Genomic DNA, 112,618 nt, shown 5'->3' on the forward strand with positions numbered 1-112,618 from the left:
TTCGTCGACCTCGGCGGCATCGACGGCCTGCTGCACATCACCGACATGGCCTGGCGCCGTGTCCGCCACCCGAGCGAAGTCGTTCAGGCCGGCCAGGAAATCACCGCCAAGATCCTCAAGTTCGACACCGAGAAGAACCGCGTCTCGCTGGGCCTCAAGCAGATGGGCGACGACCCGTGGCTGGGCGTGTCGCGCCGCTACCCGCAGGGCACGCGTCTGTTCGGCAAGGTCACGAACATCGCCGACTACGGCGCATTCGTCGAACTCGAGCCGGGCATCGAAGGCCTGGTGCACGTGTCCGAGATGGACTGGACCAACAAGAACGTGGCTCCCAACAAGATCGTCTCCATGGGCGACGAAGTGGAAGTCATGGTCCTGGAAATCGACGAGGACAAGCGCCGCATCAGCCTGGGCATGAAGCAGTGCAAGGCCAACCCCTGGCAGGAATTCGCGCAGAACACCAAGCGCGGCGACCGCGTCAAGGGCCCGATCAAGTCGATCACCGACTTCGGCGTGTTCGTGGGTCTGGCTGCCGGCATCGACGGTCTGGTGCACCTGTCCGACCTGTCGTGGAACGAAGCTGGCGAGACCGCCGTGCGCAACTACAAGAAGGGCCAGGAAGTCGAAGCCATCGTGCTGGCCGTCGACGTGGACCGCGAGCGCATCAGCCTGGGCATCAAGCAGTTGGACGGCGACCCGTTCACCACCTTCTCGTCCGTCAATGACAAGGGCCAGATCGTGACCGGCAAGGTCAAGACCGTGGACGCCCGTGGCGCCGAGATCGACCTGGGCGGCGACGTCGTCGGCTACCTGCGCGCTTCGGAAATCTCCCGCGACCGCGTGGAAGATGCCCGCAACGTGCTGAAGGAAGGCGACGAAGTCACGGCCGTGGTCACCAACGTGGACCGCAAGAACCGCAGCATCCAGCTGTCGATCCGCCAGAAGGACATGGTCGACCAGCAGGAAGCCATGGCCAGCCTGAACCAGCAGTCGGCCCGCGAGAACGCCGGCACCACCAGCCTGGGCGCCCTGCTGCGTGCCAAGCTGGACGGCAGCGACAAGTAATCGACCCGGATCGCGGCGGGTCGCAGGGGTGCAGACGCCTGAACCCGCCGTGTGCCAGCAATGACACGTTCCGATCTGGTCGAAGAACTCGCCGCCCGCTTTGCGCAGCTCACGCACCGCGATGCCGAGCAGGCCGTCAAGACCATTCTTGACGCCATGAGCGACGCGCTGGTGCGGGGGCATCGCATCGAGATCCGCGGCTTCGGCAGCTTTTCGGTGAGCCGCCGCCCGCCTCGCCTGGGCCGCAACCCGCGTTCAGGCGAAAGCGTGCAGATCCCCGAGAAGCGCGTGCCGCACTTCAAGCCGGGCAAGGCCCTGCGCGAAGCCGTGGACCGTTCGAGCGAGGCATGAGCCAAGCCGCGGCCCTTCGTCCTTTATGGGGGCGGATGGGCCAAGGCCTCCTACTTAGAATCGTCCCGCCATCGGGACCTTCATGACGAGATATTGCCTTCACGCGCCCTGCTTCGTGTGGCCGCTGCCCCCTCACCGGACCGCAGTTCGCACCGGAGTGGCCTGGCGATGAAATACCTCCTGTGGCTGCTCAAGGCAGCCATTTTTTTTACCCTGTTCGCCTTCGCGCTGAACAACCAGCACGAGACCACCGTGCACTTCTTCTTCGGCACCTCCTGGCGCGGGCCGCTGGTGCTGGTGGTGCTCGCGGCCTTCGCCGCCGGCCTGGTGGTCGGTGCGCTCGGCATGCTGCCCGGGTGGTGGCGCCATCGCTCGGCGGCCGCTGCGTTGCGCCAGCCGCCGGCGCCCCCGGACGGTGTGGCAGATGTGCCGCTGACCCCGCCCCCGGTGGCAGAACCCTCCCACGCCCGACGCCATGGACTTTGACCTGAGCTGGCTGCTGCTGGGCCTGCCCCTGGCCTTCGTGCTGGGCTGGCTGGCCTCGCGCCTGGACCTGCGCCAACTGCGCTTCGAGAACCGGCAGGCGCCCAAGGCCTACTTCCGCGGCCTGAACTTCCTGCTCAACGAACAGCAGGACCAGGCCATCGACGCTTTCATCGAGGCGGTCCAGAACGACCCCGACACGCAGGAGCTGCACTTCGCCCTCGGCAACCTGTTCCGCCGCCGGGGCGAGTACCAGCGCGCGGTACGCGTGCACGAGCACCTGCTGTCGCGGGCCGATCTCAACCGCGCCGACCGCGACCGCGCCCAGCATGCGCTGGCGCAGGATTTCCTGAGCGCCGGCCTGCTCGACCGGGCCGAGACGGCGCTGCAGAAGCTGGAAGGCACGCGCTACGAGAACGAGTCCCGGCTCGCCCTCCTCGCCATCTACGAACGCTCGCGCGAATGGGCGCAGGCCGAGGCCGTGGCGACCAAGCTCGATGCCTCCGACCAGGCGAGCTACGCCGCCCGGCGTGCCCATCACCTGTGCGAGCAGGCGGCGGAGCACAGCGCCCGCGGCGATGCGGACGCGGCGCTGCACCTGCTCCAGCAGGCGGCACAGCTTGCGCCCGACGCGCCCCGCCCGGCCATCGACACCGCGGCACTGCAACTGCGTCAGGGACGGGCCATGGAAGCCTGGACCACGTTGTCGGAACTCAGCCGCACGGCGCCGCTGGCCCTGCCGCTTTACGCGGCCGCGCTGCAGCAGGCGGCACAGGCCGCCGGCGAACAGGCCGCGGCCGCAGACCTGCTGCGGACCCGCTACGAAGCCGAGCCATCCATCGATGTGCTCGAAGCCCTCATGGCGCTGGAAGCCACCGGCGGCGACGCGCCACGCGACCGCTACCTGGAGCATCTGGCCCGCCAGCCGGGCTCGCTGCTGGCCGCCTCCCGCTGGCTGGCCGGCGAAACCCTGCGCGACGATGCACGCACGCATCCGCCGGTGCAGCGCGCGCTGGACCAGGTGGCCCGTCCGCAGATGCGCTACCGCTGCGCCGCGTGCGGCTTCGAGGCCCACCAGTACTTCTGGCACTGCCCGGGCTGCCAGGCCTGGGACAGCTATCCACCCCGTCGCGTCGAGGAACTGTGACGCGCTTCACGCGCGCCGGCACTGGATGCATTGACAGCCTCCGTCCGCCTGAATTCTGATGGTCGGGCTGCGCGCAATGCGCAGCGCATTCCAATCACATTCAGGAGGAAATTCATGATGATCAAGAAGCTCGTCGCATCCTTGGTGCTGGGCCTGTCGGCCCTGGGCGCCTTCGCCGCCGTCGACGTCAACAAGGGCAGCGCCGCCGAGCTCGACGCGCTGCCGGGCGTGGGGCCGGCCATGTCGCAGCGCATCGTCGACGCGCGCAAGCAGGGGGAGTTCAAGGACTGGTCCGACCTCATGGCCCGCGTGAAGGGCATCAAGAGCAAGTCCGCCGCCAAGCTGTCGGCCGCCGGCATGACCGTGGGCGGCAAGCCCTTCGACGGTGCCGGTGCCCCGGCCAAGGAAGCCGCCAGCAAGAAGAAATAGGAACGAGGCCACATCGCTCAGACCAGGGCCGCCTTTGGGCGGCCTTGTCGTTTTTGCACCGGCATGCGGCCAGACAAACCCCCAGCCGGTGGCCTGATATTTGCACGTATCCTGGATTTCCATATCTTCAACAACAGTCGGAGCGTTCATTCATGAAGTTCAAGTCCAGCCTCGCACTGGCCACGTTCGCCCTTGCGACCGCCGCGTCCGCCCAGGTCAAGTGGGATCTGCCCACGGCCTATCCGCCGAGCAACTTCCACACGGAGAACCTGGCCAAGTTCGCGGGCGAGGTGGACCAGGCCACCGGCGGCAAGCTCAAGATCACCGTGCACTCCAACGCCTCGCTGTTCAAGGCACCCGAGATCAAGCGCGCGGTGCAAGGCGGCCAGGCGCAGATGGGCGAGATCCTGCTGGTGAACTTCCAGAACGAGTGGCAGGTCTTCGGCGTGGATGGCATCCCCTTCCTGGCCGACAGCTACGACGCCGCCTGGAAGCTCTACCAGGCGCAGAAGCCGGTGCTCTCCAAGAAGCTGGCGGAACAGGGCATCGTGCTGCTCTACACCGTGCCCTGGCCGCCGCAGGGCATCTTCATCAACAAGCCCATCGCCTCGGCGGCCGACCTCAAGGGCGTGAAGTGGCGCGCCTACAGCCCGGCGACCGCCCGCATCGCGGAGCTGGTGGGCGCCCAGCCGGTGACGGTGCAGCAGGCCGAGCTGTCGCAGGCCATGGCCACGGGCGTGGTGGAGTCGTACATGTCCTCCGGCTCCACGGGCTACGACACCAAGACCTACGAGTACATCAAAAACTTCTACGACACGCAGGCCTGGCTGCCCAAGAACGCCGTGCTGGTGAACAAGAAGGCCTTCGATGCGTTGGACAAGCCCAGCCAGGATGCCCTGCTCAAGGCTGGCGCCGACGCCGAGAAGCGCGGCTGGGAGGTCTCCAAGGCCAAGACGCAGGAATACCTCGACCTCCTCAAGAAGAACGGCATGGCCATCCATGTGCCGTCCGCCCAGCTCAAGGCCGACATGAAGAAGGTCGGCGACACGATGATCAAGGAGTGGTCGGAGAAGGCGGGCGCAGACGGCCAGGCAGTGCTCGACGCCTACCGCAAGATGTGACCTCCGGCGCCGGCGATGCGAAAGGCCCTGGACGCCCTCTACGACGCCGCCGCCGGCCTGGCGGCGCTTTCCATGGTGGGCCTGCTGCTCGCGGTGCTCACCTCCATCCTCGCGCGGCAGTTGCACTTCAACGTGCCGGGCATCGATGCCTACGCCGGCTACCTGATGGCCGGCACCGGCTTCCTGGCGCTGGCCCATACGCTGAAGAAGGGCGAGCACATCCGCGTGACGCTCGTGCTCACGGCCATGGGCGTCACGCCGCGCCGCTGGCTGGAGCGGTGGGCGGCACTGGCCAGCGCGGCGCTCGCCGCACTCTTCGCCTTCTACAGCGTGCGGCTGGTCCTGCAGTCGTACGAGTTCAACGACATGTCCACCTCGAACGACGCCACGCCACTGTGGCTGCCGCAGCTGTCGATGGCGATCGGCACGGTCACCTTCGCCATCGCGGCGCTGGACGAATGCGTGCTGGAGTGGCGCGGACGCGTGCGCGAGACCGACGGGGAGATGCTGCGCCATGAGTGACCTCGGCATTGCCGGCCTGCTGATCCTGGCGCTGTTCCTCATCCTCGGCAGCGGCGTCTGGATCGGCCTGACGCTGTCGGGCGTGGCGTGGATCGCCATGCAGCTCTTCACCTCCCGCCCGGCGGGAGACGCCATGGCCGTGACGATCTGGGGCTCTGCGTCGAGCTGGACGCTCACCGCGCTGCCGCTCTTCGTCTGGATGGGCGAGATCCTCTTTCGAACACGGCTGTCGCAGGACATGTTCAAGGGCCTGTCGCCCTGGATGCAGCGCCTGCCCGGGCGGCTGCTGCACACCAACGTGGTGGGCTGCGCGATCTTCGCGGCCGTCTCGGGCTCCAGCGCCGCCACCTGCGCCACCATCGGCAAGATGACCCTGCCGGAGCTGGGCCGCCGCGGCTACCCGCAGGACATGGTCATCGGCACGCTCGCCGGCGCCGGCACGCTGGGGCTGCTGATCCCGCCCTCGATCATCATGATCGTCTACGGCGTGGCGGCGGATGTGTCGATCGCCCGCCTGTTCATCGCCGGCGTCGTGCCGGGCGTGCTGCTGGCGCTGCTGTTCTCGGGCTACATCGCGGTCTGGGCCCTGCTGCATCCGGACCAGGTGCCCGCGCCAGACGGCCGGATGCGCTTCGCCGAGAAGCTGGCTGCATCGCGCAGCCTGATCCCTGTGACGCTGCTCATCCTTGCCGTGCTGGGCTCGATCTACGCCGGCATCGCCACCGCGACCGAAGCAGCCGCCGTGGGCGTGCTGGGCGCGCTGGTGATCTCGGCCGCCCAGGGCTCCCTCCGTTGGCAGACCTTCAAGGATTCGCTGCTGGGCGCGACCCGCCTCTACTGCATGATGGCGCTGATCCTGGCCGGCGCCGCCTTCCTGACGCTGGCCATGGGCTATGTCGGCCTGCCGCGCCACCTGGCGGAATGGATCGGCTCGCTCGGTCTCAGCCGATTCCAGCTCGTGCTGATCCTGGCCGTGTTCTACATCGTGCTGGGCTGCTTCCTGGACGGCATCTCGATGGTGGTGCTGACGATGGGCGTGATCATGCCCACCGTGACGGCAGCCGGCATCGATCCGATCTGGTTCGGCATCTTCATCGTGCTGGTGGTGGAGATGGCGCAGATCACGCCGCCGGTGGGCTTCAACCTCTTCGTGCTGCAAGGCATGACCGGCAGGGACCTGCTCTACATCGCGCGGGTCACCCTGCCGATGTTCCTGCTCATGGTGCTGGCGGTGCTGATCATCTATGCCTTCCCGGCGCTGGTCACCTGGTTGCCGCGCCAGATGTAGAGCGGGCAGCGTCGGCCGCGCCTGTTGCGACTTCGCCGCAACCGCCGGACCTGACCTTGCTCGCCTGCTTTGCTTGGACTACGCTTTTACCTCCAGTTAAGAGTTAGCACATTCAGAAACAACCTGGGAGGGTTGCGGTGGGAGCAAGCATGGGCCCCGGAACGGTGTGCCCGTCCCTCCTGCGGCTGAATGTGACGAGCGATGCGGCCCCGCCGCATCACCACGTCCAACAGGAGGATCCCTATGTTCAAGTTCTTGAAGCCCTTGCTCTTGGCCGGCTTTTTGGCCGCCGCGGCAATCTTGCCCGCACATGCCCAGGCGCCGGTCGCGGCGCCAACGCCGTCCGCGAAGACCATCGCCGGCAACGTGCAGTACGAATTGATCGGCCAATGGGACGTCAACCGGCTCAACACCATCCTGAGCACCGATACGCCGAAGTTCGCCGGCATCACCGTTTCCTACACGCCAGCCCGCACGGGAGTCCGGCTCTACCGCATCAGCTATGACTCGGTCGTTCCGGAGAAGGGCAACAAGCCGATACGCGCTTCGGGCCTGCTGGCGCTCCCCGACAACGCTGGCGCCACGCTGCCGGTGGTCTCGTACCAGCATGGCACGGTGTACGGCCGCCAGGAAGTGCCCGGCTTCCCGGAGCAGTCGCCCGAGACCCAGCTCATGATTGCCCAATTCGCCGGGCAAGGCTATGCGGTGGTGGGCGCGGACTACTTCGGCATGGGCATCTCCACCGAGCCCGAGGGCTACCTGGTCAAGGCCAGCCACCAGCAGGCCTGCTTCGACTTCCTGGTGGCCGCCAAGGGCGTGATGGCCGACCTGGGCCGGCAGTCCAGCAAGCTCTACCTGGCCGGCTGGTCGCAGGGCGGCTTCGTCACCATGGCGCTGCTGGAGAAGCTGGAGCGCTCGGGCGTGAAGGTCGACGGCGCCGCGACGGCCAGCGCCCCGCTGGACCTGGGTGTGGCGATGAGCGGCTTCCTGAGCTACCCGCGGCCCTTCGACGCGGTCTGGCTCAACAGCATCTTCATCCTGTCAGCCTTCTCGTACGAGAACTACTACGGCGTCCCCGGCCTCGCCCGTTCGCTGATCAACGAGCCCTACTACGACGCCGCCCGCAAGGCCTACGAACGCCAACCCTTCAACGCGGCCGACATCCCCAGCGACCTGCACAAGCTGCTGAAGGCGGAGTATTTCGATCCGCACTATTTCGCGGACTCCGCCTTCGGCAAGCTCATCGCCGCCACGCAGTCGTACCGTTGGGTGATCAAGTCCCCGGTGCGCAACTACTACGGCGAAACCGACGAGGCGATCACGGTGGGCGTGGGCCGCATGGCACAAACGTATGCGCAGGCGCTGGGCGCCGGCAATCCGATGGTCGAGGCCGTCTCCACCGGCAAGACCACGCACCGGGGCACCTTTGCCACGGCCGTGCCGCAGTGGAAGGCCTGGTTCGACACCGGCCGCTGATCGTCGCGACGGCACATGCCGCCGGGCGCGGGAGCCTGTGCGCGGGCGGGCCCGCAGCGCCTTGAAAAACGCCTACGGCGACATGGGGCCGAGTCCTCCAAAGACCGGCCGCCATGCAGAGGTTTTTGCAATGGAGGTGGGAAGGTCGGTCGATAGAATCGATTGAGATGCCCCTGGTCGCCCTCGTCCTCCTCCCTTTCCTGGCCAGTGCGCTGGCGGCCATGATGCCGTCCGACGCCCGCAACCGAGGGGCGGCCATCGCGGGATTCACGGCCCTGGGCTGTGCCGTCTTCGCCGCCTGGCAGTTCCCGGCGCTCGCCGCCGGCGAGGTGCTGCAAGAAGGCCATCGGTGGATCCCCACCCTGGGCGTCGACCTGTCCTGGCGCATGGACGGTCTGGCTTGGCTGTTCTGCATGCTGGTGCTCGGCATCGGGGCGTTGGTGGTGCTCTACGGGCGCTACTACATGTCCTCCTCGGACCCGGTGCCCCGCTTCTTCGCCTTCTTCCTCGCTTTCATGGGCGCGATGGTGGGTGTGGTGCTGTCGGGCAACCTGATCCAGCTGGTGCTGTTCTGGGAGCTGACCAGCCTGTTCTCCTTCCTGCTGATCGGCTACTGGCACCACCGCCGCGACGCCCGCCGCGGCGCTCGCATGGCGCTGACTGTCACCGGCGCGGGCGGCCTCTGCCTTCTGGCAGGCGTGCTGCTGCTGGGCCGCATCGCGGGCAGCTACGAACTGGACGTGGTGCTGAATTCGGGCGACGTGGTACGGGCCGATCCGCTCTATCCGCTGGCGCTGGTGCTGCTGCTGCTGGGCGCCTTCACCAAGAGCGCGCAGTTCCCCTTCCACTTCTGGCTGCCGCGCGCCATGGCGGCGCCCACGCCGGTGTCGGCCTACCTGCATTCGGCCACCATGGTGAAGCTGGGTGTGTTCCTCATGGCGCGCCTGTGGCCGGTGCTGTCGGGCACCGACCTGTGGTTCTGGCTGGTGGGCGGCGCGGGCGCCTTCACGCTGCTGCTGGGTGGCTATGTCGCCATGTTCCAGCGCGACCTGAAGGCGCTGCTGGCCTATTCGACGATCTCGCACCTGGGCCTCATCACGCTGCTGCTGGGCATGAACAGCCCGCTGGCCGCCGTGGCGGCGGTCTTCCATGTGATGAACCACGCCACGTTCAAGGCGTCGCTGTTCATGGCCGCCGGCATCATCGACCACGAGACCGGCACCCGCGACATCAGCCGGCTGAGCGGGCTGCTCAAGTCCATGCCCATCACCGGCGCGCTGGCCATCATCGCCAGCGCCTCCATGGCCGGCGTGCCGCTGCTCAACGGCTTCCTGTCGAAGGAGATGTTCTTCGCCGAGACGGTGTTCCTCGACGGCGCGCCCTGGCTGGAAATCGCGCTGCCCGTGCTCGCCACCCTCGCCGGCGCCTTCAGCGTGGCCTATTCGGCACGCTTCGTCTTCGACGTCTTCTTCGGCCCGCGCTGCGACACCGAGGTGCCCAAGCCGCCGCACGAGCCCCCCCACTGGATGCGGGTGCCGGTCGAGTTCCTGGTGCTGCTGTGTCTGGTCGTCGGCGTGGTGCCAGCCTGGTCGGTGGGCGCCTTCCTGGCGACGGCCGCGGCGCCGGTGGTCGGCGGCACGCTCCCCGAATACAGCCTCGCGGTCTGGCACGGCTTCAACCTGCCTCTGGCCATGAGCGTCGTGGCGCTGGCGGGCGGCGCCGCCATCTATCTGATGCAGCGTCGCAGCCGGGCGCATGGCGGCCTGAACCGCACGCCGGTGATCTGGATGTTCGACGGCCAGCGCATCTTCGAGAACCTGCTGGCGCGCCTGTCCCAGCTCGGACGCAATGGCCGGCGCGTGCTCTCGACCAACCGGCTGCAGCCGCAGTTGCTCCTGCTGGTGATGGTGGCGGTGCTCGGCGCGGGCGCCTCGCTGTGGCTGGCGCCTGCCGACACGGGCAGCCGCCAGCGCCTGCCCTTCTCGCCCATGTTCCTGATGACCTGGGTCATCGGCTGCACCTGCGCGGTCGCGGCCGCCTGGCAGGCCAAGTTCCACCGGCTCGCTTCGCTGATGCTGGCCTCCGGGGCGGGGCTGGTGAGCTGCATCACCTACATCTGGTTCTCGGCGCCCGACCTGGCGCTGACGCAACTGGTGGTCGAGACGGTGACCACCCTGCTCATCCTGCTGGGCCTGCGCTGGCTGCCGATGCGCAAGGCCGAAGTCCAGCCCCCGCGCGAGCGCATGCGCCCCTGGGGCCGCCGCGGGCGCGACCTGCTGCTGGCCACGGTGGCTGGCTGCGGCATGGCGGCGCTGGCCTGGTACATGATGACCCGGCCCTTTCCGCAGAGCATCTCCCCCTTCTTCCTGGAACGCGCCCTGCCCGAGGGCGGCGGCACCAACGTGGTCAACGTGATGCTGGTCGACTTCCGCGGCTTCGACACCTTCGGCGAGATCACCGTGCTGGGCATCGTGGCGCTGACGGTCTATGCGCTGCTGCGGCGCTTCCGCCCGGCCGCCGAGGCAATGGCGCTGCCGCCGCAACAGCGGGTGCAGCAGGACCAGGGCGGCACCGACCTCGTCAATCCGCGCCGCGCCACGGACACGGCCATCGGCTACCTGATGGTGCCCGCCGTGCTGGTGCGCCTGCTGCTGCCGCTGGCGGCCATGGTGTCGGTGTACTTCTTCATGCGCGGCCACAATCAGCCGGGCGGCGGCTTCGTGGCCGGGCTGGTGATGTCGGCCGCGTTGATGCTGCAGTTCATCGTCTCGGGCGCGGCCTGGACGGAGGAGCACCTGCGGATCTACCCGCGGCGCTGGATCGCCCTGGGCCTGCTCATCGCGCTGGCCACGGGCGCCGGCGCCATCGCGATGGGCTATCCCTTCCTGACCACCCACACGGCCCATGTCACGCTGCCGGTGCTGGGCGAGTTGCACGTGCCCAGCGCCATGTTCTTCGACATCGGCGTCTTCGCGCTGGTGCTCGGCGCCACGCTGCTGATCCTCACCGCCCTGGCGCACCAGTCCATCCGCAGCCACCGCTGGGCCGAGGAGCAGGAAGAAAAGGCCGCGGCCAGGGCCGCCCTCGAAGCTGCGAATGCCGAGGCCATCCGCATCACTGGCGGAGCCGTCTGACATGGAAGCCGTTCTCGCCATCGCCATCGGCGTGCTCACCGGGTCGGGCGTGTACCTGCTGGTGCGCCCTCGGACCTTCCAGGTGATCATGGGCCTGACGCTCATCTCGTATGCCGTCAACCTGTTCATCTTCAGCATGGGCCGGCTCAAGGTCGACAGCGAGCCGGTGCTGCGCAAGGGCGTGGAGGCCACGCTGCAGAACACGGCCGACCCCATGCCGCAGGCCCTGGTGCTGACGGCCATCGTGATCGGCTTCGCCATGACGGCGCTCTTCCTGGTGGTGATGCTGGCCTCGCGCGGCATCTCGGACACCGACCACGTGGACGGCCAGGAGCGGGAGGAGACATGAGCAACGAAATCCTCGCGCTGCTCGACCGACTGCTCGACGCCACCATGCCGCACCTGGTGGCGGCGCCCATCCTGCTGCCACTGCTCACGGCCGCGCTGATGCTGCTGATGGGCGAGCAGCGCCGGCGCGCCAAGTCGGCACTCACGGTCATCTCCGGCCTGTTCGGCCTGCTGGTGGCGCTCGCCCTGCTGCGCTGGGTGAACACGCCCGACACCGGCGGTGGCCCGGGCTCCATCGGCGTCTACCTGCCCGGCAACTGGGCCGCACCCTTCGGCATCGTGCTGGTGGCCGACCGCCTGTCGTCCATGATGGTGGCGCTGACGGGCGTGGTGGCCTTCGCAGCCTCGATCTATTCCACCTCGCGCTGGGACCGGGCCGGTGTGCACTTCCATCCGCTGCTCCAACTGCAGCTGATGGGCCTGAACGGCGCCTTCCTCACGGGCGACCTCTTCAACCTGTTCGTGTTCTTCGAGGTCATGCTGGCGGCGTCGTACGGGCTGCTGCTGCATGGCTCCGGCGCCCTGCGCGTGCGCGCTGGCCTGCACTACATCGCCATCAACCTGGCGGCCTCGTCGCTGTTCCTGATCGGCGCAGCCATGCTGTACGGCGTGACCGGCACGCTCAACCTGGCCGACCTGAGCCAGCGCATTGCCGAGGTGGCACCGGCCGACCGGGGGCTGCTGCATGCCGGCGTCGCCATCCTGGCCGCCGCCTTCTTCGCCAAGGCCGGCGCCTGGCCACTGAATTTCTGGTTGGTGCCCGGCTACAGCGCGGCGGTGTCGCCCGTGAGCGCCGTCTTCGCGCTGCTGACCAAGCTGGGCGTGTACGTGGTGCTGCGCACCTGGACGCTGTTCTTCGGCCCCGACGCGGGCGACTCGGCGCTGTATGGCCAGCCGGTGATCATCGGCCTGGGGCTGGCCACGCTGACCGTCGGCTCGCTGGGGCTGCTCGGCTCGCAGCGGCTGTCGCACCTGGCGAGCTTCGCGGTGGTGGTGTCGGCCGGCACGCTGCTGGCTGCCGTCGGGCTGGGGCAGGAAGGCGTCTGGGCCGGCGCGCTCTACTACCTGCTCGGATCCACGCTGGCGGCCAGCGCCCTCTTCCTGCTGATCGACATGATCGAGCGCTGGCGCAACGCCGGCCACAGCATCGCGCCCCACGAATCGGCCGCGACCACGCCCTTCCTGACCGAGGACCTGCAGGCCCTGGACGACGTCAACCTGGACGACGAGGCGCAGGCGCTGTATGGCCGCGCCATCCCGGCCGGCGTCGCCTTCCTGGGCCTGGCCTTCGTGTGCTGCGTGCTGCTGCTGGCCGGGCTGCCGCCGCTGCCCGGCTTCATCGGCAAGTTCGCCATGCTGTCGGGCCTGCTGGACGCCCAGCAGGTCAGCCGCTGGGGCTGGGCCTTCATGGGCCTGCTGCTGGTCTCGGGCTTCATGACGCTGGTCGCGTTCTCGCGCAGCGGCATCCGGCATTTCTGGACCCACACACAGGGCTCGCTGCCGGCGCTGCGTGCACTGGAGGTGCTGCCGGTGGCGGGCCTGCTGGCCGCGTGCATCGCCCTGGCGGTCGGTGCCGGCCCGGTGCTCCTGCACGCCCAGGCCACCGCCGCCAACCTGGCCGACACCCGCGACTACCGTGCCGCCGTGTTCGCGGCCACCCAGAAGGCCGGTCCGACGACCACCGGGCGGGCGGAGGTCCGGCCATGATGCGACGCCTGATTCCCTCGCCCCCGCTCACCATGGCACTGTGGGTGGTATGGCTGCTGCTGAACCAGTCGCTGCATCCGGCCACCATGCTGCTGGGTGCGGTGCTCGCGGTGGCGGTGCCGCTGCTCACCAAGGGCCTGCGGCCGGCGACAGTGCGCATGCGCCGCCCGCTGGCGGCGCTGCGGCTCCTGCGCCTGGTGATGGCCGACCTGCTGGTGTCGGCGCTGGGCGTGGCGCGCGCCCTGCTCACCCGCCGGACGCCGCAGATCCATTCGGCCTTCGTGCGCGTGCCGCTGGACCTGCGCGACCCCAACGGCCTGGCCGTGCTGGCGATGATCCTGTGCCTGACGCCCGGCACGGCCTGGGCCGAGCTGGCGGTCGACCGCAGCCAGCTGCTGCTGCACGTCTTCGACGTGGACGACGAAAGCGACCTGATCGAGCGCATCAAGCTGCGCTACGAGACCGTGCTGATGGAGATCTTCGAGTCATGACGCCACTCTTGTTCTGGGCGCTCAAGGGCGCGTTGTTCCTCCTGGCCGTCGCCATGCTGTGCGCGCTGGCGCGGCTGCTGATGGGCCCGACGGCGCAGGACCGGGTGATGGCGCTCGACTGCCTCTACATCAACGGCATGCTGATGATGCTGACGCTGGGCATCGTCTACTCCAGCGCCGTCTACTTCGAAGCGGCGATGCTGATCGCGCTGTTCGGCTTCGTGGGCACGACGGCGCTGGCCAAGTTCCTGTTGCGCGGCGAGGTGATCGAATGAGCGGACCGCTGCCTTTGTGGGCCGAGGCACTCACGGCCCTCCTGGTGGTGGTGGGCGCCGGCTTTGCCGCCATCGGCTCCTTCGGTCTGGTGCGCATGCCCAGCTTCTTCCGCCGCATCCACACGCCCACGCTGGGCGCGACCGCCGGGGTGTGGTCGATCTCCCTGGCCACGGCGGTGTACTTCTCGGCGCAGGGCTCGCACCTGTTCCTGCACGCGGCGCTGATCGCGATGTTCGTGGCGCTGACGGCGCCGATCACCACCATCTTCCTGACGCGGGCTGCGCTGTTCCGCGAACGCCAGAAGGGCGGCGACGTGCCGCCACCAGCCGCCACGCGCAGCGAAGACGGCGCCCCGGTCACGGTCCAGCTCGACAAGACGCCGGATTGACCCCGTCAGCGGGCGCGCGGCACTGCGCGTTGTGCAGACGCCTCGCCACCCGCAGCACGTCGATACCAGCCCGGCAAGCCCGCCTTGCGCGGCGGCAGCGAGTCCGTTAACGTCTTGTAACTTTAGTCAATCTCGGACACGTTCATGGTCGACAAGCGCCGCCTGCTCCATTCCTGTGCCGCCCTGGCGGCCAGCGCTTGCCTGCCGGCCTGGGCGCAATCCGGCACCAAGTCGCCCCGACCCGCCATAGCGCCGGATGGCGGCGCCAGCTGGCCCACCCGGCCCGTGAAGCTGCTGGTGGGATTTCCGCCCAATTCCTCGCCCGACATCGCGGCACGCATCGTGGCCGATCCGCTGGCGCGGCTGCTCGGCCAGACCGTGGGTGTCGAGAACAAGCCCGGTGCCAGCGGCAACATCGCCGCCAACGCGGTGGCCAAGGCCCGCGACGACCACACCCTCGGCGCGCTGATCAACGGCAACCTCACCATCGCCCGGCTGCTGGACGCTGCCGTGCCCTTCGACCCCGAGACCGACTTCGCCCCGGTCGGCCTGATCGGCACCGCACCGCTGGTGCTGGCGGTCACGGCGCAGGCCCAGGGCACCCGGCCGGACGAGCTGCTGCTGTGGGCCCGCAACCTGGGCACCGATGCCCGCTACGGCACGCCCGGCAACGGCACCGTCGGCCACCTGGGTATGGAGCTGCTGAAGATGCGCACCAGCATCCGCGCGCAGTACCAGGGCTTTGCCGGCAATCCGCAGGTGATCGAGGCCATGCTGGCCAACCAGATCCAGCTGGCCCTGCTGCCGCCGGGGCTGGCGCTGCCGCACATCCGCCAGGGGCGGCTCAAGGCCATCGGCATCACCGCGCCCGAGCGCAGCCCCCTGACGGGCGAGATGCCCACGCTGCGCGAGGCCGACGTGCGCGGCGCGGACCTGGAGATCTGGACGGCCCTGGCCGCGCCGGCCGGGCAGTCGCCAACGGCCATCGCACGGCTCAATGGCGCGCTGCAGACGGTGCTGCGCACCCCCGAGGTGAGCGAGGCCCTGCTCAAGGCCGGCTGGCAGGCCCGCGGCGGCACGCCCGAGGCGCTCGCGCGACGCATCCGCAGCGACACCACCACGCTCGGCGGCGTCATCCTGATGCGCGGGATCAAGGCCGCCTGACGGCGGTGGACGTGTCCGGTGGCGGACTGCCCGCTGGCGGGCGCCTTTCTATGATCGCCGCCCATGTACGCTCCCCGCCGCCTGCCGCAGTCCGACTTCGTTCCCGTGCGCAACCTGCGCTACCACGTGCTCACCTGGGGCACGCCCTCGCTGACGCGTCCGCCCCTGGTGCTGCTGCACGGCTGGATGGATGTGGCGGCCTCCTGGCAGTTCGTCATCGATGCCCTGGCGCAGGAGCGCTTCGTCATCGCGCCCGACTGGCGCGGCTTCGGCCAGACCGGCGGCGGCGACGTCGACAACTACTGGATGCCCGACTACCTGGCCGACCTCGACTGGCTGCTCGACCACTACGCCGCCGACCGCGCCGTCGACCTGGTCGGCCACAGCATGGGCGGCAACGTCGCGATGCACTATGCGGGCGTGCGACCGGGCCGCATCCGGCGGCTGGTCAATCTCGAGGGATTCGGCATGCCCGCCTATGCGCCCGACGAGGCGCCCAGGCGCTACGCGCGCTGGATCGACGAGAACAGGCAGTTGCATGAAGGCGGCATGCGCCTGTCGGGCTACAGCACGCCCGATGGCGTAGCGCGCCGCCTGATGAAGACCAACCCCCGGCTGTCGCAGGACAAGGCCGACTGGCTGGCCCGGCAGTGGGCCCGGCCGGTGCGCCAGGAGGATGGCAGCGAGCGCTGGGAGATCCAGGGCGATGCCGCGCACAAGGTGATCAACGCCAACATCTTCCGCGTGGACGAGACGCTGGCCCTCTATGCCGCCATCACCGCGCCGGTGCTGGCCGTGGTGGCCAGCGACGACAGCCTGCACGGCTGGTGGAACGGCCGCTACACCCTCGACGAATTCCACCGGCGCCTGGAGGTGCTGCGCGAACTGCGCACCGCCCGGGTGGAGGACGCGGGCCACATGCTGCATCACGACCAGCCGGACCAGGTGGCGGCGCTGATCGAAGACTTCTTCCAGCCGTCATGAACGCGGGCGGCGCCAAGGTGGTCGGCCAGCGCCCGCCGGTCTTGGCATAAGCGGCGTTTTCCGACACCCCCCGGGCACGTCCTCGGGCAGACTCGGTCGGTTTTGCTCCGACCAAGCCCCACCCATGGACCGACGCCCTGCCATCGCCAACGATGAGTTCCGCCGCCTGCTCAGCCGCAACGTCAAGCTGCCCCTGCTGCTGGGTGCCCTGGGGGCGGTCGTCTTCGTGGCGCTCATCGGCTACCTGTTGTCGGTCATCAGCTGGGTGGAGCACACGGACCGGGTCACCCGCACCGCCACCGAGACCCAGCTGCTGCAGGCCGACATGCAGGCCGCCGTGCGCGGCTACCTGCTGACGGGCAACGGCGCCTTCCTCCAGCCCACCGACGCGGCGCGCACCCGCGCCCACGCCCTGCTGGGCGAGCTGCGCGTGCTGGTGGCCGACAACCCTCAGCAGGTCGGCCGTGCCACCAAGCTCGACGAGCTGCAGCGGGCGTGGGAGAGCTATGCCGACGACGTGGTGGAGTCCAAACAGCGCGGCGAGGACATCGGCGAGCGCCTGCAGTCCGGCCGCGGCAAGCGCATCGCCGACGAATCGCGCTCCACGTTGGATGCCTTCCTCGCCACCGAACAGGCCCTTCGCGCCGAGCGCAACCGCAGCGCCAACCGCGCCGCCGTGGGCGTGGTGGCCGGCTACCTGCTGCTGAGCGTCCTGATCAGCGTGGTGCTGTCCATCCTCGGCCGCCGGCAGATGCTGCATCTGTCCGACCGCTATGGCCAGGCACTGGCCGAGCAGGCCGATCATTCCGAACGCATGGAGGCGCAGGCCTGGTTGCGCGGCGCCCAGAACGAACTGGCCAGCCGCACCGTGGGCCAGTTGACGGCGCAGAACCTGGGCCGCCAGGTGCTGGAGTTCTGCGCCCAGCACCTGCGCAGCGCCGTGGGCGCCGTCTACGTACACGACACCGACGGCAGCCTTCGCCGTGTGGCCAGCTATGGCTTCTCACGCGAGTCCGAGGCCGCCTCGCAGAGCTTCCTGCCCGGCGAAGGCCTGGTGGGCCAGGCCGCCGCGCGCGGCGAGTTGATGGACATCACGCCAGTGCCGCCCGGCTACCTGCGCGTGAGCTCGGGCCTGGGCGAAGCCCCGCCGCACACCGTGCTGCTGCTGCCGATCTCGCACGAGGGCCAGGTCAACGGGGTCGTCGAACTGGGCCTGCTCGCCTCGCCCTCCCCGCGCGAGCTGGAACTGCTGCGCGGCGTGGCCGACGACGCCGGCAGTTCCATGGCGGCCGCGCGCTACCGCGAGCGCCTGCAGCAGGTGCTGGCCGAGACGCAGCAGCTCAACGAGGAACTGCAGGTGCAGCAGGAAGAGCTGCGCACCGCCAACGAGGAGCTGGAGGAGCAGTCCCGCGCGCTCACCGAAAGCCAGGTCAACCTCGAGAACCAGCAGGCCGAGCTGGAGCAGATCAACAGCCAGTTGGCCGAGCGCACCGAGCAGCTCGACCAGCGCAATGCCGCGCTGCGCCGCGCCCAGTCCGACCTGGAGGAACGTGCCGACGCCCTCGCCCGCGCCAGCCGCTACAAGTCCGAGTTCCTGGCCAACATGTCGCACGAGCTGCGCACCCCGCTCAACAGTGCGCTGATCCTGTCGAAGCTGCTGGCCGACAACAGCCTGGGCAATCTGAGCGAGGAGCAGGTGCGCTTCGCACGGTCGATCCATGACTCGGGCAACGACCTGCTCACGCTGATCAACGACGTGCTGGACATCGCCAAGGTCGAGGCCGGCCGGCTTGACATCCATGCCGAATACCTGCCGGTGGCGCGCCTGGTGGAATCGCTGCAGTCCACCTTCACGCCGCTGGCGCAGAACAAGTCGCTCGCGCTGCGCATCGAGCTCTCGCCCGACGCGCCGACGCACCTCATCTCGGACCGTCAGCGCGTGGAGCAGATCCTCAAGAACCTGCTGTCCAACGCCATCAAGTTCACCGACCGGGGCGAGGTGCTGCTGAGCGTGCAGCCAGGCCCGCAGGGCGGCGTGCGCTTCGACGTGCGCGACTCGGGCATCGGCATCGCCCCGGACCAGCAGGCGCTGATCTTCGAGGCCTTCCACCAGGCCGACGGCACCACCAGCCGCAAATACGGCGGCACGGGGCTGGGGCTCTCGATCTCGCGCGACCTGACGCGCCTGATGGGCGGCACCCTCACCGTGAGCAGCGAACTGGGCCAGGGCAGCACCTTCACGCTGAGCCTGCCCGCCGACATCGCGCAGCGCCTGGAGGGCGACGACGCCGCGCCGCTGCCGCGCAGCAGCACGGCCGCAGCGCCCGTCGCGCTGGCCCCGCTGGCCGCCCCGGCGCAGGCCGCGCCGCCGGCACCCCAGCCAGCGCCCGCCCCCACCTTCGCGGACGACCGCGACCAGCTGGCGGAGGACGTCCGGCGCGTGCTGGTGATCGAGGACGAGCCGCAGTTCGCCCGCATCCTGTACGACCTGGCGCACGAATACGGCTGGCGCTGCCTGGTGGCCCACGGGGCCGCCGACGGGTTCGCGCTGGCGCAGGAGCTGCAGCCGCACGCCATCCTGCTGGACATGCGCCTGCCCGACAGCTCCGGCCTGGCCGTGCTGCAGCAGCTCAAGGACGATGCGGGCACCCGCCACATCCCGGTGCACGTGGTCTCGGCGCAGGACCAGGCCGAGGCGGCGCTGCACATGGGCGCCGTAGGCTATGCACTCAAGCCCACCACGCGCGAGCAGCTGCAGGCCGTGTTCTCGCGGCTGGAGGCGCGCCTGGCCCAGAAGGTCAAGCAGGTGCTGCTGGTGGAGGACGACGATGTGCAGCGCGAGAGCGTGGTGCACCTGATCGGCGACGACGACGTGGCCATCACCGCCGTCGGCACCGGCGAGGAAGCCCTCGCGCTGCTGCGCGAGCGCGTCTTCGACTGCATGATCACCGACCTGCGCCTGCCCGACATGCAGGGCGGCGAACTGCTGCAGCGCATGTCGTCGGAAGAGATCTGCTCCTTCCCGCCCGTCATCGTCTACACCGGCCGCAACCTTACGCGCGACGAGGAGGCCGAGCTGCTGCGCTATTCGCGCTCGATCATCATCAAGGGCGCGCGCTCGCCCGAGCGGCTGCTGGACGAAGTGACGCTGTTCCTGCACAAGGTGGAGTCGCAGCTGTCGGCCGAGCGGCAGAGCATGCTGCGCACGGCCCGCGAGCGCGACCGCGTGTTCGAAGGCCGGCGCATCCTGCTGGTGGACGACGACGTGCGCAACATCTTCGCCCTCACCAGCGCGCTGGAGCAGCGCGGCGCCAAGATCGAGGTGGCCCGCAACGGCCGCGAGGCGCTGCACAAGCTCGACGCGGTGCCCGACATCGACCTGGTGCTGATGGATGTCATGATGCCGGAGATGGATGGCCTGGAGGCCACGCGCCGCCTGCGCAGCGACCCGCGCTTTCGCAAGCTGCCGGTCATCACCGTCACCGCCAAGGCCATGAAGGACGACCAGGAACAGTGCCTGGCCGCCGGCGCCAGCGACTACCTGGCCAAGCCCATCGACCTGGACCGGCTGTTCTCGCTGCTGCGGGTGTGGATGCCGCACATGGAGCGCCTGTGAGCGCCCGCCCCGCCAGCCCGGACGCCGAGGAAGCCGGGGGCCGCCTCGAGACGCCGCGCCCGCCGGGCCTTGCCCCGTCGGGCACGGACGCCGACCGCCCCGCGCCACCGCCGCCCAGCGCCTCCGACATCGAGCTGCGCCTGCTGATGGAGGCCATCTATCTGCGCTACAGCCACGACTTCCGCGACTACACCGGCGCCTCGCAGAAGCGCCGGGTGAACTATGCGCTGGAGCAGATGGGCTACCGCAGCATCTCCGCACTGCAGGAGCAGGTGCTGCGCGACGACCAGGTCTTCGGCCGGCTGCTGCAGTACCTCACCGTGCCGGTCAGCGAGATGTTCCGCGACCCGGACTACTTCCTCGCGCTGCGCCAGCAGGTGGTGCCGGTGCTGCACACCTATCCGTCGATCAAGGTCTGGGTGGCGGGCTGCAGCACGGGCGAAGAGGTCTATTCCCTGGCCATCCTGCTGCGCGAGGAGGGACTGCTGGAGCGGGCGCTGATCTACGCCACCGACATCAATCCGCAATCGCTGGAGAAGGCACGGCAGGGCATCTTCCCGGCCGACGCGGTGCGCGAGTACACGGCCAACTACCAGCGCGCCGGCGGTCGCAAGTCCTTTTCCGACTACTACACCGCGGCCTACGGCGGTGCGCGCTTCGACCCCGCGCTGCGGACCAACGTGATCTTTGCCGACCACAGCCTGGCCACCGACAGCGTGTTCGCCGAGACGCACCTCGTCTCCTGCCGCAACGTGCTGATCTACTTCAACCGCCGGCTGCAGGACCGGGCGCTGGGCCTGTTCCACGACTCGCTGTGCCACCGCGGCTTCCTGGGGCTGGGCGCGAAGGAGAGCGTGGATTTCTCGGCCTATGCCGAGCGGTTCGAGCCGGTGGCGCGGGCGGAACGCATCTTCCGCAAGGCGGCCTGATGTCGGCGATCCGCTCCCCCTACACCGCCGGTCACGCCGCGCCGCCGTCGGCGCCGGACGATGGCGACTTCGACCCCGGCCCGCTGCCGCAGGTGGATGCAGTGGTGGTCGGCGCCTCCGCCGGTGGCGTCGACGCCCTGCTGCGCCTGACGGCGGCCCTGCCCACGCCGTGGCACCTGCCGCTGATCGCGGTGCTCCACCTGCCGCAGGACCGGGAGAGCCGCCTGGCGGACATCTTCTCGCACCGGTTGCCGATCCCGGCCTGCGAGGCGCGCGACAAGGCCGCCGTCGAGGCGGCCACGCTGCACTTTGCACCGCCGGGCTACCACCTCTTCATCGAGGCGGACCGCCACTTCTCGCTGAGCTGCGAGCCGCCGGTGCACTTTTCGCGGCCCTCCATCGACCTGCTGATGAGTTCCGCCGCCGACGCCTACGGGCCCCGCCTGGCCGGCCTGCTGCTGACCGGCGCCAACGAGGACGGTGCGCAGGGGCTGGCCGATATCGCCGCCGCGGGCGGCCTCACTGCCGTACAGTCGCCGGGCGAAGCCATGGCGCCCCAGATGCCCCAGTCCGCCCTGGCCCTGCGCCAGCCCGATTACGTCCTGCCCCTGGCCCAACTGCGCCGGCTGCTGATCCTGCTCGACGCCCAGCACCATGCCCATTGACCCGTCCGAGATCGAAACCAAGCTCCTGATCGTCGACGACCTGGAAGAGAACCTGATCGCGCTCGAAGCGCTGATCCGCGACCCGGGTCGGCGCGTGTTCCAGGCGCGCTCGGGCGACGAGGCGCTGGCGCTGATGCTGGAGCACGAGTTCGCGCTGGCCGTGCTGGATGTGCAGATGCCCGGCATGAACGGCTTCGAGCTGGCCGAGCTGATGCGCGGCACCGAGCGCACGCGCACCATCCCGATCATCTTCGTCAGCGCCGCGGGCCGCGAGCTCAACTACGCTTTCCAGGGCTACGAAAGCGGCGCGGTCGACTTCCTGCACAAGCCGCTGGACGCGCACATGGTGCGCAGCAAGGTCAGCGTCTTCGTCGAGCTTTACCACAGCCGCATGGCGCTCCAGCGCGAGATGGACGCCCTGGCCACCCTCCACCGCGAGCAGCAGGCGCTGGTGGCCGAACTGCGCGAGGCGCGTGCCGACCTGGAGCGCGCCGTTCGCATGCGCGACGACTTCATGTCCATGGTCTCGCACGAGCTGCGCACGCCGCTCAACACGCTCTACCTGGAGACCCAGGTGCGCAAGATGCACCTGGCGCGGGGCCACATGTTCTTCTTCACGCCCGAGCGGCTGAAGGAAACGGCCGAGCGCGACCAGCGCCAGATCCAGGCCATGGTGCGGCTCATCGACGACCTGCTGGACGTCACCCGCATGCGCAATGGCCGGCTGTCGATGAGCCCGCAGGCCTTCGACCTGAGCGCCATGGCGGCGCGCGTGGTCGCCGCGCTGGCGCAGCAGGCAGAGGCCGCCGGGGCCGCCATCCATCTGGAGGCGCCCGAGCCACTCACCGGCGTCTGGGACGAGTTCCGACTGGAGCAGGTGCTGACCAACTTGCTGACCAACGCCCTGCGCTATGGCGGCGGCAAGCCGGTGGACGTACACGTCGGCTTGCGCGGCGAGGAGGCCGTGATGAGCGTGCGCGACCGCGGCATCGGCATCGCGCCGGAGGACCAGGCCCGCATCTTCCAGCAGTTCGAGCGCGCCGAATCGGGCCGCCGCGAGGTGGCCAGCGGCCTGGGGCTGGGCCTGTTCATCACCCAGCAGATCGTCCAGGGCCACGGCGGGCGCATCGAACTGGAGAGCACGCCGGGCGAAGGGTCCACTTTCCGCGTGGTGCTGCCCTTCGAGCCGCCCTCGGCCGAAGACGCCGCGTGAGAAAATCTCGCGTTTCCCCGAACACCCGCAAGAACAGGATCGCACCATGGACGCAGAACAGATCAACCTCATTGGCACCACCCTGGCCGACCTGAGCACCCGGACGGCCGACTTGCGGAGGTATCTTTGACTTCGATGCCAAAGCCGAACGCCTGAGGACGGTCAACGCCTCGCTGGAAGACCCGACGGTCTGGAACGACCCCAAGAAGGCCCAGGAACTGGGCAAGGAAAAGAAGGCGCTGGACGGCGTGGTGCTGGCCATCCAGCGCCTGGAGCGTGACCTGGCCGACAACACCGAGCTCTACGAGATGAGCAAGGAAGAAGGCGACGAGGCGGGCCTGAAGGCCATCGCCGACGACGCCGAGGAACTGCGCAAGGAGATCGAGCAGCTCGAGTTCCGCCGGATGTTCAACAACCCGGCCGACCCCAACAACTGCTTCGTCGACATCCAGGCCGGCGCAGGCGGTACCGAGGCGCAGGACTGGGCCAGCATGCTGCTGCGCCAGTACCTCAAGTACGCCGAACGCAAGGGCTTCAAGACCACGGTCGAGGACGAATCCCCCGGTGAAACCGCGGGCATCAAGAGCGCCACGATCAAGGTCGAGGGCGAATACGCCTTCGGCCTGCTGCGCACCGAGACCGGCGTCCACCGCCTGGTGCGCAAGTCGCCCTTCGACTCCTCGGGCGGCCGCCACACCAGCTTCGCCTCGCTCTTCGTCTATCCGGAGATCGACGACTCCATCGAGATCGAGATCAACCCCTCGGACGTGCGCGTGGACACCTACCGCGCCAGCGGCGCCGGTGGCCAGCACATCAACAAGACGGACTCGGCGGTGCGACTGACGCACATCCCGACCGGCATCGTGGTGCAGTGTCAGGACGGCCGCAGCCAGCACAGCAACCGCGACGTGGCCTGGAAGCGCCTGCGCTCGCGCCTGTACGACTTCGAGATGCGCAAGCGCATGGAAGAACAGCAGAAGCTGGAGGACAGCAAGACCGACGTCGGCTGGGGCCACCAGATCCGCAGCTACGTGCTGGACAACAGCCGCATCAAGGACCTGCGCACCGGCGTCGAGATCTCGGCCACGCAGAAGGTGCTTGACGGCGACCTCGATCCCTTCATCGAAGCCTCGCTGAAGCAGGGCGTCTGATGCCCGACCGCAGCCCGCGCCCCGAGGGCGCCGCCCTGCCCGTGCAGGCCCTGATCTTCGACATGGACGGCACCATGATCGACTCCATGCCCTGGCATGCGAAGTCGTGGGTGGCTTTCGCGCAGCGGCATGGCATCACGATGCCGGCGGAGGAGATCCTGCGCCGCACCACGGGCCGCACCGGCACCGAATGCATGCGCGAGGTCTTCGAGCGCGAGCTGCCGCCGGACGAATGCCTCGCGTTGGTGAACGAAAAGGAAGCGATCTACCGCGAACTCTTCGACGCGCCCTTTGCCGAGGTGGCGGGCTTCGCCGCCTTCGCGCGGCAAGCCGCCGCGCGCGGCCTGAAGGTTGCCGTCGGCACCGCGGGCGACCGGCACAACGTGGCCTTCGCCCTTGAACGCCTGAAGATGGACCCGCCGCCGCTGACCATCGTCGGCGGCGACGAGGGCCTGCGTGGCAAACCCGAGCCCGACATCTTTCTCGAAGCGGCCCGCCGCATCGACGCCGATCCCGCGCGCTGCATCGTGTTCGAGGACGCGCCCTTCGGCATCGAGGCCGCGCGCCGCGCCGGCATGTATGCGGTGGCCGTGTGCAGCACCCATGGCGCCGACGAACTCGCCGGTCCGCATGTGATCGCGGCCGTGCCCGACTACCACTCCCTCCTCCGCTCTCATTTTCTGGAGACGCTCGATGTTGCTCTCTCGTGACGCCCAATCGGCCCAGCCCGTCGCCATCCAGCGCGAGGACTATTCGCCGCCGGCCTACTGGATCGACACCGTCGACCTGTGTTTCGACCTCGACCCGGCCAAGACGCGCGTGCTCAACCGCATGAAGCTGCGGCGCAACCCGGACGTGGCGGCCCAGCCGCTGCGCCTGGACGGCGACGAGCTCAACCTGGCCCGCGTGCTGGTCAACGGCCAGGGCGCCGCCTTCCGCATGGAAGGCAGCCAGTTGGTGATGGACGGCCTGCCCGATGAGTTCGAGCTGGAGATCTTCACCACCTGCTGCCCGGCGAAGAACACCAAGCTGATGGGCCTGTTCGTCAGCCAGAACACCTTCTTCACCCAGTGCGAGGCCGAGGGCTTCCGCCGCATCACCTACTTCCTGGACCGTCCGGACGTGATGGCCAGCTACACCGTCACGCTGCGCGCCGACAAGACGGCCTACCCGGTGTTGCTGTCCAACGGCAACCTGGTCGAACAGGGCGAGCTCCCGGAAGGCCGCCATTTCGCCAAGTGGGTCGACCCCTTCAAGAAGCCCGCCTACCTGTTCGCCCTGGTGGCGGGCAAGCTGGTGGCGCGCGAGCAGCGCATCAAGGCGCGCAACGGCCGCGAGCACCTGCTGCAGGTCTACGTGCGCGCCGGCGACCTGGACAAGACCGAGCATGCGATGAACTCGCTGATCCACTCGGTGCTGTGGGATGAGGCCCGCTTCGGCCTGCCGCTGGACCTGGACCGCTTCATGATCGTCGCCACCAGCGACTTCAACATGGGCGCGATGGAGAACAAGGGCCTGAACATCTTCAACACGAAGTACGTCCTCGCCAGCCAAGCCACCGCGACGGATGCCGACTACGCCAACATCGAGAGCGTGGTGGGCCACGAGTACTTCCACAACTGGAGCGGCGACCGCGTCACCTGCCGCGACTGGTTCCAGCTCTCGCTCAAGGAGGGCCTGACGGTCTTCCGCGACCAGGAGTTCAGCATGGACCTGTGCGCCGAACCGTCCGCGCGCGCGGTCAAGCGCATCGAGGACGTGCGGGTGCTGCGCACCGCCCAGTTCCCCGAGGACGCGGGCCCGATGGCCCATCCGGTGCGGCCCGACAGCTACATCGAGATCAGCAACTTCTACACCGTCACCATCTACGAGAAGGGCGCCGAAGTCGTCCGCATGATGCAGACGCTGGTGGGCCGCGACGGCTTCGCCCGCGGCATGACGCTGTACTTCGAACGCCACGACGGCCAGGCCGTGACCTGCGACGACTTCGCCCAGGCCATCGCCGATGCCAACCCCGACAGCGAGCTGGCCCGCCGCCTGCCGCAGTTCAAGCGCTGGTACAGCCAGGCCGGTACGCCACGTCTGGCCGCCACGGGGCACTACGACGCCGAGGCCCGCACGTACACGCTGGCCTTCACGCAGAGCTGCCCACCGACGCCGGGTCAACCGGTGAAGGAGCCGTTCGTCATTCCGGTGGCCGTGGGGCTGCTGGGTGCGGATGGCCGCGCGCTCCCGTTGCAGCTGGAAGGCGAGCCGCAGCCCGCCGGCGAATCGCTCACGCTGGTGCTGCACGAAGCCGAGCAGCGCTTCACCTTCACCGGCCTGGACGAGGCGCCGGTGCCCTCCATCCTGCGCGGCTTCAGCGCGCCGGTGGTGCTGCAGTTCGACTACACGCGCGAACAGCTGCTGGCCCTGCTGGCGCACGACAGCGACCCCTTCAACCGCTGGGAGGCCGGACAGCGCCTGGCGCTCGGTGCCGCGCTCGCTGCCATCGGCGATGACAGCCGCCAGCCCGACGCACCGGTGCTGGACGAGGCCTTCGTCGGCGCCATGCGCGAGGTGCTGCGCAATGGAACGCTGGATGCCGCCTTCAAGGAACTGGTGCTGACGCTGCCCTCGGAGGTCTACATCTCCGAGCAGCTGGACGTGGTCGATCCGCAGCGCGTGCACCGCGTGCGCGAGGCCATGCGCATCCAGCTGGCGACGGCTCTGTACGCCGAATGGCAGCAGGCCTACGAGGACAACAAGGACACCGGCGCGTACCGGCCCGAGCCGGTCTCGGCCGGCCGCCGTGCGCTGGCCGGCATGGCGCTGGCGCACCTGTGCATCGCCGCACGCGAGTCGGGCGACGCCGTCTGGCCCGGCAAGACGCTGCAGCGCTTCAAGGACGCTTCGAACATGACCGACCGCTTCAACGCGCTGACGGCGCTGGTCGTGTCGGGCCACCCGCTGGCGGCGCAGGCGCTTGCGCGCTTCCATGCGATGTTCAAGGACGAGGCCCTGGTCATCGACAAGTGGTTCAGCCTGCAGGCCGGCGCGCCCGACCGCGGCGGCGACGTGCTGCCGCTGGTCAAGCAGCTGACGCGCCATCCGGACTTCTCCCTCAAGAACCCGAACCGCGCCCGCAGCGTGATCTTCAGCTACTGCAGCGCCAACCCCGGCGCCTTCCATCGCCTGGACGCCGCCGGCTACGTGTGGTGGAGCGATCGGGTGATCGAGCTCGACGAGATCAACCCGCAGGTCGCCGCCCGGCTGGCGCGCGCGCTGGACCGCTGGAACAAGCTGGCCGAGCCCTACCGGGGCGCCGCACGCGAGGCCATCGCCCGCGTGGCGGCCCGCCCGGGCCTGAGCAAGGACACGCTCGAGGTCGTCAGCCGCGCCCTCGCCCCCTGATTTTTGAAACCCTCCCAGGAGTCCCCATGGCCTCTCAGAACATTTCACTCACCCGCTACCTCGTCGAGCAGCAACGCGTCGACGGCCTCATCCCTGGCCAGCTGCGCCTGCTGCTGGAGGTGGTGGCCCGCGCCTGCAAGCGCATCAGCCTCTCGGTCAACAAGGGCGCCCTGGGTGGCGTGCTGGGCACCGCCGGCAGCGAGAACGTGCAGGGCGAGGTGCAGAAGAAGCTGGACATCATCGCCAACGAGGTGCTGATCGAGGCCAACGAATGGGGCGGCCACCTCGCCGCCATGGCCAGCGAGGAGATGGACAGCATCTACGTGGTGCCCAACCGCTATCCGCAAGGCGAATACCTGCTGATGTTCGACCCGCTCGACGGCTCCAGCAACATCGACGTCAACGTCAGCATCGGCACCATCTTCAGCGTGCTCAAGAAGCCGGACGATCACCCGGGCGTGCAGGAAGGCGATTTCCTGCAGGCGGGCTGCAAGCAGGTGGCCGCCGGCTACTGCCTCTATGGCCCGCAGACGGTGCTGGTGCTCACCGTGGGCGATGGCGTGGCCATGTTCACGCTCGACCGCGAGCAGGGCAGCTTCATCCTCACGCAGGACAAGATGGAGATCCCGGCCGACACCAAGGAATTCGCGATCAACATGAGCAACATGCGCCACTGGGACGCTCCGGTGAAGCGCTACATCGACGAATGCCTGGCCGGCAAGGACGGCCCGCGCGGCAAGGACTTCAACATGCGCTGGATCGCCAGCATGGTGACCGACGTGCACCGCATCCTCACGCGCGGCGGCGTGTTCATGTACCCCTGGGACAAGCGTGAACCCGAGAAGCCGGGCAAGCTGCGCCTGATGTACGAGGCCAACCCGATGGCCTGGCTGGTGGAGCAGGCGGGCGGTGCGGCCACCAACGGCCGCGAGCGCATCCTCGACATCCAGCCCCAGAAGCTGCACGAACGCGTGTCGGTGATCCTCGGCTCCAGGAACGAGGTCGAGCGCGCGACGAAGTACCATTTGGAGGCGTGAGCTTTTTCGCGCTATACTCCTGGGCTGCTTACGAAGGCGCTCACCACAGTGCCTTCTTGCCCTAGAATAAGTTTTTCGCCGGCGTAGCTCAGTTGGTAGAGCAACGCACTCGTAACGCGTAGGTCACCAGTTCGATTCCGGTCGCCGGCACCATCTCCAAAGCCCGCAAGCTGACGCTTGCGGGCTTTTTTGTTGGCCCCTCGCGCGCAGGCCGCAGCACCCCCGGTCCGCGGCAAGCGCAGCCCGCGCGTTGTAGGACCCTGTAAGCTCTTCCCCTCCCCAGACTCTCCACATGCCTACGCAGACCGACTGGCTCGGCATCCTTGCGCCCCTGCAATCGGCCGCGGGCGTGTGGCTGGCCGCTGCCGCCGCCGTGCTGTGCGGCTGGCAAGTGCTGCAGGCCGGCCTTCAGGCCGGGACGTCCGCCGATCGCAGCGCGGCCGCGCTGCTGGCCACGCTGCTGTGGACGATGGCCCTGGCGCTTTCCATCCACGCCGGCCTTGGCTTCGGCCTGCACGGCACCGGGGCGGACGAGGTCGCCTGGGGCTGGCCCTTGCTGCCCGGGGCAGCCGCCGCGGCGGCGCTGGCCGCCAGTTGGAGCGGGGCCACACGCTGGCGGGCCGGGGCTGCCGGCCTGGCAGGCTTGGCGGGCACGGCGCTTTTCATCGGCCGCACCGCGACGCCACTGGGCTTCATGAGCGTGCTTCTGGCCGCCGCCGCGCTGATCATGCTGCTGGCCTATGCGCTGCTGCGAGCACCGCGCTCGCCGGCGGCCACGATGCGCTGGCAGCCCGGGCTCTGGGCCCTGGCAGCGCCGCTGGTCGTCGCCGTCGTGGCCGCTGTGGGCGCCCTGCCGGGACCAATCGCGGCGCCGGCGCTGCCCCACTGGAACGAACTGCCGTGGCCGCAGCAATGGTTCGGCCTGTGCGCCCTGACTCTTCTGTACATCGGTGTGTGTGGCATCCGGCGGACGCAGGCACAGGCGGCGACGCTCGACGCCTTGCAGCAACGCTTCGACCTCGCGCCGGACGGCCTGCTCGTGCTCGACGCCGAGCACCGGATCACGGCCGCCAATGCCGCGGCACTGCGGCTGCTGGCGCTGCGCCCGGAAGAGGCCACCGGCAAGACACTCCCGACCCTGCTCGACGCGGCAGACACCGACCTCGGGGAATGGCTCAGGGATCCGGCCAGCAGCCCGGCCGGGCCCGGCGAACGCCGCGCGCTGCGCCCGCTGGCCGGCGGCGGCGCGCTGGCGCTGCGCCTCGCGCGCGCGGGCCTGGGCGTCGACCGCCAGGGTCGCGACGCCGCCTGCATCGTCACCCTGGCAGACATCAGCGCGCAGCATGCCGAGGAAGAAGCGATCCGCCAGCGCGAGCGCCGCTACCGCGGGCTGATCGACAACATCCCGGGCGTGTCCTTCAGCACCCTGCTCGACGAGCCCCACACGACGCTCTTCGCCAGCCCCAGCGTGGACGCGCTGACGGGCTGGCCCGCCTCCGACTTCACCTCGGGGCGGCGCACCCTGGCGCACCTCATCCATCCCTCCGACCGGCAGCGCATCCAGCAGGCCCTGATCCTGGCGGCCGGCCTGCCCGAGGGCGGGCCGGTGACGGCGGAGTTCCGGCTGCTGCACCGCAGCGAGTCCGAACGCTGGGTCTGGTTCACCGGCCAGGTGACCCATCCGCGCGAGGGTGGCCCGCCGCGCCTGGATGGCGTGCTGCTCGACATCACGGAAACCCGCCGCCACCACTGGATGCAGGGCGGCACCGCCGAGGCGGTGCAGCGGGTGATGGGGGTCGCGGTGTTTGCCATGGACGGCCGCATCGAGTGGGCCAACGACCGCATGCTCGGCTGGATGGGCTACACGCTCGAGGAGTTCACCGCCCGCCACCACCACGACCTCGTGGATGCCGCCGCCGGCCGCCAGACCGCCTTCGATGCCCTGTGGCAGCGCCTGCGCCGCGGCGAATTCGAGGTGGGCGAATACCGCCGCGTGACCCGGCAGGGCCAGGAGTTCTGGCTCCAGGGCTCGTACAACCCCATCTTCGACGCCGACGGCATCGTGGTGCGCGTGGTGCTCCTGGCGCAGGACATCAACCCCCGCCGCCAGATGGAAGGCGCCCTGCGCGAAGCCAAGGCCCGCGCCGAGCAGGCCGCCGCGGCGCGCACCATGTTCCTGGCCAACATGAGCCACGAGATCCGCACACCGATGAACGCCATCCTCGGCTTCACCGAACTGCTGCTCGAAGGCCCATTGGCGGTGGAGCAACGGCGCCACCTGCAGACCGTGCGCCAGTCGGCCCAGAGCCTGCTCGGCCTGCTCAACGGCATCCTGGACACCGCCAAGCTCGACCGCGGCGCGCTGGAACTGGAACTCGCCGACTTCTCCCTCCGGGAATTGTTGGAGCAGACCGCCACCTCGCTGCGACTGGAGGCCGAGCGCAAGGGCCTGGCGCTGCAGGTGCTGTGGGACGACGCGCTGGACATGCATTTCCGCGCCGATGCCGTGCGCATCCGCCAGGTGCTGACCAACCTTCTGGGCAATGCCATCAAGTTCACCGAGCGCGGCGAGGTGCGGCTTGCGGCGCGCCGCGCGGGCGATCTGGTCGAGTTGTCGGTGCAGGACACGGGCATCGGCATCCCCGCGGACCGGCTGGCCGCCATCTTCGACCCCTTCGCGCAGGCCGATGCCTCCACCAGCCGGCGCTTCGGCGGGACGGGCCTGGGCACCACCATCGCCCGCCAGCTCACCGAGCTGATGGGCGGGCGCATCGAGGTCCAGAGCACGCCGGGCCAGGGCAGCGTCTTCCGGGTGCTGCTGCCGCTGAAGACCGCGCTGGCACCGGCTCCCCTGCCGCGCCTGCCGGAGCCGCCCGTCGAGCCGCCGCCGCTGTCCGTGCTGGCCGTGGACGATGTGCCCGAGAACCGCGACCTGGTGCGCCTGGCGCTCGGGCAGCGCGGCCATCAGGTGAGCACCGCGGCCGACGCGCCGAAGGCGCTGGACCTGCTGATGAAGCACCGCTTCCACGTGGTGCTGCTGGACGTCCACATGCCCGGCATCGACGGCCTGGAGGCCGCCCGGCGCATCCGCGCCTACGAGGCCTCGCGCAGCCTGCCGCCCACCCCGCTGATCGCGCTGAGTGCGAGCGTCTTGCCCGCCGACCGGCAGGCCGCGCGCACGGCCGGCATGGAAGGCTTCGTGCCCAAGCCCTTCGAGGCCGCCCAGCTCCTGGCGGAGATGGCGCGCGTCACCGGCCTGCAGCGCGGCGGCGACCTCGCCCTGCCGATGCCAGCGGCGGCGCCCGCCGGCACGATGCTGCCGGCGGGCGTCGACTGGGCCCGCGGCATCCGCAACTGGACCCATGAAGCCGCGCTGCGCCGGGCCCTGGACAAGATGCTGGCGCAGCATGGCGGGGCCGCTGCCGCCATCGCCGAACAGGTCGAGCGCGGCCAGTTGGACGAAGCGCGCCAGATCGCCCATCGCCTGCGCGGCCTGGCCGGCAACCTGGCCTGCGACGAGCTCTTCGCCGCCGCGACGAACGTCGAGCTGGCCCTGGCGCAAGGCGAGCCGGACGCCGCGCGGCAGGGCATCCCGGCACTCAGCGCCGCGTTCGACGCCGTGCAGGCTGCGCTCGACAGCCGGCCCTTGCCGCCCTCCACGCCGGACGGCGAACGCGTGATGCTGGACGGCGCGCGGCTGCGCACGGCGCTGGCGGAACTGCTGCGGGCGATACACCGCAACGAGATGGCCGGCGACGAGGACTGGCCCGACGTCGCCGCCACGCTGGCGTTCATGGGCGAGGGCCCGACCGCCGATGCGCTGCGGCAGGCGCTGGACGGCTTCGAGTTCGGCGCCGCGGCCCGGCTCCTAGAATCGCTGATCGACCGGCTGCCCCCCGACGCGGCCCTGGCAGGCGAGAAGGCTTCCCATCCATGACCGACCTCTCCGCGATCCAGCGGCCCACCGTCCTCGTCGTCGACGACGAACCCCTGAACCTGCAGGTGGTGCGCAGCATGCTGCACACGGACTACCGCCTGGTCTTCGCCAAGGACGGGCGAAGCGCGCTCGCGCTGGCCTCGGCCGCGGCGCCCGATCTGGTGCTGCTGGACGTGATGATGCCGGGCATGACCGGCTACGAGGTCTGCCGCGAGCTCAAGAGCCAAGAACTCACCCGCTACGTGCCGGTGATCTTCGCCACCGCGCTGGCCGACGAGGCCAACGAGGAGCTGGGCCTGGCCTGCGGCGCCGTCGACTACGTCGCCAAGCCGCTCAACGCCGGCATCCTGCGCGCCCGCATCCGCACCCACCTGTCGCTGGTGCGCATGGAGGAACTGCAGGCCACCCGGCTGCAGGCCATCCGCTGCCTGGGTGCCGCCGCGGAGTACAAGGACAACGAGACGGGCATGCACGTGGTGCGCATGAGCCACTACGCGCACCTGCTGGCGCTGGCCTCGGGCTACGGGCCCGCCGAAGCCGACGACCTGCTGCATGCCGCGCCCATGCACGACATCGGCAAGATCGGCATCCCGGATGCCATCCTGCAGAAGCCCGGTTCCCTCACCCCCGACGAGCGGACCGTGATGATGGCGCATCCGGTCATCGGCGCCGACATCCTCGGCAACCATCCCTCGCGGCTCTTCCAACTGGCCCGCACCATCGCCCTGACCCACCACGAGAAGTGGGATGGCAGCGGCTACCCACACGGGCTGGCGGGCGCGGACATCCCGCTCGTGGGCCGCATCGTGGCGCTCGCCGACGTCTTCGACGCCTTGACCAGCGTGCGCCCGTACAAGCCGGCCTGGCCCGTGGAAGAAGCCATGGCCTGGATCCAGAGCCAGAGTGGCAGCCACTTCGATCCCACCCTCGTGGAGCTGCTGCAGCAGAACCTGCCGCGCGTGCTGGAGATCAAGGCCCAGTTCGGCGACGACGCGGCCGACATCGTGGTGCTCGACTCGGAAGACCACTGACGGTGGCCCTGGCTGCAGCCCTGCTGCTGTGCCTCGTCACCGCAGTGAGCGACGGCGACACCCTCCACGCCGACTGCGACGGTGGCGAGGCGCTGACGGTGCGCGTGCATGCCATCGACGCCCCCGAATCAGGGCAGCCCCAGGGCCGCAACGCGCGGCGCCTGTTGGCGCGGCTGGCGCTGCACCGCGAGGTCGAGCTGCGCTGCGTGGACCGCGACCGCTATGGCCGGGCCGTCTGCGCCGTGCAGGTGCCGCCGCCCGAAGATCCGGATGCAGCGCCCAGCCTGGATGCCGGAGAAGCCATGCTGGAGGCGGGCTTGGCCTGGTGGTACCGCCAGTACGCCGAGGCGCAGACGGCCGCCGCCCAACGCCGCTATGCCGCCGCCGAAGCGCGGGCACGCCGGGCGCGTGTCGGCCTGTGGAAGGCGGCGAACCCGACGCCGCCCTGGCAATGGCGCCGCGAGCAACGCGAACGCGAACTCGACACGGATCGCGCAGAACAGGCACATTGAACGCACAGGCGACGCGGGCCGCGCGCCCGGTCGGGCATCGATCCTGCGAAGCAGCCGGTGGCCTCGTCGGCCGACCGGAACCGGGGCGCCGGACTCAGCGGGCGTCCGCCGGGACCAGCGGACGCGCCTGCACGCGGTCGATGCGGCGGCCTTCCAGCGCGAGCACCTCGAAGCCCCAGCCCGCGCATTCGATCTGCTCGCCCACCGCCGGCAGGTGGCCCGACACGGACATCAGCAACCCGGCCACGGTGTTGTAGCGGCCGCGCTCCTCGTCCGGCAACTCGCGGATGGCCAGCCGCGCCCGCAGTTCCGACACGGGCATCAGGCCGTCGAGCGCCCAACTGCCGTCGGGCTGCGGCATGGCCCAGGCGTCCGCCGGCACGTGGGGGTGCAGCTCGCCAGTGATGGCCTCCAGCAGGTCGCGGGGCGTGAGCAGGCCCTGCACCACGCCATATTCATCCACCACCATCACCATGCGGCCCGCCTGTGCCCGGAACTGCTCCAGCAACTCCAGGCCGGTCAGCGTCTCAGGCACGAAGGACGCCGGCTGCGCCAGCGTGCCCAGCGCCCCCTCGTGCGCCGGCCCCAGCTTGAGCAACTGCGCCACGCTCACCACGCCCACCACGTCGTCCAGCGAGTTGCGGCAGACGGGATACCAGGAATGCATCAGGTTGATGGCGCCGGCCGCGGCCACCTTCTGCAGGGCCTCGGCCACCGTCAGGTTGGCGGGCATCCACTCGATGTCGCTGCGCGGCACCATCAGCGAGGACAGTCGGCGGTCGTCCAGATGGAACACGTTGCGCACCATCTGGTGCTCGTGGCGCTCGATGACGCCGGACTCCACACCCTCCTCCAGGCTGGCGGATATCTCTTCCTCGGTCACCGCGCGCGCGCCCGTGGCATCGATGCGCAGCAGCCGCAGCGTGGCCGCCGTGGTGCCGGAGAGCAGGTAGACGAAGGGCTTGGTGCCCTTGGCCAGCGCGCGCATCGGGCGCGACACCCAGCGCGCCACCGGCTCGGGATAGAGCTGGCCGATGCGCTTGGGCACCAGCTCGCCGAAGATGATGGTGAAGAAGGTGATGCAGGTCACCACCAGCGCGGTGGACAGGATGCTGGCCGGCCCCTCGCCCAGGCCCCATTCCTGCATCCGGATGGCCAACGGCCCGGCAAAGGCCGATTCGCCCACGATGCCGCTGAGCATGCCGATGGACGTGATGCCGATCTGCACGGTGGACAGGAACTGCGTCGGCATGTCCATCAGCTTGAGCGCCGCCGCGGCCCCCGGGTCGCCCGTCTCCGCCAATGCCGCCAAGCGGGCGCGGCGGGAGGTGGCCAGAGCCATTTCGGACATCGCGAACAACGCATTGCACGTCGTCAGCAAGGCCAACAGAAGGATATCCATCGAGGGGTCAAGGGGAGAATGAGGGCATGGCACTCTATCTCATCGGTGATGTGCAGGGCTGCGACGAGGCGCTGGGCCGCCTGCTCGACACCCTGGACTTCTCGCCCAGCCGCGACCGGCTGGTGCTGCTCGGCGACCTGATCAACCGGGGGCCTGACTCGCTGGCTGTGCTGCGCCGGGTGCGGGCGCTGGGCGATTCGGCCCGCAGCCTGCTGGGCAACCACGACCTTCACCTGCTCGGCGTGGCGCAGGGCGTGCGCAAGCCCGGAAGGCGCGACACGCTCGCACCCATCCTGGACGCACCCGACCGGGAGCCTTTGCTGGACTGGCTGCGCCACCGCGCGATGGCGCTGCACGAGCGCATCGGCGGGCGCGACCTGCTCATGGTGCACGCGGGCGTGCTGCCCGCCTGGACGGTGGAAGACACGATGGCACGCGCCCGCGAACTCGAAGCCGTATTGCGCAGCCCGAACCTGGGCAATTTCCTGCAGGAGATGTACGGCAACGAGCCCGCCGCCTGGTCCGACGATCTTGCGGGCAGCGCGCGCCTGCGGGTGATCGTCAACACACTCACCCGCCTGCGCTTCTGCAGCGCCCACGGGGTGATGGAGTTCGAGGCCAAGGACAGCGCCGCGGAGGCCCCGGCGGGCTACATGCCTTGGTTCGACGTGCCCGGTCGGCGCACTGCCGAGGCAGTGGTCGCCTTCGGCCACTGGTCCACGCTGGGCTGGCTGTCGCGGCCGGATCTGCTGTCGACCGACACCGGCTGCGTCTGGGGCGGCTGCCTCACGGCCGTGCGCATCGGCGCCACGCTGGACGAGCGGGAGCGCATCGACGTGCGCTGCACCCAGGCGCAGGCGCCGGGCTGAGCGCGCGCCCTCACGCAGCGGCAGCGGCGGCTCAGGCCGTGCCGAGCACCTTGTCCAGGCCGGCCTTCAGGTGGCCCACGCTGCGGTCCAAGTTGCGCCACTTCTCCAGGCCAAACAGCCCGATGCGGAAGGTCATGAAGTCCGGCCCCTCGCCGCACTGCAGCGGCACGCCGGAGGCGGTCTGCAGGCCGGCCTCGATGAACTTCTTGGCGCTCTGGATGCCGGGGTCGGTGGTGTAGCTCACCACCACGCCCGGCGCCTTGAAGCCTTCGGCCGCCACGCTGGGCAGGCCGCGCGATTCGAGCAGCGCGCGCACCTTGTCGCCCAGTTCGAACTGCGCCTGGCGCGCCGCCTCGAAGCCCCAGTCGCGGGTTTCCTTCATCACGTCGCGCAGCAGCACCAGCGCGTCGGTGGGCATGGTGGTGTGATACGCATGCTGGCCGCGCTCGTAGCCCTCGGCGATCTGCATCCACTTCTTGAGGTCGCAGGAGAAGCTGCTGCTGGTGGTGCCCTCGATGGCCTCGCGCGCGCGTTCGCCCAGCATCACCATCGCGCAGCAGGGCGAGCCGCTCCAGCCCTTTTGGGGCGCACTGATCAGCACGTCCACGCCGGTGGCCTGCATGTCCACCCACACGGCGCCGGAGGCCACGCAGTCCAGCACGAACAGGGCGCCCACCTCGCGGGCAGCGGCGCTCACGGTGCGCAGGTAATCGTCGGGCAGCAGGATGCCGCTGGCCGTTTCCACATGCGGCGCGAAGATGACCTTGGGCTTCTCGGCACGGATGGTGGCGGCGATCTCCTCCGCAGGGCATGGCGCCCAGGGCGCCTGGGAACCCTCGCCCTGCTGGCGGGCCTGGCAGACGATGGCGCCGCCACCCAAGGAAGCGCCGGGCCGCCCCAAGCTTCCTTGTCCCCCTTGGGGGGCGGGCTGGGCATCGCCCGGCCCTGGGGGCAAACCGAATCCACCGGCGTCGAAGATCTGGCTCCAGCGGTAGCTGAACCAGCCGTTGCGGATGATCAGCACCTTCTCGCGATTGGCGAACTGGCGCGCGACGGCTTCCATGCCGAAGGTGCCACTGCCCGGCACCAGCACCGCGGTGCGCGCGTGATAGACCTCCTTCAGCGTCGCCAGGATGTCCTGCATCACGCCGGTGAAGCGCTTGGACATGTGGTTGAGGGCGCGGTCGGTGTAGACGACCGAGAACTCGAGCAGGCCGTCGGGATCGACGTGGGGCAACAGGCCGGGCATGGGAGTCTCCTTTTTGTGGATGCAGGGTACCGGCCAGCGACCGGCAGAAAGACAAAGGCTGGCACGCGTGCCAGCCCTGGGGACCATCGCAGCGGCCCGACCCGCGAGGCCGGTCGCGCAGCGGCACTCAATTCTGCTGCTGCGGCTCCGCCGACTTGAACAGCGCGGCCACCTTGCGCTTGGTACGGATGTTGCCCGATCCCGGCTGCTTGGGCGCGGGCGCCTTGGCGGTCTGCTCCCAGGCGGGTGCCTCGTCACCGCCAGCGGCCTCGTAGGGCTTGTCGAAGAAAGGATCGCGCGGTGCGTGGGTGCGCTGCGGGCGCGGGGCGCGGTAGCCCTCGGCCGCCGCGGGGGCGCTGCTGCGGGGTCGGTCGAGCGCGTCGCGGGCATCGCCCGTCTCGCCGTCCTCGCGCCAGCGGCGGCGACCGTCGTTCATGCGGCCGCGCGGACGCTCGTCGTCCATCTCCAGCGGCTGCAGCTCGATCTTCTTCTTGATCAGCTTCTCGATGTCGGCCACCAGACGGGCGTCATTGCCGCCGCCGGCAAAGCTCACGGCCAGGCCCGAGGCGCCTGCACGGCCGGTGCGACCGATGCGGTGCACGTAGTCCTCGGCGTTGAAAGGCACGTCGTAGTTGAAGACGGCGGGCACGTCCTTGATGTCCAGGCCACGGGCCGCGACGTCGGTGCACACCAGCAGGTCCACCTCGCCGGCCTTGAAGGCGGCCAGCGCCTTCAGGCGCTCGTCCTGGCTCTTGTCGCCGTGCAACGCCGTGCAGCGCAGGCCCTCGCGCTCCAGCGAACGGGCCAGCCGGGCGCAGCCCAGCTTGCTGTTGACGAAGACGAAGGCCTGCGTGATGCCGCGCTGGCGCACGATCTGCTTGAGCGCACGGCGCTTGTCGTCCTCGTGCACGCCGTAGAACACCTGCTCGACGGTGGAGGCGGTCTCGTTGGGCCGGGCCACCTCGATGGTGATCGGGTCCTGCAGGTAGCTGGAGGCCAGGCGTTTGATCTCGGGCGAGAAGGTCGCCGAGAACAGCAGCGTGGTGCGCTGCTTGGGCAGGTACGACAGGATGCGTTGCAGGTCGGGCAGGAAGCCGATGTCCAGCATGCGGTCGGCCTCGTCGAGCACGACGTATTCGACCTGGTTCAGCACCGCGTTTTTGGCCTCGATGTGGTCGAGCAGCCGGCCGGGCGTGGCCACCAGCACCTCCACGCCCTTCTTGAGCTCGGCGGTCTGCGGCTTCATGTCGATGCCGCCAAAGACCACGGTGCTGCGCAGCTGCGTGTACTTGGCATACATCTTCACCTGCTGGGCGACCTGGTCGGCCAGTTCGCGCGTGGGCAGCAGCACCAGCGCGCGCACCGGATGCCGGGCGGGCGAAGTCGAGGCGTTCTCGTGTTTGAGCAGGCGATGCAGCAGCGGCAGGGAGAAGGCGGCGGTCTTGCCGGTGCCGGTCTGGGCGGCGCCCATCACGTCCTGGCCGGACAGCACCACCGGAATCGCCTGCGCCTGGATCGGCGTCATATGTTCGTAGCCCATGTCGGCCACGGCGCGCTTCAACGGGTCCGCCAGCGCGAGGTCGGAATAGAGAGTACTCATAGGAAGTCCGCGATTGTCGCATTGCCGCAAAAAACGGCAGTGACAGCGGGGTGACGGGCGTTCTGGTGCCGTCAGGCCGACCGTGCAAGGCTCAGAGCGTGGAGGCGTTGAAGGTGTCGCAGGCCTTCACATGGCCGCTCTTGTAGCCGTTCATGAACCAGCGCTGGCGCTGGGCGCTGCTGCCGTGGGTGAAGCTGTCGGGCACCACCGCCCGGCCCGCGGAACGTTGCAAGGCGTCGTCGCCGATCTTCTCGGCCGCATTCATGGCGGCGGCGATGTCGGACGGGTCAAGCCATTGCTTCGACTCCTGCGAGCGCTGGGCCCATACGCCCGCGAAGCAGTCCGCCTGCAGTTCGACCCGCACGCTCGTCGCATTGACCTGGGTCTCGTTCTGCCGCCGGCGCATGGCGTCGACCTTGTCGGTGATACCCAGCAAGTGCTGAACGTGATGGCCCACCTCATGCGCGATGACATAGGCCTGCGCGAATTCCCCAGGCGCTCCGAGCCGGTCGCGCAGGGTGTCGTAGAAGCGCAGGTCGATGTAGACCTTGCTGTCGCCCGGGCAGTAGAAGGGGCCCATGGCACTCTGCCCGGTGCCGCAGGCCGTGGGCGTGCTGTTGTCGAAGAGCACCAGCGTGGGCGCACGGTACTGGGCGCCGCCTTCTCGGAACACCTCGCCCCACACCACCTCGGTGTTGCGCAGCACCGTGCGTACGAATGCGGTCTCGCGGTCGTTACGCGGCGCATGAGCGGGGGCTTGCTGCTGCTGGACGACGGGGCCGCCGCCTCCGCTGAGCAGGCCCAGCAAGGTCAGGGGATTGATCCCGAACAGCCAGCCCGCCACCACCGCCACGGCCACCGTGCCGAGGCCGATGCTGCGGCCGCCGATGGGGAAGCCGCCACCGCCGCCGCCCATGCCGCGGCGGTCTTCGACGTTGTCCGATTGGTCGTTGCCTTCCCAGCGCATTGCTTTCCTTTCGAATCGGCCCGGCCGGCCAATGGCGCAACGATGCGCCGCGTTTGTTTCAACGGGCCAGGGTGTAGCTCACGGACTGTACGCCCGCGGGCTGCTCGAAGGCAGCCGTCAGCCGGGCGCGCTGGGCTCGGACCTCCTCGGCCGTCTGGACGGCGATGCGCGCCTGGGCGTCACGCAGTTGGGCGGCCTGGACCTGTCCGCGCGCCACCTGGTAGATCGCAGCAAGAAGGAACAGCGCCACCACGGCGAGCGAGCCGATCAGCAGCCACTGAGAGGGCGAAAGGAAGGAAGGGCGTGCGGCAGGGTGTTGGGACATCGGCGGCTCCTGCACGGCCCATCCGTGCGGGTGGCCGAAGACTCGTGGGCAACCGGGCCGAGGCGTGGCGGCCCGCTGCGCGAATCCTTGTAGGCGCCGCCAAGCAGCGGCTGTCAGCCGCGCCGGGCACCCTCCCTGGCATCCGCCGGCGGCAAGGCTTCAGGCCTTGGGCAGCGTCACGCCGCTCTGCCCCTGGTACTTGCCGCCGCGGTCCTTGTAGCTCACCTCGCAGACCTCGTCGCTCTCGAAGAACAGCACCTGCGCACAGCCCTCGCCCGCGTAAATCTTCGCGGGCAGCGGCGTGGTGTTGGAGAACTCCAGCGTCACGTAGCCTTCCCACTCCGGCTCGAAAGGCGTGACGTTGACGATGATGCCGCAGCGCGCGTAGGTGCTCTTGCCCAGGCAGATGGTCAGCACATTGCGGGGAATGCGGAAGTACTCCACCGTCCGCGCCAGCGCAAAGCTGTTGGGCGGGATGATGCAGACGTCGGCATGGATGTCGACGAAGCTCTTCTCGTCGAAGTTCTTCGGGTCCACCACCGTGCTGTGGATGTTGGTGAAGACCTTGAATTCGGGCGCGCAGCGGATGTCGTAGCCATAGCTGCTGGTGCCGTAGCTGATGAGCTTGCGACCGTCCTGCTGGCGCACCTGACCCGGCTCGAAAGGCTCGATCATGCCGTGCTGCTCGGCCATGCGCCGGATCCATTGGTCGCTCTTGATGCTCATGGGAAGACTCGCGCTGGGCGTGCCGGGGCACGCGTCGGAAAAGAGGGCCCGCATTGTGGCACGCGGGGCCCGGGCGGCGGCTCAGCCGGCACGGGCGATCACCGTGCGCGCGATGACACGGTCGTCGCCCAGCACGATGAGGGCGAACAGCAGTTCCTCCAGAGAGGCTGCGTTGGCCGACTTGCGCGCCAGCAAGGGCGTCGCCGCCGGGTCCAGCACCAGGAAGTCCGCCTCGCAGCCCGGTTGCAGGTTGCCGATGGTGCCGGACAGCCCCAGGGCCTGCGCGGCGCCCGCCGTGTGCAGCCACCACAGGCGCGAGGGGGCAAGACTCAGGCCCGGCTTGGTCTGCCCTTCACGTCCCGCGTAATAGGCGGCCAGCATGGTGTGGAAGGGGCTGAAGCTGGTGCCGCCGCCCACGTCGCTCGCCAGTCCATGCAGGTAGTCGACGCGCTGGGCGCCCTCGAAGTCGAAGAAACCGCTGCCCAGGAACAGGTTGCTGGTGGGGCTGACGGCCGCCGCGGTGCGGGTGGCACGCATCAGGTGACGGTCGTCGTCGTCGAAATGGATGCAGTGGGCGTACACCGCGCGCTCGCGCATCAGGCCGAAGTCGTCGTAGACGCCCAGGTAGGAGCGCGATGCGGGAAACAGCTCGCGCGCCCACTTCACCTCGTCCTTGTTCTCGGCCACGTGCGACTGGATCCAGGTATCGGCGTAGCGCGCCGCCAGTTCGCCGGCCCCCCTCAGTTGCGCTTCGGTGCTGGTCGGTGCAAAGCGGGGCGTGATGGCGTAGCCGAGCCGGTCCACGCCGTGCCATCGGCGGATCAGGTCTTCGGTGTCGGCCAGGCTGCGTTCGGTCTCGTCACGGACCCCGTCGGGCGAATGGCGGTCCTGCAGCACCTTGCCGGTGATCAGGCGCATCTGCCGGTGCCGGGCGGCCGAGAACAGCGCATCCACCGAGGCCGGATGCGAGGTCGCGAAGGTCAGCGAGGTGGTTACGCCATGGCGCAGCAGCTCGTCCAGGAAGACCTCGGCCACCTCGGCCGAATGCGCGGCTTCGGCGAAGCGGGTCTCGGCCGGGAAGGTGTAGTTCTCCAGCCAGGGCAGCAGGCCGTCGGCGGGCGCGCCGATGATGTCCGTCTGGGGAAAGTGGATGTGCATGTCCACGAAGCCCGGCGCCAGGATGCGGCCCGGCAGGTGTTCGGGCTCCACGTCGGGATGGCGAGGCTGCACCGCGCCGTGGCTGCCAGCGTCGACCACGCGCTCGCGGCCCTGGGCATCGGGCGCGACGACCAGCAGGCCGTCGGTGTCGAACAGGGGTCGGCCGGCGTCGTCGAAACGCAGCAGCGAGGCGCGGTAGGCTTTTTTCATCGGTCGGAATCGGGGGGAAGGATGCAGCGGCCCAAGGCCGCGGCAGGTACTTCGGCGGAGCGTACTGGAAGCCGCGGTGCCCCGGCTGCCGCTCGGCTTATAGCGGCTATATGCCGCGCGGCAGTGCAGGGTCAGAAGGTGTGAATGAATCCGCCGTGGCCGATCGGGCCGCCAAAACGCGCCCAATCAAGGCGCGCAGCGCAGCCATAGCTCGGGCTATGGCGAGCATTTGCAACGCGGAGTGGGCGCGTTTTGGCAGGACGAGCGGGCATGACGCGTTCGTTCACACCCTTTCAGGGCTCGACGCGGCCCTGCACGCCCTCGACCAGCCAGTTCATCTTGAGGATCTGTCCGTCGTCCAGCGCCTGGCCGCGTGCGATCACGACACGGCCTTGGTTGTCGCGCACATCGGCGGCCACAGCACGGAAGGGCTGCAGCCGGCCGGCCGCGATGTCCTGCTGGCGCGCCATCACCTCGTCCTGCACCGCCTTGGGCACCTTGGGGCCGAAGTCGCCGACACGGATCATCCCTTCCTTGACGCCGCCCCAGGTGTCGGTGCTCTTCCAGCTGCCGTCGAGCACGGCCTTGGCGCGCTGGACGTAGTAGTCGCCCCAGCGGTGCGTGACCGCGACGATCTGCGCATCGGGCGCCACCTGGCGCATGTCGGAGTGATAGGCCACGGCCATCCGGCCACGCTCCTGCGCCGCCTTCATCACGGCGGAGGAGCCGGTGTGGAAGGCCAGCACGTCCGCGCCCTGGTCCATCAGCCGCATGGCGGCATCGCGCTCCAGCGCCGGGTCGAACCACTGGTTGAGCCACACGATCTTGACCTGCGCGGTGGGGTCGACCGAGCGCATGCCGAGCGTGAAGGCATTGATGCCCTGCAGCACCTCGGGAATCGGGAAGCCCGCCACATAGCCGGCGACATGCGACTTGCTCATGCGCCCCGCCGCCACGCCCGCCAGGTAGCGGCCTTCGTAGTAGCGCGCATTGGCCGTGGCTACGTTGTCGGCCCGCTGGTAGCCGGTGATCGATTCGAAGCGCACCTGCGGAAATTCGCGCGCCACGCGCATCGTCGGCGCCATGTAGCCGAAGCTGGGCGTGATGATGAGCTGGTTGCCCTGGCGTGCCAGGTCGCGGATGACGCGCTCGGCGTCGGGCCCTTCGGCCACGTTCTCGACATAGGTGGTCTTCACCTTGCCGGGCAGCGCCGCCTCGATGGCCTGGCGGCCCAGCTCATGCTGGTGCACCCACCCGGCGTCGCCCAGCGGTGCGACGTAGACGATGCCGATCTTCAGCGGCGCCTGCGACGGCGTCGGCTGGGCATGGGTGAAGGGGGAAGACAGAAAACAGCAGGCGGCCGCGAGCGCGGCTGCGAGGTTTTTGTACATGGTGTTCCTCTACATGGCCCCAAAAACGAAAACGCCGCGCAGCGGGGCGGCTGCGCGGCGGGCGAATTGTAATGAGTGGACCGATTCCGGCCCCGGCGGGCGGGCTCTGCAGCGCCCGCCTCGGGCCCGCCGCCTGCGCTCAGGCAGCCACGGGCGCGCTGGTGCGGATCAGGTGGTCGAAGGCGCTGAGTGCCGCCTTCGCGCCCTCCCCCGCGGCAATGATGATCTGCTTGTACGGCACCGTGGTGCAGTCACCCGCAGCGAACACACCCGGCACCGAGGTCTGGCCCTTGGCGTCCACGATGATCTCGCCGTGGCGAGACAGCTCGACCGTGCCCTTGAGCCAGTCGGTGTTCGGCACCAGGCCGATCTGGATGAACACGCCTTCCAGGTCCACACGCTGCTCCTGGCCGGTCGCGCGATCCTTGTAGGTCAGGCCGTTCACCTTGTCGGTGCCGGTGATGGATGTGGTCTGCGCGTTGGTCAGCACCGTCACGTTGGGCAAGCTGGCGAGCTTGCGCTGCAACACCGCATCGGCGCGCAACTGGGTGTCGAACTCGATCAGCGTCACATGGCCCACGATGCCGGCCAGGTCGATGGCCGCCTCGACGCCGGAGTTGCCGCCGCCGATCACCGCCACGCGCTTGCCCTTGAACAGCGGGCCGTCGCAGTGCGGGCAGTAGGCCACGCCCTTGTTCTTGAACTCCTGCTCGCCCGGCACGTTGATGTTGCGCCAGCGGGCACCGGTCGACAGGATCACGGTCTTGGCCTTGAGCGTGGCGCCGCTTTCCATGCGCACTTCGATCAGGTCATTGCCCGGCACCAGCGCCGATGCACGCTGCAGGTTCATCACGTCCACGTCGTAATGGCGAACGTGCTCGTCCAGCGCCAGCGCGAAGTGCGGGCCTTGCGTCTCCTTGACGGAGATGAAGTTCTCGATGCCCAGCGTGTCCAGCACTTGGCCGCCGAAGCGCTCTGCCGCCACGCCGGTGCGGATGCCCTTGCGGGCCGCGTACACCGCTGCCGCAGCGCCTGCCGGGCCGCCGCCGACGATCAGCACGTCGAAGGCTTCCTTTGCGCTGAGCTTCTTGGCCTCGCGCTCGACGCCGCTGGTGTCGATCTTGGCCAGGATCTCTTCCAGACTCATGCGCCCCGAGCCGAACATCTGGCCGTTCATGAACACGGTGGGCACGCCCATGATCTGGCGGTCCTCGATCTCCTTCTGGAAGGTGCCGCCTTCGATCATGGTGGTCTTGATGCGCGGGTTCTGCACGGCCATCAGGTTCAGGGCCTGCACCACGTCCGGGCAGTTGTGGCAGGTAAGCGAAACGTAGACCTCGAATTCGAAGTCGCCGTCGAGTTGCTTGATCTGGTCGAGGATGGCCTGCTCCACCTTGGGCGGATAGCCGCCCTGCTGCAGCATCGCCAGGATCAGCGAGGTGAATTCATGACCCATGGGCAGGCCGGCAAAGCGCGGGCCGTCGGTCTGGCCAGGCTTGTTGATCGAGAACGAGGGCTTGCGGTCATTGCTCTCGGCGTGGTCGATCACGGTGACCAGCTTCGACGTGCTGGCGATGTCCTGGAGCAACTCGCGCGTCTGTGCCGACGCCGGCGAGTCGTCCAGCGCAGCCACGATCTCGATGGGCTGGGAAATGCGCTCCAGGTAGCTGGAAAGCTGGGCTTTGGTGGCGGCGTCAAGCATGGCGGTGTCTTTCTGGCGTTCGGGTCTTCAATGGGAGATGGGCCTCGGGGCGTTGGCCCGACGGCGGGGCTCGTCTCCAGCATCTAGGGACGGGCCGGCAATAAAAAAGCCCGAGTCACAAGGGTGCCCCGGGCTCGGGGGCAGCTGCTGCGCAGCCGCCCGGCAGGCAGGTTCAGGCGTGCGCCGTCCATCCCTCCACAGCGGAGAGCATCTGGTACGGGAAGCCTGACGCCAGCCGGGCGAAGGGCATGCTCAGATCTTGCCGACCAGGTCGAAGGAAGGCTTCAGGGTGGCGGCGCCTTCTTCCCACTTGGCGGGGCAGACTTCGCCGGGGTGGGCAGCGACGTACTGCGCGGCCTTGACCTTGCGCAGCAGGTCCTTGGCGTCACGGCCGATGCCTTCGGCGGTGATTTCCAGCGCCTGGATCACGCCTTGCGGGTCGACGATGAAGGTGCCGCGGTTGGCCAGGCCCTGGTCTTCACGCAGCACTTCGAAGTTGCGGCTGATGGCCAGCGTGGGGTCGCCGATCATCGTGTACTTGATCTTGCCGATGGTCTCGGACGAGTCGTGCCAGGCCTTGTGGGTGAAGTGGGTGTCGGTCGAGACCGAGTAGATCTCCACGCCCATCTTCTGGAACTCGGCGTAGTGGTCGGCCACGTCGCCCAGCTCGGTCGGGCACACGAAGGTGAAGTCGGCCGGGTAGAAGAAGAAGACGGACCACTTGCCCTTGACGTCGTCGCTGGAGACGTCGACGAACTTGCCGTCCTTGTAAGCGGTGGCCTTGAAGGGCTTGATTTCGGTGTTGATCACGGACATGTGCGGTTCCTCTTGAGGTCGAAAAAACTTGCGAGGCTCTAGTATATGCATGAGCTAAAGGAAATTGATAGATAAACACTATCGATCGGGATCCCTGTAGCTATGACGAAGTCGGTGTGCGCGGCCCGACCGATACGAACGCCTCTCACGATCAAACGCATGCAGACCAGACCGGCCGGGTCTTGCCTTGTGGGCACTGGAGAGCGCCCGCACAATCCGCCACTTCGGGACCCTCCGGTCCGAGGACGAGAACATGCAAGGCGATCTCCAGGTCATCGATCATCTCCAGGCCCAGCTCAAGATCGAGTTGACGGCCATCAACCAGTACTTCCTTCATTACCGGATGCTCAAGCATTGGGGCTTCGACAAGCTGGCGAAGAAGGAATATTCCGAATCCATCGAAGCCATGAAGCACGCGGACAAGTTGATGGACCGCATCTTCATGCTGGACGGCCTGCCGAACCTGCAGGACCTGGGCAAGCTCAACGTGGGCGAGGACGTGCCCGAGATCCTCGACTGCGATCTGCGCACCGAGCAGGGCTCGCAGGCCACGCTCAAGGCTGGCATCGCCTACTGCGAGTCGGTCCGCGACTTCGTCTCTCGCGACCTGCTGGAGGACATCCTGGAAGACGCCGAAGAGCAGATCGACTTCCTGGAAACGCAGATCGATCTGGTCGGCAAGGTGGGCCTGCAGAACTATCTGCAGTCGCAGATGGGCGACGCCGGCTGAGATTACCGTTCTTACGGCGACACGATTCGCCGATCTTTTCATCAAGGGCCCCGCGTGGGCCCTTTCTGCTTCATGAAACTTTACCTGCTCCGGATGCTTTCTATTTGATAGCAACAGGCGGCCGCGGGGCGAGCGATATACCTCAAGATCGGTATCCAGCGCAAAAATTCAAATAACATCGATTCTCATTTGCGCCCATAGAATCCGCGGCGCCGATGACACCTCCCGCCTCTTCCGCCCGCCGCGCCTGCTGGCTCAAGACCCTGCATGAATGGCACTGGGTGAGTTCGGCCTTGTGCCTGGTGGGCATGCTGCTGTTCAGCCTCACGGGCATCACGCTCAACCATGCGGCGGACATCGAAGCCAGGCCGAACGTCGTCCATCGGACAGCCACCTTGCCGCCGACGCTGCGCGGCGCCTTGCGGCAGCAGCAGGCTGAAGTCGACGGCCAGCACCACGGCCGCGCCCCCGCGCCAGCCGCCCTGGCGGCATGGCTGAAGTCGCAGTGGGCCATCGACGCCGGCGGGCACGAGGCCGAATGGTCGGCCGACGAGTTCTACCTGTCCCTGCCCCGACCGGGCGGCGATGCGTGGGTGCGCATCGCGCTGGACGACGGCAGCGCCGAATACGAACGGACCGATCGCGGCTGGATCGCCTACCTCAACGACCTGCACAAGGGGCGCCACACCGGGCCGGCGTGGCAGTGGTTCATCGACGTGTTCGCTGGCGCGGCCCTCCTCTTCTCGCTGACGGGCCTGCTCATCCTGAAGATGCATGCGGGCCGCCGCCCCTTCACGTGGCCGATGGTCGGTCTGGGTCTGCTCGCGCCTCTGCTGCTGGCATTGCTGCTCATCCATTGACCGACTCGCCACCGCCTTTTCCTCGCTTCTCTTTCAAAGGACGCTCCGTGCAGCTTCGCTATCCCCTTGCGCCTCTCACCTTGTCGATGCTGTTCGCCGGCCCGGCCGCAGCTGCCGGGCTCGGTGTCAACATCGAGATCCCGCGCCTTTCCGTGTCCGAGTACCACCGGCCCTATGTGGCGGCGTGGATCGAGCGGCCCGACAACACCGTGGCCACGACGCTGGCCGTCTGGTACGACGTGCGCACCCGCGCCAACAACCCCGAGGGCGAAGGCACCAAGTGGCTCAAGGATCTGCGCCAATGGTGGCGGCGCACGGGCCGCGAGCTGTCGGTGCCCATCGATGGCGTGACCGGCGCCACCAAGCCGGCAGGGCGCCATGCGCTCGCCTTCACCGAAGGCAGCAAGCCGCTTGGCCAACTGGCGCCCGGCAGCTACAGGCTTGTCGTCGAGGCTGCCCGCGAGGTCGGCGGCCGCGAGGTGGTGACCGTCCCCTTCCAGTGGCCGCCCGCGAAGGCCGAGCAGGCGGGCGCCGCCGGCAAGGAAGAGTTGGGCGAGATCAGGCTCGAGCTCAAGCCCTGACCGATTGCCAACTGATCCCTGCCCTTCTCTGGAGCCCTTTCATGCGAATTCCCTTCCGCCTTGCGACCCTTGCCCTGGGCCTCTGCGCCGCCGTCGCCGCCCAGGCCCACAACCTCTGGCTGCTGCCCTCCACCACCGTCCTGTCCAAGCCCGACTGGGTGACAGTGGACGGTGCCGTCTCCAACGACCTGTTCGTCGCCAACCATTTCCCGCTCAACCTCGACAACCTGCAGGTCACGGGCCCCGACGGCGCAGCCGTCAAGCCCGAGAACCTGGCCAGGCTCAAGTACCGCAGCGTGTTCGACCTGAACCTCGCGCAGTCGGGCACCTACCGTATTGCCGTGATCAACAGCGGCGTCTTCGCCAGCTGGAAGGACAAGGCCACCGGCCAGCCCCGCCGTGCGCGCGGCACGGCCGAGACCATCGGCCGCGAGATCCCCGCGGATGCGCAGGACGTCGCAGTCACGCAGTCGCTGGGCCGCGTGGAAACCTTCGTCTCGGTGGGCAAGCCGACGGCACTCAAGCCGGCGGGCCAGGGACTCGAACTCGTGGCAACGGGCAGCGCCACCGACCACGCCAAGGGCGAAAAATCCGCGTTCACGCTGCTGCTCGACGGCCAGCCAGCGGCGGGACTGGAGGTGACAGTCACGCAAGGCAACACCGTCTACCGCGACAAGCTGAATGAAACGACCGTCAAGACCGATGCGCAGGGGCGGTTCGACGTCACCTGGCCCGCGGCCGGCATGTACTGGCTGGAAGCGAGCACGCGCGATACCAAGACCTCGCTGCCGCAGGCCAAGGAACGGCGGCTGAGCTACGCGGCCACGCTCGAAGTCCTGCCCTGAGCGTGAGCAGCCCATCATCCACCGAGCGCAACCGCATGGCCGGGATGCCTGCGCTGTCCTTCGCCCGCTGGCAGGCCGGCGGCTACGCGCAGGTGCGCATGCCCCGAGCGGCCGACCCTGCGCGACTGCAGGCGCTGTCGGGCCAGACCATGGGCACCCACTGGTCGCTCCGGCTGGACAACCCGCGGATGCTGCCGCGGGGCGACGTGTGTGCGGCGGTCGAGGCGGTGCTGGCGGATGTCGTTGCGCAGATGAGCCATTGGGTGAGGGATTCCGCACTCGGCCGCTTCAATGACGCACCACCCGGCAGCTGGCACGCGCTGCCGGAAGGGCTCGCCCAGGTGCTCGGTCGTGCCCTCCAATGGGCGAAGGCAAGCGGTGGCGCCTTCGATCCGACGCTGGGCGCGTTGGTCGCGGCCTGGGGTTTCGGGCCGGACGCCAGCGCCTCGCCCGCATGGCCGGACCCGCACACACTGGCGACGGCCCGCGAACGCTGCGGCTGGCACCGGCTCGATCTGCGGAGCGACGAGGGTGGCAGATCGGCCAGACAGCCCGGCAGCCTGAGACTGGACCTGTCCGGCATCGCCAAGGGCCATGCCGTGGACCGCGTCGCCGAGGCGCTCGCGGCCATGGGACTGCGGGACTTCCTCTTCGAGATCGGCGGCGAGCTGATCGCCCGCGGTCAACGCCCGGACGGACAGCCGTGGCGGGTGCAGGTCGCCGCCGCTGCCACGGATGCCCAGGCGCCGCTGCTGCTGCCATTGCGCGACGAAGCCGTGGCCACCTCGGGCGATCACTGGCATGTGCGGGAGCACGCGGGGCGGCACTGGTCGCACACGCTCGATCCCCGCACGGGCAAGCCGGTCGGCCACGCCCTGGCCGCGGTGACCGTGGTGCACCCCGCCTGCATGGATGCGGATGCGCTGGCCACGCTGCTCACGGTCATGGGCCCCGAGGAGGGGTTGGCCTTCGCCGACCTGCATCAGGTGGCCGCGCTCTTCACCGAGCGCAAGCCGGATGGCACGCTGCGCCGGCTGGCCAGCCGGTGCTGGCGCTTCGGCATCGGCGCAGCTTCGTGAGCGAAGCGCTGCGTCACTGGTCGGCTGGCGGCGCCATGCTGGCCTATGCCGCGCTGTGCGCCGCCATCTACGCCAGACAACGGCGGCAGGCGAGGACGCGGGCTGCGGCGGCTGCGGGCCTGGCTGGCACAGCCGCCTCCCCGGTGCTGGTCGTGCATGCCACGCAGACGGGCCTGGCCGAGCAGTGGGCCTGGGTCACTGCAGAAGCCCTTCACCGCGGCGGCACGCCCGCGCGCGTGCTGCCCCTCAACGCATTGGACGCCGACCTGCTGGCCGGCACGTCCCGCGCCTTGTTCATCGCCAGCACCTACGGCGAAGGCGACGCACCCGATGGCGCCAGCGCGTTCGCCGATGCGGTGATGCGCGAACCGGCCGCGCTGGCCCGCTTGCGCTATGCCGTGCTGGCGCTGGGGGACCGGCAGTACGCGCAGTTCTGCGGCTTCGGCCGGCGGCTGGATGCCTGGCTCCAGGCAGCGGGCGCCACGCCCGAGTTCGCCCGCATCGACGTGGATCGCGGCGATCCCGATGCGCTGCAGCGCTGGCACCAGCACCTCGGCCTGATCGCGCCTGCCGCCAGCGCTGGCGCCGAAGCCGCCTTCCACCCCTGGACCCTGCGCCAGCGCGAGCACCTGAATCCGGGCAGTCTGGGCGGGCCGATCCATCGCCTGCACCTTCAGGCACCTGCCGGCATGACCCCGCGCTGGGAGGCGGGCGACCTGGTCGACCTCCACCTGGACAGCGACCCCACGCGGCCCCGCGCCTACTCGATCTGCTCCATTCCCGAGGAAGGCGATCTGCAGCTGATGGTGCGGCAGACCCGGCATCCGGACGGCCGGCCTGGTGCCGCGTCGGGGCTGCTGACAGAGACGCTGCAGCCAGGCCAGTCGGTGCCGCTGCGGCTGCGCCCCCATCCCGGCTCCCGCCTGCACCCCGACGCGCAACGACCTCTGCTGCTGATCGGCAATGGCACCGGCCTGGCCGGCCTGCGGGCGCTGCTGCGCGAGCGCATCCGGCGCGGGCAGCATGAGAACTGGCTGGTCTTCGGCGAGCGGCAACGCGCGCACGACCGACTGCTCGACGACGAATTGACCGCGTGGCAGGCCGAGGGCCGTCTGGCGCGGCTGGACCGGGTCTTCTCCCGCGACGACGACGATGGCGCCTATGTCCAGCACCGCCTGCTGCGCGAAGCGGCACAGGTGAGCGCCTGGTGCGAGCGTGGCGCGGTCATCCACGTCTGCGGCAGCCTGCAGGGCATGGCCTCGGCGGTGGACCTCGCGCTGCGCCAGATCCTGGGCGAGCCGGCGATGCAGTTGCTCCACCGCGAAGGCCGTTACCGGCGCGACGTGTACTGAGGCGCGGAAACACCGTCACGGCATCACGCGCGTGGGGCAGCGTTGCCGCAGGGCCACACCGGTGCGATTTCGATGCGCCGAGACCGCCTCGATCCCTCCAATCTTGTTGCGAGTCGTTATCATTCACGGTGCTGCAGCATCGACTGCTGTGGCTCCTGCCAGCCACGCGCCCTCCCCGTTGCGCCAGCCAAGCGAAACACGCAACGCAATCAGCTTCCGGAGGGAATCCCATGGCACAACACATCAAGAGCCGCAAACACGCGGTGCCGCGCAAAGCTGCGGGCTGGACCGGCGCCGCCGCCGCCACGCTCGTGGCCATCGCCGCGCCTGCGGGCGCGCAGACCGCCTCGTCCACCACCGATACCACCGCCAGCACCAGCACGCTGCGCGAAGTCCGCGTGGAGGGCGCCCGCGAGTCGTTCAAGGCCGACACCGTCTCCTCGCCCAAGTTCACGCAGCCGCTGGTCGACACGCCGCAGACCATCACTGTCATCAAGAAGGAAGTGCTGCAGGAGCAGGGTGCCAACACCCTGACCGAGGCGCTGCGCAACACGCCCGGCATCACCTTCCAGATGGGCGAGAACGGCAACACCTCGACCGGCGACGCCGTCTTCCTGCGCGGCTTCGACAGCTCCGGCAGCATCTTCGTGGACGGCGCGCGCGACGTCGGCACCGTCACGCGCGACATGTTCAACGTCGAGCAGGTCGAGGTGGTCAAGGGCCCGGCCAGCGCCGACATCGGCCGCACCGCGCCCACCGGCTACATCAACCTGGTGAGCAAGGTGCCGCAGGCCTCCAATTTCTTCGCTGGCAGCGTGAGCCTGGGTTCGGGCGACCAGAAGCGCGCGACCGCCGACATCAACCGCGTGCTCAACGCCGAGGGCACGATGGCCCTGCGCCTGAACGTGATGACGCAGGACAGCGGCGTGCCGGGCAGGGACGATGTCAAGAACAAGGGCTGGGCCATTGCGCCGTCCATCGCCTTCGGGCTGAACACGCCGACGCGGGTGATCCTGCAGTACCAGCACGTCAACCAGCGCAACAGGCCGGACGGCGGCATTCCCACCGTCGGCCTGAAGGGCTACTACCTGGACCAGTTGAAAGGCATCGGCGGCAATGGCCCGCAGCCCGACACCAGCAACTACTACGGCTGGCTGTCCGACCACGACAACGTGGACGCCGACATGTTCACGGCCCGGATCGAGCACGACTTCGACTCCGGCGTGAAGCTGCGCAACCTCACGCGCTGGGGCCGCACCGACCAGGACCTGGTTCTCACCGCCCCCTTCAGCAACGGGCTGCTGACGCCCTCGGTCACCAACCCGCTGACCTGGTCGACGCGGGTGCTGCCGCAGGGCAAGGGCCAGCGCAACGAGATCCTGACCAACCAGACCAACGTGACGGCCGAGGCCACCACGGGCAGCATCAGGCATTCGATCAGCGCTGGCCTGGAACTGGCGCGCGAGCAGCAGGACAACACCACGATGGCCGCCACCATCAATGCGGCCAACGGCGTGCGCACGGTGTCGGCCGGGACGGTGTCCTACCAGGCCTACAACAGCCTGTACATGCCGAACCCGTACCGCGCCTTCGTGCCCGTGCTGCCCACCGGCGCCACCACCGAAGGCACGACCAGCACGGCCGCGCTGTATGCCTTCGACACGCTCAAGTTCAACGAACAGTGGCAGCTCACGGGCGGCCTGCGCTGGGAGCATTACCGCACCCGCTTCACCAGCCTGGCCGCGCCGGTGAATGGTGTGCAGACGGCGCTCACGCAGGAGGGCTCGGACAACCTTCTGACCGGCAAGCTCGGCGTCGTCTACAAGCCGGCGGACAACGGCAGCGTCTACGCCGCCTATGCGACCGGCGCGCAGCCGCCGGGCGGCAACTTCAGCTTCCCCACGTCGCTGACCACCGCCAACGTCAACAACCTGAGCCTCGATCCGCAGAAATCCAAGACCTTCGAGCTCGGCACCAAATGGGATGTGCTGGACAGGCGCCTCGCACTGTCGGCCGCCGCCTTCCGCACCACGAACGAGAACGAACAGGTGCAGGTCGACACTTTCGGCAACTTCGAGCAGTACGGCAAGACGCGCGTGCAGGGCCTGGAGCTGAGCGCGGTCGGCCAGATCACGCCGGCCTGGCAGGTCATCGGCGGTCTGGCGCGCATCGACACCAAGATCCTCGAAGGCTCGCGTACCAGCACCACGCAGAACGGCGCACAGATCCGCTATTCGCCCAAGCTCACGGCCACGCTGTGGACGAGCTACAAGTTCCCCTTCGGCCTGACGGTCGGCGGCGGTGTGCGCTACGTGTCGACCCAGCAACGCTCCACCTCCACGGCGGCGATCACGCCCACCAGCTTCTTCCCCGAGGTGCCGAGCTACACCGTGTGGGATGCGATGGTGGGTTATGAGATCAACCGCAACGTCAGCATCCAGCTGAACCTGTACAACCTGGCCGACAAGTTCTACCTGGCGCGGGTGAACAACGGCGGCAACCGGCTGGTCATGGGTACGCCGCGCTCGGCACTGCTGAGCGCCAACTTCCGCTTCTGATCGCCTGCCGCCGCCTCAGGCGCGCAGTCCCCATCCACCCGGCCGCCTGGCCGGGTTTTTCGCTTGTCGAGGAGAACGACACCATGATGGTCCATGTCCCCGAAGTCCTGAACCCCGAGCAGGTGCGGCAGCTGCGTGCGGCGCTGGACGCCGCCGAGTGGATCGACGGCCGCGACTCGGCGGGCCCGCAGGGCGCGCGGGTCAAGAACAACCGGCAGCTCTCGGAGCAGTCGCCCGTCGCCCAGGAACTGGGCGGCGTGATCCGCGAGGCGCTGGCCCGGCATCCGCAATTCTTCTCGGCGGCCCTGCCTCTGCGGGTGGTGCCGCCGATGTTCAACCGCTACGAGGGCGGCGAGACCTATGGCCTGCATGTTGACGGCTCGGTGCGCTCCCTGCCGGGCGGCGGCGGACAGCTGCGCACGGACCTGTCGTGCACGCTCTTCCTGTGCGACCCACAGGACTACGACGGCGGCGAACTGGAGGTGGTCGACACCTACGGCACGCACGAGGTCAAGCTGCCCGCGGGAGACCTGGTGCTGTATCCGTCGAGCAGCCTGCACCGCGTGCAGCCGGTGACGCGCGGCGCGCGGGTGTGCTCCTTCTTCTGGCTGCAGAGCATGGTCCGCGACGACGCCCGCCGCGGACTGCTGTTCGAGCTGGACCAGAACATCCAGAGCCTGCGCGCCCGCCTCGGCGAGACCGACGAGACGGTGGCGCTGACCGGCACATACCACAACCTGCTGCGGATGTGGGCCGAGGTGTAGCTCACGCCCCATCGAAGACACCCTTCTTTGCAGTGAGGATAGAGATTGCGAATGCGAGAAATTCGTATTTATAATCGTCCAACTTCTTCCTCACAGCCAGCCAACTGCAGCCACCGCCATGATCGTCTGTGTATGCCGCCGAGTGTCGGACCGCGAGATCGTGCGGCATGCCCGTGCAGGCATGAGTTTCGACGAGATCCAATTCGAGCTCGGTGTGGCCACCCAGTGCGGCCGCTGCGAAACCTGTGCCCGCGACGTGGTGGCCCAATGCAGTGCGTCGCATCCGGTTGCCGCCCTTCACAGCGACATCGAACCCCGCGCGATCCAGCTTGCCACTGCCATCACGGAGAGCAAAGCATGGAATTCGTCGCAGCCCTCGTCGGCGGCCTGATCTTCGCCGGCTCGGTCTGGTGGGTACTGCGCCGCTAGATCCTCTTTTCTGATCTACGCTCACCGGCTCTGCATGCATGGCCGGGCTGTGTTTCTGGGTTGACCGTGTCGAGCCGCTTTTCCTCTCCCCCCTCTTCTCCCCTCGGCGTCTCCCGCACGACCTTGATCGTCGGCGGCGTGGTGCTCTTCCATGCCGCAGCGCTCTGGGCGCTGCAGAGCGGGCTCATCCGCAAGGCCGCCGAAGTGATCGTGCCGGTGGAGATCCTGGCGCAGATCATCGAGCCGCCCCGGCCGGCACCACCGCCGCCGCCCCCACCGCCGCCGCCCGCTCCACCGCAGAAGCAGGCACCCAAGCCTCCGCCCCGGCCGATTGCGATCCGGGAGCCCAAGCCGGTGCCGGCTCCCAACGCGCCCACCGGCGTGGTGGAGCCGCCGCCCGTCACCGCGCCGGCGCCCATGCCACCCGCGCCGCCGGCGCCTGCCGCCCCCGTCGCGCCACCTGCACCGGTCGCGCCGCCGGCACCGCGGCTGGTGGAGGTCACGCAGGGACAGACCACCTACGTGCGCGAACCACGCGCGACCTACCCGACCATGAGCCGCAAGCTCGGCGAGACGGGCACCGTGGTGGTGGCCGTCTATTTCAATGCCGACGGTATGGCCAAGCGGGCCGAGATCGCCAAGTCCAGCGGCTACGAGCGGCTGGACCAGGCCGCGCTGAGCGCGGCCATGACTGCGCAGGTGACGCCCTTCCGCCAGTTGGGCGGCGGCGACGCCCAGACGGTGTACCTGCTGCGCGCCCCCTTCAACTTCGTCCTGAACTGATCTTTTCGCTGGAGTATTTATGGATTCCCAATTTGGCCTGATGCACGTCTGGACGCAGGGCGACTTCGTCACCAAGGCCGTGGCCCTGCTGCTGCTGGGCATGTCCCTCGCATCGTGGATCGTCATCCTCGTCAAGGCGATCGACATCGTGCGCTACAAGCGCATGGCACGGCAGTCCGGCAACTTCTGGCACAGCGAGGATTTCGCCGCGGCGCTGGACAAGCTGGGCAAGGACGACAGCAACCCCTTTCGCGTACTCGCGCTCGAAGGCCGCGAGGCCGCCGCCCACCATCGCAACACCAAGGCGCACCTTCACGACGCGCTCGACGTGAGCGACTGGATCACTCGCTGCCTGCGCAATGCCATCGACGAATTCACGGCGCGCCTGCAGGGCGGCCTGGCCATCCTGGCGTCGGTGGGCTCGACGGCGCCCTTCATCGGCCTGTTCGGCACCGTCTGGGGCATCTACCACGCGCTGCTGGGCATCGGCACCGCGGGCCAGGCCACCATCGACAAGGTGGCCGGCCCGATCGGCGAAGCGCTGATCATGACGGCGCTGGGCCTGGCCGTGGCCATTCCTGCCGTGCTGGGCTACAACGCGCTGGTGCGCGGCAACAAGTTCGTGCTGAACAAGCTCAACAGCTTCGCCCACGACCTGCACGCCTACTTCGTCACAGGTGGCCGGGTGCAGGCCAGTGGCGAGGCGGCCACCATCCTGCCGCTCAAGAAGGGCTGATGCCATGGCCTTCGGAACCCAGGACGAAGCCGACGACGTGATGAACGAGATCAACATGACGCCCCTGGTGGACGTCATGCTGGTGTTGCTCATCATCTTCATCATCACCGTACCGGTGATGAAGCATGCGGTGAACATCGACCTGCCGCGCGCCACCAACGAGCGCGAGGAGACCAAGCCGCAGACCATCCAGCTGAGCGTGGCCGCCGATGGCAGCTACTTCTGGAACCAGGAAAAGATCGACGACGCGACGATGGTGTCGCGCCTGGCGGCCGAAGGCGCGCGCGATCCGCAGCCTGAACTGCACATCCGCGGCGACAAGGACGTGCGCTACGAACGCGTCGCCACGGCCATGGCCGCCGCCCAGAAGGCCGGCGTGCACAAGATCGGTTTCATCACCGATCCGACGCCGCAGTAACTTCCTGAGACCCGTGCGGAAGGCGGGCGCATCCTGAACGAGCCGGCAGCAGCCGGCTTTTTCTTTGGCACGCCTCCAAGAGCGACCCCTGCGGGCGGCCGCGCCGGGCCGAATCGAGCCGGCCGGACCCGCTGGCGGTTTGCCTTCAAAAAAACTCATGACGACGATTGCTTTTATAAGTGCGAATCGTTATCATTTGCTCATCCGCTTCACCGATCCGATTCGAAAGGTCCATCCCGTGCAAGCCCAGTCCTCGCATTCCCAGAAAGTGCTCAGCCATCCTTCGCTCGACCAGGGCGGCAGTGGCGCATCGGCACACATCACCCCCTCCCCGGCCCAACTGCTGCAAAGCAGCGAGCTGCTCAAGGGCCAGAAGACCATCGGTATCCTGCACAACGGCTCGCTCTATCGCCTACAGGCCACCAAACTCGGCAAGCTCATCCTGACCAAGTGATGCAGCGTCTGCCCCGACCGTTCATCGTGGGGCGACTCGAGGAGATCTGACTCTCCAAGGGTCGTTTTTGGCCAGCCAGTGTTCGACCAGCCACGCCTTTTTTTGCGCTGAACGCGTCTTGATGTCCAAACGAAAGCGCCCCGCCGGCATTGCCCGGCGGGGCGCTTTTCATGGGCGCGGCGGCCAAGGCCGCCGGCAGTCCTGTTAAAGGCCGATGGCCGCGATGCCCGCCTTGGCGATCTGCGCGTCCTCGTTGGACTTCACGCCGCTGACGCCCACCGCGCCAATCACCTGGCCGTCCTTGACGATCGGCACGCCACCTTCGAGCAGGCCGTCCACCGTGGGGGCCGACAGGAAGGCGGTGCGGCCGCCATTGATGATGTCTTCATAGACCTTGCTCTCACGACGACCGAGGGCGGCCGTGCGGGCCTTGGCCGGGCCGATGTGGGCCGACACGGGCGCGGCACCATCCAGGCGCTGCAGCCACAGCAGGTGGCCGCCGTCGTCGCAGATGGCAATGGTCACGGCCCATTGGTTCTTGACGGCTTCCGCTTCGGCAGCGGCGGCGATCTTCTTGACGTCTTCGAGTTCGAGAAAGTGCTTGGTCTTCATGGGGCCGAAGAATACAGGATGCGTCCCCTGCGCCCCGCACCCCCGTGCGCCTGCAAGACCCCATGGTTCCAAAGGGCGACGCGCCGTCCGGATATGCCGGCGCTGCCCTTGATCTTTCCTAGAATGACCTGCAACTGCCCGTCAAGCAGTCCCCTCAACCCTTTCAGGAGTTTTGCCATGAACGACAGAGCCCCCACCTTCGACACACCGGCCGGCTACGGCCAGGTGCTGCCCCAGGCAGAGCGCCACCGCGTTCTGCGCAATACCTACTGGCTGCTCGCGCTGAGCATGATTCCCACCGTACTGGGCGCTTGGCTCGGCGTGGCCACCGGCATCACAGCCGCGCTCACGGGCGGGCTCGGCCTGGTGGTCTTCCTGGCCGGTGCCTTCGGCTTCATGTTCGCCATCGAGAAGACCAAGAACTCGGCCGCTGGCGTGCCCGTGCTGCTGGGCTTCACCTTCTTCATGGGACTGATGCTGTCGCGGCTGATCGCGATGGTGCTGGGCTTCAAGAACGGCTCCGAGCTGGTGATGACCGCCTTCGCGGGCACGGCTGGCGTGTTCTTCGTGATGGCATCGCTGGCCACGGTGATCAAGCGGGACCTGAGCGGCATGGGCAAGTTCCTGTTCGTGGGCGTGCTGGTGCTCTTCGTCGGCTCGATCATCAATGTCTTCATCGGCTCCAGCGCCGGCATGATGGCGATCTCGGTCGCGGCCATCGGCATCTTCTCGGCCTACATGCTGTACGACCTGAAGCAGATCATCGACGGCGGCGAGACCAACTACATCAGCGCCACGCTCGCGCTCTATCTGGACGTGTTCAACGTCTTCCAGAGCCTGCTGGCCCTGCTGGGCATCTTCGGAGGCGAGCGCGACTGACGCCCGTCCGAGCGCACTGAAACGGAAAAAGGGGCCCACGCGGGCCCCTTTGCTTGCGGACGATCCGCCCCTCTCAATCTGCCAGGTCGAAGACGGCGATGGACTCGACGTGTGCGGTGTGCGGGAACATGTTCACCGCGCCGGCAAAGGTGCAGCGGTAGCCGCCCTGATGGACCAGCAGGCCCGCGTCGCGCGCCAGCGTGGCCGGGTTGCAGCTGACGTAGACGATGCGCCGGGGCGGCGTCCAGCCCCCGGTGCGCAGTTCAGGCTGCTGATGCAGGTCGGCCAGCGCCCTCACCAGCGCGAAGGCGCCCTCGCGCGGCGGATCGACCAGCCAGCGATCGGCATACCCGTCCGCCACCAACATCTCGGGCGTCATCTCGAACAGGTTGCGGGCGACGAAATCCGCCTTGCCCCAGGGCCGCTGCGCGGCCTGCCTGTTTTCGGCCGCGTTGTGACGGGCACGGGCCACCAGCGTCTCGCTGCCCTCGATGCCCAGGACTTCGCGTGCCTGGGTGGCCAGCGGCAGGGTGAAGTTGCCCAGGCCGCAGAACCAGTCGATCACGCGCTCCTCCGGCTTCACGTCGAGCAGGCGCAGGGCGCGGGAGACGAGCACCCGGTTGATGTGCGGATTGACCTGGGTGAAGTCGGTGGGCCGGAAGGGCATGGTGATGCCGAATTCAGGCAGTTCATAAGCCAGGTCAGGCACGGCCTCGTCGAGCAGGTGGACGGTGTCCGGCCCCTTGGGCTGCAGCCACCACTGCACACCGGGATGCGCCGCGGCAAAGGCGCGCAGGCGGTCCCCGTCGGTTCCACCCAGCGGCTCCAGGTGGCGCAGTACCAGGGCGATGACGCCAAGTCGGGTGGTGCCCGCGGCATCGCCGCAGGCCACCTCGATCTGGGGGCAGGTCAGCCGCGCGTCCATGGAATCGATCAGCCTGCGCAACGGCACGAGCATGTCGCTGACCGGCTTCGGCAGCACGGGGCAGATTTCCATGTCGGCCACGTAACGACTCTTGCGCTCATGGAAACCGATCAGGGTGGTGCCCTTCTTCTGCACGTAGCGCACCGACAGGCGGGCGCGGTAGCGGTAGTGCCAGGCCGGGCCCTCGATGGGCCGCAGCAGCGTGTCTGGCCGCACCTTGCCCAGGTGCCACAGGTTGTCTTCGAGGGCCCGCTGCTTCACAGCCACCTGGGCCGAGGCGTGCAGGTGCTGCATCTTGCAGCCACCGCAGGCGCCGGCGTGCAGGCCGAAATGCGGACAGCCCGGCCGCACGCGCAACGGCGACTCGCGCCGGATGTCGGTGAGCTGGCCCTGCTCCCAGTTGTTCTTCTTGCGGTGCACATTGGCCCGGACGATCTCGCCGGGCAGCGCGCCATCGATGAAGACGACCTTGCCGTCTTCCCGTCGGGCGACGCCCTGGGCCTCCAGGTCGAGCGATTCGACGGCGAGCCAGCCCGGCTCGAGCGCTGCACTGGCCGCCCGGTCGGGAGGCACGGGAAGGTCGAGGAGAGAGGAAGAAGCGACCGAGACGCCAGCGGGCACAGCGGCGTCGGCAGAAGCGGGGGACGTGGGGAGCGTGTCCTTGTTGTCGAGGGAATCCGTCATCCCCCGATTGTCGCCGGCCGCCCTGATGGGGACGGCCGGCGCATGCTCAAGGCCGCGCCGGCAGGTAGCGCGAGGGATCCACCGGCTTGCCCTGACGGCGGATCTCGAAGTGCAGCTTCACGCGGTCGGCGTCGCTGCTGCCCATCTCGGCGATCTTCTGGCCCTTCTGCACCGACTGGTCTTCCTTGACCAGCAATGCCTGGTTGTGCGCGTAGGCCGTGAGGAAGGTGTTGTTGTGCTTGAGGATGATCAGGTTGCCGTAGCCGCGCAGGCCGGCGCCGGCGTACACCACCTTGCCATCGGCCGCCGCCAGCACCGGATCGCCGGCGCGGCCGGCGATGTCCAAGCCCTTGTTCTTGGCATCGTCGAAGCCGGCGATCAAGGCGCCCTGGGCGGGCCAGATCCACCCCAGGTCATCCTCGCCGCCCGCGGCGGGCGGATTGCCCGCCGGCTTGGCAGGAGGCGTCGCGCCGGCCACCACCGGTGGGGGCACCGGAGTGGTCGTCGCCGGCGGCACGGCGCCTGCGCCCGAACCCGCGACGGCAGGCGGCGGCACCAGGGGCGCGCCCGCGACGGGAGGCACCACGCGCAGCACCTGACCCACTTCGATGCGGTCGGGGTTGTCAAGGTTGTTCCAGCGGACGATGTCCCGCCAGCTGTGTCCGGTATCCAGCGCGATGCGCCGCACGGTGTCGCCCGGGCGAACGGCGTAGTAACCCGGCTTGCCCAGGTTCTCGATGCCGGGCAGCGGCTTGCCGCTGGCGTCCGTGGTCGGCAGTCCCGACGCCGCCGGGCTCGCGGCGCCCACCCCACTCACGGGCGCGCGATCTTCCACCGGGGCCGGTCCACGCGAAGAGGCGCAACCCGCCAGCACGACGCAGGCCGCCGCAGCGCCCATCCAAGCCAGCCTGTGCCAGCGACCAGAACCCTGCATATGTCTTTCCTTCATGCAATTCCCGATTTTAGAGGCACGAAGTTGACGGCCTCAAGAAACCGGCGCTCAACCCCCCTGTTCGTTTTGTCAATGATGACAAGTGCTTGGCCCGCATTTCCAGACTGTACTGGAGCAACGATGCGCCCGCCCGGTGCCAGTTGGTCCAGCCAGGCCGCCGGCAGGTCGGCCCCACCCGCGGCCGCAATGATGCCCGCGTAGGGTGCGCCCGCCGGGTAGCCCTGCATGCCATCGCCCAGCAGCAGATGCACGGTGGCCAGCCGCAGGGGCCGCAGGTTGGCCCGCGCCTTCTCATGCAGGCCGCGCAGCCGCTCGATGCTGTAGACCTCGCGGGCCACGTGGCTGAGCACAGCGGCTTGGTAGCCGCAGCCGGTGCCGATCTCCAGCACCCGGCCCAGCCGTGCCTGCGGCTGGTCGGCCAGCGCCGGGGCCGCCAGCAACAGTTCGACCATCCGCGCCACGACGCTCGGCTTGGAGATGGTCTGTCCCAGGCCGATGGGCAGGCTGGTGTCCTCGTAGGCCTGCGCGGCCAGGGCGCCATCGACGAAGGCATGCCGCGCCACCGCGCCCATGGCCTGCAGCACGCGCTCGTCGGCGATGCCCTGCGCGGCCAGCCGACGCACCATGCGCTGACGGACCGCATCGGAGGCCATGGCCGGGGTGGCACTGAGTGGCGGCGGCGGAACCGCGGGCAGCTTGGCCCGCAGAGGTGTCGGCGCCGCTGGCGCGGGCGCGCGGTCGAGGGTGACGGGAAAGGTGGGACGGGAACGTGGAGGCTGCGGCACCGGGACTCCTGCGTCGGTCCGGCTCAGTCGCTGGCGTCGAGCCGGCGCACGGCCTCGCGCCACTCGCCCAGGCTGGCGTGGTCGGTCAGATCGATCTGCAGCGGCGTGACCGCCACATGGCCAGCGGCGGTGGCGTGGAAATCGGTCCCTTCACCGCTGTCCTTGGCGCCGCCCGCGCCGGCGATCCAGTACATGGTCTCGCCGCGGGGGCTCTGCTGGGTGATCACCTTCTCGGCCGCATGGCGGCGGCCCAAACGGCAGACCTTGATCGGCTTGAGGGACTCGGCCGGCAGGTTGGGAATGTTGACGTTCAGCAGCCACGCCGGCTGCTCGTGCATGCGCTCGCGCTGGATGCGCTCCACCAGCCGCCGGGCAGCCTGGGCGGCTGCGTCGACGTGGGCCCAGCCCTTCTCGGTCTGCGAGAAGGCGATTGCCGGGATGCCGAACAGGTAGGCCTCCATGGCCGCGCCGACGGTGCCCGAATAGATGGTGTCGTCCCCCATGTTGGCGCCGTTGTTGATGCCGGAGACGACCAGGTCGGGCCGGTAGTCCAGCAGGCCCTTGAGCGCGATGTGCACGCAGTCGGCCGGCGTGCCGGTGACGTAGCGGAAGCCATTGTGCGCACGGTGCACGTACAACGGCGCCGCCAGGGTCAGGGCGTTGGACTTGGCACTGTTGTTGTGCTCGGGGGCGATGACCTCGACATCGGCCACCTCGCGCAGCGCGTCGTGCAGGGCCACGATGCCGGGGGCCTGGTAGCCATCGTCGTTGGAGATGAGGATCTTCATGGGCGGCGGGATTTTAGGAGGCGAAGCCCCACGGGCACGGGGTCGCCGCAGAGACAAGAACGCCGCGAGGCGGCCCCCTATCATGCCTGCGCCTCAATGAAGACGGAGACTGATTCCATGCACGCATGGCTTTGCGAAAACCCGGTCGGCGTCGACGCGCTGACCTGGAAGGAATTGCCCACGCCGCAGCCCGGTCCGGGCGAAGTGCTGGTGGAAATCAAGGCGGCCAGCCTGAACTTTCCCGATCTGCTGATCGTGCAGAACAAATACCAGATGAAGCCGAAGCTGCCCTTCGTGCCCGGCTCCGAATATGCGGGCATCGTGAAGGCCGTCGGCGAAGGCGTCACCCACCTGAAGGTCGGCCAGCCCATTGCCTGCCTTTCCGGAACGGGCGGCTTCGGTACGCACACGCTGGCGCCGGCAGCCATGTGCATGCCGCTGCCGCCGCAATTCGACATGGTGGACGCGGCCGCCTTCATCATGATCTATGCGACTTCCTGGCACGCACTGATGGATCGCGCCGCGCTCAAGGCGGGTGAAACCGTGCTAGTGCTCGGCGCCGCAGGCGGCGTCGGCACCTCCGCCATCCAGATCGCCAAGGCGGCGGGCGCACGCGTCATTGCAGCGGCTTCCACCGACGAAAAATGCGCGCTGTGCAAAAGCATCGGTGCGGATGCGACCATCAATTACAGCCAGCATGCGCTGCCCCAGGGCTTCCGCGACGCCATCAAGGACGCCACCGATGGCAAGGGACCCGACGTGATTTACGACCCGGTGGGCGGCGATTTCGCCGAACCGGCATTTCGCTCCATCGCCTGGCGCGGACGCTATCTGGTGGTGGGATTTGCTTCGGGGCCCATTCCTTCGCTGCCGCTGAATCTCACGCTGCTCAAGGGCGCATCGCTGGTCGGTGTGTTCTGGGGCGATTTCGCGCGGCGCGAGCCCAAGGCCAATGCCCGAATGATGGGAGAACTGGCCGGCTGGTACGCCCAGGGCAAGATCAAGCCGGTGATCGACCGCACGATGCCGATGAACGAGTTGAAGGCGGCCTACGCCCACATGGGCTCGCGTGGGGTCAAGGGAAAGCTGGTGATGGTGAACCCATAGATCGGCGCCCCGTCAACAAAAATCCCGCGCAGCGCGCGGGATTTTTGTTTGTTCACGCTGCAGCAAGTGCAGCGGTGTATTGCTTACTTGACTTCGAACTCGTCCAGCGATTTGCCAGCGGCCAGCGCCTCGGTCACCCAGCGGGGCTTGCGACCGCGGCCACCCGACCAGGTTTCGCCGGTGGGGCTGCGGTATTTGACGACCGCGGCCGCCTTGGCCGGAGCGGCCGAAACGCTGCGCTTGGCGCCCGTAGCGGCGCCGCGGCCATTCAGCTTGAGGTCAGCAGCGGTAATGCCGTATTCGGCGATCTTCTTGCGAAGTTCTTCGATCACGCCAGCGCGCTCGTGGCTACGCAGTTCCTCGGCCTGACGGCGCAATTCCGCGATTTCCTGGTCCCGCTGCTGGATCTGCGCGGTGATCTCTGCCAAAGTTGCCATTGCTCGAATCCTTTGTATTGAGAAAGCAGTTCGCGAATTCTAATTCAAGAATTGAACGCCACAAGCCACGGCGGGCGCGCACGAATTGAATACCCCCGGACTACAAGGGTATTCGCATCCCAATAACGGCGTCGGTGCCGGGCACCCGCCCGGGCCCTCTCAGCGGGCCAGCCCCAACAGGCGATCCAGCAGAACAGGCTGCGCCAGCAATTCGGCCGCAGCGCCACGATGGACCACCGAACCATGGTCCAGCACCGCCGCCCGGTCCGAAATCGCGAGAATGGCTTGCGGATGCTGTTCCACGATGATGGCCGTCAGGCCTTCGTCGCGGGTCAGCCGGCGAATGGCGCGCAGCAATTCCTCCACGATGATTGGCGCCAGGCCTTCCAGCGGCTCATCCAGCAGCACCAGCCGCGGATTGAGCACCAGGGCGCGGCCCACGGCCAGCATCTGCTGCTCGCCGCCCGACAGCTGCGTGCCCAGGTTGCCCTTGCGCTCCGCCAGGCGCGGGAACATCTCGTAGACGCGCGCCGGCGTCCAGCGGCCGGGGCGCGCCACCGCCGTGAGGTTCTCGTGCACGGTGAGCGACTTGAAGATGTTGCGCTCCTGCGGCACCCAGCCGACGCCCGCCGCCGCACGGCGGTAGGCCGGCAGCGTGTGCAGCGGCTGGCCGCCCAGCAGGATGCGTCCGCCATGCTGGCGCGTGGCGCCGGCCAGGGTGTTGATCAGCGTGGTCTTGCCCGTGCCGTTGCGGCCGAGCAGCGCCAGCGTCTCGCCCTCCCCCAGCGACAGTGAGACATCGTTGAGAACCACGGCCTCGCCATAGCCGGCACTGAGGCCCTCGATCTGCAACAGCGCATTCGTCGGGCCGCTCATGCGTGCACCTCCGTCTGGCCCAGATAGACCTCGCGCACCCGCGGGTCGCCCGCGATCTCCTCGGGCGTGCCCTCGGTGAGCAGGGCGCCATTGACCAGCACGGTCATGCGTTTGGCAAAGCTGAAGACGAGATCCATGTCGTGTTCGATCAGCAGGACGGAGACATCGGCCGGCAGCGCGGCCACCGTCTGCAGCAGTTCCTCTCGCTCGCCGGCAGGCACGCCGGCCACCGGCTCGTCCAGCAGCAGCACACGCGGCTCGCAGGCCAGGGCGATGGCGATCTCCAGCAGGCGGCGCTTGCCGTAGGCCAGGTGACGCACTTCCGTGTGCGCCACATCGGCCAGGTGGAACTGGCTCAGCAGCTCACCGGCCCGCTCGGCCACCGCCGCATCGCGGCCCAGCGGCTGCCACCAGCGGGCGCCCTGCCCCCGGTGCTGCGCCACCACCAGGGCCAGCGTCTGCAGCGGCGTCATGCTGTCGAAGAGCTGATTGATCTGGAAGGTGCGCACCAATCCGCGCGTCACGCGCCGGTGCGGCGCCAGGCGGGTGATGTCCTCGCCCAGCAGCCGGATGCGCCCTTCGCTGGGCGTGAGCACGCCGGTGAGCTGGTTGATGAGCGTGGTCTTGCCGGCCCCATTGGGGCCGATGAGCGCATGGCGCGCGCCCTTGGCCAGGCGCATCGACACATGGTCGGTGGCGGTGATGCCGCCGAAGCGCATCACCAGCGACTCGGCCTCGAGCACGATCTCGGGAGTCTCGGGAGAGGTCGCCGTCATGCCGCACCTCCCTTCCGGAACCAGGTCCGCGGACGCAGCAGGCGCTCGCGCCCCACCAGCATCAGCAGCACCAGCAGCAGGCCGATCCAGAACATCCAGTACTGCGGCGTGACGCTGGAGAGCGTGTCCTGCAGCAGCTTGAAGACGATGGCGCCCGCCACCCCGCCATAGAGCCAGCCCACGCCGCCGATGACCAGCATCAGCAGCACGTCGGCCGAGCGGTCGAAGGCCAGCACATCGAGCGAGGCGAAGCCCGTGGTCTGTGCCAGCAGTGCGCCCGCAGCGCCAGCGACGGCAGCGGCGATGGTGTAGATCACCGACATGCGCGAGGTGACCGGAATGCCGATGGCCATGGCCCGCAGCCGGTTGTCGCGGATGGCCATCAGCGTGGCGCCGAAGGGCGAATGCACCAGCCGCCGCATGAGCAGGAAGAGCACCAGCGCCACCGCCAGCGAATACCAGGCCGCCACGCGGCCGTAGAGGTCGAAGTCGAACAGCCCGAGCACCGGGCCCATGACCACGCCCTGCAGGCCGTCGGCGCCCCCGGTCAGCCAGTCGAGCTTGTTGGCGAGTTCGAGCAGCAGCAGCGCCGTGCCGAGGGTCACCATCAGCCGCGTGAGGTCGCTGCCGCGCAGGATGGTCACGCTGGCGGCCAGGCCCAGCAGCGCGGCCAGGACGGTGGCGACCACCAGGCCCACGGTCGGGTCGGGCATGACCAGCTTGGCGAACAGCGCCGCGGCATAGGCGCCGAAGCCGAAGAAGGCCGCATGGCCCAGCGACACGATGCCGGTGTAGCCCAGCACCAGGTCCAGCGACATGGCGAACAGCGCCACGATCGCGATCTCGTTGACCATCAGCGCATGCTGCGGCAGCACCAGCGGCGCGGCGAAGGCCAGCGCCCAGAGCAGGAATTCCCACCAGCGCCAGCGTGCCTGGCCGAGCAGCGGAGCGCGCCAGTCGGCGCCAGTGTTGAGCGGGCCGGCCATCACTTGCCTCCTTTACGCGTGAACAGGCCTTGCGGGCGCCACATCAGGATCAGGATCATCAGCAGGTACACCGTGAAGGCGCCCATCTTGGGAATGAAGTACTTGCCCGCCACGTCGGCGATGCCCAGCAGCAGCGCCGCCGCCAGCGGGCCGGTGATGGACGAGGTGCCGCCCACGGCCACCACGATCAGGAAATAGATCATGTACTTGAGAGGGAAGGTTGGGTCCATGCCGAGCACCTCGGCGCCCAGCGCGCCGCCCAGGCCCGCCAGCCCCGAGCCGACCGCGAAGGTGGCCAGGAAGACCTGGTTCACGTTGATGCCCAGGCCGGCGGCCACGGTGGGATCGTCCACCGCTGCACGCAGGCGGCTGCCGAAGCGCGTGCGCGTGAGCACCAACTGCAGCACCACCGCCAGCACTGCGCACACCGCAATGATGAAGAGGCGGTAATGGCCCATGCCCAGCAGCAGGGCGCCATCGCCGACCTCCGTGCGGCCGCGCAGCCACTCGGGCAGCTGCAGGTTCTGCTGCGAGGAGCCCACGAAGTAGTCCAGGCCCGCGACCGCCATGAAGGCCAGGCCGATGGAGAACAACACCTGGTCCAGGTGCGGCTTGCCATACATCGGCCGGTAGAGGGTGCGCTCCAGCAGCGCGCCGATCAGCGCCGTCAGCACGAAGGCCAGCGGCAGGCACAGCAGAAAGGGCAGTCCCAGCTTCTGCATCGCATAGACCGTGATGTAGCCGCCCGCCATGGCGAAGGCGCCGTGCGCCAGGTTGATGAAGTTCATCAACCCCAGCGTCACCGCCAGCCCCACGGCGAGCACGAATAGCAGCATGCCGTAGGCAATGCCGTCGAACAGGATAGTCAGCATGAGCGCCGCATCGAGAGAGGAATGAGAGGGCGAGGCTGGGTGTACGGGAGGCGCCAAGCCGGCCAAGCCACAAGGAACAACATGGCCGAACACACGCGCTCGGCCTGCGGGAAAGCGGTCAATGGAAAGCGCAATCGCCGCGCACCCTAGAGTTCAAAAGAACCCGGTACCCCGCAAGACACCGTGGAACCGGCTTTGCCGGGCCACCGGTGTCGCCCCCGGCAGGGGGTTGGCGGAGCGGCCCTCAGGGCCGCGCAGCCTGGGGGCGAGCCAAGTTACTTGGCCTTGCCCGGGTCCTTGACGGCCTTGATGACGTCGAACTCCACGTTGTAAAGCGCCCCGTCCTTCTTCTCGACCTTGCGCAGGTACACGTCCTGCACGATGTCGCGGGTCTGCGCATCGATCAGCACCTGGCCCCGCGGGCTTTCGAAGATCTGGCCCTTCATCTTGTCCAGCAGCGCCGGGCCGTCGCCCTTGCCGCCGGTGGCCTTCAGGGCTTCATAGATCACGCGCATGCCGTCATAGCCGCCCACGGCCATGAAGTTGGGGCGCATGCCCTTGTTGGCCTTCTCGAAGGCCTCGACGAACTTCTTGTTCAGTGCCGACGGATGCGCCGCCGAGTAGTGGTGCGAAGTGACCACGCCCAGGGCGCCGTCGCCCATGTCGGCCAGTTGATCGTCATCCGTCACGTCGCCGGTGGCGATCAGCTTGATGCCGGCCTTGTCCATGCCGCGTTCGAGGAACTGCTTCATCACCGCCGCGCCCGCGCCGGAGGGCACGAAGACGAACAGTGCATCGGGCTTGGCGTCCCGCACCTTCTGCAGGAAGGGCGCGAAGTCGGGGTTGCGCAGCGGCACGCGCAGCTTCTCGATCACCTTGCCGCCGTTGAGCTGGAAGCGTTCGGTGAAGAACTTCTCGGCGTCGTTGCCCGGGCCGTAGTCGCTGACCAGCGAGACCACGCTCTTGATGCCGTTCTTGGGTGCCCAGTCGCCCATGGCCACCGACACCTGCGGCAGCGTGAAGCTGGAGCGCACGATGAAGGGCGAGGCCTCGGTGATGCTCGACGTGGCGGCAGCCATGACCACCTGCGGCGTCTTGCTCTGCGTGGCGATGGGCGCCACGGCCAGGGCCAGTGGCGTGAGGCCGAAGCCGGCCAGCACGTTGACCTTCTCGTTGACCACCAACTCCTGCGCCAGGCGCTTGCTCACGTCCGGCAGGCCGGTGTCGTCCTTGACGATCAGCTCGATCTTGCGGCCCGCCACGGTGTCGCCGTTCTGCGCCATGTACAGCCGGGCCGCGGCCTCGACCTGGCGGCCGGTGGAGGCCTGCTGGCCGGTCATCGGCAGGATGAGACCGATCTTGAAGGGCGTGCCCTGCGCCCAGGCCGGTGCACTGGCCAGTGCCGCGGCTGCGAGCGTGGCCTGGACGAACAATCGCTTTTGCATGAAGAAGTCTCCGTGGGTCAGAAAGAAGAAGAAGAAGAAGAGAGGTCCGCAGCCACCGACTCGGGCCCGTGGGAACGGGCGGATCCGGGCACGGCACCGAACGCGCCGGCGATTGTGGACCGTGCCGTGCAGGACCGCATGGGAACAGACACCGAGACGGTACCTTTCATGGCCGGCGTCCTCCGCGGCCTCTCAGGCCGCGCGCGGCGCATCGGGGCGGATCAGGCCCACGCCCGGCAGGCGCTGACCCTCGCGGTCGCGCATCGCCGCGCGCAGGTTGCGCTGCGCAATGCGCGCGTGCTCGCGCACCAGCGCCTCGGCCCGGGCGCCCTCGCGGTGGCGGATGGCTTCGAGGATGGCGCGGTGGTGGTCCTGCGCCACGATGAACATGTCGCGCGCCTGCGGCGAATTGGCCTGCACCACCACGAAGCCCGAGGGCGAGGCGAAGGGCATCTGCACCACGCGATCCAGTTCACGCTGCAGCACGCTGCTGTCGGCCATCTGGCCCAGCAGGCGGTGGAAGCGCTGGTTGGCCTCGACGTAGCGCAGGAAGTCGGCGTCGTCCAGCCGCGGACGGGCCAGCACGGCGTCGATGTCGGCCAGGCTCTCGTCGGCCTGGGCCAGCAACGCCGAGGCCGCGCCGCGTTCGGCCGCTAGGCGAGCCATCAGGCCTTCGAGCGTGCCGCGCAGCTCGATGGCGTCGGACACCTCGCGCTCCGAAAAGGAACGCACCGCGAAGCCGCCATGCGGCAGGGCCTGCAGCAGGCCTTCCTGCTCCAGCCGGACCAGCGCCGTGCGGATCGGCGTACGGGAGATGCCCAGCTTCTCGACGATGGCCACCTCGCCCACGCGCTCGCCGGGCGGCAGCTCACCGGCCAGGATCATCTCGCGCAGCCGCAACTGCGCCCGCACGGCCTGTGAGGCACCCGCATCAGCGGCGTTGGAGAGTGCGGCTTCTGGCATGAGGCGGGAGTCTATCTGTATACATTGCGACAAAGATCAAGGCACTTATTCGTGGTTTTCCCTAGGTTTCACGCCATTTGAGCGGCATCTCTGTATACATCGCCAACATCGCTTTCCATAATCGCGCCATTCCCAAGCCGATTCCCGAGGACCCCCGATGTATCCCAAGAACGCCTGGTACGTGGCCTGTACCCCCGATGAGATCGCCCACAAGCCGCTCGGCCGCACCATCTGCGGCGAGCGCATCGTCTTCTACCGCGGCGAGGGTGGCCGCGTCGTCGCCCTCGAGGATTTCTGCCCCCACCGTGGCGCCCCTCTGTCGCTGGGCCAGGTGTGCGAAGGCAAGCTGGTCTGCGGCTACCACGGCCTGGTGATGGGCGAGGAAGGCAAGACCGTCTCCATGCCCGGCCAGCGCGTCGGCGGCTTTCCCTGCATCAAGCGCTTCGCGGTCGAGGAGCGCTATGGCTTCATCTGGGTGTGGCCCGGCGACCAGGCCCAGGCCGACACGGCCAAGATCCACCACCTGGAATGGGCGCAGAACCCCGACTGGGCCTACGGCGGCGGGCTGTACCACATCCAGGCCGACTACCGGCTCATGATCGACAACCTGATGGACCTGACGCACGAGACCTACGTGCACAGCACCAGCATCGGCCAGAAGGAGATCGACGAGACGCCGGTCACCACCAAGACCGAGGGCGAACAGGTCGTCACCAGCCGCTTCATGGACAACGTGATGGCGCCGCCCTTCTGGCAAGCCAACCTGCGCGGCAACGGCCTGCCCGACGACCAGCCGGTGGACCGCTGGCAGGTCTGCCGCTTCACGCCGCCCAGTCACGTGATGATCGAAGTGGGCGTGGCGCTGGCCGGCCATGGCGGCTACCACGCGCCGGCCGACAAGAAGGTCTACAGCATCGTGGTGGACTTCATCACGCCCGAGACCGAGACCTCGCACTGGTACTTCTGGGGCATGGCGCGCAACTTCAATGTCAAGGACGAGGCGCTCACCGCCCAGATCCGCGAGAACCAGGGCAAGGTCTTCGCCGAGGACACCGAGATGCTCGAAGCGCAGCAACGCTCGCTGCTGGCCCATCCGGCGCGCCGGCTGCTGATGCTCAACATCGACGCGGGCGGCGTGCAGTCGCGCCGCATCATCGACCGCCTGCTGGCCTCCGAGCGCGCCCCGGCGGCCGAGGCGGTGGCCGCATGACGTCGTTGCAGGTGCGCGTCCAGCGCAAGTCGCAGGAGGCCGAGGGCATCGTCGCGCTCGAACTGGTGAGCGCGGACGCGCGTCCGCTGCCGGGCTTCGGCGCCGGCTCCCACATCGATGTGCATTTGCCCAATGGGCTGGTGCGCCAGTACTCGCTGTGCAACAGCGCGGCCGAGCGCCATCGCTACCGCATCGCCGTGCTGCGCGAGCCCACCTCGCGCGGCGGCTCGGCGGCCGTGCACGACCTGGTCAAGGAAGGCGATGTGCTGACCATCAGCGCGCCGCGCAACCACTTCGCGCTGCACGACGCACCGCGCAGCCTGCTGCTGGCCGGCGGCATCGGCGTCACGCCCATCCTGTGCATGGCACAGCGCCTGGCCACCTGGGGCGCCGATTTCGAGATGCACTACTGCACGCGGTCGGCCGCCCGGACCGCCTTCCGTGACGAGATCGCCGCCAGCGCCTTCGCCGACAAGGTGCACCTGCACCATGACGACGGCGCCGAGGCGCAGAAGCTGCGCGTGGCCGAGTTGCTGAAGACGCCCGAGCCCGGCACGCAGATCTACGTCTGTGGTCCCGGCGGCTTCATCGACCATGTGGTGAACACCGCCAAGGCCAACGGCTGGCCGGCGCAACAGATCCACCTGGAGTACTTCGCCGCCGCCGCGCAGGACACCAGCGGCGACCAGCCCTTCGAGGTCAAGCTCACCAGCAGCGGCCAGACCTACCGCATCCCCAAGGACCAGACCATCGTGCAGGCCCTGCGCGCCGAGGGCGTGGAGATCATGGTCTCGTGCGAGCAGGGCGTGTGCGGCACCTGCATCACGCGCGTGCTGGAGGGCGTGCCCGACCACCGCGACTGCTACCTCACCGACGACGAGCGGGCGGCCAACGACCAGTTCACGCCCTGCTGCTCGCGGTCGAAGACGCCGCTGCTGGTGCTGGATCTTTGAAGCACCCGCGAAGCTGCTCCGCGGCCCTTTGATTCAAAGGGTCCAACGGCTACGATCCCCCGGCCGCCGCCTCACAAGGCGGCGTTCCTTTTTCACCTCTCAGGAGACACCATGCAACTGCCCGCCCGCTACGACCATGTCGGCAGCTTCCTGCGCCCGCAATACCTGCTGGAGGCCCGCGACAAAAAGGCCAAAGGCGAGATCGGCGCCGAGGCGCTGCGCGAGGTCGAGGACAAGGCCATCGCCGAGATCGTCAAGTTCCAGCAGGACGTCGGCCTCAAGAGCATCACCGATGGCGAGTTCCGCCGCACCTACTTCCACATCGACTTCCTGGAGCAGTTGGGCGGTGTCAAGACCGACATCCCGGTCACGGTCAAGAAGGCCGATGGCACCGAGGAGCTGGCCCCGCCGGTGATCCGCGTGGTCGACAAGGTGCGCCACGCCAAGGACATCCAGCGCGCCGATTTCGAATACCTCAAGGGCCAGGTGGCCGCCGGCTGCACGCCCAAGGTGACCATTCCCTCGCCCACGATGCTGCACTTCCGCGGCGGCCGTGCCGGCATCAGCAAGACGGCCTATCCCGAACTGGATCCGGCCTTCTACGACGACGTGGCCCAGGCCTATGGCGACGAGTTGCGCAGCCTGTACGACGCCGGCTGCCGCTACGTGCAGATGGACGACACCAACCTCGCCTACCTGTGCGACGAGAAGATGCGCGAGGCCGCCCGTCAGCGCGGCGACGACCCCAACGAGCTGCCGCACCGCTACGCCGGTTTCATCAACAAGGTGGTGGCCCACAAGCCCGAAGGCATGCTGCTGGCCATGCACCTGTGCCGCGGCAACTTCAAGAGCACCCATGCCGCCGCCGGCAACTACGAGCCCGTGGCCGAGGCCCTGCTGGCCGAGATGAACCTCGACGCCTTCTTCCTGGAGTACGACGACGACCGCTCCGGCGACTTCCGTCCGCTGCGCTTCCTGCCCAAGGGCAAGACCGTGGTGCTGGGCCTGGTGACCACCAAGTTCGGTGAGATGGAAAGCAAGGAGGACCTCAAGCGCCGCATCGACGAGGCCGCCAAGCACGCGCCGCTGGAGCAGCTGGCCCTGTCGCCGCAGTGCGGCTTCTCGTCCACCGTGCACGGCAACAACATCGCCGTCGAAGCGCAGCGGCAGAAGCTGCGCCTGGTCATCGAGACCGCTCAAGAGGTCTGGGGAAGCTGAGTCCGCGGCGGGCCGGGTATGCGAAGCTCGGCCCATGCTCCACTCCTTCGCGCCCTGGCTGCCCAGCATCTCCGAGCACTTCCTGGCCGTCGCCGTGGCCCTGCTCGTGTACGTGCTGACCACCCGCGGCCGACGCGAGCAGCGGGCGCCCACAGCCGCCATCGCCTGGGTCCTGGGCATGCTGCTGATGCCCTACATGGCGCTGCCTGCGTACCTGATGTTCGGCCAGCGCAAGCTGCGTCCCACCGTGCCGCCGCGGCCGGCGCGGGCCGCCCTGCCCGGCCACTGGGCGGCCGAGCTGCTGGACAGCTTCGGCCTGGCCCCGCCCAGCCGATGCGCTCTGCGCTTCCACGGTGACGGCGAGGCGGCACGCGAGGCGCTCTGGGCCGTGATCGATGCCGCCGAGCGGCGGCTGGACGTGTGCACATTCATCATCGGCAGCGACCCGCTGGGGCAGGCCGTGGTGGAGCGGCTCACCGCCCGCGCCCGGGCCGGCGTGCAGGTGCGGGTGCTGCTCGACGGCTTTGGCGCGCTGCAGCTGCCACGCCGTTACTTCGACGCGTTGCGCGCGGCCGGCGGTGAAGTCCGCGTGTTCCGCCCGCTGCTGCGCCTGCGGGCCGGCGGGCCGCGCAACCTGCGCAACCACCGCAAGCTCACCATCGCCGACGACCGGTGGCTCTGGAGCGGCGGGCGCAACCTGGCGGGCGAGTACTTCACCGGCAAGGGCGATGGCGAGCGCCCCTGGGTCGACCTCTCCTTCGACGTGCAGGGCGACGCCGCGGCGGCCGCGGCGCGGCAGTTCGCCCAGGACTGGGCCTCGGTCGACGACGAAGTCCCGCGCCCCGTGCCGCCCATCGAGGACGTGACCGACGGCCGACTGGTGCAGTTCCTGCCCAGCGGGCCCGACCAGGCCGAGGACACGGCCCAGTCGCTGCTGATCGGCGCCTGCTTCCGCGCCGAGCACCGCATCCTGGCGGTCTCGCCCTACTTCGTGCCGGGCGACGGACTGCGCGATGCGCTTCGGCTGGCGGCGCGGCGCGGCGTGCAGGTGACGCTGGCCATCCCGCAGCGCTCCAACCACCGCATGGCCGACTTCGTGCGCAGCCGCGCCATGCGCGACCTGGCGCGGGCTGGCGTGCAGTTCCGCATGCTGCCCTTCATGGCCCATGCCAAGGCCGTCGTGGTGGACGACGACCTGGCCTTGTGCGGCTCGATCAACCTCGACCTGCGCAGCCTGCTGCTCAACCACGAAGCGGCGACGGTGTTCTACGACCCGCAGGATGTGGCGTGGCTGTCGGACTGGGTGGAGGCGCTGGCCGCGGCGGGTCAACCCTATCGGCCGCGCAGGCCGGGCCTCGCACGCGACGTGGCCGAAGGCCTGCTGCTGACCATCGCTTTCCAGCTCTGAAAGCTCAGCGCCGCTTGTCGATCCTGCGCACGGCCTCGCGGTCGATCCGCGCATTCACGTAGCTCGCATTGCCCAGCCCCGTGCCGATGGTCAGCACGGCCCAGCGCTTGACGTCGCGCATGAAGGGCAGTTCCGACAGGCCCTGCACCACCGCGTCGTTGTGCATCAGCACCTGCGTGGGCTGGTGGCGGATCAGCGGCAGCCGCTCGCGCAGCTTGGTGGGCAGGTGGAAGGTGTCGGCCGCCCAGTCGCCCGGCAGGTTCTGCGCGCCGCGCGCGATCGTGCCGTCCTCGCGGATCAGTCCGGGGCAGGCGATGCCGATGAAAGGTGCCAGCCTGATCTTCTTGTGGTGCGCGAACGCGATGGCCTCTTCCAGCATCAGGGCCAGTTGCTCGACCAATGCGGCGCGGCTGGGCTTGTCGTCCGCATGCCGCCACTTCTCGCGCCACACCACGTCGGCGCGTGAGAGGTCCTCGGCCTTGTCGCGGCGGAAGCGCACCACGCCGCAGCGGACGTTGGTGCCGCCGATGTCGAGAGCCAGCAATGCGTCGTCATGCTCGACGAAATGGGCCGGGGCCAGATGCACCCAGCCGATCAAGCCGCCGTCGTCCACTTCGTGGCGCAGGCGGGCCAGCTGCACCGGCAGCTCCTGCACATGGCACAGGGCCGCGGCCTCCAGAATCGCGCGCTCGCCCGCGTCGCTTTCGGGAAATCCGCCGCCTACCACGATGCGCTGCACGCCCTTCCACGACTTCTGCCGCATGAAGCGCTGAATGACCTGCGTGAGGCCGATGGCGAACTCTTCGATGGCGCCATTGACCAGGTCGGCGCCCACGTTGGGCGAATCGGCCAGGGCCTTGTCGATGCGCTTCTTGCTCAGCTTGCGCGAGGGCAGCTTGCCGAAGGGATCGGCCTCACCGCGCTCGCGACAGCGGCGGCGCCAGTCGTCGAGCAGGTCGCGGAACGCACCCTGACTGGCGCGGTCTCCGATGAAGCCCTCGTCGTCCTTGACCTCCAGGTTGTAGCCCGCGATGCGCACCGAGGCCAGGTCCAGCATGCCGTGGTGGGCGCCGACCACGCTGGGCGGGTGATGCGGGCGGCTGCGGGTGGACGAGGGAGCGTCGCGGTCGGCGGTCTTTTTGGGCATCGGTGTGGGGGCAGTGGATGGGTCGATGCTGACGGCCAAAGGCCGGTGCGAGGGGGCGGCGGCGGCGGCAACGCGCATCGGCGGGAGGCGGCGATGGGCGTAGGAAGGCAGCCTGTGGCTGGGCGATGGGGTTGCTTGGGGCCCCTCTCCCCGCCCTCACGCGCGAGGGGAGAGGGAGCAAAGCCTCGCGCCAACGGCAACCTCAACCTCAACCTCAACCTCAACCTCAGCCTCAGCCTCAGCCTCAGTTGAAGCCGGAGCGAGCCCAGCTGGGCGTCGCAGGCGCGCCGGCTACAGCGCGCTCGCGGCGCGCTCCAGCTGCGCCAGCCGCCGCGCCATGCGCTCGGCGAAGTCGCGGCACACACCGGGCACACTGCGCTGCGAGGGCAGCAGCACGCCCACCTGCAGGGCATTCACCGCCGGCAGCGCGAAGGGCCGCCACACCAGCTCGCCCCGCGCCAGCTCCTGAATGAAGGCGATCTTCGAAAAGCAGGAGACACCGCGCCCCGCGCGGATCAGCCGCTTGAGCAGCGGGGTCGAGTTGCAGGTGGCCGCGGGCGTCATCGCCTCCCAGAAGGCGGCGAACTCCGGCGACAGCGCCGCGTCGATGACCGGCTGCGTGCCCGAACGCAGGAAGGGATAGCGGGCGCACTCGGCCAGCGGCACCTCGGCCAGGGCGGCCATGGGATGGCCGGGCGGCATCACCACGCCCAGCGGCAGCCGGGCCCGGGCGACCACATCGACGCCAGCCGGCAGGCGGTGCAGGAAGCACAGGCCGAGGTCGGCCTCGCCCGTCAGCAACATGGGCGGCACCGCCATGGGCTGGACCGCAGCCAGGCTGTACCTGGCGGCAGGAAAGATCTGGAGAAACTCCTCCAGCGTGGCGGGCAGCAGCTCTTCGAAGAAGGAATCCATGGCCGCCACCTTGACCTCGCCGCTGCGCTCGCCGCGCAGGGCATCGATCTCGGTGCGCACTAGCTGGTACTGCTGCAGCGTCTCCTGCGCATGGCGCAGCAGGCGCTCGCCGGCCGGGTTCAGGCGCAGGCCGGCGGGCAGGCGGTCGAAGAGTTCGCAGCCCAGCTCCTCTTCCAGCTTGAGGATCTGGCGGTTGACCGCGCTGGCCGCGACGAAGAGCCGCTCGGAGGCCTTGCGCACCGAGCCGCAGCGGGCCACTTCGACGAAGTACTTGAGGACGCTGGCATGCATGCCGGCACTGTAGCGGCGGCCCCGCGCCGGCCCCAAATCAAGGCGTCGTCGGCGGCACGCCGGCGCGCCACTGCGGCCAGTTGGCGACGATGTGGTCCACCACGCGCGAACCCACACGCTCGATGTTCAGCACCGTCTCGGCAAAGCCGCCGGCCGTCTCGCCCGGCGCAGGGTCCAGGTGGGCCAGCGTGGTCTCGCGCGGGTTGCCCTGGTCGAAGTTGACGGCGCCGCGCAGGCTCATCACGCGGCTGGTGCCGTGGGTGCGGTTGATGACCAGCGTGATCGCAGCCGCCTCCATCTCGGTGATGACGTAGTCGTCGGCGCCGTAGAGCTTGGCGATGTACTGCGCCTCCTTCGACAGGCCGGGCCCGTGGAAGAAGGTGTCGCCCGTCATGTGCGTGCCGGTGCCGACGAAAGGCGCCCGACGTGCCGCGGCGTCCGGATAGCGCAGGCGGTAGGCGCGGGCCTTGTCGTCGTCGGCCAGCGGCGTGTCGGCCGACAGCTTCATGGCCCAGCCCACCAGTGCGGGATTGAGCTGGAAGCGACGGTAGTTCTCATAGCCCTTGCGCGGCATGAAGGTGGGCGCGCCGGCCGTGTTCTCTTCCGGCGCCCAGCGATGGCCCAGGTCGTAGTCGATGAGCCAGGTGGCCCAGCTCACCATGCCGATGGTGCCGCGCGAGGGCGGCGTGCCGGCCACGCCCGAGAGGATGTAATACGACTCGGAAAAATCGAAGCGCGGGTCGAGCAGGACGGCCTGCATCGACGAGGACGAATTGACCTTGCCCATGCCCAGCACCGCGCCGCAGACGCCATCGGCATTGCAGTACACGGGGCTCAGCGCGCCCTTCACGGCGACGGGCGCGCTGTTGCGCCAGTAGCGCTCGTACCAGTGCTGGAACTCCCCGGCGCGGTCGCCCGTGTTCTGGCCGATCTCGAACATGGCGGCCACGAAGACCTTGACGCGCACAGGCGCCGCAGCGGTGGGCGCGGGTGCGGCCATGGGCGCCGTCGACGCCGCCGTCGGTGCGGCCGTCTGGGTGGAGGCGCAGCCCGCGGCCAGCGCGGCCGCCAGGGCCAGGCCGGCCATGCGCAGCCAGGAGAGGGGGGAAGAGGACATCGGCAAAGGTCTTTCGAAGGGGTGGTGTGGTCGAGGGCCGGAGGCTGTTCGGCCCAGGCGCCCGCGGGTGCGGATGCTAGGCAGCCTGCCCGATGCCGGGAAGCACCGAATTTCGCGCGGGGCGTGCGAAGGCTTCGAACACCTGCAAGACCACCGCGTGCACTGACGGCCGTCAGCGCTGGCGCGCCCGTTCCCGCTCCGCCCATTGCTGCCCGATGCGCCGCGCGTGCCGCTCCATGGCCTGCACCAGCTTCGGCACCCGCTCGTCCGGCAGCCGTTCGCGGATGGCGGTCACGGCCAGGCCGGCGAGCATCTGGCCGTCCGGATGCCGCACCGGCACGGCCAGCGCGCGCGTGCCCGGCACCACGCCCACGGGCGCATAGGCGTGGCCGCGGCGCTGCAGTAGCCGCAGGCGCTGCCGCAGTTCCTCAGGCGCGATGCGCAGCGCCCGCAGCCGCCGCAGGTTGCGTTCGATGATGGCGGCCCGCTCATCCTCGGGCAGGCCGCCCAGCAGCACCAGCCCGCTCACGCCCACGCCCAGCGGCCGGCGCGCCCCCACCTCGATGGACAGCACCTTGATCACATAGCTGCCCGGATGCCGCGCCAGGCAGACCGAGTCGTCGCCGTTGCGGATGGTGAGGAAGCAGGTCTCGCCTTCGGCCTCGGCCAGGGCCTGCAGATGCGGCGCGGCCACCGCGCGCAAGGGAAAGCCGGCCGAGCGCGCCAGGCCCATCAACGAGACCTCGCCACCGATCAGGTAGCGGCGCGTGGCGGCGTCCTGCTCCACGGCGCCCTCCTCCACCAGCACCTGCAGCAGCCGGTGCACCGTCGCGCGGTTCAGGCCGGTGGCCTGGGCCACGTCGAGCAGGCGCACGCCATGCTCCTGCCCGGCCGCCACGATGCGCAGCACGGCCAGGGCGCGGCGCACGGACTGTGCGCCGGTGGTCGGTGCGGTGGCGGCTTCGCTGCCGGTCATGCGCGACGCGCGGGAATCAGAGGACCGACTTCTCGGTCTGCTGCATGCGCCGCAGCGTGACGATGCGGCCCAGCGTGGCGTAGTTGGGCCCGCCGATGCGGCAGACGGGATCGAGGGCCATCGTCTCGACCTTGCCGTCGTTCATCAGGCCGTCGCGCAGGTGGAAGCGCGTGACCTCTCCGACGATGAACTCCGCGCCCGTCTCGCCGAAGGGAATGACCTGCGACAGCCGGCATTCCATGGCCACCGGGGCGTCGCGCAGGCGCGGCACGGCCACCGTCTCGCCGGGCAGCGTGGCCAGGCCCAGCAACTCAGCCTCGCTCACGTCCTCGGGGTGCTCCTCGCTGCTCTCGTGGATGGCGTTGAGCTGCGAGGCATCGCCGATGTGCACCACGTATTCGCCGCGGCTGTGGATGTGGGCTGCCGTGTCCTTGCGCCGGCCGGCCTTGCGTCCGACGTTCACGCCCAGTAGCGGCGGCTTGTTCGACACGAAGGTGAAGCAGGAGAAGGGCGCGAGGTTGACCACGCCGGTGGGCGAGAGCGTGCTGATCCACGCGATGGGCCGCGGCACCACCAGGCCGCTGAGCAGGCGGTAGGTGGCTTCGGGCGTGAGGGTATGGGGATCGATCTGCATGGTCCGCATTGTGGACGCGGCCTTCGAAGTCCGCGAAGCCGGAAAGTCCACATCATGGACTTATCTGCGATGTTCGCATTGCAGGTTCGTGCCATCGCTTCCTACAGTGGAGCCATTGCGAACGCTGCCCGAGCAGCCCAACGGAGACAAGACCATGCATCGATACAAGGCCCTGTGCCTGGCCGCGGCCACTGCCGCCGGCGCCGTCCTTTCCCTCTCACCCATCGCAGCCCAGGCCCAAGCCGCGGGCAACTGGCCCGACAAGCCGGTGCGCCTGGTGCTGCCCTATCCGCCGGGCGGCAATGTGGACGGGGCCGCGCGCATCATCAGCGACCAGCTGCAGGCCCAGTTCAAGCAACCCTTCCTGGTGGACAACAAGCCCGGCGCGGGCGGGCTGATCGCCGGGGAGTTCGTCGCCAAGGCCGCGCCCGACGGCTACACCTTCTTCATGACGGCCAACGGGCCGCTGCTGTTCTCGCCCACCATCTTCAAGCGCGATGCCTACGACTGGCGGCGCGACTTCGTGCCGGTGAGTTCGGTCTCGTTCACGCCGCTGGTGCTGCAGGTGAATCCGTCGACGCCCTACAAGACCATCGGCGAGCTGATCGAGGCCGGCAAGAAGTCCGGCAACAAGCTCACCATGGCCTCGCCCGGCGCCGGCACGCAGAACCACCTGGTGAGCGAATACCTGCAGCGCGACAGCGGCGCCCACTGGGGCACCGTGCACTACAAGGGCAATGCGCCCGCCACCACCGACCTGCTGGGCGGGCAAGTGGACTTCAACTTCGACCAGATCTCCGTGGCCCAGCCCTTCATCCAGCAGGGCCGCACGCGGCCGCTGGCCGTGACCTCGCCGCAGCGCCTGCCGCAGCTGCCCGATGTGCCCACGCTGCAGGAGTCCGGCTTCAAGGACTTCAGCACCGAGACCTTCACCGGCCTGATGGCGCCCAAGGGCACGCCCGAGGCCATCGTGCAGAGGCTGTCGCAGGCGCTGCAGAAGATTCTGGCCGACAAGGCCGTGCAGGAGCGCTTCAACGTGCTGGGCTCGCAGGCCCGCGCCATGACGCCCGCCGAATTCACCCAGTTCCTCGACAAGGAAGACAAGCGATGGATCCCCATCATCAAGCAGGCCAACATCACGGCGCAATGACGCTCACGCGCGCCGCACCCGCCGGCCGCACCGCCGTCTACGTGGGCGGCTTCGGCCACAAGAACCCGATTCCCGCCGCCTGCCGCGTCGGCCCGCTGGTCGAAAGCGGCAGCGTGCTGGGCACCGACCCGGCCACCGGCCAGATCGCCGAGGGCATCGAGGCCCAGTGCCGGCACATGCTGGACAACCTGCGCCGCATCGTCGAGGCCGCCGGCGGCAGCACCGCCGACGTGGTCAAGGTCACCGTCTGGATGAAGGACCGCAGCCAGCGCCCGGCCCTGAACGTGCCCTGGCTGGAGATGTTCCCCGACGCCGCCACGCGCCCGGCGCGCCATGCCATCCACGCACCCGAGCTCGACATGGGCAAGCTCATCGAGTGCGTGTTCACCGCCTATATCGCCTGATTCGCCTGACCGCTGCCATGCCCGACTACCTGCCCTTCGACCCCCATCCGCGCGCACCGGCCCGGCCGCTGCCTCCGCTGGCCTGCGACAGCCAGTTCCATGTCTTCGGCCCGCCCGAGCGCTACCCCGTGCGCCCCGGCGCCGCCTACGAGATGCCCACCGCCACCTGGCAGGTGGCGCAGCGCCTGCATGCCACGCTGGGCATCCAGCGCGGCGTCATCGTGCAGGCCACCACCTATGGCGCCGACCACCAGGTGGTGCTCGATGCGCTGGCCGGCCTCAACGGTGACGGCCCGCGACGCTACATGGGCTGCGCCAACGCGGCGGTGCTGATCGAGCGCGACGACGCCTACCTGCAGCAGTTGCATGCCGCCGGTGTGCGCGGCGCCCGCTTCACCCGCGGAGGCCTGGGCATCAGCTTCGGTCCCGCCGAAATGGACCGCGCCCTCGCCCGCGTGCGCGAGCTGGGCTGGTACGTGAAGGTGCAGCCCGAGCCCAAGGGCGTGGCGGAGCAGATGAAGGCCTTCGCCCACCTGGAGGTGCCAGTGCTGGTGGACCACATGGGCCGCGCCGACCCCACCGCCGGCGAGGCCGATGCCAGCCTGCGCTGCCTGCTGGAGCTGTTCCAGCGCGGCAACTTCTGGGTGATGCTGTCCCTGTCCGAAAAGCTGTCGCACACCGGCGAGCCGTGGGACGACGTGGTGCCGCTGGCCCGCCGGCTGATCGACGCCGCGCCGGACCGCTGCGTGTGGGGCAGCGACTGGCCGCATCCCATCTCGCTCAAGCAGCCACCCAACGAGGGTGCGCTGCTCGACCTGCTGACGCGCTTCGCGCCCGACGAGGCAACGCTGCGCCGCATCCTGGTGGACAACCCCGCCGCCTTCTTCGGCTTCGACGCCGAGGTGGAGGTGGCCGCATGAAGCTGCTGAGCTATACCCACCAGGGCCGCGACGGCTGGGGCGCGCTCGATGCGTCCGGCCAGGGCGTGATCGACCTGGGCCGCCGCCTGCCCGCCATCGCCGGCGTGCGCGAACTGCTGGCAGGCGGCGCGCCCGCCATGGCGCAGGCGCGCGAGGCCTGGACCGGCGCCAGCGCCGACCAGGCGCTGGCCGACGTGCAGCTCGACCTGCCCGTGCGCGAGCCGCGCCGCGTCTTCTGCATCGGCGTCAACTATGCGCACCGCAACGCCGAGTACAAGGATGGCAGCGACCTGCCCCGCTACCCGAGCATCTTCATGCGCGTGCCCGACTCCTTCAGCGCCCACGGCGCGCCGTTGCTGCAGCCGCCTGAGTCGCAGCAGCTGGACTACGAAGGCGAGATCGGCATCGTCATCGGCCAGGGCGGACGGCGCATCCCGCGCGAGTCGGCGCTGGACCACATCGGCGGCCTCACCTGCATCAACGAAGGCACCATCCGCGACTGGGTGCACCATGCCAAGTTCAATGTCACGCAGGGCAAGAACTGGTTCCGCTCCGGCGCCATCGGCCCCTGGCTGGTCACGGCCGACGAATACCCCGACGGCTTCGGCAAGCTCCGGGTACAGACCCGCGTGAACGGAGAGACGCGGCAGGACGACACGACGGAGCACCTGATGTTCGACTTCGCCTACCTGGTGCATTACCTGTCGACCTTCACGCCGCTGCTGCCCGGCGACGTGATCGCCACCGGCACGCCCATCGGCGCCGGCATCCGCTTCGACCCGCCGCGCTTCCTGCAGCCGGGCGACGTGGTGGAGGTCGAAGTCACCGGCGTGGGCGTGCTGCGCAACACGGTGGAGGCCGAACCGCGATGAGCACCACCCTCAGCCCCGAAGCCTGCCGCGAGGCCGCCGCCCGGCTCGACGAGGCCGAGCGCAGCCGCGTGCCCTGCGGCCAGCTGTCGCTGGCCCATCCGGGCATGACCACGGACGATGCCTATGCCATCCAGGCCGCCTGGATGACGCTCAAGCAGCAGGCCGGTCGCACCATCAAGGGCCACAAGATCGGCCTGACCTCCAAGGCCATGCAGCGCGCCGTGCGCATCGACGAGCCCGACTTCGGCGTGCTGCTGGACGACATGTTCTACCGCGACGGCGCCACCATTCCCGTCGGGCGGTTTCTGCAGCTCAAGGTCGAGGCGGAGCTGGCCTTCGTGCTGGCCAAGCCGCTGGCCGGCCCCGACTGCACGCTCTTCGACGTGCTCGATGCCACCGCCTACGTGGTGCCGGCACTGGAGATCCTGGACGCGCGCATCCAGCGCGTTGACCCGGCCACCGGCCGCACCCGCACCGTGCTGGACACCATCGCCGACAACGCGGCCAATGCCGCCATCGTGCTGGGCGGGCGGCCCTTCAAGCCCGATCAGCTCAACGTGGACATGCGCCGCATCGGCGCCATCGTCAGCCGCAACGGCGAGGTGGAAGAAACCGGCCTGGCCGCTGGCGTGCTCAACCATCCGGGCCACGGCATCGCCTGGCTGGCCAACCGCCTGCATCGCCACGGCGTGACGCTGGCCGCGGGCGAGGTGGTGCTGGCTGGCTCCTTCATCCGGCCCATCGATGTGGCGCAGGGCGACACCATCGTGGCCGACTACGGCGACTTCGGCAGCGTGGCCTGCCACTTCAGCTGAGGACGGCCATGGCCTTGCTCCCGAACCCTTTCAAGAAGGCCCTGGCCGAAGGCCGGCCGCAGATCGGCGTCTGGTCCACCCTGCCCTCGCCCTACGTGAGCGAACTGGTGGCCGGCGCCGGCTTCGACTGGATGCTGCTGGACACCGAGCACACGCCCAGCGACGTGCCGCTGATGCTGCAGCAGTTGCAGGCGGTGGCCGCCGCCCAGCCTGCCGCCGGCTGCATGCCCTGCGCCCCGGTGGTGCGCCCCGCGTGGAACGACCCCGTGCTCATCAAGCGCTACCTGGACGTGGGCGCGCAGAGCCTGCTGCTGCCCTTCGTGCAGAACGCCGACGAGGCCCGCGCCGCCGTGGCCGCCACCCGCTATGCGCCTGCCGGCCTGCGCGGCATGGGCGGCTCCATGCGCGCGAGCAACTTCGGCCGCACCGCGGACTACGTGGCCCGCGCGCATGAGGAGCTGTGCGTGCTGGTACAGGTGGAGACGCGCGAGGCGCTGGACCAGATCGAGGCCATCGCCGCGGTCGAGGGCGTGGACGGCGTCTTCATCGGCCCGGCCGACCTGTCGGCCAGCATGGGTCACGCCGGCAACCCGCGCCACCCCGAGGTGGATGCCGCAATCGACGACGCCATCCGCCGCATCCGTGCGGCCGGCAAGGCGCCCGGCATCCTGATGGTGGACGAGGCCCGGGCGCGGCAGTGCCTGGCGCTGGGCGCGCTCTTCGTCGCCACGGCGCTGGACCTGGTGGCGCTGCGCAGCACGCTGGATGCGAGCGCCGCGCGCTGGCGACAGGCTGGCGCGAGCCCTGCTCGCAGCGCTTACTGAACTCGACCACCCCGGCTCCCGCGTCCGCCCGCGCCGCTCTCCCGGCCGGATGGGGTACGGCCCGGCCCGCGGGCAAGACGGCGCCAGCCGACGCGCGGGCGGCCGGCGTGTCCCAGCCGCCCGGCACGCAGCCCGGCCATACTGGCCGGATGACCGCCGCCCTTCGCCCTCCCCGCCTCCGCTTCTGGCTGGCCCTCTTGCTGCTGACCTTGCTCGCCGCACAGGCCGCCTGGGCCCAGCAACGCGACGAAGGCGAACTGCGCATCGGCTCCAAGCGCTTCACCGAGTCCTACATCCTGGCCGAGCTGCTGGCCCGGACCGCCGCGCCCCATCTGCAGCGCGCGCCGACGGTGCGTCAGGGCCTGGGCAACACGGCGATCGTGTACGAGGCCCTGCGCTCCGGCGGCATCGACCTCTATGCCGAGTACACCGGCACCATCGCGCTGGAGATCCTCAAGAGCCCGCAACCGCTCGCGCCCGAGGCGATGCGGGCCGCGCTCGCGCCGCTGGGCCTGGGCATGGCCGTGCCGCTGGGCTTCAACGACGGCTATGCGCTGGCCATGCGCGCCACCGAGGCCGAACGCCTCGGCATCCGCACGCTGGGCGACCTGGCGAAGCACCCCGAGCTTCGCCTGGGCCTGACCAATGAATTCATCGGCCGCGCCGACGGCTGGCGCGGCGTGGCCGCGCGCTACGGCCTGCCGCAGCGGCCCACCGGGCTGGACCACGGCCTGGCCTACGACGCCATCGGCGCCGGCCAGGTGGACGTCATCGACATCTACACCACCGACGCCAAGATCGAGCACCTGGGCCTCAGGGTGCTGCAGGACGACCGTGGCTACTTTCCGCGCTACGACGCGGTGCTGCTCTATCGCCTGGACCTGCCGCAGCGCCTGCCCCAGGCCTGGGCCGCGCTGCAGCAGCTGGAGGGTCGCATCGACGAGGCCGCCATGATCCGCATGAACGCGCGGGCCGAGCTGCAGGGCGCCGCCTTCGCCGACATCGCGCGCGACTTCCTGGCCGGCGGCAAGCCCGCAGACACCGACGCCGCGCGCGGCTTCATCGCCAAGCTGGTCGGGCCCGACCTGGGCCGACTGGCGCGGCAGCACCTGATGCTGGTGGCCATCTCGGTCGGCCTGGCCCTGCTGATCGGCCTGCCGCTGGCGATGGCGGTGTTCGCGCATGTCCGCCTGCGGGCGGTGGTGCTGGGCCTGACAGGCCTGCTGCAGACGGTGCCCTCGCTGGCGCTGCTGGCCATCCTGATCTCGGCGCTGGGCGCCATCGGCACGCTGCCGGCGCTGGTGGCGCTCACGCTCTATGCGCTGCTGCCGATCATGCGCAATGCGGTGACCGGCCTGGCCGAGGTGCCCGCGGGCCTCGTGCAGGCCGGCACGGCACTGGGCATGACCGGGGCGCAAAACCTTCGGCTGGTGCGATTGCCGCTGGCGCTGCCGACGCTGATCGCCGGTGTGCGCACCGCCACCACCATCGCCGTGGGCACGGCCACCATCGCGGCCTTCATCGGTGCGGGCGGATTCGGCGAGCGCATCGTCACCGGCCTGGCCCTCAACGACCGCGCGCTACTGATGGCCGGCGCGCTTCCGGCCGCGGCACTGGCACTGATGTCGGAGCTGCTGTTCGAAGGACTGGAAGCGCTGCTGCGCCGCCGCCGCGCCCCCACCGGTTGAGCTTGGCCACGCGCCCGGCCGGCCGTGCGCGCCGGCCCTGCCCCGGCTCAATACGGCGGCGCCTGCGTCGCCCGCTGCACCCGCGCCGCATTCGTCCACCAGGCCAGGTCGTCCGCCCAGCGCGGGAATGCTCGCGCCAGCGACTTGCCCGCATCCCCCGTGGGCTCGCCTTTGTCGTCCAGCGTCTGCGAGATCGGGCCCACGGCCAGCGTGCTGGAGATCACCACCATGCCCATCTCCGACAGGATCGAATGCCAGGCCGTGCCCGAGCGTACGCCCGAGAAGCGGCCGGCCGAATAGCTGGCGATGGCGGCGGGCCGCCAGAACCATTCCTCCAGGAAGTGGTCGGTGAGGTTCTTCAGGCCCGGCTGCACGCCCCAGTTGTATTCGCCGGTGACGAACACGAAGGCATCCGCGTCGCGGATCTTGCCGGCCAGCGCCTCCATGGCCGCGGGCGCCTGGCCCTTGGGATGCTCCTTGTACATGCGGTCCAGCATGGGCAGGCCCACGGCCTGGGCGTCGATGAGTTCGGGCTCGGCGCCGCGCGCCTTGAGCTGGGCGACGATGTAGTCCGCCAGGCGGATGCCCATGCGGTCGGCGCGGTAGGAACCGTAGAAGACGAGGATCTTGTCGGGCATGCGTGCTCCTGTGAGGGAGCCCCGATCATCCGTGATCGACAGGGCGCGGGCGGGACGCCGCGGCAACGGTCGACGATATCGAGGCCATGCCGATGCCACATCGATGCGTCACACGCTGCGCGGCAGCAGGGCCGGCACGAGCGGGCGTCGCAGCCGCTCGCGCCACCACTGCAGCGCCCGACCGCCAGCGCCGGTCTTCCAGGCCAGGAAGAAGCTTTCGGGCGGCCGGGCCTCCTCGATCTCCAGGGCCACCAGGCTGCCGCGGGCGAGGTCGGCTTCCACGCAGGCGCGCGGCAGGAAGCCATGCCCCAGGCCGCTGCGCTGGCAGGCGATCTTGGCCGCCATCGAGGGCACGGTGATGCGCGGCTGCCCAGCCATCAGGCCCACCGTGCGGTCCGACAGCGAACGTGCCGTGTCGCCCACGACGATGGCGTTGTGCTCCAGCAGATCGGCTCGGCGCAGCGGCCCCTGGGCCCGCACCAGAGGATGCTGTGGCGCGACGCAGAAGACGAAGTCCAGCGTGCCGGCCGGATGCACCTGGTAGCCGCCACCGGCCGGCCCTTCGCCCGCGGCGATGACGAGATCGGCCCGGCCGTCGCGCAGCGCCTCCCAACTGCCCGACAGCGCCTCGCAGCCCAGGCGCAGGCGGGTGCCGCAGCGCAGCGCCTCGAAGTCGCGGATGTCGTCCATCAGCGCCTCGGTCGGAATCAGCGAGTCATGCACCAGCCGCAGCTCGGACTCGTAGCCGGTGGCCACCTGGCGCATGCGCGATTCGAGCGTGGCCGCAGCGCCCAGCAGCCAGCGGCCCTCGTCCAGCATCTCGCGTCCCGCCGCGCTGAGTTCGACACGCGGCCCCTGGCGCTCGAACAGGCGCAGACCCAGCTGCTCCTCCAGCTTGGCCACGGCATAGGAGATGGTCGAGGGCACGCGGTTCAGCCGCACTGCGGCTGCGGCAAAGGAGCCGTGGCGGTCGATGGCGTCGACCAGTTCGATGGCGTCGAGGGTGAGCTTGAGCATGGGCGTCGTGGGCTGCGCGGACCATCGAAAACTTCGATGCTTCCGGATGGAAAAACTCGCCAACGGCGCGGCGAGCGGCGCCGATGATTCACCCATTCCAGCGAATCCACAAGTGAACAGCAGCCCGATCCGGCCTGCAGCTCATTGGTGAAGTATTTCGATGGAATAGCGCAGGAAGCGCGCCGGCACTCCCTGCCAGCCAACCCGCCAAACGTCCAAAAAGCCCGACCAATCGACAAGACATGCACCGAGCGCCACGACGAGCATCCGCCCCTCGCCAGCCATCGTTGCATCCGCAACCCAGGAACCGACCATGACCGTCCAAGCCAAGCCCACCCCCGGCGCCACGCTGCTCTCCCCGCAGGACCACACGCTGATCCTGATCGACTTCCAGTCGCAGATGGCCTTTGCCACGCACTCCATCGACGCCACCGTGCTGCGCAACAACGCGGCGCTGATGTCCCGCGCGGCGGCCGGCTTCGGCGTGTCGACCATCCTGACCACGGTGGCCGAGAAGAGCTTCTCGGGCCCCATGTTCGGCGAGATCACCGAGGCCTTTGCCGGCCAGGCGATGCTGGACCGCACCTCCATGAACACCTGGGAAGACGCGGCCGTGATCGAGCGCGTGAACGCCATCGGCAAGCCGCGCATCGTGCTGGCCGGCCTGTGGACCAGCGTGTGCATCGTCGGCCCGGCCCTGTCCGCGCTGGCCCAGGGCTTCGAGGTCTACGTGATCGCCGACGCCTGCGGCGACGTCTCCGCCGAAGCCCATGAGCGCGCCATGCAGCGCATGGTGCAGGCCGGCGCGCGACCCATGACCTCGCTGCAGTACCTGCTGGAACTGCAGCGCGACTGGGCACGCGGCGAGACCTACGAGCTGACCACCGGCATCGCACGCCAATGGGGCGGCGCCTACGGACTGGGCGTCACCTATGCCAAGACCATGTTCGGTGCCCACGAAGGCTGACGCGGCGGACACCACGATGAAGCCCTACCTGCTTTCGCTGGCCGTCGGCATCCTGGTCGGCGTGATCTACGCCCTGGTCCAGGTGCGCTCGCCCGCGCCGCCCGTGATCGCCCTGGTGGGGCTGCTGGGCATCCTGCTCGGCGAGCAGATCCCGCCGCTCGTGCGCAGCTGGATCCGCCCCGACGCCGTCTCCACGTCGTGGCTGCACCAGCAGGTCAAGCCGCATGTGTTCGGCGAGCTGCCGCAATGCGCCAAGGCGGAAGCGCCGCTGCCGCGCGAGAAGGCCTGAGCACGCCGACTGCACCACGACAACCCGCCCGGAGAACCGACATGGCCCAAGCCACCCCCGCTCCCGACCTCATCCTGCACAACGGCCGCTTCACCACCCTCGACCGCAGCAATCCCACGGCCGAGGCCGTGGCCATCCGCGACGGGCGCTTCCTGCGCGTAGGCCGCAATGAGGACCTGCTGCCCCTGGCGGGTGCCGCCACCCGCGTGGTCGACCTGCAGGGCCGCGCCGTGCTGCCCGGCCTGATCGACAACCACCTGCACATCATCCGCGGCGGCCTGAACTTCAACCTGGAGTTGCGTTGGGACGGCGTGCGCCGCCTGGCCGATGCCATGGCCATGCTGCGCCAGCAGGTGGCGATCACGCCGGCACCGCAATGGGTGCGTGTGGTCGGCGGCTTTACCGAACATCAGTTCGCAGAGAAGCGGCTGCCCACCATCGACGAGCTCAACGCCGCCGCGCCCGATACGCCCGTCTTCATCCTGCACCTGTACGACCGTGCCCTGCTCAACGGGGCCGCGCTGCGGGCCGTGGGCTACGGCAAGAACACGCCCGCGCCGCCCGGCGGCGAGATCGTGCGCGATGCCGCCGGCAACCCCACCGGCCTGCTGCTGGCCAAGCCCAATGCGGCCATCCTGTATGCCACGCTGGCCAAGGGGCCGAAGCTGCCACCCGAGTACCAGCTCAACTCCACGCGTCACTTCATGCGCGAACTCAACCGCCTGGGCGTGACCGGCGCCATCGACGCGGGCGGGGGCTTCCAGAACTACCCCGAGGACTATCAGGTCATCCAGCAACTCGCGGACGCGGGGCAGCTCACCATCCGCCTGGCCTACAACCTGTTCACGCAGAAGCCCAAACAGGAGAAGCAGGACTTCCTGAACTGGACAGCGTCCTCGAAGTACAAGCAGGGCGACGACTACTTCCGCCACAACGGCGCGGGCGAGATGCTGGTGTTCTCGGCCGCCGACTTCGAGGACTTCCGCCAGCCGCGGCCCGACATGGCCCCCGAGATGGAAGGCGAGCTGGAAGAGGTGGTGCGCGTGCTGGCCCAGAACCGCTGGCCCTGGCGCCTGCATGCCACCTACGACGAGACCATCAGCCGCGCGCTGGACGTGTTCGAGAAGGTGAACCGCGACACGCCGCTGGCCGGCCTGAACTGGTTCTTCGACCATGCCGAGACGATCTCGGAGCGCTCCATCGACCGCATCGCAGCGCTGGGCGGCGGCGTGGCCGTGCAGCACCGCATGGCCTACCAGGGCGAGTATTTCGTCGAGCGCTACGGCGCCGCCGCGGCCGAGGCCACGCCGCCGGTCAAGCGCATGCTCGAGAAGGGCATCCACGTCTCGGCCGGCACCGACGCCACCCGCGTGGCCTCGTACAACCCCTGGGTCTCGCTGTCATGGCTGATCACCGGCCGCACGGTGGGCGGGCTGCAGATCACGCCGCAGCGCAACCTGCTCGACCGCGAGACCGCGCTTCGCATGTGGACCGAGAAGGTCACCTGGTTCTCGAACGAGGAAGGCCGCAAGGGCCGCATCGAGGCCGGGCAGTTCGCCGACCTGATCGTGCCCGACCGCGACTTCTTCGCCTGCCCCGAATCCGACATCGCCGACACCAGCGCGCTGCTCACGGTGGTGGGCGGCAAGGTCGTCTACGGCGCCGGTCCATTTGCTACGCTGGACGAGGGCGGCCCGCCGCCCGCCATGCCCGACTGGTCGCCCGTGCGTCGCTATGGCGGCTACGGCGCCTGGGGCGCGCAGGAAGGCGCACCGCTGCAGGCCGCCCTGCGGCAGGCGGCCGCGTCCTGCGGCTGCGCGAGCGCCTGCAACGTGCACGGCCACGCGCATGCTGGCGCCTGGGGCAGCCGGCTGCCGGTGGGCGACCTCAAGAGCTTCTGGGGCGCGCTGGGCTGCGCCTGCTGGGCAGTCTGATGGCCTGGACGCAGTCTTCATGGGTGAGGCCGGTCTGCCTGCTGCTGCTGTGCGCGGCCTACCTGCAGGGCGGACTGGTCAAGGCCTTCGACTTCGCCGGTGCCGTGGCCGAGATGCAGCACTTCGGCATCGCGCCCGCCGCGCCGATGGCGCTGGCCGTGATCGTGCTCGAACTCGGCGCCTCGGCCATGGTCATCAGCGGCCGGCTGCGCTGGCTGGGCGCGCTGGTGCTGGCCGCCTTCACGCTGGGCGCCACCCTGGTCGCCCTTCGCTTCTGGGAAATGCCCCAGCCGCAACGCTTCATGGCGGCCAACGCCTTCTTCGAGCACCTGGGCCTGGTCGGCGGCTTCCTGCTGGTGGCCTGGCTCGACGGGCGGGAACGGCGGCATGGCTGAGGCGGGCAAGGAGAGCGGCAGCTTCGCGCCCCTGCGCCTGCCGGTGTTCGCCGTGCTGTGGTGCGCCACGGTGCTGGGCAACATCGGCAGCTTCATGCGCGACGTGGCCAGCGGCTGGCTGGTCACCGACCTGTCGCCCAGCCCCACGGCCGTCGCGCTGATCCAGACCGCGGCCACACTGCCGGTCTTCCTGCTGGCCATTCCGGCCGGCGTGCTGTCGGACATCCTGGACCGCCGACGCTTCCTCATCGCCGTCCAGCTGCTGCTGGCGGGCGTGAGCGCGGCGCTGCTGGTGCTCTCCCGCACCGGCGGGCTGACGGTGGAGCTGCTGATCGTGCTGACCTTCGTGGGCGGCGTGGGCGCGGCACTGATGGGACCGACCTGGCAGTCCATCGTGCCCGAGCTGGTGCCGCGCGCGCAGCTCAGGAACGCGGTGGCGCTCAACTCGCTGGGCGTGAACATCGCCCGCGCCGTCGGGCCGGCCCTTGGCGGCCTGCTGCTGGCCAGCTTCGGCGCGGCCATGACCTACGGTGCGGACGTGCTGAGCTATGTCTTCGTCATCGCCGCGCTGCTGTGGTGGCGCCGCCCGGCGCCGACGGCGGACGAGGGCCTGTCCGAGAACTTTCTCGGCGCCTTCCGCGCCGGCCTGCGCTATGCACGCGCCAGCCGCGAACTGCACGTGGTGCTGGTGCGGGCGGCGGTCTTCTTCCTGTTCGCGAGCGCGGCCTGGGCGCTGTTGCCCCTGGTCGCACGCCAGATGCTGAAGGGAACGGCCGGCTTCTACGGCGTGCTGATGGGCGCCGTGGGCGCAGGCGCCATCGTCGGTGCGCTCGTGATGCCGCGGCTGCGCGGACGGCTGAATGCGGACGGACTGGTGCTGATGGCCTCGGTGCTCACGGCGGTGGTGCTCGGCGCGCTGGTGCTGGCCCCGCCCCAGTGGCTGGCCGTGTTGCTGCTACTGGTGCTGGGCGTGGGCTGGATCACTGCCCTGACCACGCTCAACGGCGTGGCCCAGGCCGTGCTGCCCAACTGGGTCCGTGGCCGCGGCCTCGCCGTCTACCTGACGGTGTTCAACGGTGCCATGGCCGCGGGCAGCCTGGGCTGGGGGCTGGTGGCGCAGCAGATCGGCGTGCGGGGCGCGCTTGCCGCCGCTGCGCTGGGCCTGCTGGTGGTGGCCCTGCTCTTCCACCGCGTACGCCTGCCCGCGGGCGACGCGGACCTGCAGGCCTCGCGCCACTGGCCGGAGCCGTTGCTGGCCGAGCCCGTGGCCCATGACCGCGGCCCCGTGATGATCCAGATCGAGTACCGCATCCGTGCGGAAGACCGCCCCGCCTTCCTGGCCGCCGTGCGGCGCCTGGCCCCCGAGCGCCGGCGCGACGGGGCCTATGCCTGGGGCCTGCACGAGCACACGGCCGATCCGCAGCGCATCGTCGAATGGTTCATGGTCGAGTCCTGGGCGGAGCACCTGCGCCAGCACCACCGCGTGTCCCAGGCCGATGCGGACCTGCAGGGCGAAGTGGTCCGCTACCACATCGGCCCGGGGCAGCCCGAGGTCCACCACTTCCTGGCGCTCTGAACGTCAAGCCGCTTTTCCTTCCCCTCCCTGTCTTCCTCAACCCCTGGAGATTTGCATGAGCTTCCTCACCCTGCGCGACGGAACCGACCTCTACTACAAGGACTGGGGCAGCGGCCAGCCCATCCTGTTCAGCCACGGCTGGCCCCTGAGCGCCGACATGTGGGACGCCCAGATGATGTTCTTCGCCGAGCGCGGCTACCGCACCGTCGCCTTCGACCGCCGCGGCTTCGGCCGCTCGGGCCAGCCGTGGACCGGCTACGACTACGACACCTTCGCCGACGACATCGCGCAGCTGATCGAGGCGCTGGACCTGAAGGACGTGGTGCTCGTGGGCTTCTCGATGGGCGGGGGCGACGTGACGCGCTACATCGCCCGGCATGGCAGCCGCCGCGTGGCCCGGCTGGCACTGGTCAGCGCGGTGACGCCGCTGTTCGTCAAGACGGCGGACCATCCGGAGGGACCCGAGCCCGCGATGTTCGAAGGCCTGCGCGCAGGGCTGCTGGCGGACCGGCCGCAGTTCCTGGACGACTTCAGCACCATCTTCTACGGCACCAATCGACCGGGGGCCAAGGTGTCGCAGGGCATCTTCAAGCAGACGCTGCAGATCGCGCTGCAGGCATCGATCAAGGGCACGCTGGACTGCGTGACGGCCTTTTCCGGCACCGACTTCCGCGCCGACATGGCGAAGATCGACGTGCCCACGCTGGTCATCCATGGCGACGACGACCAGGTCGTGCCCATCGAGGGCACGGGCAAGCTGGCGGCGCAGATGATCAAGGGCGCCACGCTCAAGGTCTACCCCGGCGCGCCCCACGCCACCTGCACCACGCACAAGGACCAGGTCAACGCCGACCTGCTCGCGCTGATCGAAGGCTGATCGCGGCGGCGGCCAGCGGCGTTGCAGGCCCTCAGTGGCCGGCGCCGCGCCGCCAGGTGCCCGGCGGCATGCCCATGTGCCGGGTGAACACGCGGGTGAAGTGGCTCTGGTCCGCAAAGCCACAGGCCAGCGCGATGGCCGCGAGCGACAGCCCGGGCTGCGCCAGCAGTGCCTGGGCCCGTGCCAGCCGCTGCGCCTGCACCCACTGGTAGGGCGTCTGGCCGGTGGTCTCGCGGAAGGCCTCGATGAAATAGCTGCGCGACAGGCCACAGGCCTCGGCGACGGCCTGGGCGCTCTGGTCTCCATCCACGCGCATCGCCAACATCTCCTTGGCGCGTGCCTCCTGGCGGGGTGACAGCCGGCGGCGCGGGCGCGTGCCGGCCGGCTGCGCGGCGCCTGCACGCAGGAGCAGTTGGGCGGCCATCGCCGCCGTGACCTGCTCGATGAACAGGCCGCAGCCCGGCTGCGGCCGACCGAGCGCGGGCAGCAGCGCCAGCGCCAGGTGGTGCAGCACCGTGTCATGGGCGCCCACCGGCGAGGCGGCCAGCAGCGCCCCCGGGGCCACGGGCCGCTCCGTGGCCTGGCGCAGCACGGCCTGCGGGAACTCCACCAGCAGGAAGTCGAAACCTGCCTTCATGTCGGCGCGGTAACGCTCGCCAAAGTCGCGCAGGTAGATCGCGCCGCAGCCGAAGTCGTGCGTGCTGGCGTGCCGCGCGTGCAGGATGCGTCGGCGATGCCCCGGGGCGAGCGAGATGCCCAGCAGCAGGCCCCTGTCCGAGGGCGCGGTCTCCACCGGCCCGAGCTGGGTCGTCGTCACGGCCTTGCGATAGACACGGACGCCGCCGGCGTCGAGCTCGTCATCGTGCACCAGCGTGCTGGCGGTGCAGCCGAGCGCATCGCGCGGCGCCATCGTCAAAGGCGAAGGGGTGAGGTGCATGGGATCTCCGCGGTGGCCCGACATCATCCACGCTTTCGCGCAACGCGCAGGCGGCGGGCCGCCGGTGCAGGCTCCGGCAACGCGCCCAGCTCCACAAGATACGCGCAGAACATGTCGGCCATGGCGGCCGAGTAGGCCTCGATCTCGGCCGGCTTGCGGGGCTTGTCGGAGAAGGCCTTGCCCACGCCGCTCAGCGTGTCCAGGATCAGGTCGCCGGCGCGGGTGCGCGTGGGGCCGGCCGCCTCGGGCAGCACCGTCTTGAGGAAGACGCGGAAGGCCCGGGCGCTGGTCGCCCGTGCTTCGCCGGCCTCGGGTGCATCGCGGTACATCGGGGCGGCATCGGCCAGCGCAGTGCGCACCTCGGCCTCCTCGCATTCGGAGCGGATGAAAGCCAGCACCAGCCGCCGCAGCCGAGCGAGCGGGGGCAGGGCCTCGTCTTCCAGGATGCCGCGCATCAGCGTGGTGGTGCGCTGCCATTCGTCGCTCTGAAGCCGGAACAGGATCGCCGCCTTGTTGGGAAAGTACTGGTAGAGCGAACCGACGCTGACACCCGCCTTCTCCGCCACACGGGCCGTGGTGAAGCGCTGCGCGCCTTCCTGCGCCAGAACCTGAACAGCCGCTTCGAGCACTGCCGCCACCAGGTTGGCGGAGCGGGCCTGCTGGGGCTCCTTTCTCGAGGACAGAGGTGCGCTGCGACGTGGGCTCATGGCAAGGGCTGCGAATGCGAATGGAAAACCTGACGAACTCGTCGCATTATCGGCGCATGACTTCCATACCTCCTCCAACGACTTCTTCCGCGCCGATGCCGCTGCCCTTCTGGTGGCTGGTCGGCGTGCTTTTCGTGGCCTGCCTGTGCGTGGGCATGACGCTGCCGACGGTGCCGCTGTTCGTGGCCGGCACCCTGGGCCTGGGCAATGCCTGGGCCGGCCTGGCCGTGGGCATCGCCTTCCTGGCCACCATCCTCAGCCGCGGCTTCGCTGGCACGCTCACCGACCGGCAGGGTGCCAGGGTCGCGACGGTGCGCGGCCTGTTCTGCTACATCGCCGGCGCGCTGGTGTGTCTGACGGCCGGCCTGCCGGGACTGCGCGCCATCGCGGCGTACGAGGTGCTGCTGATCGGGCGCCTGCTCATCGGCGTGGGCGAAAGCCTGGTCGCCGTGGGCACCATCACCTGGTGCATCGGGCTGGTGGGGCCGGCCCGCTCGGGCCAGGTGCTGGCGTGGATCGGGGCCGCCATCTACGGCGCCCTGGCCGTGGGCGGGCCGCTGGGCATCGCGCTGTACGACGGTCTAGGTCTGGCCGGTGCGATGGCCGTGGCCACCGGCCTGCCGGCGCTGGCGCTGCTGGCCGTGGCACGGCTCGACGGCATGCCCGTGATGGCAGCCGCCCAACGTCCCTCCATCTGGCGCGTGGTCGGCCGCATCGCGCCGCAGGGGGCCATCGTGTGCCTGCAGGGCATCGGATTCGCCGCCATCGGCGCCTTCTTCGCGCTGCATTTCCGGGCCCAGGGCTGGGCGCATGCGGGCCTGGGCCTGACTGCATTCGGCGCCGGCTTCGTGCTGGTGCGGCTGCTGTTCGGCGGCCTGCCCGACCGCATCGGCGGCCTGCCGGTGGCCGCCGCCTCGCTGGCCGTGGAGACACTGGGCCAGGCGATTCTGTGGACCGCCGCCACGCCGACCGCAGCCTTGGCCGGCGCCTTCATGACGGGCCTGGGCTGTTCGATGGTGTTCCCGGCCATGGGCCGCGACGTGGTGCACCGCGTGGCGCCGCCCCTGCGCGGCACGGCCATGGGCGCCTTCTCGGCCTTCCAGGACCTCGCCTACGGCCTGACCGGCCCGCTGGCCGGGCTGCTGGCCGACCGCGCGGGCTACCGCGGCGTGTTCCTCGTCGGCACCGTGGCCGCGGTACTGGGGCTGACCATTGCGCTCGGGCTGTGGATCGCCGCCCGCCGGCCCGCCGCGACGTCCCAGTAAATCGACCGCGGCCGGCAGGCGGCGATGAAGCCACCTGCCGGCCGCAAGGCCGAGTGCGTCATGTCAGTTTTCCGCGGCGCTGCGTGCCACCCACGCCGCATGAAACTGGCGCGACGCCAACGATCAAATGGCCGCGGAGCAGGCCACGCCAGGGCACCCGAGGAACTGGCTTTGCCAGGCCTCTGGGTGCGCCCCCTCCAAGCCGAAGGCGCCAGAGAGGGGGAGCCGCGAAGCGGCATGGGGGTGCCTTTTTATTTCACGCCAGCGTGTACGCCGTCTTCACGATGGTGAAGAACTCCTGGGCATAGCGCCCCTGCTCGCGCGGACCGTAGCTGCTGCCCTTGCGCCCGCCAAAGGGCACGTGGTAGTCCACGCCCGCGGTGGGCAGATTGACCATCACCATGCCGGCCTGGCTGTGGCGTTTGAAGTGGGTGGCGTACTTCAGGCTGGTGGTGGCGATGCCGGCCGACAGGCCGAACTCGGTGTCGTTGGCGGTGGCCAGCGCCTCGTCGTAGTCCTTCACCCGGATCACGCTGGCCACGGGGCCGAAGATTTCCTCGCGGTTGATGCGCATGGTCTTGCCGCTGTCGCTGAACAGCGCCGGGGCCATGTAGAAGCCTTCGGTGCCGCGCGACAGGCGCTCACCGCCCACGGCCAGCGTGGCGCCTTCGGCCTTGCCGATCTCGACGTAGCTCAGGTCCTGCTCGAGTTGCGACTGGCTGGAGACCGGGCCGATGTCGGTGCCCTGGCCCAGCGCATCGCCCACGTTGATCTTCGCCATGCGGGCCTTCATGGCCTCGATGAAGCGCGGGTAGATGCCCTCGGTCACGATCAACCGGCTCGACGCGGTGCAGCGCTGGCCGGTGGAATAGAAGGCACTTTGCACGCACAGCTCGACCGCCTGGTCCAGGTTGGCATCGTCCAGCACCACCTGCGGGTTCTTGCCGCCCATCTCCAGCTGGACCTTCTTGGCCAGCCTGACGCATTCCAGCGCGATGCCGCGGCCCACGCCCACCGAGCCGGTGAAGCTGATCGCATGGATGCCCGGATGCTGCACCAGCGCATTGCCGATGACGCTGCCACGGCCCATCACCAGGTTGAACACGCCGGCCGGAATGCCCGAGCGGTGGATGATCTCGGCCAGCGCCCAGCTGCTGCCCGGCACCAGGTCGGCGGGCTTGAGCACCACGCAGTTGCCGAAGGCCAGGGCCGGCGCGATCTTCCAGGCCGGAATGGCGATGGGGAAGTTCCACGGCGTGATCAGGCCGACGACGCCCACCGGCTCACGCGTGATCTCCACCCCGATGCCCGGGCGCACCGAAGGCACGGTCTCGCCCGACAGGCGCAGGCATTCGCCCGCGAAGAACTTGAAGATCTGGCCGGCGCGGGTGACCTCGCCGATGCCTTCGGCGCGGGTCTTGCCCTCCTCGCGCGCCAGCAGCGCGCCCAGCTCTTCCTTGCGGGCCAGGATCTCGGTGCCGATCTTGTCCAGCGCATCGCTGCGGGCCTGCACCGAGCCGGTGGACCAGGCCGGGAAGGCGGCGGTCGCAGCCGCCACGGCGGCATCGACATGCGAGGCATCGCCTTGCGTGTACTGGCCGATCACGTCCGCCAGGTTGCTGGGGTTGAGGTTGGGGCTGTAGCTGGCACCGGCCAGCCATTCGCCGTTGATGAGGTTGTTGAATTCGCTCATGAGAAGACTCCTTGTCGAATGACGGAATGGCTCAGCGCACCATCGCCGGGCGCTTGTTGTCGAACTTCCAGCCCGGGATCAGGTACTGCATGGCGATCGCGTCGTCGCGCGCGCCCAGGCCGTGCTGCTGGTAGAGGGCGTTGGCGCGCTGCAACGCGGCGCGGTCCACCGTGACGCCCAGGCCCGGGGTCTTGGGCACCTCGACGAAGCCGCCGCGGATCTGCAGCGGGTTCTGCGTGAGGAACTGGCCGTCCTGCCAGATCCAGTGCGTGTCGATGGCCGTGACCTTGCCCGGCACGGCCGCCGCCACATGCGTGAACATGGCCAGCGAGATGTCGAAGTGGTTGTTGGAATGCGAGCCCCAGGTCAGGCCCCAGTCGCGGCAGGTCTGGCCCACGCGCACGCTGCCGGCCATGGTCCAGAAGTGGGGGTCGGCCAGCGGAATGTCCACCGACTGCAGCGACAGCGCATGCACCATCTGCCGCCAGTCGGTGGCGATCATGTTGGTGGCGGTGGGCAGGCCGGTGGCACGGCGGAACTCGGCCATCACCTCGCGGCCGCTGAAGCCGCCTTCGGCGCCGCACGGGTCTTCGGCATAGGCCAGCACGCCGCGCATGTCGCGCATCAGGCGGATGGCGTCCTTGAGCAGCCAACCGCCATTGGGGTCGAGCGTGACGCGGGCCTCGGGAAAGCGCTTGGCGAGCGCGGTGACGGCTTCGATCTCCTGTTCGCCGGCAAGCACGCCACCCTTGAGCTTGAAGTCGTTGAAGCCGTAGCGCGCGTGCGCGGCCTCGGCCTGGCGCACGATGGCCTCGGGCGTCATGGCGGTCATGTGGCGCACCTGGGCCCAGTCGTCGCTGGCGCTGGTGTCCTCGCCGGGTTTCACGTAGGGCAGATCGGTCTTGTCGGAAGGGCCGACGAAGAACAGGTAGCCGAGCATCTCCACCCGCTCGCGCTGCTGGCCTTCGCCCAGCAGGGCCGCCACGGGCACGCCCAGGTGCTGGCCGAGCAGGTCGAGCAGCGCCGACTCGATGGCCGTGACCGCATGCACGCCGATGCGCAGGTCGAAGGTCTGCAGGCCGCGCCCGCCCGGGTCGCGGCCGGCCAGCGCCTGTTGCACGCGCTGCAGCAGTTGCAGGTGCTGGCCGATGGACTGGCCGACGAGCTGCGGGCGGCTGTCCTCCAGGGCCTGACGGATGCCCTCGCCGCCGGGCACCTCGCCCACGCCGGTGCGGCCGGCGCTGTCGTGCACCAGCAGCACGTTCCGGGTGAAGAAGGGCGCGTGGGCACCGCTGAGGTTCATCAGCATGCCGTCGCGGCCGGCGACGGGGATGACTTCGATGTCGGTGATGGTGGGCGTGTGGCTCATGATCGACGCAGAGGGATGGGAAAAGCGGCCCGCGCTCATCGCGCGGCCGCTTCGATGGCCGGCCAGCTACGGGGCGCCAGCCGCCCCGGAGTGTGCCGGCATGCAGTGCCTGGATTACTGCGGGCCCAGCTTGGCGATCAGCGCTTCCAGAGCGGCGTACTCGTCCGCCTTGAGGTCGGTCAGCGGCGTGCGCACCGGACCGGCATCGTGGCCGACGATCTTGGCGCCGGCCTTGACGATGCTCACCGCATAGCCCTGGCCTTTGTTGCGGATGGCCAGGTAGGGCATGAAGAAATCCTTCAGCAGGCGATGCTGCGTGGCCATGTCGTCATCGCGAACGGCTTCGTAGAACTGCATCGCCGTCTTCGGGATGAAGTTGAAGACGGCCGACGAGTACACCGGCGTGCCCAGCGCCTTGTAGGCCGCCGCATAGACCTCGGCCGTGGGCAGACCGCCCAGGTAGGCGAAGCGGTCGCCCATGGTCAGGAAGATGGAACTCATCAGCTCGATGTCGCCGATGCCGTCCTTGAAGCCGATCAGGTTGGGGTTGCGCTCGGCCAGCTTGGCCAGCGTCTCGGGCATCAGCTTGGCCTGGCCGCGGTTGTAGACGATGACGCCGAACTTGACGCTCTTGCACACGGCCTCGACATGGGCGGCCAGGCCTTCCTGGCCGGCTTCGGTCAGGTAGTGCGGCAGCAGCAGGATGCCGTGGGCGCCGGCCCGCTCGGCAGCCTGCGCGCACTGGATGGCGAAGCGCGTGGGACCGCCGGCGCCGGCAATGATCGGCACCTTGCCGCGGCAGGTGTCGACCGCGGTCTTGATGATCTCGGGATATTCGTCGGCGGTGAGCGAGAAGAACTCGCCCGTGCCGCCCGCGGCGAACAGCGCGCTGGCGCCATACGGTGCCAGCCACTCCAAGCGCTCGATGTAGCCCTTCTTGTCGAAGTTGCCCTCTGCGTCGAAGTCCGTCAGTGGGAAGGACAGCAGGCCGGAGCCCATGATGGTCTTGAGATCTTGCGGGTTCATGTGCGGGTTTCCTGGAAGCGTTTGTTGAAAGAAGAAGAAAAAGAAGGGAAGCGCTCAGTCGAGCTTGATGCCGGCCTGCCGCACCACGGTGGCCCAGCGGGCACGTTCCTTGTCGAAGAACTGCTCTTCCTGGGCGCCGGTCATGGTCACGACCTCGGCGCCCTGCCCTGCAAGGCGCGAGCGCACTTCGGCAGAGCGGATGGCAGCGATGAATTCGCGGTTGAGCCGCTGCACGATGGCGTCCGGCGTGCCGCGCGGCGCCTTGACGCCCTGCCAGGTGCCCGACTCGAAGCCGGGCACGCCCTGCTCCGCGATGGTGGGCACGTCGCCCACCAGTGGCATGCGCGTGGGTTTGGAGACGCCCAGCAGCTTGAGCTTGCCGCTCTGCACATGCGGCAGCGTGGCGAGCATGCCGTTCATGAGCACCTGCGTCTGGCCGCCCATGGTGTCCTGGATGGCCTGCACGCCGCCCTTGTAGGGCACGTAGGTCCAGCGGGCGCCGCTGGCGCGCTCCAGCGCCACGCCGGCCAGGTGCGGCGCGCTGCCGGTGGCGGTGACGGCGAAGTTCAGGTCGCTGGTCTTCGACAGCGCCACCAGCTCCTGCAGCGTGTTGGCCTTGACCGAGGGGTGCACCACCAGCAGGTGCGGCGAGTAGGCCAGCATGGTCACGCCACGCAGGTCCTTGGAAGGGTCGAAGGGCAGCCGCGTGTAGACCGACGGACTGATGGCCAGCGCGCCGACGTCGCACAGCAGCACGGTGTAGCCGTCCGGCGCGGCCTTGGCGACCATGTCCGCGCCCAGGTTGCCGTTGGCACCCGGCTTGTTGTCCACGATCACGCTCTGGCCCAGCGCCTGCGACAGCGGCTGGCTGATGGACCGCGCAATGATGTCGGACGAGCCGCCCGGCGGATAGGGCACCACGATGCGGACCGGCTTGGACGGCCAGGTGTCCGCGGCGCGGACGGCGCCCGAGGCCACGAGCGCAGCACCTGAGGCACCACTGACGAACTGGCGGCGGTTGAGGGTCATGTCTGTCTCCGTCTTGGTTTGAAACGCGTGGCGGCTTGGATGACGCGTCGTTGCTGGCCGTCTTGTTGTCAGTCATCGTACAACTAAGTCCATGCCTTTCTCGGGCAAAGACCCCACTCCGTGCTCAGGTTGTGGCGGCGGAAGCCTGGCGCTGCGCCGCCTCCTCGCGGGCACGGCGCAGGCGCTCGCGGCTGTTGGTCAGGTGGATGCGCATGGCGGCGCGCGCGGCATCGGCATCGCCCCGCGCGATGGCCGAGAAGATCTCCTCGTGCTCGCGGTTTACGCGCTCCAGGTATTCGCCGCGGTGGGCCTGGTTGCGGATCGCGCTGACGCGCGTGCGCGGGATGATGTTGGTGCCCAGGTGGCCCAGAATCTCGGCGAAGTAGGGATTGCCGGTGGCCTGCGCGATGGCGAGGTGGAAGCGGAAATCCGGCGAAATGGAGTCGCCCGCGTCGCCCGCGTCCTGCGCGAAGGCGTCCAGGGCTTCCCGCATCGCCTGAAGATGGGCTCCGGAGTGGCGTTGTGCGGCCAGGCCAGCGGCTTCGGTCTCCAGACTGATGCGCAGTTCCAGCACCGCCATCACATCGACCGCGGTGGGAATCTCGGACGCATCCAGGCTGAACATGCCGGCCGCCCGCGGCGGCAGCACGAAGGTGCCGATGCCATGGCGCGTCTCGACCAGCCCGGCCGCCTGCAGCCGGGACAGCGCCTCCCGCACCACCGTGCGGCTGACGCCATAGGTCTGCATGATGGCGGACTCGGTGGGCAGCTTGTCGCCCGGGCGGAGCTGACCGGCCCGGATGCGCTCACCCAGGTCGTCCACCAGGCCATGCGCCAGGCCACGCGCACGGCGCTGCGGCAGGGCCCGCACCGCCTCGTTCTCGGCAGGGGTCGCGGGCATGGCTGGAGCGGTCGAACGGGGCATGGAAGCCATCATAAGACGACGGCCCGTTGTACGACAACCTAGGACCTGACCGCCTTCCAGCCGGTGACCGCATGCGCCGCCGCCGCAAGGCGCGCACTTTGTGGCATGGTCGCGCTCCCACCCTGCCCTCTCTGCCCCGCCTGTCCATGAGTTCTCCGCGCAAGCGCGCTGCCACCATCCGCGACGTCGCCCTGGCGGCGAAGGTCTCCACTGCCACGGTGTCCAAGTTCGTCAACGGCGGCCAGCGCTTCACCGCCGAGGTCGAGGCCCGCATCACGCAAGCCGTGCGCGAACTGGGCTATTCGCTCAACCCGATGGCCCGCGGCATGATCACCGGCCGCACCGGCAACGTCGGCGTGGTGATCCTGGACATCCGCAACCCCTACTTCACCAGCCTCGTCAGCGGCGCCGCGCGGGTGGCGGCCGCGGCGGGCCTCAACCTCATCATTGCCGACGCGGCCGAAAGCACGTCGCCCGAGTTGGGGGTCCTGCAGTCGCTGTGCCGGCGCGTGGATGGGCTGGTGGTCAGCGCCCGCCTGCCGGCCGCCGCCATCCAGGGTGTGCTGGACAGCGGAACGCCGGTCGTCTTCTTCGGCCGCCCGTCCCCCTATCCGCAGCATGCCAGCGTGGGCTGCGACAACCACCAGGCCGGGCTGATGCTGGGCCGTCATCTACGGGACCTGGGCCACCGCCGCATCACCTACCTGGGTTTCTCCGGCGCGCGCTGGAGCGCCGACCGCGAGCGCGGCCTGCGCGAGGCCTTCCAGGGCGTAAAGGCCAGCGTGCGCACCGTCGACGCGTCGGCGCCTTCCACCGAGGAAGGCGAGCGGCTCGCCTCCAGCCTGCTGCTCTCGCCGGAACGGGGCGATGCCATCGTGGCCTACAACGACCTGCTGGCCATGGGGCTGCTGCTGGAGGCCCAGTCCCTGGGCATTGCGGTGCCGGACGAGGTGTCCGTCGCGGCCTTCGACAACATCGCCTACGGCCGCCTGGTGAGCCCGGCCCTGACCAGCGTGGACATGATGGGCGAGGCCACGGGCGAGCTCGCCATGCGCCGGCTGATCGGCGCCATCCACGGTGAAGATGTTGCAGCGCAGGAAAACGTTATCCCTCCGCGACTCGTCGCACGAAGCTCGACCCGCAGCCTCATCAAGGGTAAGCACTTAGTGCGCTGAACTTGACGCCGGCACAGGCCGTGCGCACCATCGCGCCCAGCCCTTCGTGGCTTTTTTCAAGCCGCGAAGTTAAACGTTTACCTTCGATGCAGCACCGTTGCATCCCGTCGATCACAGGCCGCCGATTCCATGACCGCCCTTTCCTCCTCCAGTCCTGCCCGTCGCCTGCAGCGGCTGCTGCTCACCGGCGCGGCCGGCGGCCTCGGCCAGGTGCTGCGGGAGCGGCTCGTGCCCTTTGCCGAGCGGCTTCGCGTCTCGGACATCGCGCCGCTGGGCGCCGCGCGCGGCGCGCACGAGGAGGTCGTGCCGTGCGACCTGGCCGACAAGGCGGCCGTGCACGACCTGCTGGCCGGCTGCGACGCCATGGTCCACCTGGGCGGCATCTCGGTGGAGCGACCCTTCGAGCAGATCCTCGAGGCCAACATCAAGGGCATCTACAACGTCTACGAGGCCGCGCGTCGCCAGGGCGTGGGCCGCATCGTGTTCGCCAGCTCCAACCATGTGATCGGCTTCTACAAGCAGACCGAGCACATCGACGCCACTGCCATGCGCCGGCCCGATGGCTACTACGGCCTGTCCAAGTCCTTCGGCGAGGACATGGCGCAGTTCTACTGGGACCGGTACGGCATCCAGACGGTGAGCATCCGCATCGGCTCCTCGTTCCCGGCGCCTGCCAACCGCCGCATGATGAGCACCTGGCTCAGCTACGACGATCTCACGCGACTGGTGGAGCGGTCCCTCTTCACGCCGGAGGTCGGCCACACGGTGGTCTTCGGCGCATCGGCCAACCGCGACGTATGGTGGGACAACCGCGCCGCGGCCCATTTGGGCTGGGTGCCGCAGGACGGCTCCGAGGTCTTCCGCGCGCAGGTCGAAACCCAGCCGCCGGTGGCGGCCGACGACCCCAACGCCATCTACCAGGGCGGTGCCTTCACTGCCCAGGGCCCCTTCGGAGACTGAGGCCGTGCAGGCATCCAAAGCCGAACTCGTCGTCGACGCGCGCCACGGCACGGGTGAGAGCCCGGTGTGGCATGCGGGCGAGCAGGCGCTGTACTGGGTGGACATCCCAGGCCGCACGCTCAACCGCTGGGCGGCGGCCGACGGCCACCGGCAGTGGGCCACGCCGCAGATGCCCGCCTGCATCGCCGCCGTGGCGGGCCGGCCCGGCCAGTGGCTGGCCGGCATGGAGGACGGCGTGCACACGGTCACCCTCGGCTCCGGCAGCCAGGCGCAGCTCACGGCCCTGGCACGGGTGCAGCATGTCCGCCCAGGCATGCGCTTCAACGACGGCCGATGCGACCGCCAGGGCCGCTTCTGGGCGGGCACCATGCTGATGGACATGGGCGCTGCCGCGCGTGTCGGCGTGCTCTACCGGCTGGACGGCGCAGCGCTGCAGCCCGTGCTGGGCGACCTCATCACACCCAACGGCCTGGCCTTCAGCCCGGACGGCCGCACGATGTACCTGTCGGATTCGCATCCCGACGCGCAGGCCATCTGGGCCTTCGACTACGACCCGGACACGGGCACGCCCATCAACCGGCGCCTCTTCGCCGACATGAAGCCCCTGCCCGGCCGGCCCGACGGTGCCGCCATCGACGTCGACGGCGGCTACTGGATCTGCGGCAACGATGCCGGTCTGGTGCACCGCTTCACGCCCGACGGCCGGCTCGACCGTTCGCTCGAAGTGCCCGTCAAGAAGCCCGCCATGTGCGCATTCGGCGGCGCCGCGCTCGACACCCTCTTCGTCACCTCGATCCGGCCGGCTGGCGACCTGTCGGATCAACCCCTGGCCGGCGGCGTCTTCGCGCTGCAGCCGGGAACGCAGGGCCTGCCCGAGCCGGCCTGGCAACCCTGAAGCCCCAAGAAGACCGCCACACCACCCCCAGGATCCACACGAGGAAGACAACATGAAGACCCTTCGTTTCAAGACCACCCTGCTCGCCCTGGCCGCCAGTGCCGCGGCGCTGGCGGCGCAGGCGACCGAGTTCCGCTCGGCCGACATCCATCCCGACGACTACCCGACGGTCACCGCCGTGAAGTTCATGGGCGAGCGGCTCAAGCAGTTGTCGGGCGGCAAGCACAGCATCAAGGTGTTCAACAACAGCGCGCTGGGCAGCGAGAAGGACACCATCGAGCAGACCAAGATCGGCGCGCTGCAGATGGTGCGCGTGAACATCGCGCCCATGAACAACATCTGCCCCGAGACGCAGGTGCCGACCATGCCCTTCCTGTTCCGCTCCACCGACCACCTGCACAAGGTGCTGGACGGCCCGATCGGCGAGGACATCCTCAAGAGCTGCGAGAAGCAGGGCTTCATCGGCCTGGCCTTCTACGACAGCGGCGCCCGCTCGATCTACACCGCCAAGAAGCCGGTGCGCAGCCTGGCCGATGTGAAGGGCCTGAAGATCCGCGTTCAGCAGTCCGACCTGTGGGTGGCGCTGGTGGAGGCCATGGGCGGCAATGCCACGCCCATGCCCTTCGGCGAGGTCTACACGGCGCTCAAGACCGGGCTGGTGGATGCGGCCGAGAACAACTATCCGTCGTACGAAAGCTCGCGCCACTTCGAGGTGGCCAAGTACTTCGCCAAGACCGAGCATTCGATGGCGCCGGAGATGCTGCTCTTCTCCAAGCGTGCCTGGGACCGCCTCTCGCCCGAGGAGCAGGGCTGGATCCGACAGGCGGCCAAGGAGTCGGTGCCCTACATGCGCAAACAGTGGGCCGAGCGCGAAGCCAAGTCGCTGGCCGCCGTGAAGGCCGGCGGCGCCGAGATCATCGAGATCGACAAGAAGCCCTTCGAGGCCGCCATGAAGCCCGTCTACGACAAGTTCATCACCGACGCGCGGCTGAAGGACCTGGTCAAGCGGGTGCAGGACACGCAGTAAGCGCGCGGGGGCTTCGGCTCCTTCCCCCGCTGGGGGAAGGCAGGGATGGGGGCCAGCGGCGCATCGAACGCTGCTGCCTTGCCACCGCCGGCGGCCCCCACCCCTGCCCTCCCCCAGCGGGGGAGGGAGAAAGAAGGAATTCGTCATGTACTCCCGCTTCTGCCGCGCCCTCGCGCGCGCCTGCATGGTGCTGGGCATCGTCGGCCTCGTCGCAGTGATCTGCGCCGTGAGCTGGCAGGTGTTCGGTCGCTACATCCTCAACAGCACACCCACCTGGGCCGAAAGCCTGGCGCTGCTGATGGTGCTCTACGTCACCATGTTCGGCGTGGCCGTGGGCGTGCGCGACGCCGGCCACATCGGACTGGAATCGCTGCTCGTGCTGGCCCCGCCCCGGCTTCGACTCAAGCTGGAGATGCTGATCCACGTGCTGGTGGGCCTGTTCGGGGCGGCCATGGCCTGGAACTGCGCCTACCTGGCCGAGTCGGTGTGGAGCTACCGACTGCCCACGCTGTTCATCTCCGAGGGCTGGAAGTACGTGCCGCCCAGCTTTGCCGGCGTGCTCATCGTGCTGTTCTCCATCGAACACATCCTGGCGTTGGCTCAGGGCCGCGAACTGGAGCCCTCGTGGACCTGACGCCCATGCGCTGCCGCCGCTCCCTTTTCATCACGCGCCCCGCGCACGTCCCTCGTCCTGCCGCGCGCCTGGAGGCCGCATGACCATCCCGCTGCTCATCCTGACCCTGTCGTTCACCGCCCTGCTGCTGCTGGGCGTACCGGTGGCCTTCTCCATCGGGCTGTCGGCCCTGGCCACGCTGCTCTACGAAGGCCTGCCGCTCGCGGTGGGCTTCCAGCAGATGATGTCGGGCATGGGGATCTTCTCCTTCCTGGCGATCCCCTTCTTCATCTTTGCCGGTGAGCTGATGCTGTATGGCGGCATCGCGGACCGCATCGTCGACTTCGCCAAGTCGCTGGTCGGCCATGTGCGCGGCGGCCTGGGCATGAGCAACGTGGTGGCGTGCACGCTGTTCGGCGGCGTCTCGGGCTCGCCGGTGGCCGACGTGTCGGCCATGGGCGCGGTGATGATCCCGATGATGAAGAAGGAGGGCTACCACGCCGACTATGCGGTCAACGTGACCACGCATGCGGCCCTGGTGGGGGCGCTGATGCCCACCAGCCACAACCTCATCATCTATTCGCTGGCGGCGGGCGGCAAGGTGTCGATCGCGGCGCTGATCCTGGCCGCGCTGATGCCGGCCATCATCCTCACGCTGTGCAACCTGCTGGCGGCCTACGTGGTGGCGGTGCGCCGGGGCTACCCGGCCGGCACCTTCCCCGGCTGGGCCATCGTGGCGCGCAGCTTCGCCGCGGCGCTGCCGGGGCTGTTCATCGTGGTGCTGATCCTGGGCGGCATCCTGTCGGGCATCTTCACGGCCACCGAGTCGGCGGCCGTGGCGGTGCTCTATGCGTTGGCGCTGACCATCTTTCTGTACCGCACGCTCAAGTGGGCGCACTTCATCAAGGCGGCGGCCAAGGCGGTGCGCACCACGGGCGTGATCCTGCTGCTGATCGGCATCTCCAGCACCTTCGGCTACCTGATCAGCCTGTATGGCGTGGCGGAGCTGACGGGGCAGATGCTGTCCAAGGTGTCGACCACGCCCTGGGTGATCTTCCTGCTGATCAACGTCATCCTGTTCCTGCTGGGCACCTTCCTGGACATGGCGGCGACCATCCTGCTGTGCACGCCCATCTTCCTGCCCATCGCGCAGCAGTACGGCATGACTTCGGTGCAGTTCGGCATCCTGATGCTGATCAACTGCGCGCTGGGACTGAACACGCCGCCGGTGGGCACCACGCAGTTCGTCGGTTGCGCCATCGGCGGGGTGTCGGTGGGCGAGGTGATGCGCACCATCTGGCCCTTCTATGGCGCGCTGATCCTGGCGCTGGGGCTGGTGACCTTCGTGCCGCAGTTCAGTCTGTGGCTCCCAAGCATGTTCATGGTCGTGAGGTAGAGAAGCGCCTCACACGACCGCCGCTCAGCCACCGGCCGTGGATTCGCGTTCGACGATGCGGAAGCCAACGTCCACGACCGGCTGAGCGACCGGTTCGCCGCGCGCGCGGGCCAGGACCATCTCGGCGGCCAGGCGGCCAATCCCGGGCCCGTCGACCAGCACCGTGCTCAGACTGGGCAGCAGATGGGCGGAAAAGTCGGCATTGCCGAAGCCGCAGATGGCCAGGTCCTGCGGCACGCGCAGGCCGCGCGCATGGGCTTCGACCAGCACGCCATGCGCCAACTGGTCGGAACTGCAGCAGACCATGCGCAATGCGGGATCCTGCGCCAGCAGGTCGGCCAGCGCGCGACGGCCACGTTCCAGATTGCTGGGCGCAGCCACGCAGGCCGTGGGCACCTCGCGGCCGAAGGCGGCAATGAAGCCCTCGCGCCGCTGCATCGCGCGATGATCGTCGGCGGTGGCGATGCCCACGCGCTGCCAGCCCCTGGCGAGGCAGAAGCCCGCCAACGCACCGCCCACCTTGAGATGCGAAAAGCCCACCAGCATGTCCACCGGGCGCTGAGAAAGATCCCAGATTTCCACCACCGGCACGCCCGCGCGCCGCAGCCGCTCACGCGCCGCCTGTGACTGGATCAGGCCAGCGAAGACGATGCCATCGGGCTGCCGGCTGATCATGGTGTTGAGCACCGCCTCTTCACGGACGGCGTCGTAACGGGTCTGACCCAGCAGCACCTGGTAGCCCTCCTCCGCCAGCGTCTCGGTCAGCGTCTGGACGGATGGCAGGAACTGCGCGACCGACAGCGCCGGCACGATGCCCGCGACCATGCGGCTGCGACGTGACTTGAGGCCGCCGGCGAGAAGGTTTGGGATGTAGCCCGTTGCCTCCACTGCCTGCTGCACCAGGGCAATGGTCTTGGGCGACACCAGGGCAGGATTGCTGAGGGCCCGCGAGGCCGTGATCGGCGAGACGCCTGCTGCACGTGCAACGTCGTGCAGCGTGGCGGGCTTGAGGGGCGGAGAAACGCTCATGGCAGGAAGGCCCGGGAGCCTAACAGCTTCACGCCCGACGACGCTCGCGGCCCCGGGGCGTCCGTGCCGCGGCACCCCTTGCCGAAGCGCGCGCACCCAGTCGCGTAGGAGGGCACGTTGACAGCAGAAATGACAACGATATCATTCGACCGCCGTCCGTTCCGGTACTCCAACAGTAATGACAAGCCGGATCTGCGCGCCAAAATGACAACGTTGTCATTTCAGCCCATCCAATCAGGAGACATCATGAAGAAATTCCTTTGCGCAGCATTGGCCGGCCTGTCACTGGCCGCGGCCGCCGCCGACGCCTGGCCGAACAAGACCGTCACGCTGGTCGTGCCCTTCCCTCCCGGCGGCTCCACCGACCAGGTGGCCCGGGCGCTGATGCCGGTGATGAGCGAGTCGCTCAAGCAGAGCTTCATCGTGGACAACCGGGCCGGCGCCACCGGCACCATCGGCGCCACCTTCGTCAAGCGCGCGCCGGCCGATGGCAACACCTTCCTGGTCACCTCCCTCGGCCCGCTGGTCATCGTGCCGCACCTGATGAAGGGCCTGCAGTTCGATCCGCTCAAGGACTTCGATCCGATCACCGTGGCCGTGGCCTCGCCCAACGTGCTGGTCGTGCCGGCCGCGTCACCGCACAAGAGCGTGGCCGACGTCATCGCCTACGAGAAGGCCAATCCGGGCAAGATGACCTTCGCCTCCGCCGGCGCCGGCTCCAGCGACCACCTGACGGCCGAGCTGTTCTGGCAGCAGACCGGCACCACCGGCATCCATGTGCCCTACAAGGGCGGCGGTCCGGCCCATACCGACCTCATGGGTGGCCAGGTGGATGCCTCCTTCCAGAACGTGAACGCCGTGCTGCAGTACATCAAGGCCGGCCGCATGCGCCCGCTGGCCGTGACCAGCGCCAAGCGATCGCCGGTGCTGCCCGACGTCCCCACGCTGTCGGAGCTGGGCGTCAAGGGCGTCGAAGTGACCTCCTGGCAGGCCATCGTGGCCCCCAAGGGCCTGCCGGAGGACGTTCGTGAGAAGGCCGCCGCCGCCTTCGTCGCCGCCCTCAACGACCCGCGCGTCAAGGACCAGTTCACCGGCATCGGCTTCGAGATGGTGACCAACACGCCGGCCCAGTTCGCCACCTTCATGCAGGCCGAGTCCGCCCGCTGGAAGAAGGTGATCGAGACCGGAAAGATCTCGCTCGACTGAGCATCGACCTCGCCCTGCCCCGCACGCTTCCCTCCTGCACGCCATGTCCCACGACCGCATCACCTGGATCCGCCTGTCCTCCTGCTACCTGCCGCTGGCCACGCCCATCAGCGACGCCAAGGTGCTCACCGGACGGCAGAAGCCGATGACCGAGATCGCCATGCTCTTCGCGGAGGTGGAGA

107 protein-coding genes and 1 tRNA gene (1 of these 108 cut by a window edge) are annotated in these 112,618 nt (G+C 69.1%); 71 read left to right on the forward strand and 37 right to left on the reverse strand.

Features of this window, described 5'->3' with window-relative positions:
* From KBC94_RS16615 to KBC94_RS16755, 29 genes are all read left to right on the forward strand, one after another.
* Positions 1-1,065 (forward strand): 30S ribosomal protein S1 (locus tag KBC94_RS16615; RefSeq protein ID WP_294372437.1); only part of this gene is annotated, 1,065 nt, incomplete at its 5' end.
* 60 nt (positions 1,066-1,125) lie between these two features.
* Positions 1,126-1,416, forward strand: coding sequence for an integration host factor subunit beta (locus KBC94_RS16620; RefSeq protein ID WP_017761062.1), 291 nt, complete (start codon positions 1,126-1,128; stop codon positions 1,414-1,416).
* Positions 1,417-1,584: 168 nt separating this feature from the next.
* Complete coding sequence (locus KBC94_RS16625; RefSeq protein WP_234194829.1) at positions 1,585-1,902, forward strand: lipopolysaccharide assembly LapA domain-containing protein; 318 nt, start codon at positions 1,585-1,587, stop codon at positions 1,900-1,902.
* Positions 1,892-3,046, forward strand: coding sequence for a lipopolysaccharide assembly protein LapB (gene lapB / locus KBC94_RS16630; RefSeq protein ID WP_294372441.1), 1,155 nt, complete (start codon positions 1,892-1,894; stop codon positions 3,044-3,046). The genes KBC94_RS16625 and lapB overlap by 11 nt, the downstream gene beginning before the upstream one ends.
* Before the next feature lie 114 nt (positions 3,047-3,160).
* The gene (locus tag KBC94_RS16635) at positions 3,161-3,475 is read left to right on the forward strand and encodes a helix-hairpin-helix domain-containing protein (RefSeq protein WP_354321806.1); all 315 of its coding nucleotides are present in this window, start codon (positions 3,161-3,163) and stop codon (positions 3,473-3,475) included.
* 152 nt (positions 3,476-3,627) lie between these two features.
* Positions 3,628-4,596 carry a TRAP transporter substrate-binding protein gene (locus KBC94_RS16640; protein WP_294372444.1) on the forward strand — a complete coding sequence of 323 codons (969 nt, stop codon included), beginning with the start codon at positions 3,628-3,630 and terminating at the stop codon, positions 4,594-4,596.
* A 15-nt stretch (positions 4,597-4,611) separates the two neighbouring features.
* Positions 4,612-5,118, forward strand: a complete 507-nt coding sequence (locus KBC94_RS16645) for a TRAP transporter small permease (protein WP_294372448.1) — start codon at positions 4,612-4,614, stop codon at positions 5,116-5,118.
* Positions 5,111-6,406 carry a TRAP transporter large permease subunit gene (locus KBC94_RS16650; protein ID WP_294372449.1) on the forward strand — a complete coding sequence of 432 codons (1,296 nt, stop codon included), beginning with the start codon at positions 5,111-5,113 and terminating at the stop codon, positions 6,404-6,406. Before KBC94_RS16645 ends, KBC94_RS16650 begins: the two co-directional genes overlap by 8 nt.
* Before the next feature lie 243 nt (positions 6,407-6,649).
* On the forward strand, positions 6,650-7,882 hold the full coding sequence (locus KBC94_RS16655; RefSeq protein WP_294372451.1) for an alpha/beta hydrolase: 1,233 nt from the start codon (positions 6,650-6,652) through the stop codon (positions 7,880-7,882).
* Between the two features lie 167 nt (positions 7,883-8,049).
* Positions 8,050-11,016, forward strand: coding sequence for a monovalent cation/H+ antiporter subunit A (locus KBC94_RS16660; RefSeq protein WP_294372453.1), 2,967 nt, complete (start codon positions 8,050-8,052; stop codon positions 11,014-11,016).
* Position 11,017: 1 nt separating this feature from the next.
* Entirely contained in the window at positions 11,018-11,365 is a 348-nt protein-coding gene (locus KBC94_RS16665; protein WP_017761071.1) for a Na+/H+ antiporter subunit C, read from the forward strand.
* A complete protein-coding gene (locus tag KBC94_RS16670) occupies positions 11,362-13,071 on the forward strand; it encodes a monovalent cation/H+ antiporter subunit D (protein WP_294372458.1) in 1,710 nt (569 codons plus the stop codon). Before KBC94_RS16665 ends, KBC94_RS16670 begins: the two co-directional genes overlap by 4 nt.
* On the forward strand, positions 13,071-13,562 hold the full coding sequence (locus tag KBC94_RS16675) for a Na+/H+ antiporter subunit E (protein WP_294372912.1): 492 nt from the start codon (positions 13,071-13,073) through the stop codon (positions 13,560-13,562). The genes KBC94_RS16670 and KBC94_RS16675 overlap by 1 nt, the downstream gene beginning before the upstream one ends.
* Positions 13,559-13,837, forward strand: a complete 279-nt coding sequence (locus KBC94_RS16680; RefSeq protein ID WP_294372460.1) for a K+/H+ antiporter subunit F — start codon at positions 13,559-13,561, stop codon at positions 13,835-13,837. The genes KBC94_RS16675 and KBC94_RS16680 overlap by 4 nt, the downstream gene beginning before the upstream one ends.
* The gene (gene mnhG, locus KBC94_RS16685) at positions 13,834-14,226 is read left to right on the forward strand and encodes a monovalent cation/H(+) antiporter subunit G (RefSeq protein ID WP_294372462.1); all 393 of its coding nucleotides are present in this window, start codon (positions 13,834-13,836) and stop codon (positions 14,224-14,226) included. The genes KBC94_RS16680 and mnhG overlap by 4 nt, the downstream gene beginning before the upstream one ends.
* Before the next feature lie 144 nt (positions 14,227-14,370).
* Positions 14,371-15,390, forward strand: coding sequence for a tripartite tricarboxylate transporter substrate binding protein (locus KBC94_RS16690; RefSeq protein WP_294372464.1), 1,020 nt, complete (start codon positions 14,371-14,373; stop codon positions 15,388-15,390).
* 63 nt (positions 15,391-15,453) lie between these two features.
* A complete protein-coding gene (locus tag KBC94_RS16695) occupies positions 15,454-16,374 on the forward strand; it encodes an alpha/beta hydrolase (protein WP_294372465.1) in 921 nt (306 codons plus the stop codon).
* A 124-nt stretch (positions 16,375-16,498) separates the two neighbouring features.
* On the forward strand, positions 16,499-19,990 hold the full coding sequence (locus KBC94_RS16700) for a response regulator (protein ID WP_294372470.1): 3,492 nt from the start codon (positions 16,499-16,501) through the stop codon (positions 19,988-19,990).
* A 146-nt stretch (positions 19,991-20,136) separates the two neighbouring features.
* Complete coding sequence (locus tag KBC94_RS16705) at positions 20,137-20,919, forward strand: protein-glutamate O-methyltransferase CheR (RefSeq protein WP_294372913.1); 783 nt, start codon at positions 20,137-20,139, stop codon at positions 20,917-20,919.
* Complete coding sequence (locus KBC94_RS16710) at positions 20,919-21,584, forward strand: chemotaxis protein CheB (protein WP_294372473.1); 666 nt, start codon at positions 20,919-20,921, stop codon at positions 21,582-21,584. The genes KBC94_RS16705 and KBC94_RS16710 overlap by 1 nt, the downstream gene beginning before the upstream one ends.
* Positions 21,574-22,797: a hybrid sensor histidine kinase/response regulator gene (locus KBC94_RS16715; RefSeq protein ID WP_294372476.1), complete on the forward strand. Its 1,224-nt coding sequence runs from the start codon at positions 21,574-21,576 to the stop codon at positions 22,795-22,797. The genes KBC94_RS16710 and KBC94_RS16715 overlap by 11 nt, the downstream gene beginning before the upstream one ends.
* A gap of 46 nt (positions 22,798-22,843) precedes the next feature.
* Positions 22,844-23,948, forward strand: a protein-coding gene (prfB, locus tag KBC94_RS16720) for a peptide chain release factor 2 (RefSeq protein ID WP_143476316.1) whose coding sequence is annotated in 2 segments (ribosomal slippage) — positions 22,844-22,924 and positions 22,926-23,948 — 1,104 coding nt in all. Because the reading frame shifts where the segments join, the coding sequence is not laid out codon by codon here.
* Positions 23,948-24,658 (forward strand): HAD family phosphatase, encoded by a 711-nt coding sequence (locus KBC94_RS16725; protein ID WP_294372494.1) that lies wholly within the window; start codon positions 23,948-23,950, stop codon positions 24,656-24,658. Before prfB ends, KBC94_RS16725 begins: the two co-directional genes overlap by 1 nt.
* Positions 24,642-27,341: an aminopeptidase N gene (gene pepN, locus KBC94_RS16730; protein ID WP_294372498.1), complete on the forward strand. Its 2,700-nt coding sequence runs from the start codon at positions 24,642-24,644 to the stop codon at positions 27,339-27,341. The genes KBC94_RS16725 and pepN overlap by 17 nt, the downstream gene beginning before the upstream one ends.
* Before the next feature lie 26 nt (positions 27,342-27,367).
* Positions 27,368-28,378 carry a class 1 fructose-bisphosphatase gene (locus tag KBC94_RS16735; protein WP_294372501.1) on the forward strand — a complete coding sequence of 337 codons (1,011 nt, stop codon included), beginning with the start codon at positions 27,368-27,370 and terminating at the stop codon, positions 28,376-28,378.
* A gap of 77 nt (positions 28,379-28,455) precedes the next feature.
* Positions 28,456-28,531 (forward strand) — tRNA-Thr (locus KBC94_RS16740).
* A 139-nt stretch (positions 28,532-28,670) separates the two neighbouring features.
* Positions 28,671-32,315 carry a hybrid sensor histidine kinase/response regulator gene (locus KBC94_RS16745; protein WP_294372504.1) on the forward strand — a complete coding sequence of 1,215 codons (3,645 nt, stop codon included), beginning with the start codon at positions 28,671-28,673 and terminating at the stop codon, positions 32,313-32,315.
* A complete protein-coding gene (locus tag KBC94_RS16750) occupies positions 32,312-33,346 on the forward strand; it encodes an HD domain-containing phosphohydrolase (protein WP_294372506.1) in 1,035 nt (344 codons plus the stop codon). The genes KBC94_RS16745 and KBC94_RS16750 overlap by 4 nt, the downstream gene beginning before the upstream one ends.
* Before the next feature lie 2 nt (positions 33,347-33,348).
* Positions 33,349-33,858 carry a thermonuclease family protein gene (locus KBC94_RS16755; protein WP_294372509.1) on the forward strand — a complete coding sequence of 170 codons (510 nt, stop codon included), beginning with the start codon at positions 33,349-33,351 and terminating at the stop codon, positions 33,856-33,858.
* Positions 33,859-33,952: 94 nt separating this feature from the next.
* Here KBC94_RS16755 and KBC94_RS16760 read toward each other — a convergent pair whose 3' ends face one another.
* Positions 33,953-35,260 carry a hemolysin family protein gene (locus KBC94_RS16760; protein WP_294372512.1) on the reverse strand — a complete coding sequence of 436 codons (1,308 nt, stop codon included), beginning with the start codon at positions 35,258-35,260 and terminating at the stop codon, positions 33,953-33,955.
* Between the two features lie 26 nt (positions 35,261-35,286).
* On the opposite strand from KBC94_RS16760, the gene KBC94_RS16765 reads away from it, so the two are divergent.
* Positions 35,287-36,129 (forward strand): symmetrical bis(5'-nucleosyl)-tetraphosphatase, encoded by an 843-nt coding sequence (locus KBC94_RS16765; protein WP_294372516.1) that lies wholly within the window; start codon positions 35,287-35,289, stop codon positions 36,127-36,129.
* Between the two features lie 31 nt (positions 36,130-36,160).
* Here the strand turns inward: KBC94_RS16765 and KBC94_RS16770 are convergent, their stop codons facing one another.
* From KBC94_RS16770 to ahpC, 9 genes are all read right to left on the reverse strand, one after another.
* Positions 36,161-37,378, reverse strand: coding sequence for an aminotransferase class V-fold PLP-dependent enzyme (locus KBC94_RS16770; RefSeq protein WP_294372519.1), 1,218 nt, complete (start codon positions 37,376-37,378; stop codon positions 36,161-36,163).
* Positions 37,379-37,505: 127 nt separating this feature from the next.
* Positions 37,506-38,978 carry a DEAD/DEAH box helicase gene (locus KBC94_RS16775; protein WP_294372524.1) on the reverse strand — a complete coding sequence of 491 codons (1,473 nt, stop codon included), beginning with the start codon at positions 38,976-38,978 and terminating at the stop codon, positions 37,506-37,508.
* A gap of 91 nt (positions 38,979-39,069) precedes the next feature.
* On the reverse strand, positions 39,070-39,945 hold the full coding sequence (locus KBC94_RS16780) for a neutral zinc metallopeptidase (protein ID WP_294372527.1): 876 nt from the start codon (positions 39,943-39,945) through the stop codon (positions 39,070-39,072).
* Positions 39,946-40,003: 58 nt separating this feature from the next.
* Positions 40,004-40,270 (reverse strand): hypothetical protein, encoded by a 267-nt coding sequence (locus KBC94_RS16785; protein ID WP_114802409.1) that lies wholly within the window; start codon positions 40,268-40,270, stop codon positions 40,004-40,006.
* Positions 40,271-40,429: 159 nt separating this feature from the next.
* The gene (gene dcd / locus KBC94_RS16790) at positions 40,430-40,996 is read right to left on the reverse strand and encodes a dCTP deaminase (RefSeq protein WP_058641997.1); all 567 of its coding nucleotides are present in this window, start codon (positions 40,994-40,996) and stop codon (positions 40,430-40,432) included.
* 81 nt (positions 40,997-41,077) lie between these two features.
* Complete coding sequence (guaD, locus tag KBC94_RS16795) at positions 41,078-42,364, reverse strand: guanine deaminase (RefSeq protein ID WP_294372533.1); 1,287 nt, start codon at positions 42,362-42,364, stop codon at positions 41,078-41,080.
* A gap of 293 nt (positions 42,365-42,657) precedes the next feature.
* On the reverse strand, positions 42,658-43,755 hold the full coding sequence (locus KBC94_RS16800) for a BMP family ABC transporter substrate-binding protein (RefSeq protein ID WP_294372536.1): 1,098 nt from the start codon (positions 43,753-43,755) through the stop codon (positions 42,658-42,660).
* Between the two features lie 139 nt (positions 43,756-43,894).
* Complete coding sequence (gene ahpF, locus KBC94_RS16805) at positions 43,895-45,457, reverse strand: alkyl hydroperoxide reductase subunit F (RefSeq protein ID WP_294372539.1); 1,563 nt, start codon at positions 45,455-45,457, stop codon at positions 43,895-43,897.
* A 252-nt stretch (positions 45,458-45,709) separates the two neighbouring features.
* Positions 45,710-46,273: an alkyl hydroperoxide reductase subunit C gene (gene ahpC, locus KBC94_RS16810; protein ID WP_058642001.1), complete on the reverse strand. Its 564-nt coding sequence runs from the start codon at positions 46,271-46,273 to the stop codon at positions 45,710-45,712.
* A 253-nt stretch (positions 46,274-46,526) separates the two neighbouring features.
* Here ahpC and bfr point away from each other — a divergent pair, with 253 nt between their 5' ends.
* The 13 genes from bfr to KBC94_RS16875 all read left to right on the forward strand — a co-directional run bounded on the left by bfr (position 46,527) and on the right by KBC94_RS16875 (position 57,862).
* Positions 46,527-47,003, forward strand: coding sequence for a bacterioferritin (gene bfr, locus KBC94_RS16815; protein WP_294372546.1), 477 nt, complete (start codon positions 46,527-46,529; stop codon positions 47,001-47,003).
* 215 nt (positions 47,004-47,218) lie between these two features.
* The gene (locus tag KBC94_RS16820; RefSeq protein WP_294372547.1) at positions 47,219-47,863 is read left to right on the forward strand and encodes a PepSY-associated TM helix domain-containing protein; all 645 of its coding nucleotides are present in this window, start codon (positions 47,219-47,221) and stop codon (positions 47,861-47,863) included.
* A gap of 86 nt (positions 47,864-47,949) precedes the next feature.
* A complete protein-coding gene (locus tag KBC94_RS16825) occupies positions 47,950-48,444 on the forward strand; it encodes a DUF2271 domain-containing protein (RefSeq protein ID WP_294372915.1) in 495 nt (164 codons plus the stop codon).
* 41 nt (positions 48,445-48,485) lie between these two features.
* The gene (locus KBC94_RS16830; RefSeq protein WP_294372550.1) at positions 48,486-49,289 is read left to right on the forward strand and encodes a DUF4198 domain-containing protein; all 804 of its coding nucleotides are present in this window, start codon (positions 48,486-48,488) and stop codon (positions 49,287-49,289) included.
* A gap of 35 nt (positions 49,290-49,324) precedes the next feature.
* The gene (locus tag KBC94_RS16835; RefSeq protein WP_294372552.1) at positions 49,325-50,368 is read left to right on the forward strand and encodes an FAD:protein FMN transferase; all 1,044 of its coding nucleotides are present in this window, start codon (positions 49,325-49,327) and stop codon (positions 50,366-50,368) included.
* Entirely contained in the window at positions 50,365-51,720 is a 1,356-nt protein-coding gene (locus KBC94_RS16840; RefSeq protein ID WP_294372554.1) for a sulfite reductase subunit alpha, read from the forward strand. The genes KBC94_RS16835 and KBC94_RS16840 overlap by 4 nt, the downstream gene beginning before the upstream one ends.
* A 230-nt stretch (positions 51,721-51,950) precedes the next feature.
* The gene (locus KBC94_RS16845; RefSeq protein ID WP_294372557.1) at positions 51,951-54,278 is read left to right on the forward strand and encodes a catecholate siderophore receptor Fiu; all 2,328 of its coding nucleotides are present in this window, start codon (positions 51,951-51,953) and stop codon (positions 54,276-54,278) included.
* A gap of 83 nt (positions 54,279-54,361) precedes the next feature.
* Positions 54,362-55,042: a Fe2+-dependent dioxygenase gene (locus KBC94_RS16850; RefSeq protein ID WP_294372559.1), complete on the forward strand. Its 681-nt coding sequence runs from the start codon at positions 54,362-54,364 to the stop codon at positions 55,040-55,042.
* A gap of 118 nt (positions 55,043-55,160) precedes the next feature.
* Positions 55,161-55,433, forward strand: a complete 273-nt coding sequence (locus KBC94_RS16855) for a (2Fe-2S)-binding protein (protein ID WP_043112580.1) — start codon at positions 55,161-55,163, stop codon at positions 55,431-55,433.
* Positions 55,434-55,594: 161 nt separating this feature from the next.
* Positions 55,595-56,254 carry a TonB family protein gene (locus KBC94_RS16860; protein WP_366934728.1) on the forward strand — a complete coding sequence of 220 codons (660 nt, stop codon included), beginning with the start codon at positions 55,595-55,597 and terminating at the stop codon, positions 56,252-56,254.
* 19 nt (positions 56,255-56,273) lie between these two features.
* A complete protein-coding gene (locus tag KBC94_RS16865; protein WP_294372567.1) occupies positions 56,274-56,990 on the forward strand; it encodes a MotA/TolQ/ExbB proton channel family protein in 717 nt (238 codons plus the stop codon).
* 4 nt (positions 56,991-56,994) lie between these two features.
* Positions 56,995-57,408: a biopolymer transporter ExbD gene (locus KBC94_RS16870; protein WP_294372571.1), complete on the forward strand. Its 414-nt coding sequence runs from the start codon at positions 56,995-56,997 to the stop codon at positions 57,406-57,408.
* Between the two features lie 268 nt (positions 57,409-57,676).
* A complete protein-coding gene (locus KBC94_RS16875; RefSeq protein WP_294372917.1) occupies positions 57,677-57,862 on the forward strand; it encodes a hemin uptake protein HemP in 186 nt (61 codons plus the stop codon).
* Between the two features lie 204 nt (positions 57,863-58,066).
* Here the strand turns inward: KBC94_RS16875 and KBC94_RS16880 are convergent, their stop codons facing one another.
* A complete protein-coding gene (locus KBC94_RS16880) occupies positions 58,067-58,474 on the reverse strand; it encodes a heme-binding protein (RefSeq protein WP_114802402.1) in 408 nt (135 codons plus the stop codon).
* 177 nt (positions 58,475-58,651) lie between these two features.
* Here KBC94_RS16880 and KBC94_RS16885 point away from each other — a divergent pair, with 177 nt between their 5' ends.
* Positions 58,652-59,353, forward strand: coding sequence for a Bax inhibitor-1/YccA family protein (locus KBC94_RS16885; protein ID WP_017758510.1), 702 nt, complete (start codon positions 58,652-58,654; stop codon positions 59,351-59,353).
* Positions 59,354-59,426: 73 nt separating this feature from the next.
* Here the strand turns inward: KBC94_RS16885 and rlmD are convergent, their stop codons facing one another.
* From rlmD to surE, 4 genes are all read right to left on the reverse strand, one after another.
* On the reverse strand, positions 59,427-60,962 hold the full coding sequence (gene rlmD / locus KBC94_RS16890; protein WP_294372578.1) for a 23S rRNA (uracil(1939)-C(5))-methyltransferase RlmD: 1,536 nt from the start codon (positions 60,960-60,962) through the stop codon (positions 59,427-59,429).
* A 46-nt stretch (positions 60,963-61,008) separates the two neighbouring features.
* Positions 61,009-61,896 (reverse strand): peptidoglycan DD-metalloendopeptidase family protein, encoded by an 888-nt coding sequence (locus tag KBC94_RS16895; RefSeq protein ID WP_294372584.1) that lies wholly within the window; start codon positions 61,894-61,896, stop codon positions 61,009-61,011.
* An 11-nt stretch (positions 61,897-61,907) separates the two neighbouring features.
* A complete protein-coding gene (locus tag KBC94_RS16900) occupies positions 61,908-62,621 on the reverse strand; it encodes a protein-L-isoaspartate(D-aspartate) O-methyltransferase (RefSeq protein ID WP_294372919.1) in 714 nt (237 codons plus the stop codon).
* A 101-nt stretch (positions 62,622-62,722) separates the two neighbouring features.
* Complete coding sequence (surE, locus tag KBC94_RS16905) at positions 62,723-63,487, reverse strand: 5'/3'-nucleotidase SurE (RefSeq protein WP_017758506.1); 765 nt, start codon at positions 63,485-63,487, stop codon at positions 62,723-62,725.
* A gap of 117 nt (positions 63,488-63,604) precedes the next feature.
* On the opposite strand from surE, the gene KBC94_RS16910 reads away from it, so the two are divergent.
* Entirely contained in the window at positions 63,605-64,594 is a 990-nt protein-coding gene (locus KBC94_RS16910) for an NADPH:quinone oxidoreductase family protein (protein WP_294372588.1), read from the forward strand.
* Positions 64,595-64,677: 83 nt separating this feature from the next.
* Here the strand turns inward: KBC94_RS16910 and KBC94_RS16915 are convergent, their stop codons facing one another.
* The 7 genes from KBC94_RS16915 to KBC94_RS16945 form a co-directional block, all read right to left on the reverse strand.
* On the reverse strand, positions 64,678-65,031 hold the full coding sequence (locus KBC94_RS16915) for an H-NS histone family protein (RefSeq protein ID WP_017758504.1): 354 nt from the start codon (positions 65,029-65,031) through the stop codon (positions 64,678-64,680).
* Between the two features lie 159 nt (positions 65,032-65,190).
* The gene (locus KBC94_RS16920; RefSeq protein WP_294372592.1) at positions 65,191-65,907 is read right to left on the reverse strand and encodes an ABC transporter ATP-binding protein; all 717 of its coding nucleotides are present in this window, start codon (positions 65,905-65,907) and stop codon (positions 65,191-65,193) included.
* Positions 65,904-66,683 carry an ABC transporter ATP-binding protein gene (locus tag KBC94_RS16925; protein WP_294372595.1) on the reverse strand — a complete coding sequence of 260 codons (780 nt, stop codon included), beginning with the start codon at positions 66,681-66,683 and terminating at the stop codon, positions 65,904-65,906. Before KBC94_RS16925 ends, KBC94_RS16920 begins: the two co-directional genes overlap by 4 nt.
* Positions 66,680-67,669: a branched-chain amino acid ABC transporter permease gene (locus tag KBC94_RS16930; RefSeq protein WP_294372598.1), complete on the reverse strand. Its 990-nt coding sequence runs from the start codon at positions 67,667-67,669 to the stop codon at positions 66,680-66,682. Before KBC94_RS16930 ends, KBC94_RS16925 begins: the two co-directional genes overlap by 4 nt.
* Positions 67,669-68,541, reverse strand: coding sequence for a branched-chain amino acid ABC transporter permease (locus tag KBC94_RS16935; protein ID WP_294372601.1), 873 nt, complete (start codon positions 68,539-68,541; stop codon positions 67,669-67,671). The genes KBC94_RS16930 and KBC94_RS16935 overlap by 1 nt, the downstream gene beginning before the upstream one ends.
* A 275-nt stretch (positions 68,542-68,816) precedes the next feature.
* The gene (locus KBC94_RS16940; protein WP_294372604.1) at positions 68,817-69,986 is read right to left on the reverse strand and encodes an ABC transporter substrate-binding protein; all 1,170 of its coding nucleotides are present in this window, start codon (positions 69,984-69,986) and stop codon (positions 68,817-68,819) included.
* 192 nt (positions 69,987-70,178) lie between these two features.
* Positions 70,179-70,949 (reverse strand): GntR family transcriptional regulator, encoded by a 771-nt coding sequence (locus tag KBC94_RS16945; RefSeq protein WP_294372608.1) that lies wholly within the window; start codon positions 70,947-70,949, stop codon positions 70,179-70,181.
* 157 nt (positions 70,950-71,106) lie between these two features.
* On the opposite strand from KBC94_RS16945, the gene KBC94_RS16950 reads away from it, so the two are divergent.
* The 4 genes from KBC94_RS16950 (at position 71,107) to KBC94_RS16965 (ending at position 75,738) form a co-directional block, all read left to right on the forward strand.
* Positions 71,107-72,159: an aromatic ring-hydroxylating dioxygenase subunit alpha gene (locus tag KBC94_RS16950; protein WP_294372610.1), complete on the forward strand. Its 1,053-nt coding sequence runs from the start codon at positions 71,107-71,109 to the stop codon at positions 72,157-72,159.
* Positions 72,156-73,112 (forward strand): PDR/VanB family oxidoreductase, encoded by a 957-nt coding sequence (locus KBC94_RS16955; RefSeq protein ID WP_294372612.1) that lies wholly within the window; start codon positions 72,156-72,158, stop codon positions 73,110-73,112. Before KBC94_RS16950 ends, KBC94_RS16955 begins: the two co-directional genes overlap by 4 nt.
* Before the next feature lie 111 nt (positions 73,113-73,223).
* Complete coding sequence (locus tag KBC94_RS16960; RefSeq protein WP_294372614.1) at positions 73,224-74,330, forward strand: 5-methyltetrahydropteroyltriglutamate--homocysteine S-methyltransferase; 1,107 nt, start codon at positions 73,224-73,226, stop codon at positions 74,328-74,330.
* Between the two features lie 34 nt (positions 74,331-74,364).
* Positions 74,365-75,738, forward strand: a complete 1,374-nt coding sequence (locus KBC94_RS16965; RefSeq protein WP_294372617.1) for a phospholipase D-like domain-containing protein — start codon at positions 74,365-74,367, stop codon at positions 75,736-75,738.
* 4 nt (positions 75,739-75,742) lie between these two features.
* Here KBC94_RS16965 and KBC94_RS16970 read toward each other — a convergent pair whose 3' ends face one another.
* The 5 genes from KBC94_RS16970 to KBC94_RS16990 all read right to left on the reverse strand — a co-directional run bounded on the left by KBC94_RS16970 (position 75,743) and on the right by KBC94_RS16990 (position 80,818).
* Positions 75,743-76,885, reverse strand: a complete 1,143-nt coding sequence (locus KBC94_RS16970; protein ID WP_294372620.1) for an ROK family protein — start codon at positions 76,883-76,885, stop codon at positions 75,743-75,745.
* A 291-nt stretch (positions 76,886-77,176) separates the two neighbouring features.
* Positions 77,177-78,091 (reverse strand): LysR family transcriptional regulator, encoded by a 915-nt coding sequence (locus tag KBC94_RS16975; RefSeq protein ID WP_294372623.1) that lies wholly within the window; start codon positions 78,089-78,091, stop codon positions 77,177-77,179.
* Positions 78,092-78,128: 37 nt separating this feature from the next.
* Positions 78,129-79,208, reverse strand: coding sequence for a purine nucleoside permease (locus KBC94_RS16980; protein WP_294372628.1), 1,080 nt, complete (start codon positions 79,206-79,208; stop codon positions 78,129-78,131).
* 172 nt (positions 79,209-79,380) lie between these two features.
* Positions 79,381-80,184, reverse strand: a complete 804-nt coding sequence (locus tag KBC94_RS16985; RefSeq protein WP_294372631.1) for an IclR family transcriptional regulator — start codon at positions 80,182-80,184, stop codon at positions 79,381-79,383.
* Positions 80,185-80,200: 16 nt separating this feature from the next.
* Positions 80,201-80,818 carry a flavin reductase family protein gene (locus KBC94_RS16990; protein WP_294372634.1) on the reverse strand — a complete coding sequence of 206 codons (618 nt, stop codon included), beginning with the start codon at positions 80,816-80,818 and terminating at the stop codon, positions 80,201-80,203.
* A 154-nt stretch (positions 80,819-80,972) separates the two neighbouring features.
* On the opposite strand from KBC94_RS16990, the gene KBC94_RS16995 reads away from it, so the two are divergent.
* From KBC94_RS16995 to KBC94_RS17025, 7 genes are all read left to right on the forward strand, one after another.
* A complete protein-coding gene (locus KBC94_RS16995) occupies positions 80,973-81,968 on the forward strand; it encodes a tripartite tricarboxylate transporter substrate binding protein (RefSeq protein WP_294372638.1) in 996 nt (331 codons plus the stop codon).
* Complete coding sequence (locus KBC94_RS17000; protein ID WP_294372641.1) at positions 81,965-82,372, forward strand: RidA family protein; 408 nt, start codon at positions 81,965-81,967, stop codon at positions 82,370-82,372. The genes KBC94_RS16995 and KBC94_RS17000 overlap by 4 nt, the downstream gene beginning before the upstream one ends.
* A gap of 17 nt (positions 82,373-82,389) precedes the next feature.
* Positions 82,390-83,292: an amidohydrolase family protein gene (locus KBC94_RS17005; RefSeq protein WP_294372644.1), complete on the forward strand. Its 903-nt coding sequence runs from the start codon at positions 82,390-82,392 to the stop codon at positions 83,290-83,292.
* Positions 83,289-84,164, forward strand: coding sequence for a fumarylacetoacetate hydrolase family protein (locus KBC94_RS17010; RefSeq protein WP_294372647.1), 876 nt, complete (start codon positions 83,289-83,291; stop codon positions 84,162-84,164). Before KBC94_RS17005 ends, KBC94_RS17010 begins: the two co-directional genes overlap by 4 nt.
* The gene (gene hpaH / locus KBC94_RS17015; protein ID WP_294372650.1) at positions 84,161-84,979 is read left to right on the forward strand and encodes a 2-oxo-hept-4-ene-1,7-dioate hydratase; all 819 of its coding nucleotides are present in this window, start codon (positions 84,161-84,163) and stop codon (positions 84,977-84,979) included. The genes KBC94_RS17010 and hpaH overlap by 4 nt, the downstream gene beginning before the upstream one ends.
* A gap of 8 nt (positions 84,980-84,987) precedes the next feature.
* Positions 84,988-85,803: an aldolase/citrate lyase family protein gene (locus tag KBC94_RS17020; RefSeq protein WP_294372652.1), complete on the forward strand. Its 816-nt coding sequence runs from the start codon at positions 84,988-84,990 to the stop codon at positions 85,801-85,803.
* Between the two features lie 149 nt (positions 85,804-85,952).
* Positions 85,953-87,491: a glycine betaine ABC transporter substrate-binding protein gene (locus KBC94_RS17025; protein WP_294372656.1), complete on the forward strand. Its 1,539-nt coding sequence runs from the start codon at positions 85,953-85,955 to the stop codon at positions 87,489-87,491.
* Between the two features lie 47 nt (positions 87,492-87,538).
* Here KBC94_RS17025 and KBC94_RS17030 read toward each other — a convergent pair whose 3' ends face one another.
* Together KBC94_RS17030 and KBC94_RS17035 are read right to left on the reverse strand one after the other, a co-directional pair.
* Complete coding sequence (locus KBC94_RS17030; RefSeq protein ID WP_294372659.1) at positions 87,539-88,129, reverse strand: NAD(P)H-dependent oxidoreductase; 591 nt, start codon at positions 88,127-88,129, stop codon at positions 87,539-87,541.
* A gap of 108 nt (positions 88,130-88,237) precedes the next feature.
* On the reverse strand, positions 88,238-89,146 hold the full coding sequence (locus KBC94_RS17035; RefSeq protein WP_294372662.1) for a LysR family transcriptional regulator: 909 nt from the start codon (positions 89,144-89,146) through the stop codon (positions 88,238-88,240).
* A gap of 313 nt (positions 89,147-89,459) precedes the next feature.
* On the opposite strand from KBC94_RS17035, the gene KBC94_RS17040 reads away from it, so the two are divergent.
* The 6 genes from KBC94_RS17040 to KBC94_RS17065 are packed head-to-tail and all read left to right on the forward strand — an operon-like array spanning position 89,460 to position 95,184.
* Positions 89,460-90,113, forward strand: a complete 654-nt coding sequence (locus KBC94_RS17040; RefSeq protein ID WP_294372665.1) for a hydrolase — start codon at positions 89,460-89,462, stop codon at positions 90,111-90,113.
* Positions 90,114-90,129: 16 nt separating this feature from the next.
* Positions 90,130-90,402, forward strand: a complete 273-nt coding sequence (locus KBC94_RS17045) for a DUF1427 family protein (protein ID WP_294372668.1) — start codon at positions 90,130-90,132, stop codon at positions 90,400-90,402.
* A gap of 41 nt (positions 90,403-90,443) precedes the next feature.
* Positions 90,444-92,336, forward strand: coding sequence for an amidohydrolase (locus tag KBC94_RS17050; RefSeq protein WP_294372671.1), 1,893 nt, complete (start codon positions 90,444-90,446; stop codon positions 92,334-92,336).
* Entirely contained in the window at positions 92,336-92,731 is a 396-nt protein-coding gene (locus KBC94_RS17055) for a DoxX family protein (RefSeq protein WP_294372673.1), read from the forward strand. Before KBC94_RS17050 ends, KBC94_RS17055 begins: the two co-directional genes overlap by 1 nt.
* Entirely contained in the window at positions 92,724-94,307 is a 1,584-nt protein-coding gene (locus tag KBC94_RS17060) for an MFS transporter (protein WP_294372675.1), read from the forward strand. The genes KBC94_RS17055 and KBC94_RS17060 overlap by 8 nt, the downstream gene beginning before the upstream one ends.
* Positions 94,308-94,362: 55 nt before the next feature.
* Positions 94,363-95,184 carry an alpha/beta hydrolase gene (locus KBC94_RS17065; RefSeq protein ID WP_294372676.1) on the forward strand — a complete coding sequence of 274 codons (822 nt, stop codon included), beginning with the start codon at positions 94,363-94,365 and terminating at the stop codon, positions 95,182-95,184.
* Positions 95,185-95,215: 31 nt separating this feature from the next.
* Here the strand turns inward: KBC94_RS17065 and KBC94_RS17070 are convergent, their stop codons facing one another.
* Both KBC94_RS17070 and KBC94_RS17075 read right to left on the reverse strand, forming a co-directional pair.
* A complete protein-coding gene (locus tag KBC94_RS17070; protein ID WP_294372678.1) occupies positions 95,216-96,121 on the reverse strand; it encodes an AraC family transcriptional regulator in 906 nt (301 codons plus the stop codon).
* 23 nt (positions 96,122-96,144) lie between these two features.
* A complete protein-coding gene (locus tag KBC94_RS17075) occupies positions 96,145-96,828 on the reverse strand; it encodes a TetR family transcriptional regulator (protein ID WP_294372680.1) in 684 nt (227 codons plus the stop codon).
* Positions 96,829-96,923: 95 nt separating this feature from the next.
* Between KBC94_RS17075 and KBC94_RS17080 the strand changes: the two genes are divergently transcribed.
* The gene (locus KBC94_RS17080) at positions 96,924-98,093 is read left to right on the forward strand and encodes an MFS transporter (RefSeq protein ID WP_294372682.1); all 1,170 of its coding nucleotides are present in this window, start codon (positions 96,924-96,926) and stop codon (positions 98,091-98,093) included.
* Between the two features lie 256 nt (positions 98,094-98,349).
* Here the strand turns inward: KBC94_RS17080 and KBC94_RS17085 are convergent, their stop codons facing one another.
* The 5 genes from KBC94_RS17085 to KBC94_RS17105 all read right to left on the reverse strand — a co-directional run bounded on the left by KBC94_RS17085 (position 98,350) and on the right by KBC94_RS17105 (position 104,111).
* Positions 98,350-99,786, reverse strand: coding sequence for an aldehyde dehydrogenase family protein (locus tag KBC94_RS17085; protein WP_294372684.1), 1,437 nt, complete (start codon positions 99,784-99,786; stop codon positions 98,350-98,352).
* Between the two features lie 31 nt (positions 99,787-99,817).
* The gene (locus tag KBC94_RS17090; RefSeq protein WP_294372687.1) at positions 99,818-101,155 is read right to left on the reverse strand and encodes an enolase C-terminal domain-like protein; all 1,338 of its coding nucleotides are present in this window, start codon (positions 101,153-101,155) and stop codon (positions 99,818-99,820) included.
* Positions 101,156-101,269: 114 nt separating this feature from the next.
* Complete coding sequence (gene kdgD / locus KBC94_RS17095) at positions 101,270-102,181, reverse strand: 5-dehydro-4-deoxyglucarate dehydratase (protein WP_017759161.1); 912 nt, start codon at positions 102,179-102,181, stop codon at positions 101,270-101,272.
* Positions 102,182-102,235: 54 nt separating this feature from the next.
* Positions 102,236-103,210, reverse strand: coding sequence for a tripartite tricarboxylate transporter substrate binding protein (locus KBC94_RS17100; RefSeq protein ID WP_294372692.1), 975 nt, complete (start codon positions 103,208-103,210; stop codon positions 102,236-102,238).
* A 124-nt stretch (positions 103,211-103,334) separates the two neighbouring features.
* The gene (locus KBC94_RS17105; protein WP_294372696.1) at positions 103,335-104,111 is read right to left on the reverse strand and encodes a FadR/GntR family transcriptional regulator; all 777 of its coding nucleotides are present in this window, start codon (positions 104,109-104,111) and stop codon (positions 103,335-103,337) included.
* 170 nt (positions 104,112-104,281) lie between these two features.
* Between KBC94_RS17105 and KBC94_RS17110 the strand changes: the two genes are divergently transcribed.
* The 6 genes from KBC94_RS17110 (at position 104,282) to KBC94_RS17135 (ending at position 110,201) form a co-directional block, all read left to right on the forward strand.
* Positions 104,282-105,310, forward strand: coding sequence for a LacI family DNA-binding transcriptional regulator (locus tag KBC94_RS17110; protein ID WP_294372699.1), 1,029 nt, complete (start codon positions 104,282-104,284; stop codon positions 105,308-105,310).
* Positions 105,311-105,439: 129 nt separating this feature from the next.
* Positions 105,440-106,270 (forward strand): NAD(P)-dependent oxidoreductase, encoded by an 831-nt coding sequence (locus KBC94_RS17115; protein WP_294372702.1) that lies wholly within the window; start codon positions 105,440-105,442, stop codon positions 106,268-106,270.
* 4 nt (positions 106,271-106,274) lie between these two features.
* Positions 106,275-107,165, forward strand: a complete 891-nt coding sequence (locus KBC94_RS17120; RefSeq protein WP_294372705.1) for an SMP-30/gluconolactonase/LRE family protein — start codon at positions 106,275-106,277, stop codon at positions 107,163-107,165.
* 52 nt (positions 107,166-107,217) lie between these two features.
* Complete coding sequence (locus KBC94_RS17125; protein ID WP_294372708.1) at positions 107,218-108,192, forward strand: TRAP transporter substrate-binding protein; 975 nt, start codon at positions 107,218-107,220, stop codon at positions 108,190-108,192.
* Positions 108,193-108,337: 145 nt separating this feature from the next.
* Positions 108,338-108,826 carry a TRAP transporter small permease gene (locus KBC94_RS17130; protein ID WP_294372710.1) on the forward strand — a complete coding sequence of 163 codons (489 nt, stop codon included), beginning with the start codon at positions 108,338-108,340 and terminating at the stop codon, positions 108,824-108,826.
* A gap of 79 nt (positions 108,827-108,905) precedes the next feature.
* On the forward strand, positions 108,906-110,201 hold the full coding sequence (locus KBC94_RS17135; RefSeq protein WP_017759153.1) for a TRAP transporter large permease: 1,296 nt from the start codon (positions 108,906-108,908) through the stop codon (positions 110,199-110,201).
* A 24-nt stretch (positions 110,202-110,225) separates the two neighbouring features.
* On the opposite strand, the gene KBC94_RS17140 is transcribed toward KBC94_RS17135, so the two are convergent.
* Positions 110,226-111,230: a LacI family DNA-binding transcriptional regulator gene (locus tag KBC94_RS17140; protein ID WP_294372724.1), complete on the reverse strand. Its 1,005-nt coding sequence runs from the start codon at positions 111,228-111,230 to the stop codon at positions 110,226-110,228.
* A gap of 246 nt (positions 111,231-111,476) precedes the next feature.
* Here KBC94_RS17140 and KBC94_RS17145 point away from each other — a divergent pair, with 246 nt between their 5' ends.
* Together KBC94_RS17145 and KBC94_RS17150 are read left to right on the forward strand one after the other, a co-directional pair.
* A complete protein-coding gene (locus KBC94_RS17145; protein ID WP_294372727.1) occupies positions 111,477-112,436 on the forward strand; it encodes a tripartite tricarboxylate transporter substrate binding protein in 960 nt (319 codons plus the stop codon).
* Positions 112,437-112,479: 43 nt separating this feature from the next.
* On the forward strand, positions 112,480-112,618 hold the start of the coding sequence (locus tag KBC94_RS17150; protein WP_294372729.1) for a mandelate racemase/muconate lactonizing enzyme family protein. Its footprint extends 992 nt past the window's final position; 139 of the gene's 1,131 nt are visible here — the first part of the coding sequence; its start codon is at positions 112,480-112,482; its stop codon lies beyond the right edge, outside the window.

Source organism: Pseudacidovorax sp., from assembly GCF_017991995.1.
Taxonomy (GTDB): domain Bacteria; phylum Pseudomonadota; class Gammaproteobacteria; order Burkholderiales; family Burkholderiaceae_C; genus Xenophilus.

Bases quoted from the DNA above. Each gene is read 5' to 3' on its own strand.
- KBC94_RS16655 (WP_294372451.1), top strand. From the start codon at position 6,650: ATGTTCAAGTTCTTGAAGCCCTTGCTCTTGGCCGGCTTTTTGGCCGCC.
- KBC94_RS17040 (WP_294372665.1), top strand. From the start codon at position 89,460: ATGACCGTCCAAGCCAAGCCCACCCCCGGCGCCACGCTGCTCTCCCCG.
- KBC94_RS17080 (WP_294372682.1), top strand. From the start codon at position 96,924: ATGCCGCTGCCCTTCTGGTGGCTGGTCGGCGTGCTTTTCGTGGCCTGC.
- KBC94_RS16940 (WP_294372604.1), bottom strand. From the start codon at position 69,986: ATGCAAAAGCGATTGTTCGTCCAGGCCACGCTCGCAGCCGCGGCACTG.
- KBC94_RS16700 (WP_294372470.1), top strand. From the start codon at position 16,499: ATGGACCGACGCCCTGCCATCGCCAACGATGAGTTCCGCCGCCTGCTC.
- KBC94_RS16955 (WP_294372612.1), top strand. From the start codon at position 72,156: ATGACGTCGTTGCAGGTGCGCGTCCAGCGCAAGTCGCAGGAGGCCGAG.
- KBC94_RS16665 (WP_017761071.1), top strand. From the start codon at position 11,018: ATGGAAGCCGTTCTCGCCATCGCCATCGGCGTGCTCACCGGGTCGGGC.
- KBC94_RS17085 (WP_294372684.1), bottom strand. From the start codon at position 99,786: ATGAGCGAATTCAACAACCTCATCAACGGCGAATGGCTGGCCGGTGCC.
- KBC94_RS17020 (WP_294372652.1), top strand. From the start codon at position 84,988: ATGGCCTTGCTCCCGAACCCTTTCAAGAAGGCCCTGGCCGAAGGCCGG.
- KBC94_RS17030 (WP_294372659.1), bottom strand. From the start codon at position 88,129: ATGCCCGACAAGATCCTCGTCTTCTACGGTTCCTACCGCGCCGACCGC.
- KBC94_RS17145 (WP_294372727.1), top strand. From the start codon at position 111,477: ATGAAGAAATTCCTTTGCGCAGCATTGGCCGGCCTGTCACTGGCCGCG.
- KBC94_RS17035 (WP_294372662.1), bottom strand. From the start codon at position 89,146: ATGCTCAAGCTCACCCTCGACGCCATCGAACTGGTCGACGCCATCGAC.
- KBC94_RS16785 (WP_114802409.1), bottom strand. From the start codon at position 40,270: ATGTCCCAACACCCTGCCGCACGCCCTTCCTTCCTTTCGCCCTCTCAG.
- KBC94_RS16930 (WP_294372598.1), bottom strand. From the start codon at position 67,669: ATGGCCGGCCCGCTCAACACTGGCGCCGACTGGCGCGCTCCGCTGCTC.
- KBC94_RS16650 (WP_294372449.1), top strand. From the start codon at position 5,111: ATGAGTGACCTCGGCATTGCCGGCCTGCTGATCCTGGCGCTGTTCCTC.
- lapB (WP_294372441.1), top strand. From the start codon at position 1,892: ATGGACTTTGACCTGAGCTGGCTGCTGCTGGGCCTGCCCCTGGCCTTC.
- KBC94_RS17110 (WP_294372699.1), top strand. From the start codon at position 104,282: ATGAGTTCTCCGCGCAAGCGCGCTGCCACCATCCGCGACGTCGCCCTG.
- kdgD (WP_017759161.1), bottom strand. From the start codon at position 102,181: ATGAACCCGCAAGATCTCAAGACCATCATGGGCTCCGGCCTGCTGTCC.
- KBC94_RS17045 (WP_294372668.1), top strand. From the start codon at position 90,130: ATGAAGCCCTACCTGCTTTCGCTGGCCGTCGGCATCCTGGTCGGCGTG.
- KBC94_RS16705 (WP_294372913.1), top strand. From the start codon at position 20,137: ATGGAGGCCATCTATCTGCGCTACAGCCACGACTTCCGCGACTACACC.
- KBC94_RS17010 (WP_294372647.1), top strand. From the start codon at position 83,289: ATGAAGCTGCTGAGCTATACCCACCAGGGCCGCGACGGCTGGGGCGCG.
- KBC94_RS16975 (WP_294372623.1), bottom strand. From the start codon at position 78,091: ATGCATGCCAGCGTCCTCAAGTACTTCGTCGAAGTGGCCCGCTGCGGC.
- KBC94_RS16880 (WP_114802402.1), bottom strand. From the start codon at position 58,474: ATGAAGACCAAGCACTTTCTCGAACTCGAAGACGTCAAGAAGATCGCC.
- pepN (WP_294372498.1), top strand. From the start codon at position 24,642: ATGTTGCTCTCTCGTGACGCCCAATCGGCCCAGCCCGTCGCCATCCAG.
- KBC94_RS17065 (WP_294372676.1), top strand. From the start codon at position 94,363: ATGAGCTTCCTCACCCTGCGCGACGGAACCGACCTCTACTACAAGGAC.
- KBC94_RS16985 (WP_294372631.1), bottom strand. From the start codon at position 80,184: ATGACCGGCAGCGAAGCCGCCACCGCACCGACCACCGGCGCACAGTCC.
- KBC94_RS16855 (WP_043112580.1), top strand. From the start codon at position 55,161: ATGATCGTCTGTGTATGCCGCCGAGTGTCGGACCGCGAGATCGTGCGG.
- KBC94_RS16965 (WP_294372617.1), top strand. From the start codon at position 74,365: ATGCTCCACTCCTTCGCGCCCTGGCTGCCCAGCATCTCCGAGCACTTC.
- KBC94_RS17130 (WP_294372710.1), top strand. From the start codon at position 108,338: ATGTACTCCCGCTTCTGCCGCGCCCTCGCGCGCGCCTGCATGGTGCTG.
- KBC94_RS16910 (WP_294372588.1), top strand. From the start codon at position 63,605: ATGCACGCATGGCTTTGCGAAAACCCGGTCGGCGTCGACGCGCTGACC.
- bfr (WP_294372546.1), top strand. From the start codon at position 46,527: ATGCAAGGCGATCTCCAGGTCATCGATCATCTCCAGGCCCAGCTCAAG.
- hpaH (WP_294372650.1), top strand. From the start codon at position 84,161: ATGAGCACCACCCTCAGCCCCGAAGCCTGCCGCGAGGCCGCCGCCCGG.
- KBC94_RS17090 (WP_294372687.1), bottom strand. From the start codon at position 101,155: ATGAGCCACACGCCCACCATCACCGACATCGAAGTCATCCCCGTCGCC.
- KBC94_RS16980 (WP_294372628.1), bottom strand. From the start codon at position 79,208: ATGTCCTCTTCCCCCCTCTCCTGGCTGCGCATGGCCGGCCTGGCCCTG.
- KBC94_RS17005 (WP_294372644.1), top strand. From the start codon at position 82,390: ATGCCCGACTACCTGCCCTTCGACCCCCATCCGCGCGCACCGGCCCGG.
- KBC94_RS17050 (WP_294372671.1), top strand. From the start codon at position 90,444: ATGGCCCAAGCCACCCCCGCTCCCGACCTCATCCTGCACAACGGCCGC.
- KBC94_RS16660 (WP_294372453.1), top strand. From the start codon at position 8,050: ATGCCCCTGGTCGCCCTCGTCCTCCTCCCTTTCCTGGCCAGTGCGCTG.
- KBC94_RS16710 (WP_294372473.1), top strand. From the start codon at position 20,919: ATGTCGGCGATCCGCTCCCCCTACACCGCCGGTCACGCCGCGCCGCCG.
- KBC94_RS16645 (WP_294372448.1), top strand. From the start codon at position 4,612: ATGCGAAAGGCCCTGGACGCCCTCTACGACGCCGCCGCCGGCCTGGCG.
- KBC94_RS17000 (WP_294372641.1), top strand. From the start codon at position 81,965: ATGACGCTCACGCGCGCCGCACCCGCCGGCCGCACCGCCGTCTACGTG.
- KBC94_RS16895 (WP_294372584.1), bottom strand. From the start codon at position 61,896: ATGCAGGGTTCTGGTCGCTGGCACAGGCTGGCTTGGATGGGCGCTGCG.
- KBC94_RS16870 (WP_294372571.1), top strand. From the start codon at position 56,995: ATGGCCTTCGGAACCCAGGACGAAGCCGACGACGTGATGAACGAGATC.
- KBC94_RS16925 (WP_294372595.1), bottom strand. From the start codon at position 66,683: ATGACGGCGACCTCTCCCGAGACTCCCGAGATCGTGCTCGAGGCCGAG.
- KBC94_RS17060 (WP_294372675.1), top strand. From the start codon at position 92,724: ATGGCTGAGGCGGGCAAGGAGAGCGGCAGCTTCGCGCCCCTGCGCCTG.
- KBC94_RS16960 (WP_294372614.1), top strand. From the start codon at position 73,224: ATGCAACTGCCCGCCCGCTACGACCATGTCGGCAGCTTCCTGCGCCCG.
- KBC94_RS16945 (WP_294372608.1), bottom strand. From the start codon at position 70,949: ATGCCAGAAGCCGCACTCTCCAACGCCGCTGATGCGGGTGCCTCACAG.
- KBC94_RS16635 (WP_354321806.1), top strand. From the start codon at position 3,161: ATGATGATCAAGAAGCTCGTCGCATCCTTGGTGCTGGGCCTGTCGGCC.
- KBC94_RS16765 (WP_294372516.1), top strand. From the start codon at position 35,287: ATGGCACTCTATCTCATCGGTGATGTGCAGGGCTGCGACGAGGCGCTG.
- KBC94_RS16835 (WP_294372552.1), top strand. From the start codon at position 49,325: ATGGCCGGGATGCCTGCGCTGTCCTTCGCCCGCTGGCAGGCCGGCGGC.
- KBC94_RS17135 (WP_017759153.1), top strand. From the start codon at position 108,906: ATGACCATCCCGCTGCTCATCCTGACCCTGTCGTTCACCGCCCTGCTG.
- KBC94_RS17140 (WP_294372724.1), bottom strand. From the start codon at position 111,230: ATGAGCGTTTCTCCGCCCCTCAAGCCCGCCACGCTGCACGACGTTGCA.
- ahpF (WP_294372539.1), bottom strand. From the start codon at position 45,457: ATGCTTGACGCCGCCACCAAAGCCCAGCTTTCCAGCTACCTGGAGCGC.
- KBC94_RS16800 (WP_294372536.1), bottom strand. From the start codon at position 43,755: ATGTACAAAAACCTCGCAGCCGCGCTCGCGGCCGCCTGCTGTTTTCTG.
- KBC94_RS17100 (WP_294372692.1), bottom strand. From the start codon at position 103,210: ATGACCCTCAACCGCCGCCAGTTCGTCAGTGGTGCCTCAGGTGCTGCG.
- dcd (WP_058641997.1), bottom strand. From the start codon at position 40,996: ATGAGCATCAAGAGCGACCAATGGATCCGGCGCATGGCCGAGCAGCAC.
- KBC94_RS17125 (WP_294372708.1), top strand. From the start codon at position 107,218: ATGAAGACCCTTCGTTTCAAGACCACCCTGCTCGCCCTGGCCGCCAGT.
- KBC94_RS16865 (WP_294372567.1), top strand. From the start codon at position 56,274: ATGGATTCCCAATTTGGCCTGATGCACGTCTGGACGCAGGGCGACTTC.
- KBC94_RS16690 (WP_294372464.1), top strand. From the start codon at position 14,371: ATGGTCGACAAGCGCCGCCTGCTCCATTCCTGTGCCGCCCTGGCGGCC.
- KBC94_RS16750 (WP_294372506.1), top strand. From the start codon at position 32,312: ATGACCGACCTCTCCGCGATCCAGCGGCCCACCGTCCTCGTCGTCGAC.
- KBC94_RS16625 (WP_234194829.1), top strand. From the start codon at position 1,585: ATGAAATACCTCCTGTGGCTGCTCAAGGCAGCCATTTTTTTTACCCTG.
- KBC94_RS16770 (WP_294372519.1), bottom strand. From the start codon at position 37,378: ATGCCCGGCCTGTTGCCCCACGTCGATCCCGACGGCCTGCTCGAGTTC.
- KBC94_RS16995 (WP_294372638.1), top strand. From the start codon at position 80,973: ATGCATCGATACAAGGCCCTGTGCCTGGCCGCGGCCACTGCCGCCGGC.
- KBC94_RS16830 (WP_294372550.1), top strand. From the start codon at position 48,486: ATGCGAATTCCCTTCCGCCTTGCGACCCTTGCCCTGGGCCTCTGCGCC.
- surE (WP_017758506.1), bottom strand. From the start codon at position 63,487: ATGAAGATCCTCATCTCCAACGACGATGGCTACCAGGCCCCCGGCATC.
- KBC94_RS16725 (WP_294372494.1), top strand. From the start codon at position 23,948: ATGCCCGACCGCAGCCCGCGCCCCGAGGGCGCCGCCCTGCCCGTGCAG.
- KBC94_RS16745 (WP_294372504.1), top strand. From the start codon at position 28,671: ATGCCTACGCAGACCGACTGGCTCGGCATCCTTGCGCCCCTGCAATCG.
- KBC94_RS16850 (WP_294372559.1), top strand. From the start codon at position 54,362: ATGATGGTCCATGTCCCCGAAGTCCTGAACCCCGAGCAGGTGCGGCAG.
- KBC94_RS17025 (WP_294372656.1), top strand. From the start codon at position 85,953: ATGACCGCCGCCCTTCGCCCTCCCCGCCTCCGCTTCTGGCTGGCCCTC.
- KBC94_RS16640 (WP_294372444.1), top strand. From the start codon at position 3,628: ATGAAGTTCAAGTCCAGCCTCGCACTGGCCACGTTCGCCCTTGCGACC.
- KBC94_RS17075 (WP_294372680.1), bottom strand. From the start codon at position 96,828: ATGAGCCCACGTCGCAGCGCACCTCTGTCCTCGAGAAAGGAGCCCCAG.
- guaD (WP_294372533.1), bottom strand. From the start codon at position 42,364: ATGAAAAAAGCCTACCGCGCCTCGCTGCTGCGTTTCGACGACGCCGGC.
- KBC94_RS16675 (WP_294372912.1), top strand. From the start codon at position 13,071: ATGCGACGCCTGATTCCCTCGCCCCCGCTCACCATGGCACTGTGGGTG.
- KBC94_RS16735 (WP_294372501.1), top strand. From the start codon at position 27,368: ATGGCCTCTCAGAACATTTCACTCACCCGCTACCTCGTCGAGCAGCAA.
- KBC94_RS16695 (WP_294372465.1), top strand. From the start codon at position 15,454: ATGTACGCTCCCCGCCGCCTGCCGCAGTCCGACTTCGTTCCCGTGCGC.
- KBC94_RS17115 (WP_294372702.1), top strand. From the start codon at position 105,440: ATGACCGCCCTTTCCTCCTCCAGTCCTGCCCGTCGCCTGCAGCGGCTG.
- KBC94_RS16670 (WP_294372458.1), top strand. From the start codon at position 11,362: ATGAGCAACGAAATCCTCGCGCTGCTCGACCGACTGCTCGACGCCACC.
- KBC94_RS17105 (WP_294372696.1), bottom strand. From the start codon at position 104,111: ATGCCCGCGACCCCTGCCGAGAACGAGGCGGTGCGGGCCCTGCCGCAG.
- KBC94_RS16920 (WP_294372592.1), bottom strand. From the start codon at position 65,907: ATGAGCGGCCCGACGAATGCGCTGTTGCAGATCGAGGGCCTCAGTGCC.
- KBC94_RS16970 (WP_294372620.1), bottom strand. From the start codon at position 76,885: ATGCCCAAAAAGACCGCCGACCGCGACGCTCCCTCGTCCACCCGCAGC.
- KBC94_RS16845 (WP_294372557.1), top strand. From the start codon at position 51,951: ATGGCACAACACATCAAGAGCCGCAAACACGCGGTGCCGCGCAAAGCT.
- KBC94_RS16825 (WP_294372915.1), top strand. From the start codon at position 47,950: ATGCTGTTCGCCGGCCCGGCCGCAGCTGCCGGGCTCGGTGTCAACATC.
- KBC94_RS16935 (WP_294372601.1), bottom strand. From the start codon at position 68,541: ATGCTGACTATCCTGTTCGACGGCATTGCCTACGGCATGCTGCTATTC.
- KBC94_RS16620 (WP_017761062.1), top strand. From the start codon at position 1,126: ATGACACGTTCCGATCTGGTCGAAGAACTCGCCGCCCGCTTTGCGCAG.
- KBC94_RS16680 (WP_294372460.1), top strand. From the start codon at position 13,559: ATGACGCCACTCTTGTTCTGGGCGCTCAAGGGCGCGTTGTTCCTCCTG.
- KBC94_RS16780 (WP_294372527.1), bottom strand. From the start codon at position 39,945: ATGCGCTGGGAAGGCAACGACCAATCGGACAACGTCGAAGACCGCCGC.
- KBC94_RS17055 (WP_294372673.1), top strand. From the start codon at position 92,336: ATGGCCTGGACGCAGTCTTCATGGGTGAGGCCGGTCTGCCTGCTGCTG.
- KBC94_RS16760 (WP_294372512.1), bottom strand. From the start codon at position 35,260: ATGGATATCCTTCTGTTGGCCTTGCTGACGACGTGCAATGCGTTGTTC.
- rlmD (WP_294372578.1), bottom strand. From the start codon at position 60,962: ATGACGGATTCCCTCGACAACAAGGACACGCTCCCCACGTCCCCCGCT.
- KBC94_RS16820 (WP_294372547.1), top strand. From the start codon at position 47,219: ATGACACCTCCCGCCTCTTCCGCCCGCCGCGCCTGCTGGCTCAAGACC.
- KBC94_RS16715 (WP_294372476.1), top strand. From the start codon at position 21,574: ATGCCCATTGACCCGTCCGAGATCGAAACCAAGCTCCTGATCGTCGAC.
- KBC94_RS16775 (WP_294372524.1), bottom strand. From the start codon at position 38,978: ATGAGTACTCTCTATTCCGACCTCGCGCTGGCGGACCCGTTGAAGCGC.
- mnhG (WP_294372462.1), top strand. From the start codon at position 13,834: ATGAGCGGACCGCTGCCTTTGTGGGCCGAGGCACTCACGGCCCTCCTG.
- ahpC (WP_058642001.1), bottom strand. From the start codon at position 46,273: ATGTCCGTGATCAACACCGAAATCAAGCCCTTCAAGGCCACCGCTTAC.
- KBC94_RS16950 (WP_294372610.1), top strand. From the start codon at position 71,107: ATGTATCCCAAGAACGCCTGGTACGTGGCCTGTACCCCCGATGAGATC.
- KBC94_RS16990 (WP_294372634.1), bottom strand. From the start codon at position 80,818: ATGCAGATCGATCCCCATACCCTCACGCCCGAAGCCACCTACCGCCTG.
- KBC94_RS16885 (WP_017758510.1), top strand. From the start codon at position 58,652: ATGAACGACAGAGCCCCCACCTTCGACACACCGGCCGGCTACGGCCAG.
- KBC94_RS16915 (WP_017758504.1), bottom strand. From the start codon at position 65,031: ATGGCAACTTTGGCAGAGATCACCGCGCAGATCCAGCAGCGGGACCAG.
- KBC94_RS17070 (WP_294372678.1), bottom strand. From the start codon at position 96,121: ATGCACCTCACCCCTTCGCCTTTGACGATGGCGCCGCGCGATGCGCTC.